The sequence below is a fragment of the Shewanella sp. ISTPL2 genome, from assembly GCF_013283205.1.
Taxonomy (GTDB): Bacteria; Pseudomonadota; Gammaproteobacteria; order Enterobacterales; family Shewanellaceae; genus Shewanella; species Shewanella oncorhynchi.
In genome coordinates, this window is record NZ_JAAPAV010000001.1 from 3,329,921 (window position 1) to 3,445,263 (window position 115,343).

Annotated in this window: 102 protein-coding genes, 1 rRNA gene, 1 pseudogene and 1 riboswitch (1 of these 105 cut by a window edge); of the genes and pseudogenes, 52 read left to right on the top strand and 52 right to left on the bottom strand. The window is 45.7% G+C overall.

Annotated features, from left to right (window positions below; genetic code table 11):
* Positions 1 to 75 precede the first annotated feature (75 nt).
* The 3 genes from rrf to fusA all read left to right on the top strand — a co-directional run bounded on the left by rrf (position 76) and on the right by fusA (position 4,893).
* Positions 76 to 197: ribosomal RNA gene (gene rrf, locus HUB64_RS14570) — 5S ribosomal RNA — on the top strand.
* Positions 198 to 904: 707 nt separating this feature from the next.
* Entirely contained in the window at positions 905 to 2,359 is a 1,455-nt protein-coding gene (locus HUB64_RS14575; protein WP_173497270.1) for a diguanylate cyclase, read from the top strand.
* Between the two features lie 440 nt (positions 2,360 to 2,799).
* Positions 2,800 to 4,893: an elongation factor G gene (gene fusA, locus HUB64_RS14580; protein ID WP_105251504.1), complete on the top strand. Its 2,094-nt coding sequence runs from the start codon at positions 2,800 to 2,802 to the stop codon at positions 4,891 to 4,893.
* 176 nt (positions 4,894 to 5,069) lie between these two features.
* Here fusA and HUB64_RS14585 read toward each other — a convergent pair whose 3' ends face one another.
* Complete coding sequence (locus tag HUB64_RS14585; protein ID WP_105251505.1) at positions 5,070 to 5,957, bottom strand: LysR family transcriptional regulator; 888 nt, start codon at positions 5,955 to 5,957, stop codon at positions 5,070 to 5,072.
* 93 nt (positions 5,958 to 6,050) lie between these two features.
* On the opposite strand from HUB64_RS14585, the gene HUB64_RS14590 reads away from it, so the two are divergent.
* Positions 6,051 to 6,203 (top strand): hypothetical protein, encoded by a 153-nt coding sequence (locus HUB64_RS14590; RefSeq protein WP_081729124.1) that lies wholly within the window; start codon positions 6,051 to 6,053, stop codon positions 6,201 to 6,203.
* A 267-nt stretch (positions 6,204 to 6,470) separates the two neighbouring features.
* Here the strand turns inward: HUB64_RS14590 and napB are convergent, their stop codons facing one another.
* The 6 genes from napB to HUB64_RS14620 form a co-directional block, all read right to left on the bottom strand.
* Positions 6,471 to 6,902, bottom strand: a complete 432-nt coding sequence (napB, locus tag HUB64_RS14595; protein WP_113939717.1) for a nitrate reductase cytochrome c-type subunit NapB — start codon at positions 6,900 to 6,902, stop codon at positions 6,471 to 6,473.
* On the bottom strand, positions 6,899 to 9,394 hold the full coding sequence (gene napA / locus HUB64_RS14600; RefSeq protein WP_173497271.1) for a nitrate reductase catalytic subunit NapA: 2,496 nt from the start codon (positions 9,392 to 9,394) through the stop codon (positions 6,899 to 6,901). The genes napB and napA overlap by 4 nt, the downstream gene beginning before the upstream one ends.
* Entirely contained in the window at positions 9,391 to 9,660 is a 270-nt protein-coding gene (locus HUB64_RS14605) for a chaperone NapD (protein WP_071940060.1), read from the bottom strand. The genes napA and HUB64_RS14605 overlap by 4 nt, the downstream gene beginning before the upstream one ends.
* A 438-nt stretch (positions 9,661 to 10,098) precedes the next feature.
* Positions 10,099 to 11,313, bottom strand: coding sequence for a lipocalin-like domain-containing protein (locus HUB64_RS14610; RefSeq protein WP_173246746.1), 1,215 nt, complete (start codon positions 11,311 to 11,313; stop codon positions 10,099 to 10,101).
* On the bottom strand, positions 11,313 to 13,922 hold the full coding sequence (locus tag HUB64_RS14615; protein WP_173497272.1) for an ABC transporter permease: 2,610 nt from the start codon (positions 13,920 to 13,922) through the stop codon (positions 11,313 to 11,315). Before HUB64_RS14615 ends, HUB64_RS14610 begins: the two co-directional genes overlap by 1 nt.
* Positions 13,912 to 14,586, bottom strand: coding sequence for an ABC transporter ATP-binding protein (locus HUB64_RS14620; RefSeq protein WP_173246740.1), 675 nt, complete (start codon positions 14,584 to 14,586; stop codon positions 13,912 to 13,914). The genes HUB64_RS14615 and HUB64_RS14620 overlap by 11 nt, the downstream gene beginning before the upstream one ends.
* 447 nt (positions 14,587 to 15,033) lie before the next feature.
* A riboswitch (glycine riboswitch) is annotated at positions 15,034 to 15,163 on the top strand.
* 250 nt (positions 15,164 to 15,413) lie between these two features.
* Between HUB64_RS14620 and HUB64_RS14625 the strand changes: the two genes are divergently transcribed.
* From HUB64_RS14625 to HUB64_RS14635, 3 genes are all read left to right on the top strand, one after another.
* Positions 15,414 to 16,772: a sodium:alanine symporter family protein gene (locus HUB64_RS14625; RefSeq protein ID WP_105251512.1), complete on the top strand. Its 1,359-nt coding sequence runs from the start codon at positions 15,414 to 15,416 to the stop codon at positions 16,770 to 16,772.
* A 130-nt stretch (positions 16,773 to 16,902) separates the two neighbouring features.
* The gene (locus tag HUB64_RS14630) at positions 16,903 to 22,230 is read left to right on the top strand and encodes a PAS domain S-box protein (RefSeq protein WP_173497273.1); all 5,328 of its coding nucleotides are present in this window, start codon (positions 16,903 to 16,905) and stop codon (positions 22,228 to 22,230) included.
* 48 nt (positions 22,231 to 22,278) lie between these two features.
* Complete coding sequence (locus tag HUB64_RS14635; protein ID WP_028759378.1) at positions 22,279 to 23,295, top strand: two-component system response regulator; 1,017 nt, start codon at positions 22,279 to 22,281, stop codon at positions 23,293 to 23,295.
* Positions 23,296 to 23,383: 88 nt separating this feature from the next.
* On the opposite strand, the gene ygfZ is transcribed toward HUB64_RS14635, so the two are convergent.
* Both ygfZ and serA read right to left on the bottom strand, forming a co-directional pair.
* Complete coding sequence (ygfZ, locus tag HUB64_RS14640; protein WP_173497274.1) at positions 23,384 to 24,346, bottom strand: tRNA-modifying protein YgfZ; 963 nt, start codon at positions 24,344 to 24,346, stop codon at positions 23,384 to 23,386.
* 154 nt (positions 24,347 to 24,500) lie between these two features.
* Positions 24,501 to 25,730: a phosphoglycerate dehydrogenase gene (gene serA / locus HUB64_RS14645; RefSeq protein ID WP_105251515.1), complete on the bottom strand. Its 1,230-nt coding sequence runs from the start codon at positions 25,728 to 25,730 to the stop codon at positions 24,501 to 24,503.
* A 154-nt stretch (positions 25,731 to 25,884) separates the two neighbouring features.
* Here serA and HUB64_RS14650 point away from each other — a divergent pair, with 154 nt between their 5' ends.
* On the top strand, positions 25,885 to 26,493 hold the full coding sequence (locus HUB64_RS14650) for a DUF2238 domain-containing protein (protein WP_173497275.1): 609 nt from the start codon (positions 25,885 to 25,887) through the stop codon (positions 26,491 to 26,493).
* Positions 26,494 to 26,887: 394 nt separating this feature from the next.
* Positions 26,888 to 27,553: a LuxR C-terminal-related transcriptional regulator gene (locus HUB64_RS14655; RefSeq protein WP_014611267.1), complete on the top strand. Its 666-nt coding sequence runs from the start codon at positions 26,888 to 26,890 to the stop codon at positions 27,551 to 27,553.
* A 171-nt stretch (positions 27,554 to 27,724) separates the two neighbouring features.
* Here the strand turns inward: HUB64_RS14655 and HUB64_RS14660 are convergent, their stop codons facing one another.
* The 10 genes from HUB64_RS14660 to sfsA all read right to left on the bottom strand — a co-directional run bounded on the left by HUB64_RS14660 (position 27,725) and on the right by sfsA (position 37,303).
* Positions 27,725 to 29,230, bottom strand: coding sequence for a curlin (locus tag HUB64_RS14660; RefSeq protein WP_173497276.1), 1,506 nt, complete (start codon positions 29,228 to 29,230; stop codon positions 27,725 to 27,727).
* A gap of 14 nt (positions 29,231 to 29,244) precedes the next feature.
* The gene (locus HUB64_RS14665) at positions 29,245 to 29,664 is read right to left on the bottom strand and encodes a curlin (RefSeq protein WP_105251518.1); all 420 of its coding nucleotides are present in this window, start codon (positions 29,662 to 29,664) and stop codon (positions 29,245 to 29,247) included.
* A gap of 553 nt (positions 29,665 to 30,217) precedes the next feature.
* Positions 30,218 to 30,745: a DUF4124 domain-containing protein gene (locus HUB64_RS14670; RefSeq protein ID WP_131525367.1), complete on the bottom strand. Its 528-nt coding sequence runs from the start codon at positions 30,743 to 30,745 to the stop codon at positions 30,218 to 30,220.
* A 389-nt stretch (positions 30,746 to 31,134) separates the two neighbouring features.
* The gene (panC, locus tag HUB64_RS14675; protein WP_173497277.1) at positions 31,135 to 31,980 is read right to left on the bottom strand and encodes a pantoate--beta-alanine ligase; all 846 of its coding nucleotides are present in this window, start codon (positions 31,978 to 31,980) and stop codon (positions 31,135 to 31,137) included.
* Between the two features lie 24 nt (positions 31,981 to 32,004).
* Positions 32,005 to 32,802, bottom strand: a complete 798-nt coding sequence (gene panB / locus HUB64_RS14680) for a 3-methyl-2-oxobutanoate hydroxymethyltransferase (protein ID WP_173497278.1) — start codon at positions 32,800 to 32,802, stop codon at positions 32,005 to 32,007.
* A 56-nt stretch (positions 32,803 to 32,858) separates the two neighbouring features.
* The gene (gene folK, locus HUB64_RS14685; RefSeq protein WP_173497279.1) at positions 32,859 to 33,347 is read right to left on the bottom strand and encodes a 2-amino-4-hydroxy-6-hydroxymethyldihydropteridine diphosphokinase; all 489 of its coding nucleotides are present in this window, start codon (positions 33,345 to 33,347) and stop codon (positions 32,859 to 32,861) included.
* Positions 33,347 to 34,888: a polynucleotide adenylyltransferase PcnB gene (locus HUB64_RS14690; protein WP_173497280.1), complete on the bottom strand. Its 1,542-nt coding sequence runs from the start codon at positions 34,886 to 34,888 to the stop codon at positions 33,347 to 33,349. Before HUB64_RS14690 ends, folK begins: the two co-directional genes overlap by 1 nt.
* Before the next feature lie 19 nt (positions 34,889 to 34,907).
* A complete protein-coding gene (gene gluQRS / locus HUB64_RS14695; RefSeq protein WP_173497281.1) occupies positions 34,908 to 35,822 on the bottom strand; it encodes a tRNA glutamyl-Q(34) synthetase GluQRS in 915 nt (304 codons plus the stop codon).
* Positions 35,823 to 35,991: 169 nt separating this feature from the next.
* Positions 35,992 to 36,435: an RNA polymerase-binding protein DksA gene (gene dksA, locus HUB64_RS14700; RefSeq protein WP_006082967.1), complete on the bottom strand. Its 444-nt coding sequence runs from the start codon at positions 36,433 to 36,435 to the stop codon at positions 35,992 to 35,994.
* A 163-nt stretch (positions 36,436 to 36,598) separates the two neighbouring features.
* A complete protein-coding gene (gene sfsA, locus HUB64_RS14705) occupies positions 36,599 to 37,303 on the bottom strand; it encodes a DNA/RNA nuclease SfsA (RefSeq protein WP_173497282.1) in 705 nt (234 codons plus the stop codon).
* A 201-nt stretch (positions 37,304 to 37,504) separates the two neighbouring features.
* Here sfsA and pepB point away from each other — a divergent pair, with 201 nt between their 5' ends.
* The 3 genes from pepB (at position 37,505) to HUB64_RS23325 (ending at position 39,655) form a co-directional block, all read left to right on the top strand.
* On the top strand, positions 37,505 to 38,797 hold the full coding sequence (pepB, locus tag HUB64_RS14710) for an aminopeptidase PepB (RefSeq protein WP_173246710.1): 1,293 nt from the start codon (positions 37,505 to 37,507) through the stop codon (positions 38,795 to 38,797).
* Positions 38,798 to 38,974: 177 nt separating this feature from the next.
* Positions 38,975 to 39,484, top strand: a complete 510-nt coding sequence (locus HUB64_RS14715; RefSeq protein ID WP_173497283.1) for a GNAT family N-acetyltransferase — start codon at positions 38,975 to 38,977, stop codon at positions 39,482 to 39,484.
* A gap of 42 nt (positions 39,485 to 39,526) precedes the next feature.
* The gene (locus HUB64_RS23325; protein WP_276572369.1) at positions 39,527 to 39,655 is read left to right on the top strand and encodes a hypothetical protein; all 129 of its coding nucleotides are present in this window, start codon (positions 39,527 to 39,529) and stop codon (positions 39,653 to 39,655) included.
* Between the two features lie 578 nt (positions 39,656 to 40,233).
* On the opposite strand, the gene HUB64_RS14720 is transcribed toward HUB64_RS23325, so the two are convergent.
* The 3 genes from HUB64_RS14720 to HUB64_RS14730 form a co-directional block, all read right to left on the bottom strand.
* Positions 40,234 to 41,121: a phosphoribulokinase gene (locus tag HUB64_RS14720; RefSeq protein WP_011847692.1), complete on the bottom strand. Its 888-nt coding sequence runs from the start codon at positions 41,119 to 41,121 to the stop codon at positions 40,234 to 40,236.
* 90 nt (positions 41,122 to 41,211) lie between these two features.
* Positions 41,212 to 41,457 carry a YheU family protein gene (locus tag HUB64_RS14725; protein ID WP_173497284.1) on the bottom strand — a complete coding sequence of 82 codons (246 nt, stop codon included), beginning with the start codon at positions 41,455 to 41,457 and terminating at the stop codon, positions 41,212 to 41,214.
* Positions 41,441 to 42,484 (bottom strand): hydrolase, encoded by a 1,044-nt coding sequence (locus HUB64_RS14730; protein ID WP_173497285.1) that lies wholly within the window; start codon positions 42,482 to 42,484, stop codon positions 41,441 to 41,443. Before HUB64_RS14730 ends, HUB64_RS14725 begins: the two co-directional genes overlap by 17 nt.
* Before the next feature lie 188 nt (positions 42,485 to 42,672).
* Between HUB64_RS14730 and HUB64_RS14735 the strand changes: the two genes are divergently transcribed.
* The 3 genes from HUB64_RS14735 (at position 42,673) to HUB64_RS14745 (ending at position 45,306) form a co-directional block, all read left to right on the top strand.
* Positions 42,673 to 43,179: a TAT leader-containing periplasmic protein gene (locus HUB64_RS14735; protein WP_105251529.1), complete on the top strand. Its 507-nt coding sequence runs from the start codon at positions 42,673 to 42,675 to the stop codon at positions 43,177 to 43,179.
* Between the two features lie 69 nt (positions 43,180 to 43,248).
* Positions 43,249 to 44,844 (top strand): GMC family oxidoreductase, encoded by a 1,596-nt coding sequence (locus tag HUB64_RS14740; RefSeq protein ID WP_173497286.1) that lies wholly within the window; start codon positions 43,249 to 43,251, stop codon positions 44,842 to 44,844.
* A 51-nt stretch (positions 44,845 to 44,895) separates the two neighbouring features.
* Positions 44,896 to 45,306 (top strand): GFA family protein, encoded by a 411-nt coding sequence (locus HUB64_RS14745; RefSeq protein ID WP_173497287.1) that lies wholly within the window; start codon positions 44,896 to 44,898, stop codon positions 45,304 to 45,306.
* 84 nt (positions 45,307 to 45,390) lie between these two features.
* On the opposite strand, the gene HUB64_RS14750 is transcribed toward HUB64_RS14745, so the two are convergent.
* Both HUB64_RS14750 and HUB64_RS14755 read right to left on the bottom strand, forming a co-directional pair.
* A complete protein-coding gene (locus HUB64_RS14750) occupies positions 45,391 to 45,852 on the bottom strand; it encodes a TIGR02444 family protein (RefSeq protein ID WP_113939753.1) in 462 nt (153 codons plus the stop codon).
* 54 nt (positions 45,853 to 45,906) lie between these two features.
* On the bottom strand, positions 45,907 to 47,820 hold the full coding sequence (locus HUB64_RS14755) for an ABC transporter ATP-binding protein (RefSeq protein ID WP_006082953.1): 1,914 nt from the start codon (positions 47,818 to 47,820) through the stop codon (positions 45,907 to 45,909).
* Between the two features lie 253 nt (positions 47,821 to 48,073).
* On the opposite strand from HUB64_RS14755, the gene HUB64_RS14760 reads away from it, so the two are divergent.
* Positions 48,074 to 48,277: a YheV family putative zinc ribbon protein gene (locus HUB64_RS14760; protein ID WP_012088350.1), complete on the top strand. Its 204-nt coding sequence runs from the start codon at positions 48,074 to 48,076 to the stop codon at positions 48,275 to 48,277.
* A 202-nt stretch (positions 48,278 to 48,479) separates the two neighbouring features.
* Here the strand turns inward: HUB64_RS14760 and HUB64_RS14765 are convergent, their stop codons facing one another.
* Positions 48,480 to 48,893, bottom strand: coding sequence for a GNAT family N-acetyltransferase (locus tag HUB64_RS14765; protein WP_173246693.1), 414 nt, complete (start codon positions 48,891 to 48,893; stop codon positions 48,480 to 48,482).
* 119 nt (positions 48,894 to 49,012) lie between these two features.
* Between HUB64_RS14765 and HUB64_RS14770 the strand changes: the two genes are divergently transcribed.
* From HUB64_RS14770 to HUB64_RS14795, 6 genes are all read left to right on the top strand, one after another.
* Positions 49,013 to 49,408 carry a SirB2 family protein gene (locus tag HUB64_RS14770; RefSeq protein WP_006080263.1) on the top strand — a complete coding sequence of 132 codons (396 nt, stop codon included), beginning with the start codon at positions 49,013 to 49,015 and terminating at the stop codon, positions 49,406 to 49,408.
* On the top strand, positions 49,408 to 50,196 hold the full coding sequence (locus HUB64_RS14775; RefSeq protein WP_105250146.1) for a SirB1 family protein: 789 nt from the start codon (positions 49,408 to 49,410) through the stop codon (positions 50,194 to 50,196). The genes HUB64_RS14770 and HUB64_RS14775 overlap by 1 nt, the downstream gene beginning before the upstream one ends.
* Before the next feature lie 156 nt (positions 50,197 to 50,352).
* Complete coding sequence (locus tag HUB64_RS14780; RefSeq protein ID WP_173497288.1) at positions 50,353 to 51,600, top strand: DUF819 domain-containing protein; 1,248 nt, start codon at positions 50,353 to 50,355, stop codon at positions 51,598 to 51,600.
* A gap of 58 nt (positions 51,601 to 51,658) precedes the next feature.
* A complete protein-coding gene (gene kdsA / locus HUB64_RS14785) occupies positions 51,659 to 52,507 on the top strand; it encodes a 3-deoxy-8-phosphooctulonate synthase (protein ID WP_113939761.1) in 849 nt (282 codons plus the stop codon).
* 188 nt (positions 52,508 to 52,695) lie between these two features.
* On the top strand, positions 52,696 to 53,568 hold the full coding sequence (locus HUB64_RS14790; RefSeq protein WP_105250143.1) for a DMT family transporter: 873 nt from the start codon (positions 52,696 to 52,698) through the stop codon (positions 53,566 to 53,568).
* Positions 53,569 to 53,728: 160 nt separating this feature from the next.
* Positions 53,729 to 55,249, top strand: coding sequence for an EAL domain-containing protein (locus tag HUB64_RS14795; RefSeq protein ID WP_173246690.1), 1,521 nt, complete (start codon positions 53,729 to 53,731; stop codon positions 55,247 to 55,249).
* Positions 55,250 to 55,338: 89 nt separating this feature from the next.
* On the opposite strand, the gene HUB64_RS14800 is transcribed toward HUB64_RS14795, so the two are convergent.
* From HUB64_RS14800 to HUB64_RS14815, 4 genes are all read right to left on the bottom strand, one after another.
* Positions 55,339 to 56,652, bottom strand: a complete 1,314-nt coding sequence (locus HUB64_RS14800; protein ID WP_173497289.1) for an ammonium transporter — start codon at positions 56,650 to 56,652, stop codon at positions 55,339 to 55,341.
* Positions 56,649 to 56,987 carry a P-II family nitrogen regulator gene (locus tag HUB64_RS14805; RefSeq protein WP_105250140.1) on the bottom strand — a complete coding sequence of 113 codons (339 nt, stop codon included), beginning with the start codon at positions 56,985 to 56,987 and terminating at the stop codon, positions 56,649 to 56,651. The genes HUB64_RS14800 and HUB64_RS14805 overlap by 4 nt, the downstream gene beginning before the upstream one ends.
* Positions 56,988 to 57,337: 350 nt before the next feature.
* Positions 57,338 to 58,294: a ketopantoate reductase family protein gene (locus tag HUB64_RS14810; protein WP_105250139.1), complete on the bottom strand. Its 957-nt coding sequence runs from the start codon at positions 58,292 to 58,294 to the stop codon at positions 57,338 to 57,340.
* A 50-nt stretch (positions 58,295 to 58,344) separates the two neighbouring features.
* Positions 58,345 to 58,707, bottom strand: a complete 363-nt coding sequence (locus HUB64_RS14815) for a VanZ family protein (protein WP_173246685.1) — start codon at positions 58,705 to 58,707, stop codon at positions 58,345 to 58,347.
* A gap of 155 nt (positions 58,708 to 58,862) precedes the next feature.
* Here HUB64_RS14815 and HUB64_RS14820 point away from each other — a divergent pair, with 155 nt between their 5' ends.
* Positions 58,863 to 59,348 (top strand): YajQ family cyclic di-GMP-binding protein, encoded by a 486-nt coding sequence (locus HUB64_RS14820; RefSeq protein WP_006080274.1) that lies wholly within the window; start codon positions 58,863 to 58,865, stop codon positions 59,346 to 59,348.
* 121 nt (positions 59,349 to 59,469) lie between these two features.
* Here HUB64_RS14820 and HUB64_RS14825 read toward each other — a convergent pair whose 3' ends face one another.
* From HUB64_RS14825 to HUB64_RS14840, 4 genes are all read right to left on the bottom strand, one after another.
* The gene (locus tag HUB64_RS14825) at positions 59,470 to 60,885 is read right to left on the bottom strand and encodes an MFS transporter (RefSeq protein ID WP_105250137.1); all 1,416 of its coding nucleotides are present in this window, start codon (positions 60,883 to 60,885) and stop codon (positions 59,470 to 59,472) included.
* 284 nt (positions 60,886 to 61,169) lie between these two features.
* Entirely contained in the window at positions 61,170 to 61,490 is a 321-nt protein-coding gene (locus HUB64_RS14830; protein WP_028761869.1) for a hypothetical protein, read from the bottom strand.
* Between the two features lie 73 nt (positions 61,491 to 61,563).
* Positions 61,564 to 62,148 (bottom strand): peptidylprolyl isomerase, encoded by a 585-nt coding sequence (locus HUB64_RS14835; protein ID WP_173497290.1) that lies wholly within the window; start codon positions 62,146 to 62,148, stop codon positions 61,564 to 61,566.
* Between the two features lie 29 nt (positions 62,149 to 62,177).
* On the bottom strand, positions 62,178 to 62,744 hold the full coding sequence (locus HUB64_RS14840; RefSeq protein WP_105250136.1) for a YajG family lipoprotein: 567 nt from the start codon (positions 62,742 to 62,744) through the stop codon (positions 62,178 to 62,180).
* A 188-nt stretch (positions 62,745 to 62,932) separates the two neighbouring features.
* Between HUB64_RS14840 and HUB64_RS14845 the strand changes: the two genes are divergently transcribed.
* The 9 genes from HUB64_RS14845 to HUB64_RS14885 all read left to right on the top strand — a co-directional run bounded on the left by HUB64_RS14845 (position 62,933) and on the right by HUB64_RS14885 (position 71,235).
* Positions 62,933 to 63,496, top strand: coding sequence for a porin family protein (locus HUB64_RS14845; protein ID WP_173497291.1), 564 nt, complete (start codon positions 62,933 to 62,935; stop codon positions 63,494 to 63,496).
* Between the two features lie 215 nt (positions 63,497 to 63,711).
* Positions 63,712 to 64,743: a DUF2804 domain-containing protein gene (locus HUB64_RS14850; RefSeq protein ID WP_173497292.1), complete on the top strand. Its 1,032-nt coding sequence runs from the start codon at positions 63,712 to 63,714 to the stop codon at positions 64,741 to 64,743.
* A gap of 131 nt (positions 64,744 to 64,874) precedes the next feature.
* A complete protein-coding gene (locus HUB64_RS14855) occupies positions 64,875 to 65,741 on the top strand; it encodes a sterol desaturase family protein (RefSeq protein ID WP_131523721.1) in 867 nt (288 codons plus the stop codon).
* Positions 65,742 to 65,910: 169 nt separating this feature from the next.
* Positions 65,911 to 66,534, top strand: a complete 624-nt coding sequence (locus tag HUB64_RS14860) for a hypothetical protein (protein WP_006080282.1) — start codon at positions 65,911 to 65,913, stop codon at positions 66,532 to 66,534.
* Positions 66,535 to 66,732: 198 nt separating this feature from the next.
* Entirely contained in the window at positions 66,733 to 68,127 is a 1,395-nt protein-coding gene (mpl, locus tag HUB64_RS14865; RefSeq protein ID WP_173246679.1) for a UDP-N-acetylmuramate:L-alanyl-gamma-D-glutamyl-meso-diaminopimelate ligase, read from the top strand.
* 1 nt (position 68,128) lies between these two features.
* Complete coding sequence (locus tag HUB64_RS14870) at positions 68,129 to 68,788, top strand: flavin prenyltransferase UbiX (RefSeq protein ID WP_173246676.1); 660 nt, start codon at positions 68,129 to 68,131, stop codon at positions 68,786 to 68,788.
* A gap of 7 nt (positions 68,789 to 68,795) precedes the next feature.
* Positions 68,796 to 69,326, top strand: coding sequence for a hypoxanthine phosphoribosyltransferase (gene hpt, locus HUB64_RS14875; RefSeq protein WP_028761726.1), 531 nt, complete (start codon positions 68,796 to 68,798; stop codon positions 69,324 to 69,326).
* 203 nt (positions 69,327 to 69,529) lie between these two features.
* Positions 69,530 to 70,468: an ABC transporter ATP-binding protein gene (locus HUB64_RS14880; RefSeq protein ID WP_173497293.1), complete on the top strand. Its 939-nt coding sequence runs from the start codon at positions 69,530 to 69,532 to the stop codon at positions 70,466 to 70,468.
* Positions 70,465 to 71,235, top strand: a complete 771-nt coding sequence (locus HUB64_RS14885; protein WP_006080287.1) for an ABC transporter permease — start codon at positions 70,465 to 70,467, stop codon at positions 71,233 to 71,235. The genes HUB64_RS14880 and HUB64_RS14885 overlap by 4 nt, the downstream gene beginning before the upstream one ends.
* 68 nt (positions 71,236 to 71,303) lie before the next feature.
* On the opposite strand, the gene HUB64_RS23330 is transcribed toward HUB64_RS14885, so the two are convergent.
* From HUB64_RS23330 to rluA, 3 genes are all read right to left on the bottom strand, one after another.
* Positions 71,304 to 75,167 (bottom strand): S8 family serine peptidase, encoded by a 3,864-nt coding sequence (locus tag HUB64_RS23330; RefSeq protein WP_173248686.1) that lies wholly within the window; start codon positions 75,165 to 75,167, stop codon positions 71,304 to 71,306.
* Positions 75,168 to 75,436: 269 nt separating this feature from the next.
* Positions 75,437 to 75,898 carry a transcriptional regulator AsnC gene (gene asnC / locus HUB64_RS14895; RefSeq protein ID WP_006080290.1) on the bottom strand — a complete coding sequence of 154 codons (462 nt, stop codon included), beginning with the start codon at positions 75,896 to 75,898 and terminating at the stop codon, positions 75,437 to 75,439.
* 95 nt (positions 75,899 to 75,993) lie between these two features.
* The gene (rluA, locus tag HUB64_RS14900; protein ID WP_173497294.1) at positions 75,994 to 76,671 is read right to left on the bottom strand and encodes a bifunctional tRNA pseudouridine(32) synthase/23S rRNA pseudouridine(746) synthase RluA; all 678 of its coding nucleotides are present in this window, start codon (positions 76,669 to 76,671) and stop codon (positions 75,994 to 75,996) included.
* A gap of 203 nt (positions 76,672 to 76,874) precedes the next feature.
* Here rluA and HUB64_RS14905 point away from each other — a divergent pair, with 203 nt between their 5' ends.
* The gene (locus tag HUB64_RS14905) at positions 76,875 to 78,791 is read left to right on the top strand and encodes a U32 family peptidase (RefSeq protein WP_173497295.1); all 1,917 of its coding nucleotides are present in this window, start codon (positions 76,875 to 76,877) and stop codon (positions 78,789 to 78,791) included.
* Between the two features lie 201 nt (positions 78,792 to 78,992).
* Entirely contained in the window at positions 78,993 to 79,367 is a 375-nt protein-coding gene (locus HUB64_RS14910) for a PH domain-containing protein (protein WP_105250128.1), read from the top strand.
* Positions 79,368 to 79,526: 159 nt separating this feature from the next.
* Here the strand turns inward: HUB64_RS14910 and HUB64_RS23240 are convergent, their stop codons facing one another.
* Positions 79,527 to 79,718, bottom strand: coding sequence for a hypothetical protein (locus tag HUB64_RS23240; RefSeq protein ID WP_254451425.1), 192 nt, complete (start codon positions 79,716 to 79,718; stop codon positions 79,527 to 79,529).
* Between the two features lie 93 nt (positions 79,719 to 79,811).
* Entirely contained in the window at positions 79,812 to 81,917 is a 2,106-nt protein-coding gene (locus HUB64_RS14915) for a toxin-antitoxin system YwqK family antitoxin (RefSeq protein ID WP_254451426.1), read from the bottom strand.
* 180 nt (positions 81,918 to 82,097) lie between these two features.
* Between HUB64_RS14915 and HUB64_RS14920 the strand changes: the two are divergent.
* Together HUB64_RS14920 and HUB64_RS14925 are read left to right on the top strand one after the other, a co-directional pair.
* Positions 82,098 to 82,214, top strand: a pseudogene (locus tag HUB64_RS14920) (cupin); the annotation flags it as partial.
* Between the two features lie 219 nt (positions 82,215 to 82,433).
* A complete protein-coding gene (locus HUB64_RS14925) occupies positions 82,434 to 82,676 on the top strand; it encodes a cupin domain-containing protein (protein WP_309247088.1) in 243 nt (80 codons plus the stop codon).
* A gap of 43 nt (positions 82,677 to 82,719) precedes the next feature.
* Here HUB64_RS14925 and HUB64_RS14930 read toward each other — a convergent pair whose 3' ends face one another.
* From HUB64_RS14930 to HUB64_RS14945, 4 genes are all read right to left on the bottom strand, one after another.
* Entirely contained in the window at positions 82,720 to 83,892 is a 1,173-nt protein-coding gene (locus tag HUB64_RS14930; protein WP_173497297.1) for an AAA family ATPase, read from the bottom strand.
* 83 nt (positions 83,893 to 83,975) lie between these two features.
* On the bottom strand, positions 83,976 to 85,142 hold the full coding sequence (locus HUB64_RS14935) for a membrane dipeptidase (protein ID WP_173497298.1): 1,167 nt from the start codon (positions 85,140 to 85,142) through the stop codon (positions 83,976 to 83,978).
* A 176-nt stretch (positions 85,143 to 85,318) separates the two neighbouring features.
* Positions 85,319 to 85,759 carry a SufE family protein gene (locus HUB64_RS14940; protein ID WP_173497299.1) on the bottom strand — a complete coding sequence of 147 codons (441 nt, stop codon included), beginning with the start codon at positions 85,757 to 85,759 and terminating at the stop codon, positions 85,319 to 85,321.
* 69 nt (positions 85,760 to 85,828) lie between these two features.
* Positions 85,829 to 87,166: a cysteine desulfurase gene (locus HUB64_RS14945; RefSeq protein ID WP_173497300.1), complete on the bottom strand. Its 1,338-nt coding sequence runs from the start codon at positions 87,164 to 87,166 to the stop codon at positions 85,829 to 85,831.
* Between the two features lie 346 nt (positions 87,167 to 87,512).
* Here HUB64_RS14945 and HUB64_RS14950 point away from each other — a divergent pair, with 346 nt between their 5' ends.
* The 5 genes from HUB64_RS14950 (at position 87,513) to HUB64_RS14970 (ending at position 92,727) form a co-directional block, all read left to right on the top strand.
* Entirely contained in the window at positions 87,513 to 89,213 is a 1,701-nt protein-coding gene (locus HUB64_RS14950) for a methyl-accepting chemotaxis protein (RefSeq protein ID WP_173497301.1), read from the top strand.
* A gap of 280 nt (positions 89,214 to 89,493) precedes the next feature.
* Positions 89,494 to 90,333: a MipA/OmpV family protein gene (locus HUB64_RS14955; protein WP_173497927.1), complete on the top strand. Its 840-nt coding sequence runs from the start codon at positions 89,494 to 89,496 to the stop codon at positions 90,331 to 90,333.
* 9 nt (positions 90,334 to 90,342) lie between these two features.
* The gene (locus HUB64_RS14960; RefSeq protein ID WP_173497302.1) at positions 90,343 to 90,732 is read left to right on the top strand and encodes a DUF3019 domain-containing protein; all 390 of its coding nucleotides are present in this window, start codon (positions 90,343 to 90,345) and stop codon (positions 90,730 to 90,732) included.
* Position 90,733: 1 nt separating this feature from the next.
* Positions 90,734 to 91,438 (top strand): response regulator transcription factor, encoded by a 705-nt coding sequence (locus HUB64_RS14965; RefSeq protein WP_173497303.1) that lies wholly within the window; start codon positions 90,734 to 90,736, stop codon positions 91,436 to 91,438.
* Positions 91,435 to 92,727 (top strand): ATP-binding protein, encoded by a 1,293-nt coding sequence (locus HUB64_RS14970; RefSeq protein ID WP_173497304.1) that lies wholly within the window; start codon positions 91,435 to 91,437, stop codon positions 92,725 to 92,727. Before HUB64_RS14965 ends, HUB64_RS14970 begins: the two co-directional genes overlap by 4 nt.
* Positions 92,728 to 92,987: 260 nt before the next feature.
* Here HUB64_RS14970 and HUB64_RS14975 read toward each other — a convergent pair whose 3' ends face one another.
* From HUB64_RS14975 to HUB64_RS14990, 4 genes are all read right to left on the bottom strand, one after another.
* Complete coding sequence (locus tag HUB64_RS14975) at positions 92,988 to 93,446, bottom strand: hypothetical protein (protein ID WP_028761861.1); 459 nt, start codon at positions 93,444 to 93,446, stop codon at positions 92,988 to 92,990.
* A 21-nt stretch (positions 93,447 to 93,467) separates the two neighbouring features.
* Positions 93,468 to 94,241 (bottom strand): outer membrane protein OmpV, encoded by a 774-nt coding sequence (gene ompV / locus HUB64_RS14980; protein WP_168824821.1) that lies wholly within the window; start codon positions 94,239 to 94,241, stop codon positions 93,468 to 93,470.
* 232 nt (positions 94,242 to 94,473) lie between these two features.
* On the bottom strand, positions 94,474 to 94,902 hold the full coding sequence (locus HUB64_RS14985; protein WP_173246641.1) for a hypothetical protein: 429 nt from the start codon (positions 94,900 to 94,902) through the stop codon (positions 94,474 to 94,476).
* A 107-nt stretch (positions 94,903 to 95,009) separates the two neighbouring features.
* A complete protein-coding gene (locus HUB64_RS14990; RefSeq protein ID WP_105250120.1) occupies positions 95,010 to 96,050 on the bottom strand; it encodes an NADP(H)-dependent aldo-keto reductase in 1,041 nt (346 codons plus the stop codon).
* A gap of 454 nt (positions 96,051 to 96,504) precedes the next feature.
* Here HUB64_RS14990 and HUB64_RS14995 point away from each other — a divergent pair, with 454 nt between their 5' ends.
* From HUB64_RS14995 to nqrF, 6 genes are all read left to right on the top strand, one after another.
* A complete protein-coding gene (locus HUB64_RS14995) occupies positions 96,505 to 97,878 on the top strand; it encodes a Na(+)-translocating NADH-quinone reductase subunit A (protein ID WP_173497305.1) in 1,374 nt (457 codons plus the stop codon).
* Complete coding sequence (locus tag HUB64_RS15000) at positions 97,878 to 99,110, top strand: NADH:ubiquinone reductase (Na(+)-transporting) subunit B (protein WP_028759366.1); 1,233 nt, start codon at positions 97,878 to 97,880, stop codon at positions 99,108 to 99,110. Before HUB64_RS14995 ends, HUB64_RS15000 begins: the two co-directional genes overlap by 1 nt.
* The gene (locus HUB64_RS15005; RefSeq protein WP_173497306.1) at positions 99,100 to 99,906 is read left to right on the top strand and encodes a Na(+)-translocating NADH-quinone reductase subunit C; all 807 of its coding nucleotides are present in this window, start codon (positions 99,100 to 99,102) and stop codon (positions 99,904 to 99,906) included. Before HUB64_RS15000 ends, HUB64_RS15005 begins: the two co-directional genes overlap by 11 nt.
* Positions 99,903 to 100,523, top strand: a complete 621-nt coding sequence (locus HUB64_RS15010) for an NADH:ubiquinone reductase (Na(+)-transporting) subunit D (protein WP_028761892.1) — start codon at positions 99,903 to 99,905, stop codon at positions 100,521 to 100,523. Before HUB64_RS15005 ends, HUB64_RS15010 begins: the two co-directional genes overlap by 4 nt.
* 9 nt (positions 100,524 to 100,532) lie before the next feature.
* Positions 100,533 to 101,141, top strand: a complete 609-nt coding sequence (nqrE, locus tag HUB64_RS15015) for an NADH:ubiquinone reductase (Na(+)-transporting) subunit E (RefSeq protein WP_105250116.1) — start codon at positions 100,533 to 100,535, stop codon at positions 101,139 to 101,141.
* Between the two features lie 77 nt (positions 101,142 to 101,218).
* Entirely contained in the window at positions 101,219 to 102,436 is a 1,218-nt protein-coding gene (gene nqrF / locus HUB64_RS15020; protein ID WP_105250115.1) for an NADH:ubiquinone reductase (Na(+)-transporting) subunit F, read from the top strand.
* 119 nt (positions 102,437 to 102,555) lie between these two features.
* On the opposite strand, the gene HUB64_RS15025 is transcribed toward nqrF, so the two are convergent.
* Positions 102,556 to 102,873 carry an ankyrin repeat domain-containing protein gene (locus tag HUB64_RS15025; protein ID WP_254451428.1) on the bottom strand — a complete coding sequence of 106 codons (318 nt, stop codon included), beginning with the start codon at positions 102,871 to 102,873 and terminating at the stop codon, positions 102,556 to 102,558.
* A gap of 166 nt (positions 102,874 to 103,039) precedes the next feature.
* On the opposite strand from HUB64_RS15025, the gene HUB64_RS15030 reads away from it, so the two are divergent.
* Together HUB64_RS15030 and HUB64_RS15035 are read left to right on the top strand one after the other, a co-directional pair.
* Complete coding sequence (locus HUB64_RS15030; RefSeq protein ID WP_173497308.1) at positions 103,040 to 103,357, top strand: hypothetical protein; 318 nt, start codon at positions 103,040 to 103,042, stop codon at positions 103,355 to 103,357.
* Between the two features lie 252 nt (positions 103,358 to 103,609).
* Positions 103,610 to 104,815, top strand: a complete 1,206-nt coding sequence (locus HUB64_RS15035) for a serine hydrolase (protein ID WP_173497309.1) — start codon at positions 103,610 to 103,612, stop codon at positions 104,813 to 104,815.
* Positions 104,816 to 104,955: 140 nt separating this feature from the next.
* Here the strand turns inward: HUB64_RS15035 and HUB64_RS15040 are convergent, their stop codons facing one another.
* From HUB64_RS15040 to yjjX, 4 genes are all read right to left on the bottom strand, one after another.
* A complete protein-coding gene (locus tag HUB64_RS15040; protein ID WP_173497310.1) occupies positions 104,956 to 105,375 on the bottom strand; it encodes a hypothetical protein in 420 nt (139 codons plus the stop codon).
* 161 nt (positions 105,376 to 105,536) lie between these two features.
* On the bottom strand, positions 105,537 to 107,984 hold the full coding sequence (locus HUB64_RS15045; RefSeq protein WP_173497311.1) for an ankyrin repeat domain-containing protein: 2,448 nt from the start codon (positions 107,982 to 107,984) through the stop codon (positions 105,537 to 105,539).
* Positions 107,985 to 108,225: 241 nt separating this feature from the next.
* The gene (locus HUB64_RS15050; RefSeq protein ID WP_173497312.1) at positions 108,226 to 109,275 is read right to left on the bottom strand and encodes a bifunctional helix-turn-helix transcriptional regulator/GNAT family N-acetyltransferase; all 1,050 of its coding nucleotides are present in this window, start codon (positions 109,273 to 109,275) and stop codon (positions 108,226 to 108,228) included.
* Positions 109,276 to 109,279: 4 nt separating this feature from the next.
* Positions 109,280 to 109,840, bottom strand: a complete 561-nt coding sequence (gene yjjX / locus HUB64_RS15055) for an inosine/xanthosine triphosphatase (protein ID WP_173497313.1) — start codon at positions 109,838 to 109,840, stop codon at positions 109,280 to 109,282.
* 258 nt (positions 109,841 to 110,098) lie between these two features.
* On the opposite strand from yjjX, the gene HUB64_RS15060 reads away from it, so the two are divergent.
* Positions 110,099 to 112,663 carry an acylase gene (locus HUB64_RS15060; protein WP_173497314.1) on the top strand — a complete coding sequence of 855 codons (2,565 nt, stop codon included), beginning with the start codon at positions 110,099 to 110,101 and terminating at the stop codon, positions 112,661 to 112,663.
* A 451-nt stretch (positions 112,664 to 113,114) separates the two neighbouring features.
* A complete protein-coding gene (locus HUB64_RS15065; protein WP_028761640.1) occupies positions 113,115 to 114,410 on the top strand; it encodes an aromatic amino acid transport family protein in 1,296 nt (431 codons plus the stop codon).
* Between the two features lie 109 nt (positions 114,411 to 114,519).
* Here the strand turns inward: HUB64_RS15065 and HUB64_RS15070 are convergent, their stop codons facing one another.
* Positions 114,520 to 114,963: a GNAT family N-acetyltransferase gene (locus tag HUB64_RS15070; protein WP_105250107.1), complete on the bottom strand. Its 444-nt coding sequence runs from the start codon at positions 114,961 to 114,963 to the stop codon at positions 114,520 to 114,522.
* 213 nt (positions 114,964 to 115,176) lie between these two features.
* Here HUB64_RS15070 and HUB64_RS15075 point away from each other — a divergent pair, with 213 nt between their 5' ends.
* Positions 115,177 to 115,343, top strand: the 5' portion of a protein-coding gene (locus HUB64_RS15075) for a hypothetical protein (protein ID WP_113939800.1). 130 nt of this gene lie beyond the right edge of the window; only the first 167 of its 297 coding nucleotides appear in the window; its start codon is at positions 115,177 to 115,179; the stop codon falls past the right edge of the window.

Here is a 115,343-nt window from a genome sequence, read left to right on the forward strand (position 1 = left end):
ATCTGTCCTTGGTGCATTGCCGATGGTGGTGCAGCTAAAATGTTCGGAATTGAGTTTGTCTCTTTGATGCCGGCAATTATCGATCCTAGCAATCCACAAGAGATAGANCCTGATCCCATCCCGAACTCAGAAGTGAAACGCAAACGCGCCGATGGTAGTGTGGGGTCTCCCCATGTGAGAGTAGGTCATCGCCAAGCGCCTAATTATCTCATTGAGATGTAACCAAGCCAGCTGAATAAGCTGGCTTTTTTGCGTCTGTAATTTGTGAAATCCAGCCTAGTGTCTATTCAATTAGTCAGTTTTCCTCCTATTTTTCTCTCGATAATCCCTTTTTTACCTTCCACGATACGAATAATTTGCACCATTTGGCTTTATATCAATTCTATTAATATCCGCGACAACTGTTCTATCAGATTCAGTTCCGGAGAATAAGGCTGCAGTTTTATCTCAGATTATAAAATCTTCTGCCATCTTTATTTGATGCCCCCGCACAGTCCATCATGATCGCGGTATAGCGGCCAAAGAACGTAGCTGTAGAAGTTAAGGCGAGGTGCAGCTGCATATAATCGCGGTTTGCAAAAGGCGCTGTGATGGCTTTGGATGGCGAGTAAGGGGGGTTATTTAGGATAGTCCTGCTGATGAAGCAAGCGATAAATATTGGCTTTTTTAAATGTGATACCAAACTCAGATTGAGTGAATTTAGGACTGAGTGAACTTAGCAACGTTCTTTCCCATCAACTGATCACCTTATGAAGATAAGTTTTGCTGATGTACGAAGGCGTTAAGACACAATGGACAAACGAGCGTTTCGTATAAGCAATGATGGGAATTGGTATTGTGTGGTTTTCACGTATACACTTTTTTACATTCCCCATCTAGCATCAGCTTTTAGGTTGAAATTTCAATGGAATTGCGTGGCTTATTGAGGTTAGTGTCGCTATTGCTGTGTATGCCATTACTGGTGAATGCGGATCGTTTCCTGGTGTCTAGTACTAAACTTGCGGATCAAGATGTTAGCGTCAAGTCTGCTGTGATAGTCCGTTATTGCGTTGATCCTGATTGGCTGCCCTATGAAGGAATACGAGAAGGTAAGCATCTGGGGATTTCATCGGACTATATTCGTCATGTTGAGTCACATTCTTCCCTTAAGTTTCAGCTAGTGCCGACATCTTCTTGGATCGAAACTTTATCTTTTTTACAAAGTGGTCAGTGCGATTTAACCCCTATGTTGAATAAAACGCTAATCCGCGAGACTTATCTGCACTTCAGTGATGTCTATTTCCGCTCACCAAATGTGCTTGTTTCACTTAAAGAACAGCCTTTTCTGCAAGGATTGGAGAATATCAATACGCGTATTTTAGCCGTGCCCAAAGGTTATCGTTTAGCCGAGTATATTCAGCATTATTATCCTCAGATAGAGATGCTTACTGTTGCCAGTGAACCTGCGGGATTGCAGTCGGTTCTGGATAAACGTGCAGATCTGTTTGTTGGATCAATGTTTTCGGTTAACGCTTACATTCAACAAATGGGATTTGATCATTTAAAAATTGCGGGTTGGGGCGGGCCGGAAGATGAGTTACGGATGGGGGTCGCTTATGGTCAAGAGTCCTTGCTACCTCTGATAAATAAAGCCTTAAACACTGTGAGTGAGCAAGAGCGGATCACGATTTATCAGAAGTGGAATAATGTGACTGTGATAGATGAGACTAACTATTCGCTTGTGTATCAAATTATCTGCGCGACGTGTCTGTTGCTCCTAATGTTGGGGGCGAGAACTTACTTTATGAGTCAATATAATCGAAGATTAACCGATAAGAATAAGCAGTTGGAAACTTTACGCGAACAGCTTGAAGCGTCAAATGCCGAACTCGAATTTTTATCTACCCACGACCCCTTAACTAAATTGTATAACCGACATTACTTTAATCGCTTTTTTATTAATAACGAGCAGCATGATAGATCTGTTGGGGCAGGCATGTGCCTTGTAATGATTGATATCGACTACTTTAAAGAGATTAATGATACGCTAGGGCATAACGTCGGCGATCGCATTCTTGAGCAAGTGTCACAGGTATTACAGCACTGTGTGCGTGATTCTGATGTGGTCGCACGTTGGGGTGGCGAAGAATTTTTAATCCTCTGCCAACAGTCATCATTGCCATTAGTTGAAAGCTTGTGTGTGCGGATTGCGCAGAGGATTAACAATTATCAATTTACTGACAATGTTCACTTAACTTGTAGTTTTGGTATCGCTAAGCTCGCAGAAAACGAACCTATACAATTGTGTTTTGAGCGGGCAGATCGAGCCCTTTATCGTGCTAAAGCACAAGGGCGTAATCAAATGTGCATCGACACGTAAGGGGTTACTCAAGACTGATTTGTGGTTATTTGGGTAAAAGACTGCGATTGAAGTGAGTCGCGGATGTCATCTCTATTTTGGAGATAGGTATAACATGATTGTTCTAGCATCCATGCTTGCAGGTTAATGTTTGATGTTTGTACTGACGATATGATAGAAATCCCTTGAAAATCGCCTTATCCCATTAAAATGAGGTTTATTTAACGGTTTTTATTGATTGAGTGAAAAATAAGCTAAAGTGTTTTACTTATCTGTTTTAGTTCGTGTTTATGGCTATTTACCTAAATTATTACGCGACTTTATCGTGAAAAAGTACTCTAGCCATTTGCGCCGAGCAGGGTTCCAATTTACAATATGCGCCTAAAATAATCTGATGTGCGGTGTGTCGGTGTTTGTCGCATACTCCGTCTACTTCTTAAACTACTCATTAAAGTTGAATCATGACCGAATTATCCAAATACAGAAACATTGGTATCTTCGCTCACGTTGACGCGGGTAAAACCACGACCACCGAGCGTATCCTTAAGCTAACCGGTAAAATCCATAAAATCGGTGAAGTTCACGATGGTGAATCTACCACTGACTTCATGGTACAGGAAGCTGAGCGCGGTATTACTATTCAGTCCGCTGCTGTAAGTTGCTTCTGGAAAGATCACCGTTTCAACGTTATCGACACCCCAGGACACGTTGACTTCACCGTTGAAGTTTATCGTTCTCTGAAAGTGCTTGATGGCGGTATCGGTGTATTCTGTGGTTCAGGCGGTGTTGAGCCTCAATCAGAAACTAACTGGCGCTATGCGAACGAATCTGAAGTTGCGCGTATTATCTTCGTAAACAAGTTAGACCGTATGGGTGCTGACTTCTTACGCGTTGTTAAGCAAACTAAAGACGTATTAGCTGCAACTCCACTGGTTATGGTTCTGCCAATCGGTGTTGAAGACGAATTCACTGGTGTTGTTGACCTATTAACTCGTAAAGCATACGTGTGGGATGATTCTGGTATTCCAGAAAACTTCGAAGTATTAGACGTTCCTGCTGATATGGTTGACATGGTTGAAGAATACCGTGAAATGCTGATCGAAACTGCAGTAGAACAAGACGATGCAGTGATGGAAGCGTACATGGAAGGCGAAGAGCCATCTATCGAAGACATCAAGCGTTGTATTCGTACTGGTACTCGCAAACTGGCATTCTTCCCAACATACTGTGGTTCTGCGTTCAAGAACAAAGGTATGCAACTGGTTCTTGATGCTGTTGTTGATTATTTACCAGCACCAGACGAAGTTGATCCACAACCATTGACTGACGAAGAAGGCAACGAAACTGGCGAATTCGCTATCGTTTCTGCTGATGAGCCATTAAAAGCGTTAGCGTTCAAAATCATGGATGACCGTTTCGGTGCCCTGACTTTCGTACGTATCTACTCAGGCCGTCTGAAGAAGGGTGATACCATCCTGAACAGCGCGACTGGCAAAACTGAACGTATCGGCCGTATGTGTGAAATGTACGCTGACGACCGTATTGAAATTGAATCAGCTCAAGCTGGCGACATTATCGCTATCGTGGGTATGAAGAACGTTCAAACTGGTCACACTTTATGTGACGTGAAACACCCAGTTACCTTAGAAGCTATGGTGTTCCCAGAGCCAGTTATCTCTATCGCAGTAGCGCCAAAAGATAAAGGCGGTTCTGAGAAAATGGGTATCGCTATCGGTAAGATGATCGCTGAAGATCCATCATTCCGCGTAGAAACTGACGAAGATTCAGGTGAAACCATCCTTAAAGGTATGGGCGAACTTCACTTAGATATCAAAGTAGACATTCTGAAGCGTACTTATGGTGTTGAATTGATCGTAGGTGAGCCACAAGTTGCTTACCGTGAAACCATTACTCAAATGGTTGAAGATCAATACACTCACAAGAAACAATCTGGTGGTTCTGGTCAATTCGGTAAGATCGAATATATCATCCGCCCAGGTGAGCCAAACACTGGTTTCGTGTTCAAATCTTCAGTTGTTGGTGGTAGCGTTCCGAAGGAATTCTGGCCAGCAGTTGAGAAAGGTTTCGCGAGCATGATGAACACAGGTACTATCGCTGGCTTCCCAGTGTTAGACGTTGAGTTCGAATTAACTGACGGTGCATTCCACGCAGTTGACTCATCAGCAATCGCGTTCGAAATCGCTGCTAAAGGCGCTTTCCGTCAGTCTATCGCTAAAGCTAAACCACAACTTCTTGAGCCAATCATGAAAGTTGACGTGTTCAGCCCAGATGACAACGTGGGTGATGTGATCGGTGACTTAAACCGTCGTCGCGGCATGATCAAAGACCAAGTTGCTGGTGTAACAGGTGTTCGCGTTAAAGCTGACGTACCGTTATCAGAAATGTTCGGTTATATCGGTACTTTACGTACAATGACTTCTGGTCGTGGTCAGTTCTCTATGGAGTTCTCACACTACAGCCAATGTCCAGCTAGCGTAGCTGAGAAAGTTGTTGCTCAAGTTAAAGAACGTAAAGCTGCTGAAGCTAAGAAGTAATTCTTAACTTATTTGGGCTAATATTTAGTTAGCAAATAAAAACCGCTGTCGGCCTCTAGGCTCGCAGCGGTTTTTTTATGGGTGAGACCCAACTGTAATTACCCGCTATGGCTGACGAAGTTTCGTATCCCGTTGTTTAAAATAATGTGATTGGTATTAGTTCTTGCTTTATCTTCTCAGCGTTCAGTTTTTTGTTTACTCAATTCGAGCAAGGCCTTGGCTGCCGGTGTTAAAGGTAAACTTTGGCGCCAAATAAGCGCCAGATCCCATGTCATTGCGGGCTGCATAGGTTTAAAGACCAGTTTACTGGTGCTTAATCGATTGCAGATAGGCTCAGGTAAAATAGCGACGCCCATATCGGCTTCGACCATGGCGGCAAGGAAATCCCACTGGCCGCTGCGAAAGGCAATATTGAGTTGAACACCTGCTTTGCGACTGAGGCGATTAATCAGTTTAGCGAGGGAGAAGTCTTCGTTATAGAGGATAAAAGGATAGGGCTGGAAGTCCTGCCATTTTAAGTGGTCTTTCTCGGCTAAGGGGTGTCCTTCAGGCAGGCATGCGAGTAAAGGGTACTTAGTCAGGGGTTGGTTGACGAGTTCTGTCTCATGGGTCGTGGGTAGCGCGGTAAAGGCGATATCGAGACTGTTATTGAGCAATGCTTGTTCGCAGCCGAATCCACCGTACTCATACATGTGTAGTTCAACTCCCGGATAACGCTTACGATAGCTAGTGAGCAAACCAATAATAAGACTGCTCATCATAGGACATACACCCAGTCGCAACCGCCCCGATTTAAGACCGCTAAGGTTACTCATGTCCTCCTGCAGCCTATGCCATTGGCCGAGGATTTCCCGTGCACTGTGCTCAAAGAGCTGACCAGCTTGAGTTAACTCAACCTTTTGGTTATTCCGGATCAGCAAGGTTTCACCAAGGCTTTCTTCAAGTCTCTGGATTATTTTGCTTAGTGTCGGCTGGGTGATAAAACATTTCTGCGCGGCGCGGGTAAAGTTTTCAGTTTCCACTAAGGTCAGAAAACACTGTAAGGTCTTGATTGGGATGTTCATGCTCAAATGGAATCCATATTATGGAATTTATTCATTTTACTAATGATAGCCTAAGTATTACTTTGACCTTGTTAACAAAACAGGGGAATACCGATGAAATCAAGTTCAAGTCTGTGGGTAGGTGCTTTGTGGCAGGCGGCTATGCCTGTGGCAAAAGATGTGCAAAACGCTAAAGCGGCGCAAGTAACTAAAACGGCTCCAGCGGGTGATTTGCATAAAGCAAAACAACAAGTAAACCCAGCCTAGGCTGGGTTTTTACTTTTCTGTGTTTTAGATTCTGCTCTTATTTTTATTTCCCTCGATTCTCACTCTGCCTTTTTAACTTCTGCTCAATCCTTCCTCGGCGAAAGTACTGTTCAGCAACGGATGCTCAACCAGCGATAGACGTTTAGTCTTATATTTACTTGAATGCTCATTACTGGCTCTAAGCCAACTCATTAGGATTGGATGCTTAAATAGCAAAAAAGCCACCCTCATAAACTCGGATGGCTTTGCTCTGCAGGGGATGGAGATTTACTTGCCGGAGAATTGATTCTCGACGAGTGGTTGCTTGTTTTCGGCCTGAGCGACGTGGCATTGAGTACAGGCATAGTTATGTCCGTTGACTGTGCCTTTATCATCAATCACGTGGGACTTAGCTACTGGCGTGGCTTTCATGCGTTTTGCCTTGTCCCAACTATGGCAGCTTAAACAGCCATTTTTATCTAAGGTGATCTTGTAATCGTCTTTATGTGGGATGAGCGGTGGTTGCTCGCTAAAACTGCGCTCAATGGCGGTGCCGCGACTGGGATAAATCGCCATGGCATCGGCTGGGCGAATGTCGGTGATCGCCATGTTTCCTGCGAGGGATTGAATATTAACTGGTGCTACGTTGGTGTCGGTTTGCTGGCCTGAACAGCCGGTAATGGCGACGAGTAACGCAGTTAAGGTGAGTATTTTTCTCATTGGTTATTCTCCGCCTTGAAGACTTTCACTGGGCATTTTTTAAAGTCAGTTTCTTTTGACAGGGGATCGGTCGCATCCAATATCAGTTTGTTGACTAACTGGCGCGCATCGAAGAAAGGCATAAATACTACGCCGCGTGGCGGTTTGTTACGGCCTTTGGTTTCAACTCGGGTTTTCACTTCACCGCGCGGTGAGGCCACTATGACTTCGTCACCACGTTGTACGCCGCGAGCTTTCGCATCTTCTGGATGCATGAAAATCTGCGCGTCGGGGTAGGCACGGTAAAGCTCTGGTACGCGTGCGGTCATCGAGCCTGTGTGCCAATGTTCCAGCACGCGGCCAGTCGACATCCACAAATCGTATTCTTCATTCGGCTCTTCGGCGGCGGGTTCATAGGGCAGGGCGAAAATCACCGCTTTGCCATCTGGCTTGCCATAGAATTTAAAGCCTTCACCCGCTTTGACATAAGGATCGCTCCCCTCAACGAAACGGCGCAGCGTTTCTTTGCCATTAACGACTGGCCAGCGTAGGCCGCGGGTTTCGTGGTAACGGTCAAAGTCGGCTAAATCATGGCCATGGCCACGACCGAAAGCTGCATATTCTTCGAAAATCCCTTTTTGCAGGTAGAAACCGAAGTGTTCGCTCTCATCGTTTAATTCGGCTTTGCAATCGGAAGTTGGGAACTTGTCGATCACGCCATTGGCAAATAGCACTTCATATAAGGTTTTATCCGCGTATTCCGGTTGTTTGGCTATCAGTTCGGCTGGCCAGACTTCGGAGACTTTGAATCGTTTCGAAAATTCGACTAGTTGCCACAGATCTGAGGTTGCGCCTTCTGGAGCTTTTACTTGCTGATGCCACATATGAGTACGGCGCTCGGCATTGCCGTAAGCTCCTTCTTTTTCAACCCACATTGCCGTTGGCAAAATTAAATCTGCCGCCATGGCTGTGATAGTTGGATAGGGATCTGAAACCACGATAAAGTTTTCTGGGTTACGAAAGCCAGGGTAAATCTCATCGTTGATGTTAGGGCCTGCCTGCATATTATTGGTACACATGGTCCAGTAACAGTTGAGCTTGCCATCTTTGAGCATACGGCTTTGGAGTACGGCATGGTAGCCAGGTTTGGCGGGAATTGTCCCTTCAGGCACTTGCCATAGCTTTTCGGTAATGGAGCGGTGCTTGTCGTTAGTGACTTCCATATCGGCGGGTAAACGATGGGCGAAAGTACCGACTTCACGTGCAGTCCCACAAGCCGAAGGTTGACCTGTTAACGAGAATGGACTGTTACCTGGAGTGGCAATTTTGCCCGTGAGTAAGTGGATGTTGTAGAGCATGTTGTTTGCCCACACACCGCGAACGTGTTGGTTTATCCCCATGGTCCACAGACTCATGACTTTAACGTTAGGGTCGGCATAGGCTTTGGCTAAAATCTCCAGCTTCTCAGGCTCGACGCCACTCATCTTGGCGGCATATTCCAGCGTATAAGTGCTGACAAACTTGGCATACTCGTCAAAGCTAATGGGCGTGGATTTACCATTGCCTGGATTTTTAGCCTTTTTCTCTAATGGATGGTCTGGACGCAGGCCATAGCCGATATCATCTACCCCAAGGGCAAACTTAGTGTGTTTGGTAACAAAGTCGGTATTAACGGCTTTATTTTCAATAATGTAATTGGCGATATAGTTGAGGATCACTAAGTCCGACTGTGGGCGGAACACCATAGGGTTATCGGCTAAATCGAAGCTGCGGTTCTCAAAGGTCGACAGCACATGCACTCGGCACGTTGGACTGCTTAAACGTCTATCGGATATTCGTGCCCACAGAATTGGGTGCATCTCCGCCATGTTTGCGCCCCAGAGCACAAACTGATCGGCGGCTTCTAAATCGTCATAACAACCCATGGGCTCATCGATACCGAAGGTGCGCATAAAGCCGCCTACGGCTGAGGCCATGCAGTGGCGCGCATTGGGATCTATGTTGTTGGTAAGGAAACCTGCTTTATGAAGTTTAGAGGCGGCATAACCTTCCCAAATAGTCCATTGGCCGGAGCCAAACATACCCACTGACGTCGGACCTTTGGTGGCGAGACTGTGTTTCCATTTCGCGGCCATAGTATCGAAGGCCACATCCCAGCTGACTGGGGTGAACTCACCTTCTTTATGGTATTTGCCGTCTTTCATCCGCAGCAATGGCGTGGTTAATCTGTCCTTGCCGTACATGATTTTTGATAGGAAATAACCTTTAATACAGTTAAGGCCACGGTTGACTGGACTTTCAGGATCGCCCTTAGTGGCGACCACTTTGCCCGCTTGGGTGCCCACTAATACGCTACACCCCACACCGCAGAAACGGCAGGGAGCTTTATCCCACTTGATACTGTCAGCTTGTTCGGCGGCTTCGACCATCTTAATGGGAAGTGTGACGCCAACGGCCGTCGCAGCGGCAACCGCTGCGTTGGCCTTGAGAAACTCGCGGCGGCTTATGCTCATAATATTTCCTCACTCTCTTGTACTAAGGGTTCTACTTGGTGGTAAATCAAGCTGGCAGATAACACGCCGGACAGGGCATTGATGGCTTCAATATTGTCAAGAATCGCTCTTTGGCTACTCCCTTCTAGGGTAACGACCAATTTTCCTTCGGGTGTAATTGCATGAATATCAGTACCCACTAATGCGCGGATATTGGCTTCAACCTGCTGTAAGGTTTTAGGCGTGGCATGCACCACAAGGCTGGTGACGTGGTATTCCTGACTCATATTGGATGACCTGTAGTAGCGTAAACTCGGTTACTTAAGATTAAAAAGGAGGGTAACCGAGTGCTGATACTGGCGAGTCTAGACCTGATAAAAAATGTGGGTATACCTCACAAGAGGTATTGAAAGCGATAGTCGATCCGGATCAAAGTTTTGCGAGTGATCTAACTCCCAGTTTGATATTTAAGCGGTTAGCACTGTCCTCACTAGGACATAGTGAGGAGTACATTTATGGAGAATACTATTGTGTATATCTGGAACCTGTGAACATTAACGGAAGCACAAGTGTGTAGATAGGAATCCTATACTTTTTACCAGTTACAGGTGTTTATAAAATTTCTGGGTAAGAGCAATAGCTGACGTGCATGCTTGCGAAATCCTGCGATAGAACATATTTAGGAACAATTAGTTATATTCACATTGTTTAGTATATATAAGACGTTAATAGCCCGTTAGCTCCATATAACCCGTACCTGTATGGCTGCCAGAGAGTTGCACTGGGCCTTCCCAGTAGGGCGTTGATAATGGCATAGCGCTATTGGCATTGAGCGGGGTGATAGTGAGATCGATATTTTCGCTGGGGATTTTTACTTGCCAGCTAACGGGATAGTCGCCATTGACTGTGTGTTGCCATTTAAGAGGCGTCATCTGAATGTCATTGGGATTGTCAGTGGAATTGATGTTGCGCCCTGTACCATCGGCAAACATTCTTCTGGCGCTATAAAATGCCGAGATAGGCGCATTCTTTGTGTTCTCTGCTGGCGACTGATCCCGTAGCTGAAACAACATCAGCGTCGAGTCATCGTTTAACCTGAGCGCGAACCAATCCCAGCCCTGTTGCGTTTTAGTGAGAAATTGCGAGCTCCATTCCCTGTCGAGCCAACCTTGGCCTGTGACTTGCTCCACTTTGCCATTGCGGTTGATTTCACCTGAAATTTCAATAAAGGGCTGGCTGTAATAGTAAGAGGCTACTTGGCCATCGTGACTTTTAAGGCTATAGCCGTTAACGCCTTGGTATTGCAGTGGTGCTTGGCTATTCAGCTTAAGTCGGTAGCTAAAATCAGGATTCTCCACCGTTAAGGTGGCGGGAAAGAGTGCATTGGTTTCGCTCTGCCAGTGCCAGTTATCGAGGCGGATTTGATAAGGATCTAATTTCACCTCGGCAAACTTGCTATGGCGGCGTGACCACTTTTCGTGGGCCAAGTGAGCATTACTCGAGGTTAATGCACTGTGGGCTAAATAAAGCTGCTGAGTCTCCCAAGTGGATTCACTTTTAGCTATCACATCTGTTCCTTGCGGAACTGTTGTTTGTGGAGCGATTGTTTGCAGAGTTGTTTCTTGCGGAGCAGGGGGTTTAAGGGCGACTCTAAACTGCGTCCACTGGGCGCCGAGTTGCTCACCTTTTTCTGTGGTCAAATTCGCGGTTAGATACCACCATTCTTGGCGAAAACTGTTATGTGCTAAGTGATCCCGCGGAAATTCAAATTTATAGCCGGGAACAACAGGCGTAAAAGCTAAATCATCTTGATTAGTAGAGGTTTTCCCCACCACATTGGCCATGGATTTGGACTGAGTGTTTTGCGTCGATGGCGTTTTATCGCAGCCGCCGATCAGCATTAACCCAACCACTGCCCATACAATACTGAGTGTTTTCATCACAGTGTCTCCTGCTGCAGACTGGCGACCAGTGGTTTACGGGTTTGCCAATACAGCGGTAAGAGTACGGCTAAGGTGCAGGTGGTTAAGGCAATCAGTATTGCATGGCCATAGGCTTGCCAATCCCAAATCATTTTTATCGTCCAGCCAAAGGCTTGCAAGGTGATCTTATTAATAAGCAGGTAACCTAACAGCGCGCCCGTTGGCATAGCGAGCAGGCAAGTGATCAGTACCACAATCAGCATTTGCATAAACACCATACCGCGCAGAGCATTACGACTGACGCCGAGGGAATACAGCCGTGCCAGTGGCGCTTGCCTTGCCTGAGTCAACATTAAGCAGGCACTAAAGAGGCCAATCGCGGCGACAATCAAGGTTAAACTATTCAACACTAAGGTAATGGAAAAAGTGCGTTTAAACATAGCGATAGCTTGGGTTTTAATCTTAGTTTGGCTGTAGATTTGTGCTTGGGATAAACCTAGCTCAGTCGCCAGTTGGACTTGTAGTTGATCGAGTTCTGCTTCACTTATCCTACTGCCTTGCTCTTTACCGTGAAAACTTGCGGCTAAACTGACTGGCAGTACAGGTAACTGGGCCCGTTGCCAAAGTGGCTGGCTGATAATGACCTCGTTTCGGGTATTGCCGTGGTCATAATAAATGCCGCCGATAATGGCTTTGCTGTTACCTGTTTTCTCGAGCACATCCAATGACACAGTATCACCAAGCTGTAATTGGTATTTGATGGCAAGAGGTTCGCTCACCAATACAACGGGTGCATTAAAGTAGGATTGCCACAATGTGGGCAGGCTTTCCTTAAGCGCACTGGTGTGCCGAGTCGAAAATTCATCGCGGCTGAGTAGGCTCACCGGAATCGTCTGCTCGCTCGGATTATCCGTCGAAACTGGCAGTGAAAGCTGGGCTTCAATCTGCCACTGCTGATAAAGACCGCTGACTCTAGGATCGTGCATCAATTGGGTTTGAATCGTGTCGATATGCTGGCTCGGTGGGCGGATATAGAGATCGGCATGCAAGCGGGTTTCTAGCCAAGTCCGCAGGGTTTGCTCGAAGCTTCCAACGAGGGTGTTCATCGACACATTGGCACTGAGCGCCAGTAAGATCGCCATCATTGCAAGGGAAAGCGGTGCAATAAGCTCACGGGTTTCGGCGAGCAGATATTGCCATAATCCGGGACGTGCCAAGGGCATTAACGCACTGACGCCCCAATGCAATAATTGCGGCAACAATAAGGGAATAGCGATAGCGACGATACCGAGCAACACTAAGCTGATGTTATAGTTTTGGCTGAAGGGAAACAGCAATGCCGCTAAGGTCAATAAGCCACAGGCTAAGGCAAATTGAATGCTATGGGTTTTGCGGTGTGCCTGCATTTGCTGATAACGATTCGCCCCTTGTGCCAATGCTTGGCGCGTAAGATCTAAATACAAGGGCAAGCAAGCGGCGAGCGCGGCAATTAAAGTGAGGGCAATTGCCTCAAAAAGCCAAGTCCATTGCCAAATACCGGGGAGTAAGTGGGCGCCATACATTTGCTCTAAGGTCATGGCGACCATAGGTTGCAGCCAGTGGCTGAGTTGCAAACCACTGATAAAGCCCAGACTTGAACCTATGACAACTAACAAAATTAATTCGAACATCAGTGCCGTCATCAAGGCGCGGCGCTCAATTCCCTGTTGTAATAACTGTACTAACAATTTTTGCCGCTTCATTAGGCTGTAGCGCACACCGTTATAGGCGATAAAGAGGCCGACAACGAAGGCTAACATGCTCATGGCATTAAGATTAAGGTGAAAACTGCGGGTCAGCGCTATCAGCGCTTGGCCTTGATCTTGCTGGCTAAAGCTGGCCTTTTGCGGCGTAATCCCTAAAGCGTCGAGTTGGGATTTTAGTTTAGGTAGGTTTTCTCGCTCACTGAACATGGCGATATAGCTCAATCTGCCTTGCATGTTTAGTAATCGCTGGGCGAGGGACATATCGGCCAAGATGGCGCTTCCTAGACCAAAACTGTCATCAATTGCAATGACATCTAAGGTGCTATTTTCTAAAACAAGTTTACCGTCGGGCGCCACTTTGGCAGCTAGGCTGCGGCTCATGATTACTGTGGCTGCGCCGCTGAGGAGATCGGCAAGCGGTAAGTCATTCATCTGTGGCGAGGTAGCTGATAGTGTGTCGGTCGAGGCGTTACTTCTCGATTTTTGTAGTGTTAATGCAGCGATCAAATCGCTGCCTTCCAGTTGCCAGAACTGACCGTTTTTACCGGAGATTTTGCCACTCACGACGGCGAGACTCTGACTTAATCCGGCTCGTCTCAAGGCGAAATAGACAGATTCATCTAAAGTGTTTTGTCCAAGGGGCGGCGTGAGTAGCACATCGGCGCGTTGGCTCAAAAGCTCTGTCGCCTCGCTATAGCTGCGCACGGCATTGTCGTTGGTTGCCTTGACTCCAATGAGCAGAGTCACAGCTAAGGCGATACCGAGCAGAATGGCACCTGCTTGTATGGGCGCATGGCGATAATGGGCGATAAAAACCTTTAGGCTGAGCCACGTCAGCCTAAGCCCCGAGGGAGTCGCCTTAGTGAGCAGTTTATTGTTCATAGATAGCGACTGCACCTTGGGATAAATGCCAACGTTTTTGCATAAAGGCGGCGCATTCTTCGCTGTGGGTGACCATCAAGATACTGGTTTGGCTTTCCCGTGCCAGTTCACACAGTAGTGCCATCACTTGTTTGCCTGACACATCATCTAAGTTACCCGTAGGTTCGTCGGCCAGTAGCAAGGTCGGTTTATGGGCTAAGGCGCGGGCGATGGCGACACGCTGTTGTTGACCGCCTGACAGGGCTTCAACTTGCCGATGAAGTAGTGGCATCAGCCCAAGTTTTTCAACCAGATAGTCACACCAAGGCGACCATGGCTGCGCGGTTAAACTTAAGGAGAAGGCGATATTGTCTTTCACGTTGAGTGGCGTGAGTAAGTTAAATTGCTGAAACACGACACCTAAGGAATTACGTCTGAAACGGCTCCAATCTTTGTCTTGCCAAGTGGAGGTGGACGCTTGTTCTAGCAAGATTTCACCCGAGTCTGGCGTTTCAAAGCCGGCGATCAGGTTGAGTAAGGTGCTTTTGCCGCTGCCGCTGGGACCTGTAAGCGCCACGGTTTCACCTCTGTGGATCTGTAGATTAACCGCTTGCAGTACTTGATGATATTGCTCACCATCGCGAAAGCCTTTGGTGACTTGGTTAAGCTTAGCGACGTCGGCCATTGAGCAACTCCTTTATATCCATTGGCGGCGGGTGTGGTAAGCCGTGTTTCAAACTGCGGCGGCAACTTACTTAGTGGCCGCAATTTAGCATTGCCATTCTATGTTCAAGATAAAGCATTTTCTATTCAGATAGATACTGATTTTTCTTGTAATAGGATCATCTACTGAGTAACAAAACATAAATCGTCATTTGGTGTAAAAATAGTCAACTGGATTAAATCCTCCGCGAACTGTGAGCAAACGGCTTGAGCTGACGCCGCATTTGTTGCATTCTGTGCGTCCTGTTAGCTTGGGAGTAAATCTCAATCTAGCAATCCGTTCGGATGAAGGTAGCAGGAGAGTGGGGAATTGACCCCACACCGACGAGGCAACTTTGGTTTTACAGAAGCGAGTCTTCTTATAAAAACAAAGCACTCTTTCAGGTGCCGATAGGCGTGGACTGTTACTGGACGAGCCTCTGGAGAGACTACCAGTTGCACTCATTGTGCAATCAGGTGGCGCCGAAGGCGAAAGTGTCGTGGTGTTATTGTATAACCTGTGACGCGAAACGCTCAGGCAAAAGGACAGAGGAGAGGATGACTGCACAGTCCCTGTCGTTTGTCGTCGTGGGCTATTTTTACTCTTTTGCTTGAGATGGAGCACTTTTACTCTTATTGAAAGCACTCGTGTAGAGCTCTCGCTTGCTACGCTTTTAGCGTTCAGCTTAGGCGATTCTCGGCCGAGATTAGGTCAAAATAGCTCGCTATAGCGTCCGACTGCGGCGCGTCACAGCCATTTCTTTTCCTCCTCCGTTTATTAATTTTGTTGTTTAATATTCGAGGAATATCATGAGTTTTCAAGCTTTACTTGCCAGTATTAATGGCATCGTCTGGGGCCCAATTACCCTTTGTTTGCTGGTGGGTACAGGGGTTTACCTCACTGTGCGCCTCAAGCTTATCCAAGTATTTCGTCTGCCGATGGCGATGGGATTGTTGTTTAAACCCGCCAAAGGTCATGGGGATTTATCTTCCTTTGCCGCGCTTTGTACTGCGCTGTCCGCCACTATCGGTACCGGTAATATTGTTGGCGTGGCGACGGCAATAAAAATGGGTGGCCCTGGGGCGTTATTTTGGATGTGGCTGGCGGCATTTTTCGGCATGGCGACTAAATATGCTGAATGTATGTTGGCGGTAAAGTACCGTACCACCGATGCTCGTGGGCAGATTGCGGGTGGCCCTATGTATTATATCGAGCGCGGCCTTGGTCTGCCTTGGATGGCGAAATTGTTCGCTCTTTTTGGGGTTGGTGTGGCCTTTTTCGGTATCGGTACTTTTGCACAGGTTAACGCCATCAGCGATGCACTGACGATTGCCTTTGAGGTGCCGACTTGGTTGACCGCGACTGTGTTGACTGTGTTAGTTGCCGCCGTCACTTTGGGTGGGGTTAAGCGCATTTCAAATGTGGCGCAAAAACTTGTGCCTGCGATGTCGATTGGTTATGTGCTGGCCTGCGTGTGGATCTTAGTCGGTTTCTCCGAGCAGATTTTACCCGCCTTAGCTTTAGTGATTGAATCTGCCTTTACGCCACTCTCAGCTGCGGGGGGCTTTTTAGGGGCGACAGTCGCGCAGGCGATTCAAATCGGTATTGCCCGCGGTGTGTTCTCGAACGAATCTGGATTAGGTAGTGCACCCATTGCCGCCGCTGCCGCTAAGACCAATGAACCCGTTGAGCAAGGTCTCGTCAGTATGACGGGTACTTTCTTCGATACTATTATCATTTGCACTATGACGGGGTTAGTGCTGATCATCACTGGGGTATGGAGTGGTGAGACGGCAGGTGCTGCGATGACGAGTGCTGCTTTTGCTCTGGGAGGCTCAGCGCTTGTGGGTCAGTATTTGGTGACGATTGCGCTAGTGTGTTTTGCGTTTACAACGATTTTGGGCTGGCATTATTATGGTGAACGCTGTTGGTATTACTTAGTCGGTGAGCGCGGATTACGCATGTATCAAGTGGTGTTTTTGGTACTGATTGCGGGTGGTGCTTTTATCAAACTGGATGTGATTTGGTTGTTGGCCGATACGGTTAATGGTTTGATGGCTATCCCTAACTTGATCGCCATTGTGGGCTTGAGGCATATCATTATCGCCGAAACCCAAAGCTATTTTGCTCGTATCTTACCTAATCAAACCTTAGAGACGGCTTATTAGTGTTTTTAAAACAATAAATTACTTCACATTATTTTAACTTTGACATTGTCGCCACTAAATTCTTCGTTTACTTTATAAGTGCTATTTTTAAATGCAGTGCTTATAAAATCGAGGGCTTTAGGGCGACACCATGGAAAAAAGTAAACTTCGTACTTTTCGCAGTAGAATTTTATCCCACATAGCCTTGCCTCTCATTTTAATTATGGCGAGTGTCTATGGTGTAAACGCTTGGTTTAGTTATATCTCCTCAGAGAATCGGCTTTACCATAGCCTGACACAAGAGGCGAGTCATTCGGCTTCTCGTCTGCAGTTTCTGCTCGAACATGCGCAGGCCAACACCCAAGGCCTTGCTGATTTTATTGGTTTTTTGTCAAGTAAAGAAGACATGAATGACACTGAGAGTGTTAAAAGTGTCTTGATGAATCGAGTCAAACGTAACCCTGATTTTTTTGGCTCCGCAGTCGCGTTTAAACCTAATACCTTCCCCAATCGAAAGCTCTTTTCCCCCTATGTTTACCGCGATACAAGTGGTGGTAACGATTTACACTACCTCGATATTGGTGCTGAAGGCTACGACTATACCGATGGCACTTGGGATTGGTGGAGTAAGGCTATCAATCAAGCGAACGGTTATTGGTCAAAGGCATATTTTGATGAGGGGGCTGGGAATATTCTGATGTTGACCTATTCGGCTCCTTTTGGTGCGGTAGGTAATTATTTTGGGGTTGCGACGGTTGATTTAGCCTTAGATGGATTGCCAAAACAATTGGGGATTGCACCAAATCGTCTGGTGGTTTTAGACGACCAAGGGCGGCTTATTTATCATATAGATAAAGAAAAAGTGCTGGCAACGACTTCAGCCCAGTGGCTCGATAAGAATAAAAATGCCGATTTTTGGACGCTACAGGATAAAAGGCTTGATGGTCAAACAAGGTTTGTTGATAACCAAGATGTTGTTTATCTTGCGAGTATTGCGACTGTACCGCAATTAAAGTGGCGTGTGATTGTATTAGCGCCAGAACAAGATTTATTCAACTCCCTGCTTGATGATCTAGCATCCATCATCCTCAATTTAAGTTTATTAACCCTCTTATTATTGCTGACCTGTTATCTCGCGGCGAAACGGTTAACTCGGCCGCTAGAGCTACTCGAGTCGGGTATCTTGTCCTTTGGACAGGGTAAAACTCAGCAGCTCATTGTACCTAAAGGTGCCGTAAGTGAGATTGTGACGCTGAGTAATACCTTCAATCAAATGGCGGAATTACTCGCAGAACGTGAACAAGCCATTCTTGATTCCCGTGGTAATCGCTTTGCGCGCCTAATTGATGGCATGAGTGAAAAGTCTTTCTACTGTTCCCTCGAACCCAATGGTCAACTCGCCCAGGTTAGTGAGGGGGTAACTAAGGTGTTGGGGATTACCCCTGATTTGCTCAAGCGCAAATATCAAAGGCTCTTCTCGGCTAATCCCCTCAATGAGAAGAACTGGGAATATACCGATTTGGCCTTAAAGGGCCAAAATGTGCCTTCGCATCAAGTGGAAATGCTTGATGAAAAAGGGCATTTAAGAAGACTCGATGTGTTTATGCAGCCGTTATTATCAGATACGGGTGAGTTAATGTCTGTGGAGATGTTATTTACCGATGTTACTGAGCAGTTTTCAGCGGCAGTCTGGTCAAATGCCGTACTAGAAGCCGCTCCAGAGGCCATGCTCATCGTCGACGAATTGGGGAAAATCGTCTTTACTAACAGTCGCTGTCAGCAGCTCTTTGGATACGAAACGGGCGCTATGCTGGGTTTGCAGGTTGAGGCGTTATTGCCGCAAGAGTTAGGAAACGGGCATGTACTTGAGCGGCAAACATTCCTGCGCGAAGGCCGCGATAGAGGCATGGCAAATGCCCGTCATGTACGGGCGTTAAAAGCCGATGGTAATGAATTTATTGCGGAAATAGCGCTGAGTATTCTTCCTCCTGCCTTTGATGGACAAAGGCAAGTGGCGGCTTCAATACGCGATATGACACAAAAACTGGCCGTTGAGCAGAAGATCCGTGATAGCGAACAGCGTTTTCGTGGCTTAGTGACTAATATTCCCAGCGCCGTTTATCGGACTCGCATCGGGGATGTATGGTTCATGGAATATATCAGTGACAATATTGCTGAGATTACGGGTTATGCAGCGAGTCAGTTTATTGAAAATCGCCAACGTACCTTTGCTTCGCTGATTTTAGAGGAGGACAGGCCTACATGTCATTTGCATATTGATAGAGCGCTCGCGCAGCAAGAAACCTTTGAAGTGGAATATCGTATTCGCCATCGCGATGGCAGTATTCGCTGGGTACATGAGAAAGGTAAGGCAAGTTATACCGAAGAGGGCGTTCCACTTTGGTTCGACGGCAGTATTGATGACATCACAGAGAGTAAGCTTGCTATAGGGCAGTTGGAGGCTTCGCGCCTGCAATTGACCAATATTACAGAGTCTATTCCTTGTACCGTGTACCAATTGTTGTGGCACTCGCCTATTGATCGCAGATTTAGCTTTCTCTCTGGTGCGGCAATGAAAATGCTGGGGCTACATCGCGATGATCTAATGAGTAATTTTGACATCATAGCTGAGCGGATTTTTGATGAAGAAAGGCCCGATGTCGTGCGGGCATTGTCGGGTCAGAGTGAAGACAGACTGCAATGGATACGCGAGTTTCGTTATCGCCATCCCAATGGCAGCATACGTTGGATGGAGGCGGGTGCGAGCGGCCATGTAGAAGAAGATGGCGCCATTACTTGGAATGGGTATGTAATGGACATTACCCAACGCAAGAGCATAGAACAAGAGTTAGCCCTCAGTGAAGCGCACTTTAAGGCACTGTTCGATGGTGCGACCATTGGTATCGTCAATGTGGATGTTAAAGGCGTTATCTTAGATTGTAATGACCAATTCTGTGCTGATATGGCGCGGTCTCGGGAGAGTTTACGCAATACCGCAATTTTTGAGGTCCTTAGCGCGCAAGATAAGCATATCGCCAAGGCGCAATTTAAGGAATTGGTCGGTGGCAAAATTGACCATTATCGTGGCGAGAGAAGCTTTATTCGTCCTTCTGGTGCGCCTTTATGGATGACGGTCAATGTGTCGGCACTGTTAGATGCACAAGGACAATTTGAATCGGCTGTGATCAGTATGGTCGATATGACAGAGCTTAAATTGCTCTCTGATGAACTGTTACTTGCCAAAGAGCAAGCCGATGCTGCCAGTAAAGCCAAGGGTGACTTCTTGGCGAATATGTCCCACGAAATACGCACCCCAATGAATGCCATTATCGGCATGTCCCAGCTGTGCTTACAGACCGAATTAGATAAAAAACAGAAAAACTATGTGGAGAAGATTGAGCGGGCATCGCAGTCTTTACTGTCTATTATCAATGACATTCTGGATTTCTCTAAGATCGAAGCGGGTAAGCTCGACATAGATTCAGTGCCATTTCAGCTCGATACTATGCTAGAAGATCTCAGCGATATGTTCTCTGAGAAAGCCGCCCACAAGCAGATTGAATTGTTATTTGCAGTCGCCCCTAACGTGCCGCGTTATTTATATGGTGATTCGCTACGCTTAGGTCAAGTGTTGATTAACTTGATGAATAACGCCATTAAGTTCACCGAGCGGGGTGAAGTATTACTGTCGTTAAATCTTGTTGAACAGCAAGATGATGATGTCGTGCTGCGTTTTAGTGTGCGTGACAGCGGCATAGGCTTAACTGAGCAGCAGCAAGCAAAATTATTTAAATCTTTTACCCAAGCGGATACTTCAACCACCCGTAAATACGGTGGTACAGGCTTAGGCTTGGCTATTTGTAAGCAACTCGTTGAACTCATGGGGGGCAATATTGGTGTCGAAAGTCAATTTGGCCATGGCAGCACCTTCTATTTCACTGTGAAGTTACAAATTTCCGAGGGCCAAAAATTAGTGCTTGAGCAAGAGCTTGAGGGCATGTCTGTGCTGGTGGTAGATGATAACGCGACCGCCAGAGACATAATGCGTACAACGCTCGAAAGTATGGGCTTTAGAGTCGATACGGTTCGTTCAGGTGAAGAAGCAATAAGCCGCTGTTTACTGCAGACCTATGAAGTGGCATTAATCGATTGGAAAATGCCCAGTATGGACGGGTTAGAAACCGCCCGTCAGATCCAACTACAGGCTAAGTCTCAGCCTAAGATCTTGATGGTATCCGCCCATGCGAATCATGAATTTATCACTCAAATTGAGCAATTAGCACTGGCGGGGTACATCAGTAAGCCCATCAGCGCCTCACGCATGCTCGATGGCATAATGAATGCGATTGGCCGTGAAGGCATATTGCCAGTGAGACGCCGCACTGAAGAGCTGGCGCCGCAGTTATTATTGCCACTTCAAGGGAAGCGTATCTTATTAGTGGAAGATAACGAGATGAATCTCGAAGTCGCCAGCGAGTTTTTAGAGCAAGTGGGGATTATTTTATCCATAGCGACCAATGGTCAAATTGCCTTAGATAAGCTATCCCAACAGCATTTCGATCTAGTGTTAATGGACTGTCAAATGCCGGTGATGGATGGTTATCAAGCCACTAAAGCGATAAGGAAAAGGCCTGAGTTGGCAAATTTACCTGTCGTTGCTATGACTGCGAATGCGATGGCCGGTGATAGAGATATGTGTCTTCGGGCTGGGATGAATGACCATATTGCCAAGCCCATAGAAGTGAATGTGCTTTATCAAACCCTATTGAAATACCTCGGATCTTCTTCTGGAATTTCTGCAGCGATAAGGGCAGAAGCCTCAACTCAGTTAACTTCGTCCAGCGCACAGGGTGAAGTCAGCAATGGCGCTGATAAAACGGTATTGCTCAAGTGGCCAGAACACCCTGAGTTGGATATCGATAGAGGTTTGCAACTGGTACAGCATTCGACGCGTCTTTATCAAAGAATCTTTGATCGTTTCGTGAGCAGTCAACGTAATGTCGTGGAGCAGGTTCGCAAAGCGATTGCGGCGAATCAAGTCGAAGATGCCGTGCGTATCGCCCACACCCTTAAAGGCTTAGCGGGTAATTTAAGTTCGGCAAAATTGGTGGAATTAGCGCGTTTGCTTGAGTTGCATTTAACAGAGAAAGCGCCCTATGAAGATGAGTTAGTTCAAATTCAACCGCTAGTGGCCTCTATCTGCGATGCGATTGAACAGGCTAAGCCTGTGATAGTGAATCAAGCCGAGCCTCAAGCGGTGGACTTGCTATCAGATGAGGACTTGAGAGCCGCATTACGGGTCTTACGTCAGAATCTAGATGAAGCCGATGCCAGTGCTGTGGCAAAAATTGATGCGTTAAAGCCGAAGGTGAGCAGTGCAATGTGGCAAACATTAAGCCCCGCTTTATCTATGATTAACCAGTATCAGTTTGATGAGGCAATCGACTTAATTGACGATGTGATTACACAGTTAGGATAGAAAGCGGTAGCGCGAATTTATAATGTGTGACATTGAGTGGAGTTGTTAATGGAAAAAGCAACAATATTAGTCGTCGATGACACACCTGAGAATATCGATATTTTGATTGGTATTCTAGGTGATGATTACAAAGTCAAAGTGGCGATCGATGGCCCGAGGGCGTTAGCGTTAGTGACAAAATCGCGGCCTGACTTGATTTTACTCGATGTCATGATGCCAGGTATGAATGGCTATGAAGTCTGCAAGCTGCTAAAGCAAGAGCCGCTGACCAGCCATATTCCGGTGATCTTCGTGACCGCCTTATCTGAAATTGCTGATGAAGCCCAAGGTTTTGCATTGGGCGCGGTGGATTACATTACTAAGCCCGTAAGTGCGCCTGTCGTTAAAGCGCGGGTTAAAACGCATCTTGCGCTTTATGATCAAAAACGTCTACTCGAACAACAAGTTAAAGTTCGTACCCACGAATTAGAAGAAACCCGTTTCGAGATTATCCGTCGTCTTGGCCGTGCCGCTGAATACAAGGACAACGAGACGGGTCTACATGTTGTGCGTATGAGCCATTACGCCCGCATATTAGCGATAAAGCTCGGCTTACCGACGACCTTTTGTGACTTGATTTTTAATGCGGCGCCTATGCACGATATTGGTAAAATTGGTACGCCCGATGCAGTGCTGAAAAAGCCAGGGAAACTTGATGCGCAGGAATGGGAAATTATGCAGCAGCACGCTGCCATAGGTGCAGAGATTATTGGTGAACATAGCGATCCGTTATTGCAAATGGCCCGTCGTATCGCCTTAACTCACCATGAGAAGTGGGATGGTTCAGGTTACCCCAATGGCTTGGTTGGCGAAGAAATTCCCCTTGAAGGGCGTATCACCGCGATTGCGGATGTGTTCGATGCGCTGACTTCGCAACGGCCTTACAAGCAGGCTTGGACGATTGAAGCAACTATGGAGTTATTTGAAAATCAAGCGGGAAAACATTTCGATCCTAAGCTGGTGGAGGAGTTCAAGCAAATCCTGCCAGAAGCAATTGCTATTCGAGATACTTATTTAGAAAATTGATGCTCGAAGTGCATTGACTAAGATAAAGGCGCCATTGGCGCCTTTATTCTGCTTCAATATTTTATACTAATCATATTAAATCAAAGTATTACGCTTCATCTAATGAGTAGGGCAGGGCTTGGATCGTTAAATGTGATTGTTCATCGTCGGCAAAACGCAGCTGAGTATCATTAGGCGTGTCATTAGGAAGTACGGCGGTTAACAAGACTTGATTGCCACGCTGTACAAACTCAATGATTTGACCGCCACGGCGAAAACTGTCTTCCATCGCGATTTCGAGGCCTGATGCTAGGTTGATTTGAAGATTGGTGTGACCGCGCAAAATATACAGGGCGCGTTTATTACCACCGCGATATTTCATGCGCGCTATGGTTTCTTGCCCCATGTAACAGCCCTTATTGAAGCTGATACCGTTAACCGCTTGTAGATTACACATCTGCGGTACGTACTGGCTGGCATGGCTGGCGGCAAGGTTGGGGTAACCTGCTGCAATCTCTAACGCTTGCCATGCACTGGCGTCAAATACACTCAGTTCCGATTGCGCAACTAAAGCTGCTGCGGCATCTGGTGTTAATACTAAAATAAAACGTTCAGTGTCTTTTAAAATCGCACCGTTTTCAATGAGTGTGAGCTCTTGCTGAATGTCACCAAAATGTTTGTTCACGAATTGGCTTGCCTGTTCACCAGCAACGCCGAGCAGAGTCCATTCTGCGGATGCATTGCTTAAGGTGGCTTTACTAAACACGGCATATTTTTGTAACTGGGGTAAATCGACTTCGATGGCATCCTTTGGCATCAACATAAAGAGTGCATCTTGAATGGCAAAGGTTCTGAAACTGGCCAGCATTTTACCTTTAGGATCGCAATGGGCGCCCCAGCGCCATTGATCCGTGGCCAATGAGCTGATGTCTGTGGTCACTTGGCCATGGATAAAACTGCGGCCTTGTTCTCCAACGACTTTGATGAGGCCCAAATGAGATAAGTTGGCAAGCATAAGTGGAGGCAAGGTAGCGTCCAGATCCCAATGGGGCGTAGAAACTGAAATAGTCATAGCGAGATCCTGAAAATGAAGACGATGTGAGAGGCTAGATTGTAACGGAATTCCAGTTGGCTCAAAAGCATAAGGCGCACATATCTGTGAATGATCTGTGCGCCTTATTATGTGTGCTTTAGTCGATAGGCTTAAAGCGAGTGGAGTTTAAAGTTTAAAACAGCACGCGGGTACGCAATGTACCTTCAATGGCTTTGAGTTCAACTAAGGCTTCTTCCGCTTGAGTTGTGTCGACTTCCATCACGACATAACCAATTTCTGCGGTGGTCTGCAAATATTGGGCGGCGATGTTGATGCCTTTTTCCGAGAAGGCTTGGTTGATCTTGATCAACACGCCCGGACGGTTTTGGTGAATATGCAGCAAGCGCGAGGTGCCTTTATGCGTTGGTAATGACACTTCAGGGAAGTTAACCGCAGAAACGGTTGAGCCGTTGTCTGAGTATTTAGCGAGCTTACCCGCGACTTCAATACCAATGTTTTCTTGGGCTTCGGCCGTGCTACCGCCGACGTGCGGCGTGAGGAGAACATTGTCTAAACCGCGTAGAGGACTGATAAATTCATCGTCATTCGATTGTGGTTCAACGGGGAATACATCGATTGCGGCACCTGCGAGGTGACGTTCTTTTAACGCAACGGTTAAAGCTTCAATATCGACTACAGTACCGCGTGATGCGTTGATAAAGATGCTGCCCTTTTTCATTGCTGCAAACTCGGCAGCGCCTATCATGTCTTTTGTTTGTGGAGTTTCAGGGACATGTAAGCTTACTACATCAGCTTGTGCTAATAGGAGTTCCAACGAATGGACTTGTTGTGCGTTACCTAGTGGCAGTTTGTCTTCGATATCGAAGAACACGACGCGCATACCTAAGGTTTCCGCCAGAATGCCAAGCTGAGTACCAATATGGCCGTAACCAATCACACCTAAGGTTTTACCACGCACTTCATAGCTGCCCGCTGCGGTTTTCATCCAGCCGCCACGGTGAGCGATAGCGTTGCGTTCAGGGATACCCCGCATCAACATAATGATTTCGCCAATCACGAGTTCTGCAACACTGCGCGTGTTTGAGAAGGGTGCGTTAAATACTGGGATACCAAGGGATTCGGCGGTGGCAAGGTCAACTTGGTTGGTTCCAATACAGAAACATCCAATCGCGATTAACTTCTCGGCACGTTTCAGCACCTCAGCAGTTAATTGGGTACGCGAACGAAGTCCCACAAAATGCGCATCTTTAATGGACTCAAGTAAGGCTTCATCGCTTAAGGAAGCTTTGTGGTATTCGATATTGGTGTATCCCGCACGTTCAAATACATCGACCGCAGATTGGTGGACGCCTTCCAACAGCAGGATCTTGATCTTATCCTTGTCCAGCGAATGTTTCGCCATGATATGGGTACCCTCTAATTAATAGAAATGTTTCTTATGATATGCTCACAACCTTCACCCACCAAAGTAGCACTTTTTTTGCTCAGTGTGGAGGGCTAGATGGCTAAAGTTAATATTCTAAATTTAGAACAATATCGCATAAGAGGAAGAAACATTGAATAACAAAATCGCATGGTGCGGTATTTACCTCTCAGTTTTGGTGTGGTCGGCGATAAAACCCGCAGATCCTTTCACATGGTGGCTCGAAGCCTTACCTGCATTGATTGCTGTACCGATTTTATTCCTTACTCGCAAACGTTTTCCACTAACACCTCTAGTGTATTTTCTCGTCTTAATACACTGCTGTGTGTTGTTTGTAGGTGCTCATTATACTTACGCTGAAGTGCCGTTATTCGACACGATTGCCGATTGGATGGGTTCAGAACGTAATAATTACGATAAAGTGGGTCATTTTGCGCAAGGTTTTATCCCAGCCATGCTCGCCCGTGAAATTATGTTGCGTAATCAAGCTGTCAAACCTGGGGCTTGGTGTGCGTTTCTTGCCACTTGTTTTGTGCTCGCTTTTTCGGCGTTTTATGAACTGATCGAATGGTGGGTTGCCGTGGCGACTGGCGAAGGGGCTGAAGCCTTTTTAGGTACTCAAGGCTATGTATGGGATACCCAATCCGACATGTTTCTTGCCCTCATTGGCGCAATTGTCGCGTTAGCTTTACTGTCTCGTTTTCAAGATAAACAAATCGCGAGACTCAAGCAGAGGATTTAGCGGCTAAAAGTGGGTGATGCTCTCTGTTTGAGTTGTAAGACTTTCTTCCCTGAAATGTATGGTGTGAGTGTGATGACATTGAGTTGTCATACTTTAGTGTTGTTATTGTGTTTTCTTTGTGTTGCAACTTTGGGTTGATAACGTCATAGTTGGAAAGTATTAGGTGCTGGGCGTTGGCCAAGTAAAACGGTATTTTTGACTGTTATTCCATTTTATTGTGGTGAGTTAGTCGAACCTACTAGCATTAAACAGGGAATAGTACATTTGGGTGATGTTTTTCAATCGTTAACTAGTCAGAATTAACTAGGTTAATGGAATGTTGAAAAATCTAACTAAAAAGACGAGTCAAACATACCATTTTGCAATAGAGAATACTTTTCAGGGAGGAGAGTCATTGAGCACAATTAATGAATTGGTTTTTTTACACCAAATGGCCGCGCCATGTCATTTAGCGTTACTCGCTGAATCCATAGGTTTGAAAACGCGTATAGTAAAGCATGCGGCTGAACTGGATTTAGACAAGAGTCGCCGTAGTTTTTATCTGATCACACAAAAAGGTTCAGCATTAGATAACAAAGGGATACCTCTGTTAGCTTCGCGATTAGTGTCACATTTTCCTGTGGCGCTGTATCAAGTTGAGCGAGACTCCTTAGACCAAGAATCTGCAATGTTACTCGGCATTCGAGGCATTTTATTTGCCGATCAACGTATGGATCTGATGTTAACGGGTTTACGTAAAATGGTGGCAGAGGAACTTTGGTACGATAGAACTTTGCTAAGCAAAATGTTCCGCCGTGTCGTACAAAAGTTAGAAGGTAATAATGAAATGCCCTCTGATACTGTGGCTATGCTACAGATGCTGACATCCCGTGAACGCACTATCATTCAATTCGTATCGAGTGGTGCGAGAAATAAAGAAATCGCTCATAGGTTATGTATCAGCGAACATACAGTGAAGGCACATATTTCTTCTATTTTCCGCAAGACACAGTCTCGTAATCGGGTTGAGCTTTTACGTTGGGCGCAAACCTATCAAACTCACTTTGAGCTGTGCAGTTAGTCAGTTAAAGATATTGGTCGTTAGCTTTTCGCTTTGAGTGGTTAATGTTAATGATTACTTGCATATCAACATAGAAAAGCGGGAATGTTTATTTAAACATTCCCGCTTTTTGTTTAACACCCTTTTTATAAACCACCAAAGAGTTTAGCTGTGGTGGTTTAACAGTATTGACTAGTATTGCACTACAGTGGCAACGTTCATATTGCCTGATTGGTTCACGTTGATGCTGTTGTTAGTGCCCGCTTGAGAACCTAACACTAAGTTGTCATTACCCGTTTGAGTGATTGACAGGCTGTTATTGTCACCGCTAACGCCAAATGAATTTGAAGCAAATGAAGTGTCGCTATCGCCGCCTACCCAGTTACCGTTACCTGATTGAGTAATTTGCGCGGTGTTTTCATCACCTTCAATAATCAGGTCAATAACGTTAAGATCGCCACTTTGAAGTGCGCTGACATCGGCATTGTTGTTGCCAGCAACAGAAATCAATGTTTCGTTCTCAGCGCCATCTTGCTCAACATCAACTTCGTTATCGCTACCCACGGCATCTACATAAGCAAAGTTCTCATCGCCTTCTTGGCTAACTTCAATACTGTTATCTTCACCATCAGCGAAGGCAATGATTTCATTGTTATCGCCTTTAGAAGATAAATCGAAGTCGTTATCTGTGCCGTATGCACCAAAGGTCGCGAAGTTCGCATCGCCTTTTTGTTTCAAGTCAACATCGTTGCTATCGCCCCATACTTGGAACTCCGCACCGTTGACATCGCCTTTTTGAGTGATAGTAATATCGTTATCATCACCTTGGATATCTGCCACTAAAGTATCACCGATAGTGTTGCCGCTGCCATTTTGGGTAATATCGACACTGTTGTCATCACCCGTAGTCATCGCAAGATAAGCCGTGTTGCCGTTACCTTTTTGATCCATTGAAATATCGTTGTCGCTGCCGGCCAGTGCGTAAACGAAGCCAACATGGTTATCACCTTTTTGGACCATGTCTACTGTGTTGTCATTACCTGCAATACCTTTCGCTGCGCCAAAGTTATTGTTACCCGCTTGATTAACAGAAACGTCGTTGTTGTTACCCACGTTAGCGGTTAAGTCGAGAGCGATTAAACCTGCTTGGTTGTTGTCACCGATTTGTGTGATTTTACCGTCGTTGTTGCTGCCTTCAACGCGAAAAACTGCAAAGTTTGCGTCGCCTTCTTGCTCAACAAACACGCTGTTTTCAGCGCCAGAGATTTCAACTTGGCTTTCGTTGACTTCGCCTAATTGGTTAACGAATACCGTGTTATCGTTGCCAGTAACATCGCTACTGCTTTGGTTAAAGAAACCATCTTGCGACACATTTACATTGTTGTTGTCACCTACAACATTTGCACTTGCCACATGCCAGTCAACTTGTTGCGTTATTTGGACCTTGTTATCATCACCCGTTGAATTAATAGCCGCTTCATGCCACACACCGTCTTGGATGACAGTTGCGGTTTGATCTGTACCTGTTTGCACAACCGCAGCAGCGTTAAGGCCACCCGTTTGTGAGACTAAAGTGTCTTGGGCTTGGCCTGACTGTACTACGCTAATTTCGCTCACTGTACTGGCAGCAAAAGCTTGACCGCTTAAACCTGTTGCAATGGCCAAAGCAATAAGTGATTTTTTAGCTTGTGATTTCATGTGACGCTCCCTGTTTAATATTGAGTTATTGAGATTGCAGCACCATCCGCAATCTGTTGAATCGAAAAGTTGCCGCTTCCTAGTTGGTTCAGTTGCACGAGATTGTCATTGCCAATTTGTGTCACTGAAGCCGTATTTTGACTGCCGACTTGCAGTAGTTGGACTTCATTGTTTGAACCAATCTGTGTGATTAGCGCATCGTTATCATTGCCCACTTGTGTTACATCGGCCTTGTTATCGCTGCCAGACTGGAACAGTAATCCTTGGTTGGCAGTGCCTTGTTGAACCAGCTCGATAAGGTTATCGCGACCGGAACGTTCCAGTAATGCCTGAAGGGTTACGGGTAACTCGTTGACATTCAGCTCTTGTGCTGAAGTCATACAACTACAGAGCAAGATCAGCGGCACCAAAAAGCGTATAGAGGTATTTGGCACGGGTGACTCCTTGCATCAAATATCTTGGGCTGCTTAAAGCAACTTGCATCCCAAATTCAGACCTGAAGATACGAGTCCCGTTAATATGTCGCAATTGGCCAAACGGGTATTTATTCTAGAAAGGATTAACGGAAGGTAAATGATAGCTGTATTTATATCGTATTGATTAAATAGATTTTATATGTTTATTGACGTGTTTTTATTTAAGGGGTCTAGTCTAGTTGTCCTAGTAGTTAAGTCGTATTTGTTGTGAAGAGAGTATTTGATTTTTAAACAATGCAATAACAAGTGAAGGGAAATACATCGACTATCGCGTTTGCATTTTCTTGATAAAAAAGTATGCGTTTGTGCCAGCGAGAAACTGCTGAGGAGTTTAATTAACTGTAGCAACCTATGTCATTTACCCTGTGTGCAACAAGAGGCTTCTTGTCCTTGCAGTAATGAATTCTAGGTTAAACAAAGGGACATTACTGAGAGCGGAAAATTAACCATTATTATGATTGAATTCCTTAATGGGGTAGAGAAAAGATTAATACTACTGTTTTATGCGAGATCAGTGCTTTTCTGGTTCTTTTAACTCTTCATGGAATGCTTCGGTACTGATTTGGCTTTTACGGTCTTCCAGTTGTTGCATCGCACTGTTATTACTCACAGTTAACGCATTGAAGCGAGTATTGATATCGTCCATTTCGTTAATGTATTCAGGATCGGTTTTCTCTTTATTTTGCCAATAACGCTTACGTTCTAATTTCTGTAATTCACTGGCGCGCAGAATTTCAAAATAGCTATTTTCCTGCTTAAGACGATATATCTCGCCGTCGAGTAACTGCAATAATTTTTCTTTAGAAATGGTTCGGCTATTCAGTAGAGTGTGTAAAGGATCGACAGGAATGTCCCTTTTATCAGAGTCTACTTCAGTCGTTATCCCTAACTGGTATTCGATTTTATGTTGGCTAAATTCTTGCGGACAAGCGGTTTGGCTAAAGACAATTTTGTCATCTTTACGGCATTTATAAATGGTATTTGCCTGTATTGCAGTGGGCAAAATAACACAAATTAGGGTGAGTATCAGTCTTGCCATGAGGCCACAAATCCTTTGTACACTTGCATAGCTATTATGATTTAATTGTTTGATTAAGCATGATAAATAGTGATTATGACGTTTATATTATTATGCCTTTATAACTGTTTTTATTAGGCTTAACCGGCTGTTAAGCCCAATAAATTAAAGGATTAGCCATACATCATTATAAGGTCAAATTCACTCGTCAATGTCTGCCGCTAATCATTTACCTTAAATTAACATCTGCATCATACTATGGCGTAAATTTAGGGATAAAACCAGTTTTTTGACGCTTCAAATTTTTGGCGCTGAGATTGATTCTAAAGAAGAAAATAGCTTCTGGTCGATCATTGGGTAAATAAAAAGGAGCGACTGCTCCTTTTTATTTATTGATAACGCTTAAGAGATTAGCGATCGAACCTTAAGTTGTCGATCAGTCGCGCTTTACCTATATAGGCGGCGGCCAAAATGACTAAGGTTTGGTCTTGGCTCTGCGCTTTCTCAAGCGTGTGGGCATGACGAATTTCCAGATAATCCGGCGTAAAGCCCGCCGCCACTAAACTGATTTTCGCTTGCTCGGTGACAGCATCAACACTCTGACCTTGTTTGATCCCTGCAGCCATAGCATCTATTGCCTGTTTTAACGCTGGTGCCGCGGCTTTTTCTGCGGTGGTGAGATAACCATTGCGCGAACTCATGGCTAAACCTGAGTCCTCACGTATGGTATCAACACCGATAATCTCAATCGGTAATGACAAGTCTTCAACCATAGTTTCAATGACTAATAGCTGTTGATAGTCTTTATTGCCAAAGAGTGCCACATCGGGCTGTACTATGTTGAATAGTTTACAGACGATTGTCGCAACGCCTCGAAAATGTCCCGGACGGCTAGCGCCGCAGAGCAGATCTGAAATACCTGGCACTTCAACATAGGTTTGTTGCGCTAAGCCCTTGGGATACATCACGGCTGGTGTTGGGGTAAACAGCAACTCAGCGCCAGCGGCGGTGAGGGCTTCACTGTCGGCGGCAAGTGTGCGTGGGTAGGCATCGAGATCTTCGTTCTGGCCAAATTGCATTGGATTGACGAAAATCGATACCACCACATGATCACAACGTTTAGCCGCTTCTTTCACTAAGGTGATGTGTCCGCGATGGAGATTGCCCATGGTCGGCACAAAGGCGACAGTTTCGCCCTTGGCACGCCATGCACGCACTTGAGTGCGAATATCATCAATATGGGCGCTAGTGATCATTGAGCCTTACCTTGCATAAATCTGTTATTTGTTAAAAGTGTGTTCTTCGCCAGGAAAAGTTCCTTGGGCAACTTCGTCGATATAAGCACGTACCGCAGAACGAATTTCACCGGTTTGTTTTAGGTAGTTTTTCGAGAAACGTGGAATGTAACCACTTGAAATACCTAACACATCATGCATCACCAAGATTTGACCGTCGGTCGATGCGCCTGCGCCAATTCCAATGACAGGAATCGTTAAGGCTTGAGTGATCGCCGCAGCGAGAGGCGCAGGGATACATTCCACTACGAGTAGTTGAGCCCCCGCGGCTTCTAAAGCCTTAGCTTCGTCGAGGATGCGCTGGGCATTTTCGGCATCGCGGCCTTGCACTTTAAAACCACCAAACACATGAACCGACTGAGGCGTTAAGCCTAAGTGGGCACATACAGGAATACCGCGTTCGGTGAGCTTAGTGACGGTTTCGAGTAACCAGTGGCCGCCTTCGACTTTGACCATGTTCGCGCCAGCTTGCATTAACTCAGTGGCGTTGACCATAGCTTGTTCTGGCGTGGCGTAACTCATAAAGGGCATATCGGCGATCAGCAGGGCATGTTCGATACCGCGACGAACACAGCGAGTATGGTAAGCGATTTCTGCAGTAGTGACGGGCAGGGTATCGTCATGGCCTTGGAGAACCATTCCCAAAGAATCGCCGACCAGCAGCACATCGACACCTTCGCTATCGAACGCGCTGGCAAAACTGGCATCATAGGCTGTCAGTGCCGTGAATTTTCTACCTTCCTGTTTGTATTTCAACAGGGTTGAGCTAGTAATTTTAGACATATGGATGATCTTCAAACCAAATAGAAGTGGTGTTATAAGCTAACTGAGGACGGACTTCAATGATCAATGCCCAGTTGTTGTAACTCGGCCAACATTTTTGTATCGATAAGACTGTCGATGGCAGTGTTGCACGGCAGAATCAGATCCGGTGCAATTGCGGCTAAAGGCACGAGCACAAAGCTGCGCGTTTTCATGCCGTAGTGGGGCACTTTGAGTCTAGGAATGTCAATGTTCTCATTATCATACAAGAGTAAATCGAGATCTAAGGTTCTAGGCCCCCAACGTTCTAGGCGGATTCGTCCTTGGGTGTTTTCAATATGCTGCAGTGCATCGAGTAAAGCTAATGGCGCAAGATCAGTATCGAAACTCGCCACCGCATTTACATAATCGGGTTGCACGACATCGCCCATAGGCATCGAATGGTAATAGGGAGAAACGACGAGACTATTGCCTAAGGCTAAGGCGGACAATGCCGTCACGGCATTGTCCAATTGAGCCTTGGGATCTTCAAGATTTGCGCCTAATGCGACGTAGACGCGGGGCATTATTCAGCCGTTTTAACTTTAGGTGTGCCACTCGCTTTAGGTGCGCTCGTCGGCGCTGAACCATCGGCATTCGGTGCACGAGGACGGCGACGACGCTGGGTTGCATTACGGTTGCGATTTGGCGATTTACTGCCGCTACGCGCAATGGCTAAGCGTTCCGTTTCATCGGCTTCAACAAACTGTTGCCACCAAGCGGCACTCTTAGCGACATTACCCGCTTCGACTTCGCCCCTGAGTAAGAGTAAATCGTATGCGGCTCTAAACTTAGGGTGTTCCATCAGTTTAAAGGCGCGGGTGCCTTGGCTACGATCAAAGCGTAACTGTAACTGCCAAATGTCTTTTGCCGGCGTGCTAAAACGGCGCGGAATGCTAATGGTTTGGCATTGTTGCTCCATCACATCGCCCATGGCGGCAAAGAAGGCATCATATAACGTCAGGCCACTTTCAACGGCAATATCTTCGGCGCGTTGACGCAGTGGATACCAGAGAAGCGCAGCATAGAAGAATGAAGGTGTGACCGGCTTATCTTCGTTAACTCTTTGATCTGTGCTCTTCATGATGGCTTGCACCATTTTCATGGTCGTACCTTTAGGATCATCTTTTAGCAGAGCGGCCACTTGCGGAAACAGCGGCGCAAATAGCTTGTATTCTTGCATCAGTTCGAAGTTGGCTAAGGCTTTGCCTGCAAAGAAGAGTTTCAACACTTCTTCGTACATACGCGCTGCGGGAATATCTTTTAGCAGCGGCGCTAATTGTTTAATCGGCGCTGCTGTTACTGTTTCGATACCCATGTTGAGTTTAGTGGCGAAACGCACCGCCCTTAACATACGCACAGGATCTTCACGGTAACGGGTTTCTGGATCGCCGATTAATCTCAGCGTGCCAGCTTTGAGATCGGCCATACCGCCGCCGTAGCTGCGAATCGAGTAATCGCTGATATCGTAATAGAGGGCATTGACGGTAAAGTCGCGGCGCTCGGCATCTTCATCGATTTCGCCATAGACGTTATCGCGCAGCAAACGCCCTTCGGCATTGGCTTTCGAGACTTTCTCATTGCTTTCGCCATGGTGACCACGGAAGGTGGCGACTTCAATCACATCGCGACCGAAAACAATGTGCGCTAAGCGGAAACGGCGACCGACAACACGGCAATTACGGAATAATTTTTTGATTTCTTCCGGTGTTGCATTGGTCACTATGTCGAAATCTTTCGGTTCAATCCCTAAGAGTAAATCGCGTACACCGCCGCCGACTAAATAGGCTTTAAAGCCAGATTTATTCAGTCTGTATAATACCTTAAGGGCATTCTCGCTGATTTGTTTGCGCGAGATGGTATGGGCATCTCTTGGTACTAACTCTAAACTCAAAGCACCGGAACTTTGTTCAGGTGTTGTTGGTTCAATCTGAGCTGGAGTCGGAGCGGTCGTTTTAGGCGCGTCTTCAAATAGCTGTTTGCAGAATTGGCTGATACGGCGAAAAATGGGACACCTCGAAATATGATCTGTTATTTGATTAAAAATCTGGCGGCTATCATATACCAAATGCGGCCTAATGAGTATATCAGGGCTCGATCAGTATCTCAGATTGTTGCGGTATAGTGGATAATTGAAACTGATCCACGGCTTGAGCGAGCATTTGCGCCACAGAGCCGCGGGTTTCGACGGGTGTTTGGCCTAAAAATGCCAGTGCCGCATTGAGGCTCGCCTGTGGATTAAGTGTATCAATTGCCTGTGCATGATTCTGTTTTGAGAGCTTAAAGCCTTTACTTAAGCAGGCGAGTGGCAAGTGTAGCCATTGCGGTGCGGCTAAACCAAAGCTTTGATACAAACTCAGTTGGCGACAACTGGCTTCGATTAAATCGCAGCCTCGAACCACTTCAGTGATGCCTTGATAGGCATCGTCGAGCACCACGGCCAATTGATAGGCGTACAGGCCATCGCTGCGTTTGATGATGAAATCCTCTGCGGCAAAATGGCTATCAACGCAAATATGGCCTATTAGATTGTCATCAAATTCTTGCACTTGCGCCGTGTTGACGATTCGCACCGCACCCGACCTAACAAGATTTGCAGACTGGGTTTGTGGCAATCGGTGGCAGCGGCCATCGTAGACGCCGCCCATGGCTTGAATTTGCTTGCGACTACATTGGCAGAAATAGGCTTTATCTTGGGCGAGCAGCAAGTCAATTTGCGATTGATAAGCCGCTGTGCGCTGGCTTTGATACAGAGGCATATCATCCCACTCAAATCCATAGGCTTCTAAGGTGCGTAAGATATCATCGGCGGCGCCTTTGACTTCCCGCGGTGGGTCTATATCTTCGATGCGAATTAGCCATTTACCCTTTAGCGAGCGGGCGCGCAGATAGCTGCCAAGGGCGGCGATAAGCGAGCCAAAGTGCAAGGCACCCGAAGGCGAAGGCGCAAAGCGGCCGACATAGGGCTGGCTGGATAAATCGGAATGTAATGGCTTTGACATAACAACTAGATGGCGTTTTAAAGTCGCGACGGTAAAAGTGGATGTATTTTAGAGGGATGCTAAGAGAAAAGCGAATCGGGGTAAATTGGAGTGAGCTTGGCTTAAGCTCGTCGAGTTTACGAGTTGCTAGAAACAAATAGGCGGGGAAATCCCCGCCCAGTATGCTTGATTAACCAGCCATTTGTTTCTCTTTGATCTCTGCAAGCGTTTTACAGTCGATGCATTGATCGGCTGTTGGACGCGCTTCGAGACGGCGGATGCCGATTTCGATACCGCAAGAATCACAGAAGCCGAAATCGTCTTCTTCAATTTTTTGCAGTGTTTTTTCGATTTTTTTGATCAGCTTACGTTCTCTATCGCGAGCACGAAGTTCGAGGCTGAACTCTTCTTCTTGTGCTGCACGGTCAACAGGATCGGGAAAGTTTGCGGCTTCGTCCTGCATGTGGCTAAGAGTACGGTCGACCTCTTCACGCAACTGATTGCGCCAAGCTTCAAGAATTGTCTTGAAGTGACCCAGTTGCTTAGCGTTCATATACTCCTCACCCGGCTTTTCCTGGTAAGGATTTACACCTGCGATAGCGAGTACGCCAAGTTTTTTGGTGCCTTCAGGCATAACGCATCTCCTGTAATCATTTGCGTTTGTAGGGCGTCCTTAAGAACGGCCGCTATCTATAGCAGAATCTTCACATCGAGGCAAACTTTTCATTCTGCTTTGATTGAATTTTTTGACTATGTTCGCTAATTCAAATGAAATCAAATTTAACTCAGCCTTAACATCATACTCGTACATCGCAGGCTTGGGCTAGGTGAATCTCTGTAGGGGAGATTTTACAGCGATAGGCTAGCACTTCAACGCCGGCTAACACAGCCATTTTCAGTAACTTAGCATATTCAGGATCGATATGTGCTGCGGGTGCAACACTGAATATTTCACTATGCTGCACCACAAACAGCAATACGGCTCTGTGGCCTTGACTGACCATGTGCATCAATTCACGTAAATGTTTTTGACCTCGAAGGCTCACAGCATCAGGAAAATAACCTTGGCCATCCTCGAGCAAAGTACAACTTTTGACTTCTATATAACAGGCGGGTTTTTGAGCACTCTGTAGCAGGATATCAATGCGGCTATTTTCATCACCATATTTAACTTCACGGCTTAGGCTGTCATAACCCGTGAGCTCCTTGATGATACCTTTATTGATGGCTTCTTCGGCTAAGGTGTTCGCTTGACCCGAGTGGATGCCAATTAAACCCGCATCTGGCGTGGTCATCAGTTCCCATGTATGGGCGTACTTACGTTTAGGGTTATCAGAGGTAGAAAACCATACGGTTTCACCCGGATACAGGCAATTACGCATAGAACCCGTATTGGGGCAATGCAGAGTGATCTCACTGCCGTCGCTTAACTGAACATCGGCCAGAAAACGTTTATAGCGGCGCAGTAAAATGCCCTGTTGTAGTGGCGGTGTAAATTCCATAGGTAGACCTATCTCGGCTGTTCTAGGTCGCAAAGCCTAGCAAATTTCGCAAATGTTTACAGATTTTACCTGAGTAACTTCAGTCAATCGCTTTGCGTCATCGCCTGCTAGCAGTAAACTGCCGCCATAAAGTTTGTTCTGATTGCTGATTGATTGTTCTGATTAATTATTCTAAAACGAATCGAAAAATAAGGATCCCTAATGAGTGAACTAAAAGTAACTGAATTGATGAAAGTACAATTAACCAAAGAAGCCCCCGCCGCGCACTGGGGCAAGGCTGATGTGACTTATACTGCCGACGGTGCGCAAATTCATTTAGCGGGTGGCGATGAGCTACGTCAAATTCAAATGGCGGCCCGTAAACTACGCAGTCAAGGTATTAGCTGTGTGGAATTAGCTGGGCAGTTTTGGGATCTCAATAGCCAATGGGTGTTTGCCCAAGGTTTCGCGACGGCAAAACCAGGTTATCAAATCCATTGGTGTGGTGATGAGTCTGTGCAAGCAGAATTGCAACGTCGACTCGATGTGGCAACCTTTGCCCGTCAACTGATCAACGATACGCCTGAAAACCTGTCGCCAGTGAAGCTTGCCCAACAAGCAGCAAAATGGTTGGCTGACGTTGGTGGCGACAAGGTAAGTTATCGGATTATCGAAGGCGAAGCGCTGCTTGAAGAACAGTGGATTGGTATCCATGCCGTCGGTCGCGGCAGTGAGCGTCCACCGGCAATGTTAGAGTTAGACTTTAACCCATTAGCCGCCGATGCACCCGTGTCTGTGGCGCTTGTGGGTAAAGGGATAACCTTTGATTCTGGCGGCTACAGCATCAAAGCTTCTGAAGGCATGTTAGGCATGAAATGCGACATGGGCGGCGCGGCGACTGTGACTGCCGCGCTCGGTTTGGCCATCAAGTCTGGCCTCAATAAACGGGTTAAACTCTTCTTATGTTGTGCCGAAAACTTGATCAGTGGCCGCGCCTATAAGTTAGGCGATATTCTGACCTACAAAAATGGTGTAACAGTTGAAGTGGTGAACACAGATGCGGAAGGGCGCTTAGTGTTGGCCGATGGCCTACAAGCTGCTTCTGCTACAGGCGCACCTTTTATTATCGATGCAGCGACCCTTACAGGCGCCGCTGTGATGGCGGTGGGTTCTAACTACAACGCGATTTTCTCGCCACAGGCGGATGTGTTGCAACTGGCCCAGCAAAAAGCCACTAGCGTTGCCGAGCGCGTATGGCCGCTGCCGCTGGATCCTTGGCACAAAGAAATGTGTCCATCTGCCTATGCTGACACCGCAAACAGCCGCGCAATGAAAGGCGGCGGTGCAGGTGGTGCTTCTAATGCCGCTGGTTTCTTATGGCGTTTCGTGTCACCCGAAGCTAAATGGTTACACGTTGATTTAGCGGGTGCTTTTGAAGATTCAGCTTCTGCCATGTGGGGCGCGGGTGCAACGACCCACGGCGTATTGACTATTAGTGAATTGATTAAAGGCTAAGTCTAGCGCTAAGACTAAGTCAGATATGTTAGCTAAGATCCATTAAGGTTCTGTAGCTTTGATTAAACCGCCTACGGGCGGTTTTTTTATTGGTTGAAAGATTAGAACACTCGTTTACTTGGCGTTTTAGCGGCTTCATGGCATGTTATGGCTGAGCATTTTTAATTGGAAAACATGATGATAACTATACGAAAAGCAACGAAAGTGGATGCTCAGGCCTGCTGGGATATCCGCAATGCGGCCATCAATAAAGGTTGCGCCGGATTTTATGATGCGGGCGATCTGGTGATTTGGACCGAGGGCGAACTGACCGAGCAATTTAGTCGTATCGTCGATGCACATTTTTATGTGGCAGAGTTGTCCTCTGACGAGTTGCAGCTTAAGACTGTGGTCGGCACTGCCATGTTGGATGAACCCTATGCCCAGTTAGAAGCCTTGTTTGTTTCCCCCGATGCTATGGGGTTAGGTGTCGGCAAGGTATTGCTACAATTTATTGAAACCATGGCTTTTAATCAGGGGATAGCCCAACTCAGATTGGAGTCAACTTTAAATGCGGTGGATTTCTATCGCCACTGTGGTTTTGGTGGTGAGGGGTTAGAGGAGGAATCTATTTACTGTTCGCCCAGAGGAATAGCCTTAGAGTGTATGGTGATGTATAAAAATCTAGGGCGGTCTTTTGCCTGCTAGGGCGCCGCAAAAAACGCTGCTGCTAGAATCTAAGGCGTTGCTTTGCAACTGCTAGAACGCCGCGTTGCGGCTACGGATAACGGCACGCAGCAAACTGCTACAGAACGTCACTTTGTGACTCACGATTTACACAACGGGCTTTGCTCTTACGGTGAGCGCAGCGTTCTGTGAGTGAGTTTACGAATGTTCTATTTTCCTAGAATCTAGAGCCTAGAATCTAAAGCCTAGAACCTATTTTCTGAGATGTTGTTGACATACTCAAGGAAATCGACAGATCAAGTATGGATGTGGAATTAACTCTGAAGATTTAGAGTTTAAGATAAGGTTGCTGACATATTCGAGGGAATCAACAGATCAAGCATAGATGTGGAATTCATTCTTCATAAAAGGTTGCTGACATACTCAAGGAAATCAACAGATCAAGTATGGATGTGGAATTAACTCTGAAGACTTAAAGTTACGTTAAAAGGTTGCTGACATACTCAAGGGAATCAACAGATCAAGTATGGATGTGGAATTAACTCTGAAGACTTATAGTTTCGTTAAAAAGGTTGCTGACATACTCAAGGAAATCAACAGATCAAGATGGGGGAATTAACTCCCAAGAGTATGCCAACTATCGTTCTTTCGCCTGAAATCCCGATGCCGACAAGATTAGCGCTAGTGGCTTAAATAAAACTTAATCCATTGCAAAAAAAGACTTTATTTCCTTAGCCTTTAGTCAAACTTACCCGTAAATCCTCAAGGTTTCAGTTCGCCTCTGGGGTATTAAGTTGTTGACGTTTTTCCATCAAATCTTTAATCAAAGGCGTGAGGATCAGCTCCATCGCCAGCGACATTTTGCCGCCGGGGACGACGAGTGTGTTGACCCGTGACATAAATGAACCTTGGATCATATTGAGGTAATAGGGGAAGTCGACATTATTGATACCGCGGAAGCGGATCACCACAAAGCTCTCATCTAAGCTCGGAATATCTTTGGCACTAAATGGGTTAGAGGTATCGACCGTCGGTACTCGTTGAAAGTTAATGTGAGTGCGGGAGAACTGCGGCGTCATGTGCTTAATATAATCATCCATACTGCGCACAATCGAGCCCATGACTTTTTCACGGCTGTGGCCACGTTCCGAAGTATCGCGGATAATTTTTTGGATCCACTCTAAGTTGACTATGGGCACCATGCCGATCAGCAAGTCCACATGCTGGGCGACATTGGCATCACCAGTAACTACGCCGCCATGTAAGCCTTCGTAGTAGAGCATATCGGTATTTTCAGGTAGTGGTCGCCATTGAGTAAAAGTGCCGGGCATCTGGTTAAAAGGCACTGCCTCATCGAAGGTGTGTAAATAGCTGCGGGTTTCACCTTGGCCTGTGGTGCTGTAATCGCGAAAGCATTGCTCTAAACGAGCAAAGTTATTAGCCTCTGGGCCAAAATAGCTAAGATTGCGGTTTTCAGCTTGGGATTTGCGGATCATGACTTCCATTTCGGCGCGGGTAAAATGATGAAAACTGTCGCCTTCGACAAAGGCGGCGTTGATCCCGAGTTGGCGAAAAATATGGCTAAAGGCAGTCGTGGTGGTGGTGGTTCCCGCGCCTGATGAGCCTGTAACTGCAATAATGGGATGTTTTGCTGACATTTTTTCTACCTAGCTAGGAACCAAAAGAGCCGCTTATGGGTAAGCGATAAAAACGCGAGTACTATTTATACGGTACAGAGGTAGGACTGGTCAATCTTGCTGCTGTGCTATTTGATCCGCTGAACGTATGGCGAAGGATTCATCGTCTTCACTGTACTCTAATTTCAGCTTGCCTTGCTTAAGTGCTTGTTGACATTGGATTATAGCTTGAGCAAGCTCCTGCTCATCGAGACTGGCAAAGCTGCCATCCTCCACTTGACCGAAGAGATATTCGCGGATCACATTGGCGAGCGTTTCCTTGGGGAGTTGTAACAGGGTTTCATAGGGAATGAGCATCGGTGTTTCCTTGGGTGATATTGTCGCCGTTGATTGGGTCTGCGCTAAGTGAGTCAACACTTTGATCGCCTAATAAAAAATGTAAAATCCGTCTCTCAAGGTAGAAGCGCGGTTTCCAAGGTGTACCGCCTTCAATAAAGCCGACATGGCCGCCATAGGGATGCAGTTCGTATTCCACATAGCCCGACAATTGACTTGATTGGGGGATCACTTCATCGGTCATAAAGGGATCGTCCTTAGCATGTATGATGAGCGTCGGTTTAGTTATACGGCTGACAAAGGGTAAGCCACTGGCACGCGTATAGTAATCGTCGACGCCGTCAAAGCCGTGTAATGGCGCTGTGACTTTATCGTCAAAATCATAGAAGGTATTTAAACGGTCGACCTGCAACTGGCTTAGCGGCATAGAGATGGCTAAGTCGGGATCATTCAGTTTATGGCTGATTTTTTGCTGCAACTGTTTGATTAAATAGCTTTGATACACCTTCGAGAAACCATTTTCCAAGCGTTTAGCACAGGCGGACAATTGCAGCGGCGCAGAGACAACCACTGCGCGGGCTAATAAACTATCATCCCGATATTCGCCTTGATACTTAGTCAGCACATTGCCGCCTAAACTGTAACCTACGGCTAATAAGGGCGATTGCGGATACGCGCTTTTCAGTGTCGATAGACTAAACTGTAAATCGTCCGTATCGCCACTGTGATAACTGCGGGCGAGGCGATTGGCCTCACCCGAACAACTTCTGTGATGGTGCACGACTGCTGCGAGTTGCTGTTCTTTACAGGCTTGCAGTATCCGCCGCGCATAATGGGACTGAGCACTTCCTTCTAAGCCGTGGATGATCACCACGATCGGTTTGCCAGACTGTGGAACATCCTGCCAATCTAAATCGATAAAATCGCCATCAGGTAACTCTAAGCGCTGCCGCTGTAATGCTGGTTTGGCCACTTTAGTGAATACGGGTAAAATCGTTTGTATATGGGGACTCTTGGCCCACCAAGGTGGCATAAAGGAATTTGGCATAGATGTTTATCTTGGTATCGGCTATTGCTGAAAATTAAAACGTGTGTTTAATTTATACCCAAACCAACTCAAAATGCTGAAATTCGTATTTTGAGGTCGCTTGGGTATAAACTCGCGGCCATTGTAGCACAATTGTTTTTTATGCTGATATTTAGGCCGACATTTAGGCTGATAATTAGGAGATAGAGATGAAGCGACGAACCTTTATAATGGGCGCGTTTGCCGGTACGGCGGCGTTAGCCTTAGGGGTTAATCTCTATTCTCCTGAGTTTAGTTTGCCCGAGGATAGCGAAGGCAAAGATTATCGTTTGTTGTTTAGCGTGCTTTTGCCTGTGATGCTCGACGGCGCCTTGCCTGATGTTGCCATCCATAAGTTGGCGGCGCAAAACCGCACTTTAGATGCCATCAAACAGTCGATTGCTGTGTTACCCGATGAGCAGCAGACCGAATTGTTTGAGCTGCTCGATATGCTCGAAAATCGTCTTGGTTTACTGGTACTCACCTCGAGCATGACGCCGCTATTGATGCGCTCTCCCGCCGAGTTAACTGATATGTTAGAAACCTGGCGCCACAGTTATTTTGCTTTGTTACAAACGGCTTATCTCGGATTGCGGGAATTAGTGATGGCAAGTTACTACGCTTGTCCTGAGCACTGGAGCCGCCTGCATTATGCCAAGCCTGAACTGTTCAAATAGCGAGTCCATTTTTAACCTAATCAAACGCCGAATAATAAGCATCTTACCCGCGACAGTGGAGCACTCAAGTTGGCAATCATAGATCCTATAGTGAATGGTTTAAACTCTGGTTGGTTGCACACTGATGCGAGCCAATTGCAAGAAAACCAGCAGTTTGAAGCCGATGTGATTATTGTCGGCACAGGTGCTGGTGGCGGTGTGGCGGCTGAAATCCTCACCCAAGCAGGGCTAAGCGTGATCATGATTGAGGCGGGACCGCTAAAATCCTCCAGCGATTTTAATATGGAAGAGCGGGTCGCGTACCCCAACTTGTATCAACAAGCTGCGGCGATGAAAACCGCCGATAAGGCGATTGGAATTTTTCAAGGCCGCGCAGTCGGTGGCTCAACCACAGTTAACTGGACCACTTCTATTCGCACTCCGACCGAGGCGTTAGCCTTTTGGGCGCAACATAAATCAGTTGTTGGGCTTAATCGCGAGAGTTTAGATCCTTGGTTTGAGCAAATGGAACAACGGCTCAACATTCATGAATGGAATTATGAGCCTAATCGCAATAATGCCGCCCTGAAGCAAGGTTGTATCAATCTTGGCTGGGAATACACAGTGATTAAACGCAATGTGGCGGGTTGCTGGAATACTGGCTATTGCGGCATGGGTTGTCCGGTCAATGCGAAGCAATCTATGTTAGTCACCACGATTCCCGCGGCACTTGAGAAAGGTGCGCAGCTGATCAGTCGCGCTAAAGTGACTAAGATTGAGCACCATAATGGCCAAGTGTTTGCGTTAAAGGCGCAGGCGTTGGATGTGAATTTACGACCCACTGACGTTGAGCTGTTATTTAAGGCTAAACATTATATTTTGAGTGCGGGTGCTATCCATACACCGACGATTTTGATGCGTTCGCAAGTGCCCGATCCCCACCAACTTTTGGGTAAACGCACCTTTTTACATCCTACTTTGTTATCCGGCGGCGTATTTGCCGATTCGATCAATGGCCATAGCGGTGCGCCGCAATCTATCTATTCCGATGAGTTTGTGTGGAACAATGGCGCCGATGGTGAGCTGGGTTATAAACTCGAAGTGCCGCCGGTGCACCCGATTTTAATCGCCTCTAAAACTTTAGGTTATGGTACGAGCCATGCTGAGTTAATGTCACAATTCAATCAGTTACAAGTAACTATCGCTTTGATCCGCGATGGCTATCATCCCGACAGTCAAGGCGGTGAAGTACACTTAACGGATAAGGGCTTTGCTTTAGATTATCCGTTGACCGATGCTTTTTGGCGGGCCGCGAGACGCGCTTTTGCTAGTATGGCGGAGTTACAATTCTCGGCGGGCGCCTTAAAAGTGTTGCCGATCAGCGATGGCATGCCTTACTTGTCCTCGTGGAAAGACGCCAAAGAGAGAATTGCGCAGATGTCACTCGCGCCACTGCGCACTATCGTTGCATCGGCCCATGTGATGGGCGGTTGTCCCTTCGGCGAAGATGAAAAGCTTTCTATGGTCAACAGTTATGGTCAGTCGCACTATTTAGAGAATTTATCTGTAATGGATGGTTCTATCTTCCCGACCAGCCTTGGCGCTAACCCGCAGCTGTCGATTTATGGCATCACGGCACGAAATGCCACCGCACTCGCACAGAAGCTCACCGACGGTAAAGCCTGATGTTATCTTATCAAAATGCAGCTTAGCTTGATAAAGCTTGATGGGGTGTGAATGTCTGAAAACATATTACGGGAAGGTGGTTGCTTATGCGGGGCGATTCGTTATCAGGTTGAAGGTGAACCCTTTGATGCGGATTATTGCCACTGCCGTTCGTGCCAAAAAAGCACGGGCTCTGCATTTGGGGCTTGGATGGATTTTAAGAGCAGCCAAGTTAGATGGCTTAAAGGTCAGGTGACTGAGTTTGCATCGTCTGAGTTTATTCGCCGTGGATTTTGTGACAAGTGCGGTACATCGTTAACTTACCGGCATACTCAATATCTTGATTATTCGACCTTGAGCATAGCGAGTCTGGACGATGCTAACCAAGTTCAGCCTAAGTACCATATTTATACTGAGAGTCAGCTGAACTGGTTGGTGATCAAGGATGACTGTGAACGCTATCCGCAAGGCCGCAGCTGTTAGCGGATCAGATGATCATAGCGTTAATTTGATTTAGCTTGTTCTGGCTTTTATGTTATTGATTTAAAATGATTTATTTGGATTAAATCAGGGTGCGATTAAGCCGATTTCGTTGGCGTCAATGTCACTGAGTCCAAACAGGCTTAAGTAGCTCACGAGATTTGTCGCTTGGCCGCTTGGGCTGAGTTCATTGAGTTTATTCAAGATGGTTCGTTGCGCTTTACGTTCCATCATCAGCTCAACGGCGAGCATCTGCTGATACTCTTGCTCATTCAGGCTGGACTTAGCCAGTTTGCGTAATTTGCGGTAGGGCATGAGAAACCTTTCATCCCATTCACCCACAGCATTCATCAGCGTTTGCCATTGGTCCGTGCTGTATTGCTGCGGCCCAGACACATCCATAGTGATATCTAAATATTGTGCCAGTAGCAGTAGATTGACGTTCACCTGACAGCTATTTTGCAATTCGAGACAGAGCGCTTTGTTTTGCGCATAGCTCATATCACACCATTGCCAGAGTTGACTGTCGAACTGGGTTAAAACCGCCATACTATTTCCTTGTATTGCCGCTGCTACTGACTTTTATGTAAAAGAACGCTGGAGTTATTGTTGCTCCATGACCTCTTGCTCCATTGCATCTATCTCTTCTTGCAACTCAAGCCATTGCATTTCACTGTCTTCTAAGGTTTGCGTCAAGCTCGTTCGCTCGGTTAATACCGAGGTTAGCTTGGCTTTGTTATCTTGATCATACAATTCGCTATCGGCCAGCAAGTGTTCTAGCTCGGCGAGGCGTTCGCTCAGCTTTTGTTGCTCGGTTTCTAACTTAGTTTGTTTGCGCTTGAGCGGCGATACCTTTTGGCGGATCTCGGCCTCGAGGCGTTTTTGCTGTTTTTTATCGGCGGCAGGTTTGATCTCGTCGCTGGTGCTGTTTTGATTCGAGTTGGCTTTCGCCGCATCGAGCAACCATTGGTGATAATCGTCTAAGTCGCCGTCGAAGGCGCGTACTTCACCTTGATCCACCAGATAGTAATCGCTACAGGTTAATCGTAGTAAATGCCTATCATGCGAGACGACAACCATAGCGCCTTCAAAGGTTTGCAATGCCATTGTCAGGGCGTGGCGCATCTCTAAGTCTAAATGGTTGGTGGGTTCATCGAGCAGCAATAGGTTAGGGCGTTGCCAAACTAATAGCGCTAACACTAAACGGGCTTTCTCGCCGCCAGAAAAGGGGCGCACAGGTGAAAGCGCCATATCGCCGTTAAAACCAAAACCGCCTAAGAAGTTGCGTAGCTCTTGCTCTCTGGCATTGGGTGCAAGACGTACTAAATGCTGCATCGGCGTGTCGTCGAGGCGTAAAAATTCGATTTGATGCTGAGCAAAGTAGCCGATATTGACGCCAGGATTAGGTTCATACAAACCTGTCATTGGCGATAATTGACCCGATAACAGCTTAATTAATGTCGATTTACCCGCGCCGTTACGGCCGAGTAAACCAATGCGCGCACCCGGTACTAAGTTTAAATGCACCTTGCTCAGGATTGGCTTATCGCTATAACCGATAGCGACTTGCTCCATCTTAATCAGCGGATTGGGTAGGGCTTCTGGAGCACGAAATTCCATATAAAATGGGCTATCGGCTTGAGACGGCAACAACTCAGTCATGCGCTCTAGCGCCTTTAAGCGGCTCTGCGCTTGTTTGGCTTTACTCGCCTTATAACGGAAACGGTCAACGAAGGACTGCATGTGTGCACGTTCTTTTTGTTGGCGTTCGAAGGCAACTTGTTGCTGCGACATACGTTCGGCACGAATGCGCTCAAAGGCACTGTAATTGCCTTTGTAGAAATTGAGTTTTTGATTTTCAACGTGGACGATTTCATCAACGATTTCATCGATAAAGTCCCTATCATGGCTGATTAAAATCAGCGTGCCTTGATAGGACTTAATCCAACCTTCGAGCCAGTACATGGTATCCAAGTCTAAGTGGTTGGTCGGTTCGTCGAGGAGCAATAAGTCAGAGCGACACAGTAGCGCTTGGGCTAAGTTGAGGCGCATACGCCAACCGCCCGAAAAGCTTTTCACTGGATTGCTTTGATCGGCTTCACTAAAGCCCAGACCCGCTAACAATGAACCCGCGCGCGAATGAATCGCATAACCACCGATAGCGTCGATTTTGCCGTGTAAGAGTGCGATGGCATTGCCGTCGTTATCTTCTTGGGCCTTGTGTAATAAGGCTTCTAATTGACGATATTCGCTATCGCCATCGATCACATATTCCAGTGCCGAGACGTCGAGCGCAGGGGTTTCTTGGGCCACAGTGGCAATTTGCCAGCCAGAAGGCAGACTAAATTCACCTTTATCTAGGCTTAAGTGACCTAAAATTAATGCGAGCAGTGAAGATTTGCCTGTGCCGTTAGCACCGACTAAACCGACCTTATGGCCGGGATAAATCGTGAGAGAGGTCTCATCTAGCAGGGTTTTGCTGCCACGGATTAATTGCGCTTGGTTGATGCTGATCATTGACTACAACTTGGTTAGAACGTGAATTCGTCAGGGCACAGATAATAGCGTACAACCCCGTATCAAACCACAGCCTGACCCGATAACTCGGACAATTATTCGACTTTTCAGGACGATCTTCAGTGAATCGCATCACATCGACCTAAGGCCTCACACTTTCAGGTAACACTGGCATTCAATCATCAGTGTGGCAAAATAGCGCCAATTTCTTCGGCCGAGTCCCTTGGCCCTGCTATCTGGTCCTTTATCTATTATGACAAACACTAAAATCAAAAAGCGTTTCGTAGCCGGTGCTAAGTGCCCAAAATGCAGCGCCAAAGACAGCATTTTACTCTACAAGGAAAACGGCATCGAAACCGTTGAATGCACAGAGTGTGACTACCGTGAACAGCAAACCGATGAAAAGGTCACTGAAAAAGCCACCGGCGCTGTGATCGGCGTGTTTAAGCCGGATTAGGTTAAAGCTTTAATTCAATTGGATCGCTTTGGCTGAGGACGTCTGTCCTATGTCTTATTTTTCCGTTTGTAGCTTTGCGAGTAAAAGGTGCGCAAATCATTAACCACTCGCAATTAGCTCAAGTTCATTGAAGCGGTCTGAGTTAGATATCAGAAATGGTAGCCTAAGCATTGGGTTCGGTTATGACCGCTGACCTTAAACATCACAACACTTTTACCATAAAAAATTTACTGCCGGTTTCTGGGTAGGCTTGTTGTATCCACTGCACGCGATAGTCGTGGCGCTCATAAAAGGGCTTAGCTTGAAAATCTAAGGTATCGAGTAGAGCAAATTGGCAGCCGCGTTCTTTTGCTTGGCTTTCTGCGGCTAACAATAAGTGCGTGCCGATACTTTGGTGTCTTAAAGAATCATCGACCCACAGATAATCGATTAACAACCAATTGCCGAAGGTTTTACCGCTGATCCCTGCTAACAGTTTACCTTCGGGGTCCTGTAGTTTGAGTCCGAGATTTTTACGGCTAAGCCCCTGCCATTGGACTTGGTTGAACTCGACAATTTTTTGTTTTACAGCGTCGGCGAACTCGGTTGATTCATCATTAATTAAGCTTAAATTCATCGTCACTTCTCGTTTTATTTTTTATGATGTTAGCTCTGAATATCTAGGCTGATAGGCATTGGTATGCCGCCAAGGATTAGGGTAAACTAGCGCCTTTGTCACTGGCCATAAGTATCGTAATGGAAACTTTTTACAGTCTATATCCTGCGGTTAAACATCTGCATTTTACCTTTATCGCGTTGAGCGTGTTACTGCTTACCGTTCGCTTTGTCCTGCATCTTCGCCAATCGGCTCTGATGGAGAAGAAACTGCTCAAGATAGCGCCCCATGTTATCGACACTTTCCTACTGCTGTCGGGCTTAACTTTGTGTTTTATGATCCAGCAATTTCCTTTTGTGGATCCTTGGATGACCGAAAAAATCGGTGCTGTAGTTGCTTACATTGTCCTAGGCGCCATTGCCATAAAAGCGAATAGAAACAAATTGTTCAAAGTGTTTGCTTACTTAGGCGCGATAGGTTGGTTGGTTTATGCTGCTAAATTGGCTCATTTTAAACAAGCGGTATTATTGGGTTAATGGGTAACTACACTCTGCAAGATGGCATTTCATTGCCCGAGTCGGCATTGGATGTAGGTGCGCACCTTGGATTTTCTAAACTTGAAGCCGCTAAATGGGCTTGGTTTGAAATGGCGGGAGCTGTATTAAGTCATTACTTGGTTGATCAACAACAGCGTTTTAATGCGCTGTTGCATTGGTTTTACGAGGATTTAGGTTTTTGTGTTCGTGAGAACTACTTCAGTACAGAGGCGGCAGATTTAGGTACTTGCTTAATTAGTCGCCAAGGTAATAGTACAACGCTGGCGACGGTATTGATGTTGCTGGCGAAGCAGTTAGATCTTGAACTCGAACCCATATTGCTACCTGGCAATACGGTGCTGCGTTGTAAGATTGGCGGTGAAGTGAGTTATTTGGATCCTTTAACGGGCAAGGAACTCACCCGTCACCAGTTGCACGTGTTAGTGCGCGGCGAGTTAGGTAATGCTGCTGAGCTTAAGGCTAGTTACTTAAAGCCTGCAACGGTGAAAAAACTGCTGACGCGTATGCTGCATGAGCTTAAGGCGGGTTGCATTGTGTCGCATCAATTTGAGGCAGCGATGGAGTGTTGCAGCCTGCTGTTGCAATGGCATGTTGACGATGTGCATTTGAATCGTGAGCGGGCGTTTATTGCACAGCAGTTGGGTTGTATTAATGTGGCCGCCGCCGATCTGCAGCATTTTGTTGATAATAGTCCTCACGATCCCGTGATCGAGATAGTGAAGATGCAGCTCAAAGAATTAAACGAACACGCCGAGGTTTATCACTAAAGCAGAGCCTTTCGGGGCTCTTCTTATTTATTCAACTTTTATTAACGAATTCAATCCGCAAAAATAATAACACTGGGCAGATGGAAGTTTGACCCAGGGACTTAAAAGTTAAGTCTCTAATAAAAATAATAACTGTATCAACAGGGAGAAATTAGCATGACAAGCACGGCTTTAGTGACGAACGATGCCACGGCGTTAGGAATACTCGCGACAATTCTAGGTTTTGTATTTTATACCAGTAGCAGTAGTCATCCTTTTTGGCAGAAGTTTTATCGTTTTATTCCCGCACTTTTATTGTGCTATTTCTTGCCATCGTTATTGAATACCTTTGGGGTAATCGATGGTAATACCTCACAACTGTATTTTGTAGCATCCCGTTATTTGCTGCCAGCTTGTTTAGTATTATTGATTTTAAGCGTTGATTTAAAAGCTATTTTAAGTTTAGGGCCGAAAGCTTTGATCATGTTTTTAACCGGCACTGTCGGTATCGTTATCGGCGGCCCTATCGCCTTGTTGCTGGTGTCGGTTATTGAACCTTCTTTAATTGGGGTCGATGGCCCCGATGCGGTATGGCGTGGTATGACGACCTTAGCGGGGAGCTGGATTGGTGGGGGCGCAAACCAAGCTGCAATGAAAGAGATTTATGACGTGGGCGGTAATATTTTCTCTGTGATGGTGACAGTCGATGTGATAGTCGCCAATATTTGGATGGCAGTGCTGCTGTTTCTTGCCTCAAAAGCGAAAGAGATCGATGCTAAAACCGGTGCAGATACTTCTGCTATTGAAGCGTTAAAAGATAAAGTTGAAAAGTATCACGCTGAAAATGCACGCATTCCTAATCTGCGCGATCTTATGCTGATTGTCGCTGTAGGCTTTGGTATCACAGGTATTACTCATATCGCCGCTGATTTTCTGGGGCCATTTTTTGAAGTGAACTATCCTTGGACCGCAGATTACAGTTTAACCTCTAAATTTTTCTGGCTAGTGGTGATAGTCACAACGATTGGTTTGGCGATGTCATTCAGCCCAGTGCGTCATTTAGAGGCGGCGGGGGCATCAAAAGTGGCTTCAGCCTTCCTTTACATCTTAGTTGCGACCATTGGTCTACATATGGATGTGAGTAAGGTGCTCGATACGCCATTGTACTTTTTAATTGGTATTGTGTGGATGATCGTTCACGCAAGCTTTATGTTACTGGTGGCTAAGCTGATTAAAGCCCCGTTATTTTATATGGCCGTAGGCAGCCAAGCGAATGTGGGTGGCGCTGCGTCAGCCCCTGTAGTTGCGGCGGCATTTCACCCCGCTTTAGCACCCGTGGGCGTACTGTTAGCCGTATTAGGTTATGCGTTAGGAACCTATATGGCATGGATTTGTGGTCAAATTTTACAGTTAGTTGCGGTATAACCGCCTTAGCTCCTATTCACCGCTGGGAAAGGTTCCAGCATTTTAGAGAGAAGTTGCGATGAGTAATAAAATCATAAACCTAGGTTCAATCGAGATTGCCAACGATAAACCTTTCGTGTTGTTTGGTGGCATGAACGTGCTTGAGTCTCGCGATCTCGCTATGTCGATTGCTGAAACCTACGCCGAAGTGACTCAAAAGCTGGGGATCCCTTATATATTTAAGGCGTCTTTTGATAAGGCGAATCGTTCTTCGATCAACTCTTACCGCGGTCCAGGTATGGAGGAAGGCTTAAAGATTTTTGAAGAGATTAAAAAGACCTTTAATTTACCTTTGATCACCGATGTGCATGAAGTGCATCAGTGTGTGCCAGTGGCAGAAGTAGTTGATATTATTCAGTTACCTGCATTTCTAGCTCGCCAGACAGATTTGGTTGTCGCGATGGCAAAAACTGGCGCTATTATCAATGTGAAAAAGCCACAGTTTTTAGCACCACATGAAATGCGCCATATCATCACTAAGTTTAACGAAGCGGGTAATGACGAGATCATCTTGTGTGAACGTGGTTCAAGCTTTGGATATAACAACTTAGTCGTTGATATGTTGGGCATGGATGAGATGAAGCAATCTGGCTACCCAGTGATTTTTGATGCGACTCATGCGCTGCAGCGCCCTGGTGGTCGTGCAGATTCAGCGGGTGGACGTCGTGCACAGGCGACCGAGTTAGCGCGCAGTGGTATGGCGCTGGGTTTAGCGGGTCTATTCATTGAGGCGCACCCCGATCCTGATAACGCTAAGTGTGATGGCCCATGTGCGCTGCCTTTACATCAGTTAGAAAATTATCTGAAGCAAATGAAAGCGATCGACGATTTGGTGAAATCCTTCGAGCCAATCGATACCAGTAAGTAATCGCAAGCTAAGACTTAATGAATTAGTGACTTAATCCCAAAGCCTCGACTCGTTCGGGGCTTTTGTTTTTCAGTCGAGGAATGTGATTGGTATAGCCCCGTAGCTATCTGAAACATTAATGTTTTATGATGGGCTTTGCCTAACAATCTTGTTTTTATAGCCGACCAGATTCTTTACGGAATACCTTTATGTGGATCTTACTCACTTTGCTGGCGGCATTTATGCAGGCTTGGCGTAATGCGTTTCAAAGCCAGCTGAGTAAAGAAGTGAGTGTTGCGGGCGTGACCTTAGCGCGTTTTATTTGGGCTGGGCCGATTGCCGCCGTGTATTTGGCGAGCTTATATCTTTGGCAGGATGTCGGAATCCCCGATTTTAGCGACCGTTTTATCGGTTTTATTCTCGGAGCATCGGCGATGCAAATTCTCGCGACGGGCTTGATGGTGAAACTGTTCAAGCAACAGAACTTTGCCGTTGGTGCTGGGCTAGCCAAGAGTGAAGCTGTGGTCGCGGCGATCTTAGGCACAGTGTTTTTTGGGACGCATTTATCCCTTTTAGGTTGGTCGGGAGTGTTGTTGGGTGGTGTGGCAATTTTTCTCATGAGTGCCAAACAAGGCCTGCGAAGTCTGTCGCTCAATACGGTATTGATTGGTTTAGCCTGTGGTACTTCGTTTGCGCTGACATCGCTTTGGGTACGAGAAGCGAGTTTATGTTTGAATATTGGTTTCCCCCATAGCGCAGCTTGGGTGTTGCTATTTGTGATAGGCCTACAAACTTTGCTGTTAGTCAGTTATTTGTTGCTTAAGGATAAATTTACGCTGATAGCATTATGGCAACGACCTAAGTTGACTTTACTGACAAGCATCGCCAGTTGTTTAGGTTCTATCGGTTGGTTTAGTGCTATGTCGTTGCAGGCTGTGCCCTATGTTAAAACCTTAGGTCAAGTTGAAGTTTTCTTTATGATCTTGATTGCCACCTTTTGGCTGAAGGAAAAAGTAAAGATAAAAGATATGCTAGGGTTAGTCTTAATCGCTATCGCCGCCATTTTGGTGATGTGGGAATAGACTAAATTAATAGAAGGTATGCTGGTTTTTTAGACTAAAATAGAACTCGATTCAGTGTGTTTATATCAAGCAAACATTCGCTGAGATACAAATATACACACGTCTTGCTCCATAGATTTTGATACCATTTTTAACCGAGCGCAGTGCGAGTTAAGGATATATGCGAAAAAAGTTAGCAAAATTAAATCTGCCATTATGGCAATGGCTGGCAGTCATATTGTTTCCAATTGGAATTGCTGCTGTCGCAAGTTATCTCTCTGCACAGTATTTTGTTGAAGATAAAGTCAAAGGTGTGGGGGCTATTTATGTGAGTCATATTGATACTTTGGTGTCCCATGCTAATGAAATCAGCCATTATGCATTGGCATTGAAGGATTCTGAGTGTCAAGAGTTATACAACTATATGTTGTTCCAACCCTACTTTCGCTCGGCTTTAATATATGATTCACAACATGTTTATTGCTCTTCTAAAACCGGTGATATTGATACTCCCCTGAGCATTGTTAGTGCTACCGAAAATCTTGAAATATCTAACCAGTTTATTATTACGGGCACGCCTTTTATGCCTGAGGTGCCCGCGATAGTGTCATCTAAATGGGACCCTAAATCTAAACACGGCGCTGCTGTCATTATTGAAGGACAATATTTATTAGATTCCTTTGTACAGCCCGATGTGTTTCCTAGCGCAGTTATCAATGTCGCTTTATCCATCAATGGTAAAACGATTCCTGAATCACTCGAGTTTATCAAAAATGAGGTAATGACTTTAGATTCTGAGGATCATCGTTTTTCGGTGTTACTAGAAATGTCACCTGCTTTTTTTAGGCATTTTTTTTGGATATTTTTTGCCATCTCATTACCCTTTAGCATTATTTTGATTACGGGTTCTATCTTGTTTGTGCTCTATTCACGGTTATCTCGTCACTCCCTTGCTGATGATATTCGTAGCGGGATAGAGAACGAAGAGTTCTTTTTGGTTTATCAACCTGTGATCTGTGCTGAGGACGGCAAGGCCAAAGGAGTCGAGGCATTAGTGCGTTGGCAGCACCCACAAATGGGCTTAGTGCGGCCTGATTTGTTTATTCCTATCGCCGAAGAGAGCAAGCTGATTGTTCCATTGACCAATTATATCTTCGAAAAGGCATTAAAAGATTTTGCTAATATGAAGGTTGAATCGGGCTTTAGAGTCGCGTTCAACGTGGCGCCAGAGCATTTTACCCAAGATGATATCGAGTCGAAATTTATTCATCTGCGGGATTCTTTGGATCGTATTGGCGTTAAGCCTTTAATCGAAATCACCGAACGGCAATTATTAACGCCGGATATTTGCCAGCGCATTGAAAGCTTACGCCAGTTGGGGATTTTAGTGGCTATCGATGACTTTGGTACTGGGCAAACAACCTTATCTTTGTTACAAACCATGCCATTGGATTACTTGAAAATCGACAAATGCTTCATCGATACCATAGGGCAGGACTCTGTGACTTCCCACGTGCTCGATACCATTATCGAGCTCTCCCACAAGATGAATTATGTGGTGGTGGCTGAAGGGGTTGAAACCCAGGAGCAGGCGGACTATTTGACCAGTCGCCAAGTCCATTTTTTACAAGGTTATCTCTTTGCTAAGCCGATGAAGCTGGCGGATTTAAAGTTATGGTTAGTCGAACATTTCAAAAAGTAGCATCATGATGTAAGTCAGCCATCAGGGCGCCTTGGTGCCCTTATGGCTATTGAACTGTCTTAACTAAAGGTTCTGGCTCGAGGTTCTGATTAAAGGCTATAACCCGTTTCTTCGTGTTCCGATAAATCTAAGCCGTTAACTTCTTGTTCTGTGCTGACGCGAAGGCCGCCAAGTAGCTTACGGATGATCACAAACAGCAACCAAGTGACCACCGCAGTATAAGTGAATGTCGCTGCAACCCCGATAATCTGTACCCCAAGTTGGTCTATCATAGTGTTGTTCATAGTCGCAAAACCGTAGCCGCTAAAAACGCCTAATTGGGTCGAGCTAAAGACTCCTGCCAAAAGAGTACCAAGAATACCGCCGACACCGTGCACGGGGAAAACGTCTAAGGAGTCATCGATTTTAAGTTTCTGTTTGATATAAACCGTTGAGTAAAAACACACGATTCCACCGAGTAAACCTATGACTAAGGCGCCTGCTGGGCCAACATAACCAGAGGCGGGAGTGATAGTGCCTAAGCCCGCTACCATGCCTGTGACTATGCCAAGGGCGCTGGGTTTACCAAACTTAATCCACTCAATTGCCGCCCATGTCATCGCGCCCATAGAAGCGGCGAGATGAGTGGCTAGAATCGCCATGGCTGCGGTGCCATTAGCGCCGAGCGCACTGCCACCGTTAAAACCGAACCAACCCACCCACAGCATGCCCGCACCTGTGACAGTCATCGTCAGGTTGTGCGGCATAATCGCCGAGTTTAAAAATCCTTTGCGTGGACCTAGCACTTTAGCGGCCACGAGCGCAGCAACCCCTGCGGTGATATGCACCACGGTTCCGCCCGCGAAATCATACAGTCCTAGCTGTGCTAACCAGCCACCGCCCCAAACCCAGTGGGTGATCGGCGCATAAACCAGTAATAACCAAGTACCTGAAAAGATAAGCACAGCTGAAAACTTCATTCGCTCGGCAAAACCACCGATGATTAAGGCTGGCGTTATGATGGCAAAGGTCATTTGAAATAGCATAAACAGCGGCTCGGGAATATCCCCGCTAAGACTATCGCGACCAATACCTGACAGTAGTGCTTTGTCTAAGCCACCGATGAAACTGTTACCTGTGTCGAATGCGAGTGAATAACCTAGCCCGAACCATAAAACTGACACTAGGGCGGCAATAGAGAAGCATTGCATCAATATTGAAAGCACGTTTTTACTGCGAACTAAACCGCCGTAAAACAACGCTAATCCTGGCAGGGTCATCAATAACACTAATGCGGATGAGCTTAAGATCCACGCCGTATTTGCAGCGCTAAATTGACCATCATCGGCGACGGCATTCGTCGCCAATATACTGAATAATATCAATAGGTATTTAATACTGAGTCTGAAGCTCACTAGCATCATAGGGCATCAACTCCTTCTTCCGAAGTGCGAATGCGCACCACTTGTTCTAACGAAGTCACAAAGATTTTGCCATCACCCACTTTGCCCGTATGGGCTGCAGCAATAATGGCATCAATAACGGCATCTTCTTGATCGGAATGAATGGCAACTTCGAGTTTAATCTTAGGTAAAAAGTCCACTGCATATTCAGCACCACGATACAATTCCGTATGGCCCTTTTGGCGGCCAAAACCGCGTACTTCAGTGACTGTCATGCCATGGACGCTGAGCTGGGTTAAAGCTTCACGTACATCGTCTAATTTGAATGGTTTAATGATTGCGGTGACCAGTTTCAATTTTCTCTCCAACAAGCTGCAGACTCAATTTATTGGAATAAAGCAGGAATTAGGCCATATAGATAAAGCATTTATTATCATTGCGTTAACATTAAGACGCACCGAAATAGCTTAAAATTTTGGTGCAAAACAGTGCAAAGCAAAGTTAATCTGCCCTGATTTGGTGCGTATTGTTGGTGCAAGGTAAATTTGCTTGACTAGCATGAGTGCAGCAAAAGCCGAGTGAGTATGGCGCTAGGGTAATTCGCGTTTTAATGTGGTAAATAAAAAGTGAGGATTCAGCAAAAAATTAAAAATTATTTAAATTAAACATACTGTTATATTTAGTTTTGTTATGTGAGTTTTCTTGCTTAAGCTTCTAGCTGTTTGATGCGCGCCCAGAGGTCAGCATTAACTGGCGCACTTAAACCGTGCGCTTGTGCACGCTCACAGATATAACCATTAATTTGGTCTATCTCAGTTCGTCTTTGGTGTGCAATATCTTGGTGCATCGATGAGGAATTCCCCGCAGTGAGGCGGATCACCTGATAGACCCTGTCGTGTAACAATTGTTTATCGAGAGGCACGCCCTCGAGTGTGGCAACCGTGACTAACTCGTCGAGAATGCCTTTAATCATGTCACTAAAACCTGGCTCGGCGAGTGTGCCATTAGGACATTGATATAGTGCTGTAAGTGGATTAATCGCGGCATTAACGGCGAGTTTCTGCCATAGACAAGGCACAATGGCATCCACCCATTCACTGTTTGGGATAGCCGCCAGTAAAGCATTGCGATAATGCTCAGTGAGCTCTGTACCTGCAAAATGCCCAAATTGAGTTAGCCCTTGTCCAGTTTGCCTAATTTGCCAACGGGCTTGACGTAACACCCCTTGGGAAGTTGTCCCTAGGCTTAGCCCTCTGCCATCAGCTTGCGCATCAATTAGCGGCGCTAGGGCTAAATGAGGTCCCATTCCATTGTGTAACAACAAAATGTGGCATTGTCTGGGCAGTTGGTTGAGTAAGGGCAAAAGTGCATCGAGCACTTGATAGGCTTTGACGCAGACAATCACTAGGCGGATATTATCGAGCGCATTGGCCGCTAAGATAGGCACAGAATACTGGAGTGCTTGTGTTTTCTGTTGATTATCATTGGCCGGCGCTAATGGAGTGACGCTAAGTGTCTGCTGTATAGATGCAATTGAATCGCGGCCGATAAGACCAACACCCATGCCCGCTGTCGTCAGTTGGTGGCAAATAAGCTGTCCAACGGCACCAGCACCTAAAATCGCAATATCCACCACGCGATTTATGTTCACAGCATGAGTCATATCTGTAGCCTTAAGGTATCTGTTATCAGTACCAGTTTGAAGCGCCTGAGTTAATCTTCTCGTAATTGCGCTGCGCGGAAGTATTTGCCATAGGCCCAATTGCAAAAGTAAAACAGTGCAATACCCGAAAAGTCGGCAATAACATCACCCACAGAAGCGCTACGGTAGGGCAAACGTGATTGCACTAACTCAATTAAAATGGCGTAGCTTGCCAGTGTGAGAGATAACCAATACCACTTAGGTTTGAAAGCAAGATAGGCGAGATAGGAGAGGCAAAAAAAGCTCCCAAGATGGCCTACCTTGTCGATATTCGGAATACTTTGCGAATAGGTTGGTCTGGAAAATACCAGATAACTGATCACGACAAAGGCTACGGCTAAAGCCAGCTTAAATAGGGTATTTTTAGTTATCACAAATATGTTTGTATTAGCTTAGAGTGGGGCAATGATAGGAAAATGTGTGGCTAAAGTCACCCATGATTACGCTTTTATTCTAGGCTTTACCTTCAACTTAGGCCTGTGTGTGGGTAAACTAGCTGCATATTAATTTGATATGGGACATAAAAACTATGCCTTCAATGGATATTGTGTCAGAAGTGAATGAAGTTGAACTGCGTAATGCGGTTGATAATACTAAGCGTGAGCTGGCGACACGTTTCGATTTTCGCGGTAAAACGGCTGACGTGGAATATAAGGACCATGTGGTCACGTTAACCGCTGAAGATGACTTCCAATGCCAACAATTAGTGGACATTTTACGTATGCAACTGAGCAAACGTAATGTGGATCCGTCTTCGATGGAAGTCGATGAGAAAGCCATCCACAGCGGTAAAACCTTCTCCCTAAAAGTGAAGTTTAAAGAAGGTATAGAAACCTTAATTGCTAAAAAACTGGTCAAGCTAATTAAAGACAGCAAACTTAAAGTGCAAGCGTCTATTCAGGGCGAGAAAGTACGAGTTACAGGTAAAAAACGTGACGATTTACAAGCTGTCATGGCGTTGGCACGTGAGTCTGAGTTAGGCCAGCCTTTCCAATTTGATAACTTTAAAGATTAATCGAGCAGAATTGGTTTAACGTGATGCAGTATCGCGTTTGCCATTTCGTCTTTAAATGTAAAAGCCCTCACACTAAGGTGTGAGGGCTTTTTTATATTGATGGCATAAGTGCTATGAGACCTTAATCCGATTTTGTTGGTGCACTTTTTGACGAATCATCCATTAATGATGTGCTTGGATGCGGCGCATACTTGTTGACTAAGACAACCAAAAACAACACCGGAAAGCCAATAACACTGGCGGCGACAAAGAAGTTCACATAACCAAATGCGTCGACATAAGCGCCCGAGAAGCCCGCGATAAATTTAGGGAAAAGCAACATAATCGAAGACAGTAAGGCATATTGCGTTGCACTGTAGCCGTTGCTAGTGAGACTCGAGAGATAGGCAATAAATGCCGCCGTGGCTATCCCAGCGCTGAAGTTATCCACTGAAATAGCAAAGGTTAAAAAGGGCACGTTGTAGCCAATCACTGCCTGCCACGCGAATAGCAGATTGGTTACGGCAACCAGTAAGGCACCGAGGAAAAGGATTTTCATAGTTCCGAAGCGAGCTAACAGAACGCCGCCAAAGGCTGCGCCGACTAAGGTCATGATCAGGCCATAGATTTTACTTAAATAGGCAATTTCTTCCTTAGTGAATCCCATGTCCACATAAAAGACGTTCGCCATAATCCCCATCACAATATCCGAGATCCGGTAGCAAGAAATCAGTAATAAGATGAGGATAGCGCTGCGGCCATAGCGTTTGAAAAAGTCGATAAAGGGTAAAATACTGGCCGTATATACCCAAGATATGCCCGCTGCGATAATTCTAGGATAACGGGCACTTAAGCGTTGTTTTAGCGCTAATTCAGTGGCATCGGCGGCGCGGGTATCGACTTCGGGTTCGCGGCTAAAAAGCGTGGTCAAAATCCCAACAGACATCAAGCCCGCCATAATCAGGTAAGAAGTTTGCCATGCCACTAAGTTGTATGCCGTGTTACCGGGTTCAACCCAAGCCGCTATGGTTAGCGCGCCTGCGGTGGCGATAATCATGGCGCTGCGATAACCCACTTGATAGGCCGCTGCTAGTGCGGCTTGCATCTTTTCTGGGGCTGATTCAATCCGAAAGGCATCAATAACAATATCTTGGGTGGCTGAGGCAAAGGCGACCATTAACGCGAACAGTGCCAAGCGCTCGAGATCTTTGAGAGGGTCACTAAAAGACATGCCTAAGATGGCACCAACCAATAACAACTGAGCGAACAGCATCCAGCTACGGCGGCGGCCTAGAAATCGAGTTAGCAGCGGCAATGAAAGCCGATCGACTAAGGGTGACCAAGCCCATTTAAACGCATAGGCTAAGGCTATCCAGCTGAAATAACCGATTGAAGTGCGATCAACACCAGCTTCACGCAACCAAAAGGATAACGTTGAAAATACTAGCATTAATGGTAGACCAGCAGAAAAACCCAGTAATAACAGGATCAAAACCCGCTTGTGATAATAGACACTGAGGGCATCGAGTGTACGTTGAATAAAACCTGTTGCGGACATAGGCATGAGTCTAAGTGTTTAATCCGCTTAGCTTACGGGTAAGGTGCCATAGGATTCAAGGGCTAATGGTATTCCTTTTACTTTGGAGTCCCGTTTAGCACTATAAGATGGTTGAATATGGCTCGAGAGTTAACTGCTTGTAGCTAAAAGTTTACCGCTTATCTTTATCGCTAGCATAGATCTTGATAGTAAGGAGAGCGTAATAATGTACACACGAGGAATTGGTTTACGAAATAAAAAAGGCCCTATTACAGGGCCATTTTTTATCGATAGGAATGCTGAACTTAAGGTCTTATCCCGATGCATCCCTGCGGCACTCGGCCGCCTAAACTCAGATAGTCACAGCAATCATTTACTTGCTTACGCAGATATTGATTACCGCGGATCACACAGTCAGGCCACCTGTTAAAGCTGTGGAGCAAGTGCCAAAACACTTTTTCAGTTTCAGTTTGCGCTTCGCCAGTCGAATTCAGTTGCTGCCATTCTTCTAACGTGTCCCATAAGTAAAGTTGCACTTCATGGAAGTCGAGTTCTTCACTCAAAAACGCTTTTCCATAGAAGGCGAGTTGGGGCGCTTTATTATCGATGAACTCAGTTGCCGTCATCGTTTGCCTCCTTTCTGTTTACTATCACAGTATAGATGCAAAATTAGCGCTTTTGCTCGAAATTATATTTTGATTACTGTTTTGGTAATAACTTGGCTTTTTTCAATATGATAGGGGTAACAGGAACATCGGGCCAATTGAGCTTAGTGTTAGTTCCTGTCTCAACGACAGCCATAGCTTCGAGGACAGTTTTACCTTCAATCACTTCACCAAATACGGCATAACCCCAACGACGTTTAGAGGGATCGAGCTTAGTGTTGTCGGCTACGTTAAAGTAGAACTGACGAGTGGCTGAGTGCGGCTCGTTTTCACGTGCCATGGCGATCGTGCCCATGCTATTTGTTAGGCCATTTCCTGATTCGTTGACTATCGGCTTACCCTCAGGCAGCTCTTCATACTTGGGGGTGAGTCCGCCGCCTTGCACCACAAAGTCACTGATCACGCGGTGAAATATTGTGTTGTCGTATTCGCCTTTAACGACATGAGTTAAAAAGTTATCGACAGTGATTGGTGCACGAGTTCTATCTAGCTCGACCACGATTTTGCCTAAGCTAGTATCAAATTCGACTCTGGGATACAAGGTATCGGCCTGAATGTCGAGTGCGAGGCTATGATGACTCATAAAGATGAGTAAGAGGACTGATATCCAACGGAGCATATTGATTTCCTTATAATAAACTGACGCTGTTATTTTTGTAGAAACTGATTAAGCTCAGGATCGTTTAGAATCTCGCCGGTAAGTTGGCCGAGCAATTTGTTCATATCCAGTTCTAAGGTTGCAAAATCGGGCGTTAAAGGACCTTTTAAAGTGCCTTTGGCTTTATAGCGTTTAACCAGCTCTTGGGTGGAGTTTTTGGCTTGAACTGCGATTAACACACTGTGTTTTGCCTCATAGCCAAAGGTCTTTTTAGTGATATCCATTTGCAATTCTTCTAATTGAATTTGCACTGAATTAGTTGCGCTTGGGTCGATTTGGTAGCCTGCTTGAGCAAAACCTGCGCGGAATACTTCATCAAGTAACAGTTTAGGCGGTTCGCTCGGGCCAACTAAACGTGTTTTTGTCCCTTCTTCAATAAAACGAGCAACATAATCGACTGTGCGTGTATCTACCGTTTCAAGAGCGATAGGTACAAGTTGCGCCGTTTGTTGGCTGATATTGGGCACTTGAGGGCTGAAAGCCATATGAGTCGGATTTTGGCTGGCACAGCCCGCGAACAGCAGGGGGAAAGTCAAGGTCAGTAATAGCCGTTTCATGGGATCTCTCGTACAAGTAAAAGTGGCTACAGCATACCAGAAATCACTTTTGATGCCACAGAACACCGTGATTCAGTTGAGGTACAGCTTTTATTGCTAATATCTTGTGCTCATTATTCACATCCGTGTTTTCTGTGCATTCACATCATTTATTCGCATAGTTACAAGGCATGGAAGGCAGGTTAAATATGGAAAAAATATCATTCACTTCGTTATTTGTTGGCCTGATGCTGGCGTCAGGCCTGATGAGCTCCAATGCGCTCGCGGGCGATTCTGCCCATATACTGGGTGGTAGTTTAGGTTACGGTACCCAAGAATTTGAAACTAAGAACGGTAAATATGATGCGGGTGACACCTTAACCAGCGACTTATATTACCGCTATATGCTCAACGAGCATTTTGGGTTTGAGGCGGGTTATTTAGCGGGTTCAGGTGGGGTGGCGAGTGCGCTTGTTAGCGTCATCAGTGAGATAAAAGATTTACGTTACCAAGGTGTTAGAACCGCGGCTTACGGTGAGTATGCTTTGTCTCGTGGTAACAGCTTGTATGCCAAATTAGGCGCTGCTTACACTCAAGTCAGCTATGAGATAGATAAACAAGATATGGACTCGGATGATGTCGGTTTTTATGGCGCTGCAGGCTGGCAATATCGATTTAAGTCAGGATTCGGTTTGAATTTGGAATACCAATATATCCCGATGAAAGAGCTTGAATTACAGGGGATCAACTTTGGTATTAGCTACCGATTCTAATCTTTCCTTATCCAACGATTAAAGCGCCTTTAGGCGCTTTAATCGTTTTACAAACAAGGAATTTAAAACATTAAACCGAATACTGACTGGCAACAAAATGACAACATTTTGTCCTTGCACTCTTTTAATGCAATGGGGGACAGGTTAGAGTAAAAATTCGATGTTTAGAATGAGAGAGCATAGATGCTCCCGCGTCTTTTTTGTAAGGCTTAGTCATGTTAACGATAGCAACGCAAATCGCCCCAGATAACCTGATCAATCCGAAGGGGTTACCCCATTTCGGTCATTTCGATGGCATAGTCAAAACCTTAGGTTTAGCGGACTTTGCCTATTTCGATACCATGGATAAACCTGCTTCAGCGTGGGCTAAGCATTTCGATTATAAACAATTTCAGTTTGTCTCTTTGGTCACGCCGCGTTATGTCCTAGGCATCGCGCTTGCCGATATTGCTTACGTCGGCAGTGCTTTTTGTTATTTATACGATATAAAAACCAACACACTCACCCAGCTTGATTGGTTAAAACCTTTGAGGTTTGGCTATCAGATGACACCATCGCCAGCCGAGGGCCGAAGTAGTATTGGCCGTAAAGGGGCGCAGTTAAGCTTTGAGATTGTAGAGGGCGGTTGGCGGTTAGTGATTGATACTAAAAATATTCAAGCCGATGTGACTTTACACTCAGCCCCCTTAAGTTTGCCTATGGCTATGTGTAGTCCTACTGGATACAACGGCTGGACTTACACACAAAAGCATAATGGTTTGACCGTTAAAGGTAGTTTGACTGTGGGTCATGAGCCGCAGCCGCTGAATCAAGCTTTAGCAGGCTATGACTTTTCAGCGGGTTACATGCGCCGTGATACCAGTTGGCGCTGGGCGTCAATTAACGCGCGGATCCATGAGGGCATTATGGGGCTTAATTTAGCGGCGGGTGTTAATGAAACTGGGGCTACTGAAAATGTCTTTTGGATTAATGGCGAGCGTCATTTACTCGGGCAAGTGCAATTTGAGTTTGATCGCCATGCCACGCTCGGCGCCGAGGTTTGGCGAGTCTACAGTCAAAATGGCCAAGTGGATTTGCAGTTTGCGGCGCGCAATTGTCGCAGTGAAAAGCGTAATTTGCTCTTGCTTAAGAGTAATTTCCGCCAATTCATCGGTCATTTCAGTGGCACGATTACCGATAATCAAGGGCACAGTTACCAGTTAAATAATGTTCTGGGACTCGCCGAAGATCACTATGCTCGCTGGTAGCTAACGGCGACTAACGGATCGCAGCTGCCTGCGTTGTGGCGTTGAATGCGGTTTATAGAATGTAGTCAGAGTTTTTATAAAAGTAACAATAAAAATAATCATAAAATAAAAATAGAACAGGATGATCTTATATGGATATCGCCTCGCTGATCCAGCACCCAGAATTGTTACTGCTGGTGCTTGCACCTTTGTTTTTCGTGTGTATTTTGCTGGAATGGTACTTTGGCGATAAAAGACAAAAGCTACCGTTAAGTGCACGTTATCGCGGCCAAGAAGTGCTGTGTAATTTCAGCCTCGCGGCCATGCACCAAGGTGCCGATCTGCTCACTGGTTTGCTGATCGCTAAGCTGTATTTGGCGATTTTTGGTTGGAAGTTATTCGATATTGAAATGGGCCCATTGAGCTTTATTGCCTTGATGGTCGCGCAGGACTTTTGTTATTACTGGTTCCACAGGGCGAGCCACAGAGTCCGCTGGATGTGGGCGGCTCACGTGGTGCATCATAGCTCTGAGAATATGAATTTTAGCACTGCGTTTCGTCAGAGTTTAATGTATCCCTTTGCAGGCATGTGGGTATTTTGGTTACCGCTGGTGGTCATAGGTTTCGATCCAAACTGGGTGGTGTTTGTGGTATTACTCAATCTGGGATTGCAATTTTTTGTGCATACCCAAGCGATTAAATCACTCGGACCGCTGGAATGGGTCTTCAATACTCCATCACATCACAGGGTGCACCACGGTCGTAATCCCCAATATATAGATAAAAACTATGCGGGTGTGCTGATTATTTGGGACAAGCTGTTTGGCACTTTTGAGCCCGAGGTAGAGACTGTGATTTACGGCATCACTAAGCCAGTGAATAGTTTTAATCCCTTTAAAGTGACTTTTAGTGAATGGCGAGACATGTTTGCAGAGGTCACAGCGACAGGCTTGAGTGTTAAACAACGACTGCGTATCTTGTTTGCTCCACCTTCCAGCAGTTTAAAAAGCGAGGAATAACAATCCACTGCATTTTCCAAGTTAAATAGCGCAAATGGCTAATAGAGTCTTGAATTTAGCCTTGCTAGCATATATTCCGTTTTTTGCCACTGTTTTGGTGTAAAAATGTACAATCCCATACTTTGGTGGTACTTTTTGGGGTAAGGAGTTTAACTCGGGAGGACTTATCATGATGGATGAACCTCGATTATCCGCGGAGGAGCTTGCTTGTTTTAGCGAACTTTTTTCGCCGACTCGTGTGGGCACAGCCTTGACTAACGATCCCCTAGTCAATCACGTGCTCACAGTCACAACTGAAGTACCGCAAGTTATCGCCTCGATTCTCGGTAAGGCAAAACTCACTCTATTGGCCGAAGTCGGACCCTATAAACTCTGGTTTCCGCTACTGATGAAAGTGGATGACTTTGGTCAGTTTCAACCCACTTTAGGTGTACCTGAAGTGCTAGATGCCTCGGGAGTGGAGCGCAGTTGGCGGTTAACTCAAGCCGATGATGTGTGGATATTCGACCACGATCAAGGTGAGCAATGGTCTGTTGCCTCGCTATCTAGTTCTGGCATGGCCATTCGTGCTAAATCACAGCAGCAATTTAAACAATTGTTAGGCAGTAAAGACTTGCAATTACAATTGCCCAATGGCGAGACTATGCGCGTCGATATCGAGCCTATTCGTAGCGAGAAAGGTCTGGCTTTCGTTAAGTTTCAGGCCGAAACCGAAGAGCGTGAAGCGTTACGTCAATTCTTATTTAGTCGCCACCGTAGCCAGCACGCTCAGCTCTACCGTGACTTACGTTAGGACCTCCATTGCGACAGTTTTCGGCCTTGTGTTAGTTGACCTGTTATCTAAAAATCTCAGTTCTGCAACTTGAATGTGAAATCCACGGATTTAAAAACTGTCATTTGTGATTGCAGTGCTTTTCACCGATTGTTACCTGCCAATCTGTCGCTCGATGGATTAGAATGGCGGTGAATTCAACACATCAGAGCGAGCGGTATGCACGTACATATTTTAGGAATTTGTGGAACCTTCATGGGTGGTCTAGCGTTATTGGCTAGGGCCAAAGGGCACAGAGTGACGGGCTCGGATGCCAATGTCTATCCTCCAATGAGCACGCAACTAGAGGACCAAGGCATTGAGCTTATTCAAGGTTTTGATCCTAGCCAGCTGGGTGAAGCAGGGCACTATCCTGACTTAGTTGTCATTGGTAATGCCATGAGCCGGGGTAATCCTTGTGTGGAAGCCGTGTTGAACATTGGCATCCCTTATACCTCTGGCCCGCAGTTTTTAGCCGATCATATTTTGCCTGAGCGTTGGGTGCTGGCAGTGTCTGGCACTCACGGTAAAACCTCGACATCTAGCATGTTAGCCTGGATTTTAGATGATTGTGGTTATGAGCCTGGATTCTTAATCGGTGGCGTACCGCAAAACTTTGGTGTGTCGGCACGTTTAGGCAAGACCGCTTTCTTTGTCGTTGAGGCTGACGAATACGACAGTGCCTTCTTCGATAAACGTTCGAAATTCGTGCATTATCATCCGCGTACCTTAGTGATCAACAATCTTGAGTTCGATCATGCCGATATTTTTGCTGATCTGGCTGCGATTCAAAAACAGTTTAACCACTTAATTCGCACCGTTCCTGGTGAAGGCAAGATCATTTGGCCCGCCGATTCCCATGCCGTTAAGCAAACGATTGATATGGGGTGTTGGAGTGAGCAAGAAACCTACCATTTAGCCGAATCGACCAGCGGTTGGTATGGCAAAGCGTTAAGTGATGATTGCCATCGCTTTGAAGTGTTTTTTGATGGCGAGTCTCAAGGTATTCTCGAATGGGATTTGATTGGTCAGCACAATATTGAAAACGCCATGATGGCCATTGCTGCCGCGCGTCACGTTGGCGTTAAGCCGAGTGCTGCAATTGAAGCTTTAGCTAAGTTTATGCCACCTAAGCGTCGACTCGAATTACTCGGAACCGTTAACGGTGTGAGCGTATATGACGATTTTGCCCACCATCCGACGGCCATTGCGACCACGTTAAAAGGTATGCGGGCTAAGGTTGGGCAGAGCAAAATTACTGTGGTACTCGAGCCGCGCTCAAATACCATGAAGAGCGGTGTCCATAAAGACACTTTAGCTTTTTCTATGATGCAAGCCGACGAAGCCTTTTTATATCAAGCTGATACCATCGACTGGAATATGAAAGAAGCCATGGAAGCGGCGGTGATCCCTGTGACTGTGTTACATCAAATTGATGATGTGGTCGCGAAAGTCGCAGCAACCGCCAAAGCAGGCGACACCATAGTGGTGATGAGTAACGGTGGTTTTGGTGGGTTACATAAGAAGCTGCTGGCCGCATTAGAACAGGCTTCAACTGTAGAGCAGGTTAGCTAAGATGGCCTACGCAAAGTCGACTAAGGCGATTAGCTTAGCTTGGACGGGCGCCTCTGGTGCTCCCTATGGGCTTAAGTTACTCGAGTGTCTGTTGGTATCGGGATATCAAGTGTTTTTGATGATCTCCAGTGCAGCTCGAGTGGTATTGGCGACGGAACACGGCTTACAGTTAAGCGCCAACAGTGACAAAGCCCATGCCCAGCTGTTGGCTTTGCTGCACGAAAAAGGCGTGATTATTGCTGGCGAGTTAGTGGTATTAGGCAAAGATGAGTGGTTTTCACCGCCTGCATCGGGTAGCGCTGCACCTAAACAAATGGTGATTTGTCCTTGCTCTACGGGGACGTTAGCGGCAGTTGCTACCGGAATGAGTAATAATTTACTCGAACGCGCCGCCGATGTGGTGATTAAAGAGCGCGGCCAACTTATCCTAGTACTTAGGGAAACTCCTTTTAGTGCCATACACTTAGAGCATATGTTAAGCCTTTCTCGCCTCGGCGCGACCATTATGCCCGCTGCACCCGGCTTTTATCACAATCCCAAATCGGTAGAAGATCTGGTAGACTTCATGGTCGCTCGAATTCTCGATCATTTGGGCGTTGACCATGCATTAACGAGTCGCTGGGGTTATGACAAACAGTCTAACCGCGACCTCGACAATTGAGACTTATATGAAACACACCACCGAAGTGATGATCTCTGCTGAAGAGATAAGCCAGAAATTGGATCAAATGGCCGAGCTAATCAATGCCCATTATGCCCACAGTGAACGTCTGCTGATGGTAGGCTTGTTAAAAGGCTCAGTGGTCTTTATGGCTGACCTATGTCGCCGCATCAAAGGCCATGTTGAAATCGATTTTATGTCGGTTTCCAGTTATGGCAATACTATGACCAGCTCACGGGATGTGAAAGTGCTGAAAGATGTGCAATCAGATATCGCCGGTCGCGATGTATTGATCGTGGAAGACTTGATTGACTCAGGTAACACCTTAAGCAAAGTGCGCGAGATGTTGTTACTGCGGGAGCCTAAGAGTCTTGCACTGTGCACCCTGTTGGATAAACCTGAGCGTCGTGAAGTGGATGTGAAGGTCGATTTTATCGGTTTTACTATCCCTGATGAGTTTATCGTAGGTTATGGTATTGATTATGCTGAGCAGTATCGCAATCTACCTTATATCGCCAAAGTCGTACCACTCGATTAAGTGTCCGATACAGTTTAAAACTCCCGCAACAGGCGGGAGTTTTGCTTTTTGCGGCAATATAAAAAGCATTAATGATTGAATCATTAAATTTTTTCTTTTCAATCAATTAGCTAATTTTTTGCTTTAGTTCTGCAACCCATCATTGTAATTGTGTTTTTTAGCACCATCTTATTACTTTCTAATGTGTAAGGATCGGTACAAATATGGCGAATATTACCCATGCTCTGGTACTCGAAGGGCTTAAAAAAACCTATAAAGGCGGCGTAGAAGCGGTCAAAGGCATCAGCCTTACCGTCAATCAAGGGGATTTCTTTGCCTTGCTCGGCCCCAATGGTGCGGGTAAATCCACCACGATTGGTATTATTAGCTCCTTAGTGCAGAAGAGTTCAGGTACGGTCAAAGTCTTTGATTATGATATTGATAAGCAGCTAGAACACGCCAAGCTCTGCATTGGTTTAGTACCACAAGAGTTTAACTTCAACCAGTTCGAAACCGTGCTGCAAATTGTGGTGAATCAAGCGGGTTACTATGGTGTGCCAAAACCTATCGCCCTTGAGCGTGCCAAAAAATACTTAAGCCAACTGGATCTGTGGGAAAAGCGCAATAGCCCTTCGCGGGAATTATCTGGCGGCATGAAGCGACGGTTAATGATCGCCCGCGCCCTGATGCACGAACCTAAATTATTGATTTTAGATGAACCTACCGCAGGTGTGGATATTGAACTGCGCCGCTCTATGTGGGAGTTTCTCAAACAAATAAACCAGCAGGGTGTGACGATCATCCTGACCACTCATTACCTTGAAGAAGCGGAAATGCTTTGCCGTAATATCGGCATTATCGATAAAGGTATTTTAGTGGAATGCACTAGCATGAAGGCGTTGCTGAGTAAGCTGAATATGGAGACTTTTATTCTCGATCTTCGTCGCGATACTGAAATGGCTCCCGTGCTCGATGGCATGGCTTGTCGCTTAACCGACTCTCATACCTTAGAGGTGGATGTAGCGAAAGAGCATAATCTTAACGATGTCTTTAGCCAATTGAGCGCAGCTAATATTGAAGTGCTATCGATGCGTAACAAGTCTAATCGGTTAGAAGAACTCTTCGTCGAACTCGTGAAGAAAACTCAGGGAGCCTCAGCATGAATCAGCTCTACTTTATTGCCTTTAAAAGTATTTTAAGTAAAGAGATCAATCGTTTTACGCGAATTTGGATCCAGACCTTAGTCCCGCCAGCGATTACCATGACCTTGTATTTTTTGATTTTTGGTAACTTAGTCGGCAGCCGGATTGGAGAAATGGGCGGCGTATCTTATATGGAGTTTATCGCCCCTGGTTTGATCATGATGTCGGTGATCACTAACTCTTACTCGAATGTTGCTAGCTCATTTTACAGTGCCAAGTTTCAACGTAATTTAGAAGAGCTGATGGTGGCTCCTGTGCCCCATTATGTGCTGATTGCTGGCTACGTAGGCGGCGGCGTGGCGCGCGGTTTATGTGTTGGCCTGATAGTGACATTAGTGGCCATGTTCTTTGTCGACATTAGCTTACATCACGCAGGTTTAGTGGTGATGACGGTATTTTTAACCTCAGTGCTATTCTCATTGGGTGGCTTAATTAACGCTGTTTTTGCTAAAAGTTTCGACGACATCAGTATCATCCCCACCTTTGTGCTTACCCCATTAACTTACCTTGGCGGCGTATTTTACTCCCTGTCACTCTTGCCCCCATTTTGGCAAGGCGTGTCGGCACTCAATCCTGTGGTCTATATGATCAACGTGTTCCGCTACGGCTTTTTAGGCTTTGCCGATATCAGCGTGCCATTATCCATCGCCATTATGATCGGTTTCTGTGTCGCACTTTGGACCTTAGCGTATTACTTAGTCTCGCGCGGAATAGGCCTACGTTCCTAGACATATTTCTTTAGAGCGTAATAGAAAAAGAGAGCCATTAAGGCTCCCTTTTTAGTGTCAACAACTCGTTACTTCATACGACGACGCATTGCCGCCAGTGGTAACAATAAGGCGGTTAGCCAACCGAGTGAACCTCCTCCATTGTCTGTATTTTTATTTGGTGCAGCAACCGCAGTCACTTCACCAGTATTACTGTTTAATGTGCCATCATTCGCAATAACAGTAAATGTATAGGTTCCCTGCTCTTTTGGGGTAAAGCTAATATTTTTTGCTGCAGGATCAAAAGTCACTGTAGGACCTGATGTCTGTGTCCAAATATAGGTGAGTGCATCGCCATCGACATCTTTAGCATTTGACATGACGGTGATTTTTTGGCCTGTAGGCAAGGTTTCTCCTGTTGGGGCGACAGTTGGTGCATCATTGACATTAGCAACTGTCACAGTCACTTTAGTCGCTTTTGATACGTTGCCATCGGCATCTTCGACGCTGTAAGTGAAGCTATCGGTGCCAAAGAAGTCTTTCTTAGGCTGATAAGTCGCAATGCCAGCTTCACTGATAGTGACAGCACCATTGGCAGGTGCGTCTACTACAGTTGCTTTAGACAATGTACCTACAGGAGCAATATCCAAAACACGCTGTGCACTGGCGGTTATGCCATTGCCTGTGATTGATGCGCGAGCAACTTTTTGATCTGGATTGATATCATTTGCGAGCAAATCAATTTCTATTGAGGTTTCTTCTGTAGCCTCTGCCATATCGCCAGTGCCAAAGGAGAATTCTGTCGCTTTAGCCAGATAGTCGATAGTAACATTACCTGCCGTTGTGTTTTTCAGCGTCAATGTATTACCTGTTACAACCGAATCACCTTCACCATTAAAGTGGTAAGTTGTTCCAATTGTTCCGCCTATATTTTCAGCGCCGATAGTGACGTTTGAAGGCATATTTGGAATATTTATGTAATTGAATACAACCTCTTCAGTATCACCTGTTTTAATCCAAATGCTAAACGTATAAGGTGTATTTGATGTATCACCATAGAGTTGGCCTTTATTCCACTCTAAAGCTAACCATTTAACTCCATCATCATCTGTGAATACACCAACGGCTAAGTCACCACCGCCAGTATCGCCAGCAGATTTATCTGATAAATCAAAATCTGACCAGAAGGGCGCTAAAATGTTATTTGGGTTGCTGCCATCAGGTAGCTTTTTGTTCGCAAATGTACCACTTGCACTTCCACCTCCAACAATCGCTAGACCATTGTCAGACATAGTGATGCTGGAATAGCTAACCCCATTGTATTTAAAGCTAGGCACAGTAAAGGTGAACGCTTGTTCATCACAACCTTCTGGACAAGTAATTGGTTTGACCCCTAGACTCACTATGCTTGGGAAACCAGCTGAGCCCTTAGTTGTCGTCATTTTAGGAAGATTAAGTGACCCAACCCAAGTAATGTTGCCTATATCTTCGTTGATTTGTAAACCATTTTGCGTCGCGCCAGCTAAGCTAACTTTTACATCATCTTTCGATGTTAGTTTCGTGCCTTCTGGTGCTTGCGCTGTAATAGTCACTGTACTGTCAAATGAGTTATTGTTTATCACAACTGATATTGGAATCGCATCGGTTGCGTTAAGTTCGGTTTTCTTGCTCATAGTCGAAATCAGTGAGGCATCACTTGACTCTTTAGCTAACACAGCCAAAGGTAAGTGAGCATCCTGCAGTCCTTCGGTGCTGCTTATCATTACATTACCAAAAATCCACTCACCATATTCTGCGAAAGTTGAGTCAACGGTTACAGTAAACGTGGCAGAGGCTCCTGCGGCAAGTTCTAAGCTAGAAGGTGATACTGTTATACCTGTACTATCGGATGAAGTTGATAAGTTCCAAGATGTTTTTGCATTACTCTTGTTATATACCGTTCGAGTGAAAGTACATGGACCAACACAAGAGTCTGATGCGATTGATGGTTTGTCGAACGTTAATATAGCTTTGGCTGCAGCATCTAAATCCATGCGTCCAGCACCCATACCAAATGGTGTGGCTGGTGTTGTTGCATCATCATCTAAAATATCATCAAATTTAGCTGTTGATGTTAAAGCAGTTTTAATATCGTTTGCAGACCAATCTGGATGTAATTGACGCATCATAGCTGCAGCACCTGCTACGTGCGGGCTTGCCATACTGGTGCCAGAGATCATATTAAAGTCTTCACCACCATCATCAGGAGAAAAAGCTGACAGAATGTTGGTACCAGGTGCTGCAATATCCGGTTTAAGAATATTTTGGTTGCCATCAGGACCGCGTGAACTGGTGCTATTTAGGTTATCAGCAAGTTCAGAAACCATGATGCGTTTAGTTTTTGCAACTATCGTACCTGTTGTTGCAGCATCTCCCATGGCTTCAATTACGGCTAAACCTGCATCTTTCGTAATCATGACAGCAGGGAATGGTTCACCAGGCATAGACATAGTCGTTGGTGCACCTGCCGCATTGTTATAAACTACAAGGGCTTTAGCGCCTGCAGCTTTTGCGTTTGTGGCTTTTAATGAGAAGTTACATGTTCCGCGAGAAATCAATGCAATGCCATCTTTGAACGAATCCGCAGCAAAGGCATCACAACCATTGGCATTTTCAGCATCTAAATTAACGGCCGCAATCACTGGAGCGGTAATATCTTCTGAAAGCACTGCATCAGAACTTGGGATAGCAAGTAAATCATCACCACCGGTATTAAAGCTATTAGCGAAAAAACGCCCTGTTGTAGTGTTAGCAACAGTTATTCCTGATTCAATACAAGCAGGGCAGCCGATAGTTTGAGGACCATTACCATCGTTACCGGCAGCGCTAACTACAACAACCCCCGCAGCTTCTGCAGCTTCAAACATGGTTTTGTATGGGCTGCTAGCTGGATCACTACCAGCACTCCCCCCCCATGAGTTGTTGATTACATCTGCACCATCATTAACAGCATGCTCTAAGGCTTCCATTAACATGATGTTAGAGCCGGTTCCGCCTGTGCAATCAGGCTTACTGTAAAGAGCCTTGTAGACCATAAGGTAAGCTGCTGGTGCTACACCAGATAGTTGAACGGGAATATCTTTATAAGTAGTTGATATTTTGTTACCGACAGCGGTACCTGCAACGTGAGTTCCGTGACCACCATAGCTAAGTGGACTCATGTATTCATTAGGACACACAGGTGATGTTGGCTGTGACCAACGCGCAACGATCAGCTTGTTGTTACAGAATGAAGCATCGACAGTCGAGCAGTAGTCATCCGATGGTCGACTACCGCTGGGTGCTGTGAAGCCTGCATCGGTAAACATGGGGTTTTCCGGACGAATGCCGCCATCAATAATAGCAACTTTCATTCCTTTGCCCGCATTAGCCATGCCGGAAACGGCTTCCCACATAGCTGGGGTATTAATCACTTGGTGTGATGCATCCATGTTAGTTTCATATATAGCCTCTGGGTATACTGCTTTCACTCCAGGCATTTTGGCTATTTTTTCAACACTTAGTCCTTGGCCAACAACTGTTATACCGTTAAAAAGTGTTTGGAAATGACGTTCCACTTTTGCATTTGGCGCAATTTTAGCTAAATTGCTAGCAAAAGCGTTTTGCTCTTTAGCTAGGTGACTTGAATAGCTTTTGACATTAGTAGATTGAATATCTAGTTTTTCTTTTTTCGAATTTAAAGCTGTTGCTGCGAAGTTGCCGATGCCGCCTCTATACTTAGCTAGTGCAGGAGATTCCATCTCAACAATAAAACGTTGTGGAGCATCGAGGTTAGTGGCTGATGTTTGCGGTTTAGTATATTTATCATGCGCGCTTATTTCTGGAGAGTAAGGTTTAAATGTAAATTCACTGTTAGCAATAGCTGCGCTTGAGAGTAGTGCAGCGGAGATAGCGATCGATAGTTTTGTCTTCACAACTTCTTCCTTGTCAATTAATGCTTTCAGCACTTTACTAAATGTGCTTGTAGCTGAATTGTTATAGTTTATGCTGCGCTCTTTGGCGGCAGCAATGAAGTTGTAACACAAATATATCGTATGGTTAACACTTTTGCGGTAAAAAAGATGTTAATCACACATTGCGGTTTGTTATGTTGTTTGCAAGTATTAGCTGTTTTCCTGTTTTCCTGTTTTCCTGTTTTCCTGTTTTCCTGTTTTCCTGTTTTCCTGTTTTCCTGTTTTCCTGTTTAAGGTTTAACCGCTCTGACGATTGGGTTTTGTAGGCTGATCAAGGTTTCTGTCGACTGGATTTCATCGATAGATTGAATGCGATTGATGAGTACGTGCTGTAAACCATCGATGGATTGGCACATTACCTTTACGAAAATACTGTAGTTGCCTGTGGTGTAATAGGCTTCGACGACTTCTTCGAGTGCGTTGAGTTTGGCTATGGCGGCGGGGTAATCGCCAGCACTTTTAAGATTGATACCGATAAAACAGCAGACGTCATAACCTAGGGCTTTAGGATTTACTGTGATCTGCGCGCCTGTGATTATCCCCGCTTGCTTCATTTTTTCTACCCGAACATGGATAGTGCCCGCGCTAACGCTAAAGCGTTTAGCGAGTTCAGCAAAGGGGGTGCGGGCATCCTGCATTAGGGCTTCGAGGATATGATTATCGAGTTGATCGCGCTGAAATGCGGTATCCATAAATAAACTCTCTATAACGTAGTGAATTGTCATAAAGTTACGTTTTTTTATGGGGAATTGCTACCGATTTTGCCCGTATTATTTGATTTTAGTGATCATTGTTCGCCCAAAGGCTCACAAAAAGGCACTTCTGCGCTAAAAGTCATACTGACACCCGTGTAGGGATGTTTGATGGTGAGTTCTGCCGCATGCAGTAATAGTCGAGGCGCTAAGGATTTTGCCAGTGAGTCGGCATAAAAACCATCGCCTAAGATCGGATGTCCTAGCGCCATCATATGCACCCGTAATTGGTGTGAGCGGCCTGTGATTGGCGTCAGTTTAACCAGCGTTGAGCGTTTGGCGCGGCTCATTACTTGGTAGTGAGTCAAAGACGGTTTGCCAACAAGATGATCGACTTTCTGTTTAGGGCGATTTGGCCAGTCGCAGATCAGTGGATAATCAACGCTGCCAGTGTCATTTTTGACATGGCCTGCAACCCTTGCATAATAGGTTTTGCTGGTTTCTCTATCGTGGAACTGACGTTTTAATTCCCGCTCGGCGCTACGAATAAGGGCGACAACTATCACGCCTGAGGTCGCCATATCGAGGCGATGGACGATTTGGCAATGGGGATGCTCAGCTTTTACTCGAGCATAGACACTGTCGTAATGGGCGGGGTCGCGACCGGGCACAGACAACAATCCTGAAGGTTTGTTGATGACGATAATGTCTTTATCTTGATAAAGAATATCGAGCCAAGGAGTGGTCGGTGGTTGGTAAATAAAATCAGTCATAAATAGTGCCTATTCGTCAATGCGGGGCAAAGATACTCTGCTCGGCTTGAGGGTGCAAGTGTGAGGCCCAAAGATCGGCGGTGCCATTATCCTCGCTGACAAAAGTAAAGCGGATTAGTTGATGATTTGCTGATAGAGCTGTATTTGAGTTTTTGTTATACTCCCGTCCTTTTCGTTAATGATCATTTTGAGTCTGTGAAGCCATGAGCCAGCCAGAGATATACACTCCCGAGAATCTTTCTCACGTCCATAACCGTCTTGAGTTATTGGCGCCTGCAAAAAATGCTGACTACGGTATCGAAGCCATACGCCATGGTGCCGATGCGGTATACATAGGTGGTCCTGCGTTTGGTGCGCGGGCAACGGCGGGTAACAGTGTTGAAGATATCGCGCGCCTGTGTACTTATGCTCATCAATATCATGCTCAGGTATTCGTCGCCCTCAATACCATTTTGATGGATAACGAACTGGCCGACGCCGAAAAACTCATTTGGCAATTGTACGAAGCGGGTGCTGACGCGCTGATTGTGCAGGACATGGGTGTATTGCAGCTCAATTTGCCGCCGATTGCCCTGCATGCCAGTACCCAAATGGATAACCGCAGTCCAGAAAAAGTGGCGTTCTTAGAGCAAGTTGGTTTTTCTCAGGTGGTGCTCGCCCGTGAATTAGGCTTAAGCCAAATCCGTGATGTCGCCGCACATACTAATATGCAGCTCGAATTCTTTATCCACGGTGCTTTGTGCGTGGCTTACAGTGGTTTGTGTAACTTGAGTCATTCCTTTAGTAACCGCAGTGCTAACCGCGGTGAATGCTCGCAAATGTGCCGCTTGCCGGGCAATCTTAAAACCCGTCAAGGTGATGTGTTAGCGCAGAACGAACATTTATTGTCTTTAAAAGATAATAACCAAACCGAAAACCTTGAGGCGCTTATCGATGCGGGTATTCGCTCGTTTAAGATTGAAGGTCGCCTAAAAGATTTAAGTTACGTTAAAAACGTCACCGCGCATTATCGCCAAAAGCTGGATGCGATTATGGCGCGTCGCCCTGAGTTTAAGGCTTCGTCCCACGGCCGCTGTGAACATTCTTTTATCCCCGATCCAGAAAAGACCTTTAACCGTGGCAGCACAGATTACTTTGTTAACGAACGTAGCCAAGGAATTAAAGATTTCCGCTCGCCCAAATACATAGGCGAAGAAGTCGGTAAAGTGGTCAGCATAGGTAAAGACTTTATCCAAGTGAGCTCTAGCCATGAGTTTAATAACGGCGATGGCTTAGCGTTTTTCCCCGCGAATTTTGCCATGGCAAAGCAGTCCGATGACAAGCTGCAAGGCCTGCGGGTTAACCGTGCCGAAGGGTTAAAACTGCATATATTGCAGGTGCCAAAGGATTTAAAAGTCGGCATGACTTTGTACCGTAACCATAACCAAGCCTTCGAAGCCCTGTTATCTAAAGAATCTTCTAAACGGATTATCGGCGTCGATTTACGGTTGAGCGACACCCAAGAAGGACTCGCACTGACATTGACGGATATCTATGGCCTAAGCGCCACAGTCAATTTAACGGTCGAGAAGACGCCTGCGACTGATGTCGATAAGACCTTACAAAATACTCGCACTCAGCTGGGTAAGCTCGGCAGTACCGACTTTGTTGCCCGTAGCATCAGTATCGATACGGCCCAAGCTTGGTTCTTGCCTGCATCTGTGCTCAATGGTCTGCGCCGTGATGGTGTGGCCGCTCTCGAGGCTGCTCGTGTGCAAGGCTATGTGCGTCCACTGCCGTGGAAGCATAATCAAGATGCAGTCTATCCCGTCAAGCATTTGAGTTACTTAGGTAATGTTGCCAACGAAAAGGCCAAGGATTTTTATCAACGCCATGGCGTGATTGAAATCCAAGATACCTATGAGAAAAATGGCGTTACCGAAGATGTGCCATTGATGATCACTAAGCATTGCCTACGCTTTAACTTCAATCTGTGTCCGAAGGAAGTGCCAGGGATCAAGGCCGATCCTATGGTGCTTGAAATCGGCAATGATGTGCTCAAGTTGGTATTCGACTGCCCTAAATGCGAAATGATGGTGGTCGGTGAAAACCGTCAAGTGCGAGGCCAGAAACACCTTTAACATTTGTCATTAGGAGCATTGCCCGAGTGCAATGCTCCTAGCTCCTATTCAGCTTGCATCTGCGCGCCTACAACAGCCTACCTCTCATTGATGTTGCTCTCACCATTGCCACTCTCATATTTTCATCAAAGCCTTATATTGCACATGCGGTAATGAGCAGATATCTTATTGAAAATAATATCAATAATAAGGGATGTTAAAATGGGATTGTTAGACGGTTTACTCGGTAATGCTGCTGAGGTTGATTTACAGGAATTAGCCGAGGAATTAAGGCCTATCATGGGCATTCAAGAAGAATTAAAACTCGCCTACAAAGTGATCCGTGATTTGTTTATTTTCACCAATAAACGCCTGATCTTAATTGATAAGCAGGGACTTACAGGCAAGAAGGTTACTTACCATTCAATACCTTATAAATCTATTACCCATTTTGAAGTGGAAACGACAGGGCATTTTGATATGGATGCAGAGCTTAAAATTTGGATCTCAGGCCAGAGTGAACCTTTAGTCAAAGAACTCAAGCGTGGCACGGATGTCGTGGGTATTCAAAAGACTATTGCCACTTTTGCACTTTAGTTTTTTTGCACTTTAGTTTTAGTGCTGCGACTTAGATTCATTTAGTGCTATCAAGCTTGGAATTGTTATCGCAAGCTGACGGTTAATGTGAGTAAGGTAAGCCAAGTTTTATCAGGGCTTACCTATCCTCGCGATCTAGTGTGATTCAAATCTGCTTGATTAATTTAACACTATCCTACTTGTGCTAGTGGAGTGCTCTATCGGTTCGCCCGCCATAGTATAGGTTTCGGAAAGCTTGAGTTTGCCTTGCTCATCGTATTGATTGTGGATGCCGACCCAGAATTGCTCCTGTCCCTGAATTTGTAAATTACCTTCTTCGGCAATCTGGCGATTGGGATGATAGCGTTTCATTGCATAAAGCTTGCTTTCATCATCAAATTTTAAGTGATAAGCCAATATGGGTTCTTCGGTGTGAGCGGCGACATCTACTGCTATTGTTTTATCTTATGGCTGTTTTATCGTGGTATTGCTATTGGGTGCGTGATACTTCTGACGAGATAAATATGCGTTATTGCTAGCATGACGTTCGCTGTTATCCGAACGGTTATTTGGCCCGTTACTTTGCCCATCAGCATCGTCTTCATCATAGTCATAACTAGGATTTTCTGGGCTATCCCATTCTGGTTCTTCATCTTCTTGAGTTGCTATATTTTCATGAAAATCAAAGTAGTGACGGCTTTCTATCAGTTGGCCTTGTTCATCTAGCCAGGCTTCGCGGTACACTTGTCCTTGGGGTGTAAAACGTTGCCAATGGCCGATATCGAGGTAACGACCATTAGTAATTTGGATGGTGCCAGTTTCTAAAATTAAACCTTGAGGGGACAAGGATTTAGAGCTAAATAAATCCCCTTGCGTTCGGGTGAGTAACCAGCGAATGGCGCCATCTTCATAGTATTCGATGCGAGTATCGGCGATACCTTCTTGATAGTATTCCCTTTGATTATTATCAAGATTATAGCCGCAGCGGGTATTCGAGTGACTCTGATAGGATTCGAGGATCCCTTTGTTATTATAAAAGCTGGACTCTTTGAGGTAGCCTTGGCCATCACGAACTTCATATTCAGAAATTGTACGTATCGTGCCATCTTCATAAAACCAGCGAGCAGTGCCATCACGGTTGCCCCGTGTGTGCGGTAAGTACATCTGAATTTGCTGGTTTTCGTGGTATTCAATAAAAGGGGCTACCGAGAGGTTATTTTTATATTGGCCTTCGGCCGAAAGCACGCCACTTTTATAATAGCTTTTAAACAGACCTTCCCTGAGTCCATTTTCAAGATAGATCTCAAGGGCGAGTTGACCATTGTCATGATACCAAAGGGCCATGCCTTGTTCTTTGCCATCCTCAAAATAGATTTTTTCTTCAATTTGGCCATTGGGATACCATTTTACATGTTCGCCATGTAATTGGCCTTCGGTATTGAAGGGTTCACGCCATGCAGGCTTACCTGAGTCGTAAAACTCTTCAATGACTTTGCCCGTCACATCGTTAAACACTTTTTGTTTAATCGTTCCATTGGGATGATACCAAACGGCTTCATATTCATAGCCTTGGTTGTAATATCTTTCAGCTTCTAGTGAACCATCAAGGTAATATTGTTTTTCAATTCCGTGGATAACATCTTGCACTAAGGGCCGGATCAGCTGTATTTGTCCAGATTCATAGTAGCGAGTTAACGTATTGATATAATAGCCATTGCTATCTTGTTCGGCGGTTTCTTTAAGCTGACCATTGCCATAAAAGTATTGAATAAATTGACCTTGGGGATGGCGATCTTCTATTTGATTGATCTTGCCCTCATGGTCGTACCACGTTTGTGTTCCAAGTTGCTGATCATTAATAAAGTTGCCTTCAAATAACAGGGTACCTAGGGCATTGAATTGGCGGGTCACGCCATTACGTTCGCCAAAATAGTTTGAATCGACGGCTTGGGTAAGCCCTGGGCTTTGGGTGATGATTCTAAGTATACCCGCACCATCTTCAGTATTGAGTTGGTGAAAAGTGCGGTGCAGTTGGCCTGTTAGGCTGGCGTAATCTTGAATATCGCCTTGCACTATATTGTCTGCATCTAGGGTAAAGTGGCTTATCAATAATGCATCGAGATTGTTAAGCTCAATTTGCCACAACGCCTTTATTTGGCTGTTCTTTTTTGGGGTGATACTGCACACTTTTACCTGGTCGAGCCAAAAGTGCTGCTCGGGGAAAGGGAATTGATTGCTGATTTCGAGGCGGTCGAATTCGGTATGGTGGAATTCGCAGCATTCATTGGCGTTTTCCCAGCCCAAGAGTTCTATGACTTGAGGCGTATCATACTGATAGAGAGTTAAGCCGTGGTCGGCATTTTCTTCGCAAGAAGTTGCGTCTGCCTTTGTCGCATGGATTTTTAAGCTGAAGTAGCGCTGGAATAGCGGTGCAGCGACTGACGGCTCCTGCGTTAAATCTTGTTCTTGGCTAAGTGTTTGTGATTCAGTTGGAAGATGAATGTCTTTTGGATCGCGGCTAGTTTGGTTTGAGGGAAATAACTTGGCTTTGAGTGCGCGAAACAACGACATTGGGGGAAATCTCCATATCCATATGTAAAACAATAAGCTTATCTGAGGGATACTCATGGCAACTGAGTATTTCTGTGCGCATATCATAGCGGTTTATGGATTCGTTTCTCAATGCTTGATTGCTCAAAATACCGTTTAATAAGAGTGGCACATTAATAAAAGCAGAGGAATAAAGACAAAATGCTTGATAACTTTTTTGCAAAATTACCCACAGATTTATCGGTGGAAGTGTTTGAAAAACTGGCGGGTAATAATACTGTGACCATAGAACGCATCGTTTCCAATGGGCAATCTACCCAAGCTACCTGAAGATACGAGTTTCAGAGCGCTTAGGGTGCTTCAATTCAAGGCGCATCAATGACAGAATGTCGGCCACCTTCTGAATTGGTGCAACACGGAAGTGGAGTGCCCTAAGCGCTCCGTCCCGGCGGGTTTTAACGCACTCTATGCCATGTTGGCTATTTTTAACTTAGTCCACTAGGTCTGCAAATAGCCGCCTTGCCTAAAGTGCGTTAAATTCCCGCTGAATCCTGCATCTTCAGGTGGTTTGGGTATCTACCCGAAGGTCAATGGTACGATCAAACTCAGCATGAATGGGTGATGTTACTTAAAGGCGAGGCGACACTTGAATTTGAACAAGGTGAACCCGTTACGCTAACTCCTGGTGATTACTTAACGATTCCGCCCCATCAAAAACATCGAGTCGCTTCGACTTCTATAAGTTCAGAAACCCTATGGCTTGCGGTATTTTACGATTGATTAAGGCTAAGGCTAAGGCTAAGGCTAAGGCTAAGGCTACAGGTTAACGATTCTGCCATAGCCAACTGGGTGTATTGAGTAAGTCTTGGCCTTGGATCTGCGTTTGGCCTAAGGTTTTGTCTAAGGCCAAGGTATTGCAGTGTTCAAATTGGCTTAAGGCATTAATAAGCCGATTAGCATGGGAAACCACCCACAACTGGCACTCTTCCGATACCTTAGCGATTAAGCGTGCAAGCGCAGGTAATAAGTCGGGATGTAGGCTAGTTTCTGGCTCATTTAACACCATAAGCTCTGGCGGTCTTGGGGTCAGTAGGGCGGCGATTAACAGCAAATAGCGCAGGGTGCCATCCGACAATTCACTGGCATTGAGTGGCCTTAATAAACCATGCTGATGAAATGCGAGCACTAAAATGCCGCCCTCTTGAGGTTCAATGCGAACCTCAGCACCGGGAAACGCATCGCTGACCGCATGGTCAAAAGCCGTTTTATCACCTATCTCAAAAATGGTTTGAATTGCTGATGCAAGGTCGCGCCCATCGTGGTGCAATACTGGCGTGGCTGTACCTAATTGTGGACGACGGGCTGGCGCTTCTGCATCGGTTCTGAAGTGATCGTAAAAGCGCCATGCGCGGATACTATCGCGAAGTTTTAGCACTTCAGGGCTGCGCTCTGGATCGGCAAGTTCGGTAAAAATACTGTCGCCGCTTTGCAGGTGTGCGCCTAAGGTTATCCAGCCTTGTCCGTCAGCACTGCGACTCTTTACCATAGGACCACGGCGCTCAACCAATACCGTTGAGGGTCGATACTTAGGTCCGTTCCAAATGGCTTCGCGCTTGATTTGTGGATCTAAGCCAAACAGCGTGGTGGCGTCGGGTTTAGGTAAACCGAGTTCAATAAGATAGCTAAAGTCCTCGCCAGCAAAGCCGAGCTTTAAGCGTTTTGGCGCTTGCCTGACGGTGGCTTCAATGGCGGTGTCGCCCGCTAGCATACTTTTGGTGGGGTTTTCTGGTCCCGCCCAAAAGCTGGAGTCGAGTCCGCCTTCTTGGGCTAAAGCATTGACAACGCCGCCTTGCGCCGTTTGTGCGAGTAAACGTAGTGCCTTGTATAGATTCGATTTACCACTGCCATTCGCCCCAGTGATCAAATTGAGTTGCCCTAGGGGCAAGACGATTTCACGCAGAGAGCGATAATTGAAAATAGCGAGTGTGGTCAGCATAGAATATCCAAGACTGAAATGAGCTGATAAGTCAGTAAATTTATCGACAAAGTAAATTAAACATGACGATAAAACAATGGCATTTACAGTAGCACTTTGTTGAGCACTCTTTGCCAGTTACCACCCATAAAACGGTCGCGGTCGGTAGATTTAAAGCGCGCCTTGGCTAAGGCATCGTCGATACGGCTCATGCGATCGATATGATTCAGCTCGGGGATCACTACATGTCTGGGCTCTGCATCAAAACCTAGCACGCCTTTCGCCCTCAGGCTGTACCACCATTCTTGATATTCTTTAATGCCTTTGGCGTTGTCATTGCCGAGTGCCAGTAGGTTTTCTTGGCCACGGAGCGGGAAGTCATTAGCGATTGCCACGCAGTCCACTCCACCAACACGCATAACGTATTCCAGTTGGCGAATATAATCATCAATCGTGGGCACGGCATTATTGGTAAGCCAGAAACTCATCATAAATACGCCGAATACGCCGCCGCTATCGCCGATGGCGCGGATCACTTCATCGGGGGAACAACGGGCATGGTTTACTATACCGCGCGCTGCGCCGTGGCTTTGCACTATGGGTGATTTAGTGATTTTTGCGACATCTAAAGCGGTTTGAGCGCTGGAGTGACTCACATCGACCAAGATATTGGCGTGATTGAGTTTGGCGATAAGCTCGTGCCCGTGGGCCGTGAGTGGTTTATTGAGTCCGCCACTGGCATCATTATCTAAGGCGCCACCGGCAAAGGTATTGCCGTAATGGTGGGTGAGCTGCAGTACGCGTAGCCCTTGTTGATGAAACTCATCTACCCGCGCCCACTGGTTAGCTTCGCTGTCTTCTTCGACACAATCTGCGCCTTGGATTTGAAAGTATACCGCAGTGCGCTGGCTGTCGCGGGCACGTTGAATATCTCGCCCCCTCAGACCTTGCAGTAAAATATCGGGATGATCGCTCACCCGTTTAGCGGCCTGCTTAATGCTTTCCATGCAAGCTTTATAAGTGCGTTTGTAGTTTTGAGTGCCATCGGCTTGTTCTATGGTCTCAATAGCCGAAATATCGCAAAGATAGGCATCGAGCTTAGCGGCAGTTACATCACTTAAGTTATCGGGAAGGAAAGATAAACCATCGACATATATCCGCCTCTGTGCGGCGGCAAAGCTAGGTAAACTGGCGAGTGGGCTTAACAGAGTTGCTGCGCCAAGACCTTTAAGGAGTGTACGACGGTAGTGATTGACTGCCTTGATGGGCATGCTCGGTTCCTATCAATAACGCAAATGTAACTTCTTTATACCTTTTTAGGGCGTAGAAGTCTTTGATTAAATCCCTTTTTTGGCCTTTGCCCCTGAGCTAGAGTTGTGATTATTTGTTGTTGCCGAGTGGTTTCAATTATCGCTTGTCGCAGTAAATGAAAACCCTCGGGTTATGATTATCGAGTGGCTTCAACCATTGCTTTTGCCAGTGAGTTAAGGCCGTTGGTGCGCGATGGGCTGAGCTGACCTTCTAGGCCCAATTGTTTGAAGTAAGCTGTAGGATCAAATGCTTGGATTTCAGCGCGGCTTTTGCCATGGCAGGCACCAAGTAATAATCCGATCAATCCCTTAACGATGCGGGCATCGCTGTCGGCTAAATAATAGTGTTTGCCAGCCTGTTCTAGATGGTAAATCCACGCATCACTCTCGCAGCCTTTTACTTGAGCTGCCTCGATGCGAAGCTCAGGGCTTAAGCTTGGTAAGTCTTTCCCTAACAACATAATTTGGCGATATCTTTCCTGCCAGTTAGGGGCATTGGTAAAATGCGCCAGTAAGGTTTCGGCATCTTGCACTAAATAGTGAAAATCGGCCTCATTTGGCATGATTGAATCTGTCATAGGGCTAAATCCTGTCTCATTTATCTTGAGCATCGTATGAGTGGCGTAGATCAGTGGCTAAATGCTGGATTACAGCAGCAAGTCTTTTACCGAGGCTAACGCGGCAATAAAGCGGTCGATATCGTCTTTATTGGTGTAGATACCGATAGAGGCACGGCAACAGCCCTTAAGATTCAGGCTCTGCATTAATGGCATGGCACAATGATGGCCACAACGAACGGCAACCCCTTGTTGGTCCAGCAAAATGCCTACATCTTGGTGATGTTCACCGGCAAGATTAAAGGCGACGACGCCGATATTGTCATCAAAGGCGCCGTATAAATGCACTTCACCGAGTGCGCGCAATTGGTTTTGTAAATAGTTAACTAGTTCAGCTTCATAAGCTTGAACCTGCGGCATGAGCTCGGTTTGTAAAAATGTAATGGCCGCGCCCAAACCTATGACTTCAGCAATCGGCGGTGTGCCCGCTTCTAAGCGATTCGGCAGGTTGCCAAATTCTGTCGCTTCAAAACTCACGCGTTTAATCATCTCGCCGCCAGTTAATAGTGGCGCGAGATTATCTAACGCGTCGAAACGGCCGTAAAGTACACCAACACCAGTGGGACCATACATTTTATGCCCCGAGAAGACGTAAAAATCACAATCGATTTCAGTCACATCCAGCGTTAAATGCGCCACTGCCTGCGCACCATCAACTAAGGTGATAGCACCTTGTTTTTTCGCTAACTGCACTAGCTGAGCCACGGGATTGACTGTACCTAGTGCGTTGGAAACATGACATAGGGCGACGATTTTAGGCTTTAACTCGAGCAAGGTTTTATAGGCGATAATATCTAAGCGGCAATCCTGACAGAGCGGGATTGGTTTAATGATTGCCCCTGTGCGTTTCGCCAGTTCCTGCCAAGGCACGATATTGGCGTGGTGAGCGGCGGCGTCGATTAATATCACATCGCCAGCGCTTAATTGGGCAGTCAGTCCAAAGGCGACTAAGTTGATTGATTCTGTGGTGCCGTGGGTAAAAATGATTTCTTCGCGGCGTTTTGCCTTCAAAAATTGCTGCAACTGATCGCGCACTTTCTCATAGCTTAAGGTCGAACGCGCCGATAACTGATGTGCAGCACGGTGTACATTCGCATTTTCATTAGCGTAAAACTGCGCCATGGCATCTAACACCATTTGCGGCTTTTGGCTGGTGGCTGCTGTGTCGAGATAACATAGGGGATAACCATCAAGCATTTGATTTAACGCTGGGAATTGTGACCTAATTTTAGCATTGCGCTGCTCTGCTTCTAATGAACAAAGAACCGCTGTGGCATCAGGAGAGGCACTTGCCGAAGGATGTGAGGTAACAGTATTCGTCGCTGTGTTAGTCACAGTATTTGGCGTAGGTGATGCAGGTTGAGTCATGGGCGAGGCTAAGGGCAATGAAAAAGGCCATGGGATCTTCTGTGATCTGCCATGTGAATGCAAGTCTTAGCGGTTTGTTGAGGTGTTGTTATCGGACAGTGGTATTGAATGCCTAATTTCACTAAGGTCTGTTCAAACTGTTGCCTAATAGATATTTCGCACGCCTTAAACGGTTTTAGACTCTAACGCATCATTGAGCTTAGCTATGATGCGATTTTTCTAATGTTTAAGTTTTTCTTTTAAATTCAGCTAATACTTTACGCTTAATTCATCCACCTAAAGTTAAAACTCCGACTATTCTAAATTGGACGTCCTTCGTTGTCAGTGTTTGCTGGAGAGTAGTTTTATGGTGAAGCTTTTAAAAGACTTACGGATTAAACATAAGATGATCGCCCTCGTTGGGGTGATGTTAGTGCTGATCTTGATTTTGTCTGGATTTAGTTTGTTGAAGATGCAGCGTGTATCGGAGGAAATTCAAGCCATTGCAGAAGAGAATCTTCCGTTAGTGAGATTATCAACTGACGTCACCATTAAGCAGCTTGAAAGCTCTGTCATTTTAGAAAAAGCGTTTCGTGCCGCGGACATTGAAACCGCATCGAGCCAGCAAATTTTAGTGGCTTTTATTGCGGATGTTATCAAGCACAATGAAGACATTAGCAAGGAGTTACTCTCGACTCAGTCTATGCTCAATGAGGCATTAAAAGAGGCTGAAAATCCGCAATTACATGAAAAAACTCAGCAGTTAAATCAAGAGATTGGCACTATTATTCAACGTTTTGGTAATTATGAAGCCCTGCTTGCCACTGTGATTACTGGAATACAGCAAAAAGAAGAACCTGCAGCCTTGGCTAAGCGGGTTGAATCTTTAGAGATTGCGCAAAACGAATTTAATACTGAGCTGAGGCAATTCGTTGAGCGTTTAGAGCAAATGACCCAAACTGCGGTTTCTGTGACTGAGGAAGAAGAACTCAGGGCGATTTATGGCTTAACGATTATTTCGATAGTGTCTTTAGTCATAGGATTATTGATTGGCATCGCTTGCAGTCAATACATGGTCAAATCTATCAATCGGTTACGTAATTCTGCCGCCATGATGGAAAAGGGCAACTTTAACCAAGAGTTACGTGTCGATTCCAAGGATGAATTAGGCGAACTTACCGTCAGTATGAATCAAATGGCGTGGACCTTAAGTAAAACTGTTGGCCAAGTGATTGCTCGAAGTGAAGAAATTGCCTCTATGGTGACTGAGCTTAATGCGGTGGCCGAGAATAATCGTGAGGCTATGTTGAGGCAGCAGGATAACACTGACCAAGTCGCCGCTTCTATGACCCAAATGGCAGCAACGATTACTGAAGTGGCGAGTAGTGCAGAAACCGCTTCGTATTCAGCGGGACAAGCCGAGCATAAAGTGAAAGAAAGTTGTGAAGTTGTCGATGCGAGCGAAAAAATCTCGAAGCAGTTGGTTGCCAGCGCCCAGTATTCAAATCAACTTATTCAACAGGTTCAGGCAAGTACGGGAAAAATCCTCAACTTTGTTTCAGTGGTCGATGCGATTGCGGGGCAGACGAACTTATTAGCTTTGAATGCATCGATTGAAGCGGCACGGGCGGGAGATCAAGGTCGTGGTTTTGCTGTCGTTGCCGAAGAAGTGCGGGCATTGGCAACGCGCAGTCAAACGGCCACGCAGGAGATCAGCGATCTTATCCAAACACTCGTGAAAGATGCCAAATCTTCAGTCGAATCCTTCGCCAATAACGATAAGCAAATCAGTGAGTCATCACTGCTCGTTAATCAAGCCAAGCAACACTTATTTGAGATTTTAGATGCGTTGACTGAACTGACTCAGGCTAATACTCAAGTCGCGACCGCCAGTGAGGAGCAAGCCGTGACCGCCGAAGATATTAGTGAGCGCATTAATGCGATTCGTGATTCGGGTGAATTGGTACTCAGCAGCGCTAACGAAACCGCGAAAGCCAGCGAGTCACTGTCTAAGCAGGCGAATTCATTGAGGGAAACGATGCAGCAGTTTAAGGTGCGAGTTGTTTAAATGTATTTGCCCATAATTCAGTGTGCCAACGACTGACAGCGGTTAACTTAACTGCGCCACTTCATCTTAGCTTGAGCCTCATTTGTGTCTTAACTCAATGTGAGGTGTGTGTATCCCCAAACAATTTGAAGATGCAGGATTCAAGTTGTTTGGGATATAGGTCTCTCTTGTTATCCGACACACAATTGCCGTAAAAATGATACTGGTTGTGCAGTGACTTGCAACAAACTGTTGTAATATGTAGCGCTAAATAACGACTAAAAATGTGAATTAAATGAGCATGCGTATTCTTTGGCTTCTTGTGTTAACGCTGAGCATTCTTCCTAGAACCGCTGCAGCATCAGATATTGCGAGCAGTGTTACTGGAGGAGCTAATCGCCTTGCAGACGGCGGTGATTTTGAGCTGGGCATGAGTGTTTACGGAATTAATCAAGTCGATGTTCGGCAAACGGATTCAGGTTCTGCACAGTTGTCGCTGTTAGTCAGTGGCATGTACCAGTACAAAGGGCTGTTTGTTGAGATGATCCATCAATCTCAAGATGGCATTAATTTGGGATTTAATCTTTGGAGCTCAGAGGATTGGTCATTAGAACTGCTATTGGCTAACTTGCAAGGTTCATGGTCCCGTCCTGATGTGGATCCCAGTACGCTGGATGAAGCTGGCCGCAATGCTTATCTACTATCGGAAGATTCTCTCTATATTGGTGCCGGTTTTCGTGCCACACGTTATTGGGGCGATAACTATGTTTTTCAGTATAGGTTAGTATCTGATTATTATGATGATCAAGGTATTCAAAGTTCTGCAAGATTGGGTAAGTCCTGGCAGGTTCGTAATTGGAATTTTCACGTATTGGGGAGCGTAGGTTACTCATCTGCCACCTTGAATCGCTATCTTTTTGGGATCAGTAAGGAAGAAGCCACTGAACGCTTTCCTGAGTATCGGCCGGATAGCTCTTTCAGTTACGGCATGGAGTTAGGAGTTGCTTATCCGCTGAGTGAAAATTTTGTCTTTCGGGCTATGTATCGCTTCAATGTGTTATCCCAAGAAGTGACCGACAGTCCCTTCAATCAAGCGAGTTATACATCGTATTTTAATGCTTCTCTTAGCTATGTATTTTAGGAGGAGGGCATGAACCGATTTAATCCATTGTTAGCGGTAGTGATGCTGAGCGCGCCTTTTTTGGCTTGGAGTCAGGATGATGCCGTTATTTTTACCGCAACCCCAGAACGCTGCATTGCACTGCATAAAGGGCAAACTTGCTATCAAGATGTATTGTTCCGATGGCAGACACCCGCGAGCGGCGAGTACTGCCTCATACTGACAGACCGTCAGCACCAGTTAACCTGTTGGACTGGCAAAGCGTTGCAAGAATATCAATATAGTTTTGAAGGGGATAAAACGGCGACTTTTAGTCTTATCCGTAATGATGATGTGCAACCGCTCGCGCAAGTTAAAGTGGTCGTGACATGGGTTTATAAGGCCCCTAAACAGAGTCAGTCTGGTTGGAGGTTATTCTAATATGTCAGTTGCAAAGCATATCTTAGTCGTAGAGGACGATACCTCACTGGCAGAGTGGATCAGTGATTATTTACTGGATCACGGTTACGGGGTGACGGTTGCCAGCCAAGGCGACTTCGCCTTAGAGATGATAGCCGATGAGATACCTGACTTAGTGCTACTCGACGTGATGATGCCCGTTAAGAATGGCTTCGATGTGTGTAAAGAGGCCAGGGCATTTTATACTGGGCCCATTTTATTTATGACCGCTTGCGTTGAGGACGGCGATGAAATCCGCGGGTTAGATGCCGGTGCTGATGATTACCTCACTAAGCCGATTCGACCGCAGGTGCTGTTAGCGCGGATAAAAGCTCTGTTACGCAGAGTGAGTGATGAGGAGCAAAAGCAGCAATTAGTGTTTGATTCTTTAGTGTTAAATGCGACGGCAAAATCAGTCACCATTGATAAACAACCGCTGGATTTGAATGCCAATGAATTTGATGTCTTGTGGCTGCTGGCATTGAAGGCGGGTACGATAGTGAGCCGGAATGAATTGGTGGCTCAACTGCGGGGCATTGAATACGATGGCCTAGACCGCTCGGTGGATATTCGCATATCGCGCTTACGCAAGAAGTTGCAGGAAGCGTTGAGTCAGCCCTATAAAGTCAAAACCATTCGTGGCAAGGGATATTTGTTTTGCCGCGATGAGGCCGAGCAAGCTTTATGAAGAAGTTAATGACTTCTCTGGTGCTGGTCGTGCTGGTGGCCATTGCCAGCCTAGGCTGGTCGATAAGTGAGTTTGCAACACTTATTGATCCTGATAATGAAACGCCTAGCCCAGCAACTCACCTCGCGGCATTAAAACTGCTGGGCGGTTCACTGGCGCAAACGTTAGATAACGATCCCGCCCCTAATAATGCGTTTATAGACAACTGGAATCAGCGAAATGCAGATCAATTGTCTTTGGTGAATGAAGCAGATTTTGTCTTACCCTCAGCCCTAAAGACAGAGTTTTATTCAGGGGAATCATTATTGCTGGAGTCCGATGATGGCATCTCTTTGCACTATTTATTGCCTAAAACGGGTCAGGTGCTGAATATCAATACCCAGATAGTGACGCCAGCCGATGTGAGTTTTAACGCGAACAAGCTGTATACCATGCTTTTTTATGGCGGTGTGGTGGTGATTTTGTTGGTGTGGGTGTCTCCTTTAATCCGCCAACTGGTTAATCTAAGTAAGGTGACTCAAGCATTTGGTATGGGAGAATTACAGCAGCGAATTGTGGTCAGTAAAGCGTCTTACATAGGCACAATAGAAAGCGAATTCAATCGCATGGCAGATCGTATCCAGCAATTGATCGATGATAATAAATTGCTTAGTCGGGCAGTTTCCCATGATTTAAAAACTCCGATTGCGCGGCTGCGATTTGGTATTGCGGCGTTAGAAGAAACCCAAAGCGCACAACTTAGGGTGAAGTATTTTCAGCGATTGAACCGCGATCTGGACACTATGGAAGAGTTGGTCATGACACTGCTCAGCTATGCCCGCCTCGATGAGGCGAATATCCAACCTGATTGGCAATCTATTGAGCTTAATACTTGGTTGCTGGAAAAGTATCAAGGCCAAGTATACCCAGGGTTTTCAGTGGAACTCATCACCTGCCCAATACCGTTGAACATCAAGACAGATCCTAAGTACTTGTCAATGCAGGTGAATAACTTGCTCAGTAATGCGCAGCGTTTTGGCCGTGCCAATATCCGGCTGATGTTGGCATTGGAAGATGGGATTGCGTTGTTACACGTTGATGATGATGGCCCTGGCATAGATGAACAGGAATCTGCTCAAGTGATTAAACCTTTTGTGCGTGGTCAGCACAGCCGCGGAAATTCCGGTCATGGCATGGGTCTGGCGATTGTCGATAGAATTGGTTGTTGGATGGGGTCCCCATTACGTATTGGCCGTGCTCCTGACTTAGGTGGGGCTCGCATGTCACTAAAATTCAAGGCTGAAGTTTAAAGTTGGGGTTTAATACGATTGGTATAATGCGAGGTTTTAGCCGTTTTTGTCTGTTTCTTTAACATGAGCTGAAGCGAGCAATGCGGCTAAACCTGCGTCATCTAATCTGCTGAGTTGATTTAGAGACAGAGGCAGAATGACTCAACTCACTATACGAATGAGTGCCTAACGAATTGGTGCAGAACAGGGGGATTTATAAATAAAACGCACCAGCCTTGATACCTAACGAGAATCTAGACTGGTGCATTTTTGATGAGCAATTAACTTTTCACATTGACATTGTTAAGTATGTAATCTGTTTCATAGATGCGGGAACTCGCATTTTCTGGCTTGCTATGTAAACCTGTGACTTCGACCATGACAGAGGTTTCTTGATTCATCGTCGAACTCCCCCACAAGATATCCTTACTCGCGCTCGCTCCTACTCCAAACTGGCCAATTGCATCACGATCGGTTTGTTCGTGAGTAAAAGTGAAGTAGTTATAGCCCGCTTGTTTGCATAACTCTGCTGACTTACGCATGACGTACTTTCGGGCCAATGCGCGGTCAGTGTTGGTATTGCCAACAAAGCTTATCTGCCAGCTATCGGGTGCAATCTGTGCGGTTTCAAATCCTTTACCGAAAGACCAAAATTGCTTTTCGGTATCGTAGGAAGTGGCACAAGCTGAAAGCATCAGAGCTAATCCAGCACATAAAAACGTTTTTCTGATAAGTGTCATGGTCTTGTCTCGTCAGGTTGTTTAGAAGCTATAGTTCACGCCAAGGGTAGTAACCCACTGGTTGTTACTGTCTATTAGCGGAGAGTCAGCCATGTTGGCACCTATGTGCGAGTAACCTGTGGCTTGAGTAATATCTAAATGCTTAGTGACTGGAATAACCAAAGCGTAGCCTAGCTTATAGGCAAAGGTGCCGTCGGCTTGATAAGCAGGGCGCTGCGCTGTAGCTTCAGATGATGTCACACCTGTGTAGTAGTTTGCGAAGTCTTTACTGAAGTAGTGCACACCCGCATAAGGCACCAGATCACCGAAGCCTACATTTATTGGATGGTAATAGGTGATATCAGCCTGAAAACCATCATAAATATTGGTGACATCGTGTTGGAATTTGGTCGATAGCGTGCCATTTCCTAAATGAATGTCGGCGTTTAAACCCAGATCGCCACTGAATTTGCGATCCTTCATGCCCGTTAAAATATCCGCATCATCGGCATCAAAGCCTGGATTGGCAACGGCAAAGATACTGAAATTAACGGCACTATCGTTCGTGCCTAAAAAGCGGTAGTTGATGCCGGACAGATCGGCGTTGAAGTCTTCACCGTGGTAGCCGCCATTGAGGTAGGCACCTGTCTGGTGATCTTGACCCTTATAAAACTGACTACCAGTAGCAACACCTGCGCCAGCAAAGAACTGATCTTGATGACTATAGATATTACCGTTACGAATGTAGGTATTGCTTTCAGCAAGAGCGTGGCTTGACATCAAAACACTTGTAATTACAAAGCAAAGTTTTTTCATTTTTTTATCCTTAAGACATCTGTCTAGTGACTGTGATGCCACTATATTTCACTTCTTAAAAGGACTCTGTATCCGAATGTAACCTAGATAAGGTTTGAAAGGAGGATAATCTCTTATTAAACGAGGAGGGATTAGGTTTGTAATAAGGTTTTAAGATTATTAATTTTTAAAATTGATAGCATCAAGAGCGTTTCTTGATGCTATTAGGTCATCGAATTAACCAAGTAGCAGACTAATTCCAAACTTTACACTGATTACAAATAGCGACACCGTTATATAGGTCATGCGTTCTTCTACTTTTACAGATACTGCATGGCTGACCGTCAGCATTTTCATCTAAGATTGCAGCATGTTCTACTTGGGGTATTTCCTGCGGCACTACCTCTGAGCCACAATGTTTACACCTTCGGGCAGCGCATTTTATTTCTTCAGCGCATTCTGGGCAGTCACGATAAAGTGATTTATCTTCTTGAACATTTTCATTTGTGTGTGCTTGAGCCTCATTTTTTGTGATTGCAGGCATACAAGCAACGCAAATAATGCCAATCAATGGACTCACAATAAATGAGATGAAGAACCATAAAACGGCTGATCTGTTTTTACTGGAAGCTATAATTGCAGTGACAAAACATAGCATTAGCCAAAAAAGTATATAGAACATGATAAGGTCCATTTAATCAATTGAGGTGTGATTCTACTGCTGAAAAGCCTATAGCATCAGGTGCATTTACCTGATGCCATAGTTCCACTATTTAACCCGATTATCGACTAAGGGCAAGGTAATCTAAATTGATCGGACAGTTGGTTTAATCGCACTAATAGCTCTGGTGATAAGGTGACTTTTAAACTGTCGATGTTTTCTTTCAGTTGATATAAGTCGGTGGCGCCTATGATATTGGAGCCGACAAACTTACGTGAGTTAACAAAAGCTAACGCCATTTGTGCGGGCGTAAGTTTGAACTCGCGGGCCAAATCGACATAGGCTTTTGTCGCCTCCAGAGCCATTTGCGAACCTGTATAGCGGGCGAAACGCTTAAACAAGGTCAGGCGCGCGCCTTCAGGCCATTGGTCGTTGCAATATTTTCCCGTCAAGGCGCCAAAGGCCAGTGGCGAATAGGCCAGTAATGGCAAGTTTTCGCGGTGACTGATTTCGCTCATGCCGACTTCGAAACTGCGATTAAGCAAGTTATAGGGATTTTGCACACTCACAATACGCGGCAAGCCATGTTTTTCGGCGAGTTGCAGGTATTTCATCAAGCCCCAAGGCGTTTCGTTCGACACCCCGATATAGCGCACTTTACCTTGGCGGATCACTTCTGCGAGCGCTTCTAGGGTCTCGAGGATCGGCGTTTGATGCTCATGCTCTTGTTGATCGTAAAACAGTTCACCAAAGAAGTTGGTATTACGGTCAGGCCAATGGATTTGATAAAGGTCGATAGTGTCTATTTGGAGGCGTGCTAAAGATGCATCGACCGCTTGATGGATGTTGTTCCAGTCCAGCGCCATATTTTTGCGAATGTAATCACTTTTACCCCCCGGTGCGGCAATTTTAGTGGCGATAACTAAGTCGTCTCGGTTACCGCGGGCCTTAATATATTGCCCTAGGATACGCTCGGTTTCCCCTTGGGTCTCCGGCTTAGGTGGTACGGGATACATTTCCGCCGTATCGATAAAGTTGATGCCATTGCCTATGGCGTAGTCCAGCTGTGCAAACGCTTCGGCTTGGGTATTTTGTTCGCCCCAAGTCATAGTGCCCAAACAAATTTTACTGACCTCAAGATTAGAATGCGGTATGCGTCTGTATTCCATCTATTTCTCCTACGGAAACTCTCTTAGTTTGAGGCTACCAAGCTTTTGCTGTAAAGCAAAGGTTAAACCATAGGTTGAAATGTTAGTGCGCTAAAAATAGCCAGCAAGTTTAGCCATCCTGCCCCATTTTGAGGCATGCCATTGGTTGAAGTTTGTTCGCTGAGTTGCTCTTTTAACGGTTTTAGCGCTTTACTGCACTGAAATGGAGATTTTTGCTTATTTTTGTGAACCTTAGGTACTACTAAATCAGTAATGACGTATTTATGAATAAATTGTTATAAAACTACATTTGCAGATTGCAGTAAGTAAGGATGTGAATCTGTGTCACAAAATTGCGTAAATTTACGTATCTAACTTACGAATTTGCAGCGGAATGTGACGCCAATATCGGAATCTGCGTTAACAAATCTCTACCCTAAATTTATCTAAAAATTTTTCATGGTTGATATTTGTGATGGCAGATTTTTCAAACCAAATTGTAACGATCAAAAAAGGCCTCGACTTGCCGATTGTTGGTGAGCCGCGACAGGTCATTGAACTCGGTGCTAAGCCATCCCAAGTGGCTGTTCTGGGAGAAGAATTCGTTGGGCTTAAGCCGACGATGTTGGTCGAAGAGGGTGATTTTGTTCAAAAGGGCCAAGCCCTATTTGAAGACAAAAAAACGCCTGGTGTGTTGTTCACTGCACCCGCTAGTGGCCAAGTCGTAGCGATTAACCGCGGCGAGCGTCGAATTCTACAATCAGTCGTCATTCGTTGTGATGACGGTGAAAACCGCGATGGGCAGATTTCTTTCGATATCCATCAAGACATCGCCGCTCTCCCTCGACCAACCGTTCAAGACCTGTTGGTGAAGAGTGGTCTATGGACTGCCCTGCGTACTCGGCCTTTCTCGCGCGTGCCTGCGCTCGATAGCACGCCAGCAGGTATTTTCGTCACCGCTATCGATACTAATCCATTGGCCGCTGATCCGCGTTTGATCATCGCCGAGCAAACCGAAGCTTTTAAAGCTGGCTTGCTGGTGTTGAGCCGTTTAACCGAAGGCAAGGTTTACCTGTGCCAGGATAAGGGCGAAGCGATTGTTAAAGAAGCATTACCACAACTTGAGGTGCGCCGTTTTGATGGTGTTCATCCTGCGGGTTTAGTGGGCACTCATATTCACTTTACTTTGCCAGTGAGTTTAGAGCGTCAGGTATGGCATATCGGTTATCAAGATGTGATTGCCTACGGCAAGTTATTCCAAACCGGTGAGTTGTATACCGACCGCATCGTCGCCTTAGGTGGCCCGAGCGTGCTCAACCCGCGTTTACTGCGCACTCAATTGGGCGCTGAGCTAAGTGCCTTAGTGAGTGATGAAATCAAACCTGGCCATAACCGCGTGGTATCGGGATCTGTGTTATCTGGCCATACCGCGGCGGGCGTACATGACTTTTTAGGCCGATTCCACAACCAAGTATCAGTGTTGAGCGAAGATTCGCAGCACCATGTTCTCCCTTGGGTGCGCGGTGGTTCTGACAAATTCTCCATCACTCGTGCCGTAACATCACGTCTGTTTGGTGCGACTAAATTGTTCGAGTTTACGACTCATCAGGGCGGTTCTGCTCGCGCCATGATGGCTTTTGGTCAGTTAGATCGCGTGATGCCACTGGATATTTTACCCACCTTACTCGTTCGAGACTTAGTGGTGCGTGATACCGACGAGGCGCAAGCCTTAGGTGCATTGGAGTTAGATGAAGAAGATCTGGCGCTGTGTACCTTCGTATGTCCCGGCAAATATGACTTTGGTAAAGAATTACGTGCCTGTCTAGATGTTATTGAGAGGGAAGGTTAATGACCAAACAAGTGAAAAAACCTGATTTACAGGACGCCTCTGATTTACAACAAGAGTACTACGCAACGGGTAAGTCGATGAAGGGCTTTTTGCGCTCACTCGTCATTGCCAATGGTCGTAGCACTAAGGGCCAAGTGCATGTGCGTGACGCGATTGACGTGAAACGTACCATGACGCTAGTCGGTTTGTGTTTACTGCCCGCCATTTTATTCGGTCTATATAACATTGGCCTACAGGCACAGCTTGCGCTCGCGGGCGGATTATCGACGCCAGATATTTGGAAGTTAGAAATCTTTAATACCCTGTTTGGCAGCCTTAGCCAAGACACTGGGATATTAGGTTTATTCCTCTATGGTCTTAGCTTTTATCTGCCGATTTACCTGACAGCACTGCTCACCAGTTTGTTTTGGGAAGTGGTGTTTGCGCGGGTTCGTGGTCAAGAGTTGCACGAAGGCTTCTTCGTGACGGCCCTGCTGTTTACCTTAATCTTGCCAGTATCAACACCGTTGTGGCTGGTGGCCATGGGGATTTCCTTTGGTGTGGTCGTGGCTAAAGAGCTATTTGGTGGCATGGGATATAACTTCCTTAACCCTGCGCTGGCGGGCTTGGCTTTTATCTACTTCGCCTATCCATCTGAAGTTTCAACCATTAAACAGCTCGTTGCCGTTGATGGTTTCTCTGGTGCAACAGCGCTGGCACAAACCGCCGCGGGCAAGTTGAGTTTTGCCGATTACTCTTGGTTTAGCGCCTTTAGCGATCCTAACTGGTGGAACAACTTTTTTGGCTTTACCGTGGGCGCGATTGGCGAAACCAGCACCTTAGCGATTTTGATCGGCGGTTCATTATTGCTGATCAGCCGCTTAGCGGATTGGCGCATTGTGCTCGGTGTGTTGCTGGGCATGATAGCGACAGCAACGCTGTGTAATTACATCGGTTCTAGCAGCAATCAAATGATGGCAATGCCGTGGACTTGGCATCTTGTCACTGGCGGTTTTGCGCTGGCGATGATGTTTATGGCCACCGATCCTGTAACCACTTCGTACACTCGCCAAGGCAAGTTTGCCTACGGTGCTTTGATTGGTTTTATGACTGTGCTTATCCGTGTCGCTAACCCCAAAATGCCTGAGGGCGTGATGTTAGCCATTCTGTTCGCCAACCTTTGGGCGCCGCTGTTCGATTATCTGGTGGCCCGCGCCAACATCAAACGGAGATTAAAACGTCATGGTATTTAAGAAAGATACTGTGGTGGGGACCATGATCTTCACCATCACGCTCTGCCTCCTGTGCTCTTTTATGATCACAGGCACAGCAGGCATATTGAAAGAACGTAAAGTCGCCAAAAAACGTGACGAAGTGCAGCGCTATGTGTTGATGGCCGCCGATGTGAACTTAGGTCAGGGCAATGAGTTTAGAGAGATTTTTGCTAAATCCGTTAAGCCATTATTGATCAACTTAGATACAGGCAAGGTGGACTCAGACGCTAACGTCCTCGATTTCGATGAGCGTATGGCGGCAATTAATCCTGAGACTTCAAGTGCGCCGAAAAAAGATATCGCCAAGATTAAAACCCGTGCGAACGATGCCCGCGTGTTTAAAGTGCTCGATGCCAACGGCAAGTTAGACAGCGTGGTTGTGCCTTTCTACGGTAAAGGTCTGTGGTCGATGATCTACGGTTATGTGGCGGTTGAACCCGATTTCAACACCATTAAAGGGCTAGTCGTGTACGAACACGGTGAAACCCCTGGTATCGGCGACTTTGTGACCGATCCCCATTGGTTATCGTTGTGGAAGGGTAAGCAATTATTTGATGAAAAAGGCAAATTTGCGATACGTCTTGTAAAGGGTGGCGTTAAAGAAGGCGATCTTCACGGTGTGGATGCGGTGAGTGGCGCGACCATGACGGGCCGCGGCGTGCAGCGCGCAATGGAGTTTTGGTTTGGCGTTGAAGGTTTTCAAACCTTCTTCAATCAGCTGAAAGCGACGGCCACGCAGGGTGAATTGCAAGGTGAGTTGGGAGAGGCAAAATGAGCAACACTTTATCCATGCGTGACATGTTAACGGGGCCAGTGTTTGCCAATAACCCCGTCGCGATGCAAGTGCTGGGCGTATGTTCGGCACTGGCGGTCAGTAACTCAATGCAAACCGCTGTGGTGATGACACTGGCAGTGACCTTTGTGTTGGTGTTTTCTAACCTGATTATCTCTGCCATCCGTAACTTTATCCCGACCAGTGTGCGGATTATCGCGCAGATGACGGTTATCGCCTCCTTAGTGATTATCGTCGACATGGTTCTGCAGGATGTAGCCTATGAGTTATCTAAGCAACTTTCTGTATTCGTTGGGTTAATTATCACTAACTGTATCATCATGGGCCGTGCAGAAGCCTTCGCCATGAAGTATCCACCGCATTTAGCGGTCGTCGATGCGCTTGGTAATGCGACAGGTTATGGCTTGATTTTGATCAGCGTCGCCTTTGTACGCGAGCTGTTAGGGACGGGGAATTTATTCGGTCACCCTGTGTTTACCACCATCGAGAATGGTGGCTGGTACTTGCCAAACGAGATGTTCAAGTTACCACCGAGCGCCTTCTTCCTGATTGGTGTGTTGATCTGGACTATCAATGTGATCCAGCGGAAACGGGGTTAAGGAGCAGATATGGAACACTATATAAATCTATTTTTGCAGGCCACTTTTATCGACAACATGGCGCTGTCGTTCTTCTTGGGCATGTGTACTTTCTTGGCCGTGTCTAAAAAGGTGTCAACCGCCTTTGGTCTAGGTGTCGCTGTGATTGTGGTGATGACCTTAGCCGTGCCGTTAAACCAGCTGATTTACGTCAAAGTGCTCGCACCTGGCGCACTGTCTTGGGCGGGATTACCCGGTATCGATTTAAGTTACCTGCAACTGATCACTTTCATTGGTGTGATTGCGGCGTTAGTGCAAATCCTTGAAATGTTTTTGGATAAGTACATTCCTAGCCTGTATGACTCCCTTGGGATCTTCTTACCTTTGCTCACAGTGAACTGCGCGATTTTTGCCGGGGTGATCTTTATGGCGAACCGTGATTACAACTTCGGTGAGTCAGTGGTGTTTGCGATGGGCTCGGGTCTTGGTTGGGCGGTGGCGATTGTACTGCTGGCGGGACTGCGCGAAAGAATGAAATTCAACGCGATTCCCGAAGGCTTACAAGGTATTGGTATCACCTTTATTACTACAGGCTTGATGGCGCTGGGCTTTATGTCTTTCTCAGGGATCTCGCTGTAAAGCTACAGTAGGCGAGCCAAGAATTGAGAAAGTGAAACCAGATTCTTTTTAGAAAAGAGCTAGAAAAGGGTAATACGATGGAAATGGCAATTGGCATAGGCATGTTCACGCTAGTGGTCTGTCTATTGGTGATAGTGATTCTAATCGCCAAAAAGAAATTAGTGGCTACGGGTGAAGTGACAATCAGCATCAACGAAGATGCCGAAAAAAGCATTCAAGTTGCCGCGGGTGATAAGTTACTCGGCGCTTTGGCGAGTCAGAGTATTTTTATTCCGTCGGCCTGTGGTGGCGGCGGAACCTGTGGTCAGTGCCGAGTGAAAATCAAATCGGGCGGCGGTGACATTCTGCCGACTGAAATGGGCCATATCACCAAGAAAGAGGCTAAAGAAGGTTGTCGTCTCGCCTGCCAAGTCTCAGTGAAAACCGATATGGAACTTGAACTCGACGAAGAAATCTTTGGGGTGAAGAAGTGGCAATGTCAGGTGATCTCTAATGATAACAAGGCGACTTTTATCAAGGAGTTATTGCTTGAGTTACCCGAAGGTGAAGATGTTCGCTTTAAAGCAGGGGGTTATATTCAAATTGAAGCGCCAGCCCATGTGGTGAAATACGCTGACTTTGATATTCCTGAAAAATACCGTGGCGATTGGGACAAATACGGTCTGTTTGACATTGTCTCTACCGTTAATGAAGAAGTGTTGCGCGCTTACTCTATGGCCAACTATCCCGATGAAAAGGGCCGCATTATGCTGAACGTGCGGATTGCGACGCCGCCATCGGCCAATGTGCCAGCGGGCAAGATGTCATCTTACATCTTCAACCTGAAAGCGGGCGATACAGTGACCATTTCAGGGCCATTCGGTGAGTTCTTTGTGAAGGAAACCGATGCAGAAATGGTGTTTATCGGTGGCGGTGCAGGCATGGCACCTATGCGTTCACACATTTTCGATCAGCTTAAGAGTAAGAAAACCACACGTAAAATGAGCTTCTGGTACGGCGCACGTTCGACCCGTGAAGTGTTTTACCAAGCGGATTTCGATGCCCTAGCGGCCGAGAATGACAACTTCGTTTGGCATGTGGCGTTATCTGAGCCATTGCCTGAGGATAATTGGACTGGCTACACTGGCTTTATTCATAATGTGATTTATGAGAATTATCTTAAAAATCATAAGGCACCAGAAGACTGCGAGTACTACATGTGTGGTCCTCCAATCATGAACTCTTCAGTGATTAAGATGCTTGAAAGCCTAGGCGTTGAACCAGAAAATATCCTACTCGATGACTTTGGTGATTAGGTTGTAAGTGAGTAATAAAAAATCGCGTTAGGCCCAGCTTAACGCGATTTTTGTTTATAGGGCTTTTTATCATTTCGCAGTTTTTAGCTTTCGCATTTTGATGCTATTTAGCACCTCACCTAGCTAAAGGATTTGCCGCCGTGGCGGGTTAAATAGCTCACCATGCGCTCACTCTCAGCGGTATAGCATCCCATGCGAAACTCACCCTGCCAGTAAGCAATATCGAGCGGATGATACCCCTGCGAGTTTGGATGATTCACATCGGCCCCCGCATCCACCAATAATTTGAGCAGTTCAAAAGACTGCAACTCACAGGCATGCAAGAGTGCCGTCATCCCGCCATCGTCCACGCCTTCAAGATCAGCGTCATTGGCAATAATGCGCTTAACAGCAAGCGTATCTTTGGCTTTAACCGCATCGATGAGTTCAGTGCTCATTTGATCGCTATTTAACCTCATCCAAAGGATTTAATTTAAGTGGATTTAGTCTAGGTTTCTTTAACTTGTGGGCGAAACTCCATAAGCTGAGTAGCATATACCTAAATGCTTATGTCTACAGGTATAACTTATCATGGATGTAATAGTTGTAGGATAGGAGGCTTGTTTGAAAAAGTTAGCAGTAGTATCACTTATCTGTTTCTCCCTCTGCGCATGCTCTTCACTCAATGAAGTTAAATTGGATTCTCAATCGGTATCCAGCTACATAGGTGAAAAGGTCAAAGTCACCACAATATCTGGCGAACAAATGGAATTTCAAGTCGAAAGTGCAACGGAACAGCAGATCGAGGGAGAAGGGCAACTAGTCAAAATTGAAGATATACAGACGTTGGAAGTTGAGGAGTTTAGCCCACTAAAATCGATATCACTTTCTGCAGGCTTATATATGTTAGGTGCGATAATTATTACTATTGTCGTTTTATAGCCATTTTGAATGTGTATTCGCTGCAACTTGAGATATTCAGTCTACAAACTGGGGAAGACTGCCACTTGGTTTATACTGTTCGGATTAGCTTCGTCGCCCTAGGTATCACTTTGTTGTGTCATTTTTATATGGAATATTTCCTTTATAATTCAATTGTAAAGATTAAATTGTATTATCCATAAAAAGCGCTTGTGATAAGCTTGCTTTTTTCTAGCAGGCAGCATTATTTGTTAATTACGTTAAGGATAACCCATGCGTTTGAGTGTTATCAGTACCCTGTTGACTGGTTTTTTATTATTCCCAAGTGCCAATAGTTTTGGTTTGTTATTAGAAACAGGTGCTGAACAAGAGCAAATCGGGCAAGGCAGTAACTCTATTGCCGTTGAAAGCCAAACCGCATCTTCAGTATCGAAGGTGGCGGAGATTAAGACCTTAATCCAAGCCGCGATAAAGGATTCGCCGCAGCCATTTAGTGGCAGTGTTATCCTGCTTGAGGAGGGCAAGCCGCAGCTTGAACTGCAAAAGGGGGAAGGTATTAGTCAAGATTCGCGCTTTGTGATGGCATCACTTTCTAAACAAATCACCGCAACCTTGATATTGCAGGCGGTCGATGCGGGGAAACTCGACTTAAACCTATCGCTTAATCATTATCTTTTTGGTGATGCAGATGGGAGGAATAAGGCGCTAAAAGGCACTGTGGCGTGGGCAAATCTAAGTGCGGATGCATTGAATACCAGTCGATATGACGAGCGGATTACGCTGCACCAACTGCTGACGCATACATCGGGTGTCGATAAACTGGGTAAGGCTAATCGATTCGAGCCGGGTAGCCAATTTGAATACTCCAACTTCGGTTATTCACTTTTAGGGCAAGTGCTTGAGAAGGTCAATCACCAATCCTTTGCCGAGCAAGTGGCGCAGTTTGCAACGCGATACCAGCTTAATGGCTTGAGCGCTGAGCTTGGCAGTATTGAGGCGATTCACGCCAAAGTGCCTTCACTCGCCGTAGGTTTACAGGAAAGCAAGGTGATTGCCCCTGCTGACTTAGTGCTTGATGAAGCTTTGTTACCTGCCGGGGGATTGATTGCTTCAGTGCCAGCTTATGCCGCCTTTCAGCATCTATTACACTCTGGCAAGTTGATGAGTGCAAAGAGTTATCAACGGATGACAACGGCGTATACCGAGATCCAATTCTTATGGCCGAATATGCGCTATGGCTATGGGGTGAGGATCAATAAGGACGATGGCCTCGTCGAATACAGTCATACGGGCTATTTATCTGGCTATATGTCGATGACACTACATTATCCCGAATTTAATTTGGATCTGGTGATGCTGGAAAATCTATCACTAAATCTTAATGATCGCGCTCGAGTATTTGAACTGCATAATAAGATACGTCAAATCATTCGTAGCCAGTTACTGCTTGTTAAAACATCACTTGCACCAGTGATTTGAGTAAACTGACTACTGACATAAGTGCTCTTATGCTGATATTAAGCACGGTACTTTGGTACTTAAAAGATTACTAAGATATAGTTTCTGCGGGAGATAATGGCTACTATCTCCCGCGTTAAGGGAATAAATATAGTCTTTTACTACTTAATGTCGCCATATTTAATTGAATCACGACTATCTGTTTCATATATCATTTCATATTCATAGTTCAATGAGTCTAACAAGCTAATTATATAATCTTCGGATTTAATTCTTTCGTATCCAGGAAAATCTTGGTGGAAAATGATACTCAATAACCAGCTGCATTCAGGTTTTGATGGTGCGAAAATATTTTCATCAAGATCTACATTGGGGAATAATTTAATGAATGTGCCTGTCTCTTTATTTAGATTCCAATGGTAATGTTTTATCCTGAATGGTAAAAAACTCTCAAGCATAGTAGGGTTCTTAGCTGTAGATGTTTTTCTATCTATTAATGCTAGAAATTCTTTGAGTTTATTATGAATTGTTTTTTCATCTTTACTTGTTGATTTTATACCAAATAGTACTTGATGTTTCATATGGTTGAATCTCCTCATTGAATAGATTTTATCGGCACTGGTGTCTTTTAAAGAGCCATTTTCTTTAGTTAAGGGGGTAAGTTTGTTAGCTAACAGAGAATTTAAACTCTATTTTAATGATTAACGTCCCTAACAAAGAGACGTTAATCTGTGACTTACAGTTACCAAAAGCGCTTTCTAAGTGCGGTCTCGATATCAATCTCAACCCTAAAGTACTGCAAAATCGTCCAAACTGAATCGACTAAGGCTTCGGTAAGCGCTGGATAATCATCCTCGATAATTCCGTTAATTTCTTCGACGGTTTCATCGATATATTCTTGAACACCTTCCTCAAATTCGGCCTTTGTCGCTTGATTGCGGAAAAAGCTAAAGTTGTCGAGCTTTTCAATCAATTGATCAATAAGGACTCTCACCGAATTGAGTTGCTCAACTGTGATCGTCGGATCGGTGGCTATCAGTTTAAAAAAGCTCTGCACTTTGGTTTTGAGATCGAATAGCGTTGGGATTTGATCTCGATTTGCCGCCGCATTACTCACCTCTAATTTGGTTTGCTTGACGGGGGCTGGTGTCACATTCACCTCAGATGCTTGCGTATTGGTCGTCATAGAAGCTGTTGCTGGTATTGCGCGATTGTGGGCTATGGTTGTGGGGGCTGGCGGTATCTCGCGCCCCAGTGTTTGTAGCAGGCGGCGCTGGAAATAGCTTTGCGGCAGGGCTTTGCTGAGTGCTTGCTCAAGCTGAGTTTCACTGTAGGAGGCTATCTGCAGCAGCGCTTCGAAAATCTCTTTATATTCTTGCTCAATAGCCGCTATTAGCGGGCTATTGCCTAAGCTATTGGTCACGGTTAAGTTGGCGCCATATTGCTGCAAAAGTCTTAAGATCCGCACCGCTGTTGATTCAAAGCGGGGGAACTCGATTGAACTGCCACCTATCACAGCGCAAAGGGCAGGAGTGGTGTCTTCGGCATTGATGGCATTGGGGTTGGCGCCATGTTCGAGTAACGCCTCTACGCAGGACTGTGCGCCGTAGTAACTGGCGCACATTAATGGCGTAAATTGCTCATCTACTGAGAATTCTTCTAACTTTGCTCCATGGCGCAGTAAGAGTTCTACGGTTTTTCGCCGCATAGGGCCGGTAATTTCATCCCACCAGTAGGTCGAAATCGCCTTGTGTAGAATGGGCGAATTATCGTGGCCGCAATGGGTAAAAATATCCCCGCCTTGGTGAATGAGCCATTCAAGTAGTTGGGTTCGACAGGAGATAGCCGCCGCGGACACATAGTTAGTGTTGTAGATATTGGTGAGGCTTAAATCCAGCCCCTTGGTGAGCAGATATTCCATCACTTGGATAAGCGTTGCTTGATCTTCTTTCCCTGAACCACGCTGGCAGATAGTGAGTAAGGTTGGTTCATCCACCGCCCCAAATTTTTTATTGATATCCATACCATATTGCAGGAACAGATCGAAAAACTCGGGCAGAAAGGTTTTCTTTTCGACCATTGGATAAACCAATAGTCGTAAATTCGACCAGACTAACATCTCATAGGGTTTACCCGTATTCACAAATTCGGCATTTGGATTAGCGCCATATTTGAGCAACAGTTCAAGGGCTTGGTAGATGTAGCTCCGTTTATTCGGATCGGTAAATTGGGCATTATTAATATATTGGTTGAGTAAAGGTGAATGGTCGGCATCAGGCGGTGTCATCCTATAGATGCGATTGATATCGACGGTGGCCTTAATCAGTTTTTCGATAATCCTAAGGTCAAATTCTGAGGTCAATGCTGCATAGACCAAACTTTTAGCGTGGGAGTCGGCTTTGAGCTGCGGATAATGGTCTAACAGGTATTCAGTGTAGTCTTGCGCTTTGGCGTAAACGCATAGTTCGAGTAAATTGGCATCATCCCAGAAGCTGCTATCGTTGGCCATAATATAGCGTGACTTTTTAAATGCAGGGAAGCGTTTAACTAAGGGAGAAAATGTTTCTACTCCCAAAAATTCGCTCGAAGAAATAATGTTTTCAATCAGGCTTAATTTGCCAATGTCTAATGGGATATCTTTATTAATGATATGCAGGAACAGATCTTTATTGCGTTCATCATATAATATTTCTAGTGGATTATTTAATTCACCATTAGTCCAAAAGCTCACCGGTTTATTGATATCTAAGTTAGCTGCAAGTAGAAGGTCGATCATGTCTCTACGTTGATGGTCTTGATAGATATATTGCGGATTAGGATGAAATAGGTAGTTGAGCCAGCAATTATTATATTGATTTTGAAAGTAAAGATTGGCACTAGAGTCTAGGTATAGGGTAACGAGTTCTGAGTTGTTATATTCAATAGCCGAATGCAAGGCACTGAAACCATTACATTCTATTTTAGCGCCTTTGCTGAGCAAGTATTTTATAAGCACTAAATCGGACTGAGGGCTGCAAGATAGTGGAACTAATATATTGCAGGGCGAAATATTGAGATCAATAAAGTTGAGATCTCCACTATCGGCAAGAAATTGATCAACTTTCTTTATTTTAGCCGAGGTCGAAAGCGTGTTATCTAGGCATATTTCCCGAAGTGTGAGTTTCTTATCACTAAAAATCCAACTGAGCATAATGTTCCCTATTTAATGCCGTTAACAAAATGGTATCAAACACCTTTCAATTTATTAAAAATTGAGTGGGGTAAAATTGACATATTTTAATGCATTTAAGTTAAGAAAAACTATGCCCTAAGACTGATAATTAAAATGATCCTGTTTGAATAACATTTTTTGATACAAATTGATAATGCCAAACAAGTTGCATGATGACATGTTTGGCATTGTTACTTTGATTGGAATTCTGCTTCATATCCTATTGATTAAGATCTAGCATCATCGGCATTTCGCAGGCGTCGTGGCCTGTGTTCCCTAGGGGAGCCGACAGATGCACAAAGCCCAATTTCTCATAGAGTTTTACGGCTTCATTTAGTACAGCGGTGGTTTCTAAATAGCAGCTTTGATAACCCGTTTCGCGGGCGAAATCGAGTGCCATTAACGCTACGCGTTTTGCGAGTCCTTTGCCGCGGATTTCTGGCATAAAGTACATTTTTTGCAGTTCGCAGACGCCATCATTGTTAGCTAAAGGCGCAATACCGGCGCCGCCTAAAATGCGGCCCTCTAATTCAATAATCCAATAGTTGGCGCCCGCTTGGGAGTAAATCTGGCTTAGGCAATCTAAGGTCGGGTCCGCCACGCTATAGCCTTTATCCGCGGTTAAGCCGTATTCGGCCGAAACATCGCGGATGACTTTGGCAATTGCGGCATCATCTTGGGCTGTGGCTTGGCGAATGTGACAACTACTTTGCTGCTTGGCGTTATGTACGGCTTGGTTATATAACACGAGGGCCTCTTCGATTTGTGAAGTTTGCAATGGAGTCAGTTGGGCTAAGATCCCTTGGAATAATTGATTCTGCTGAGTATCCAATTTAACGAGTAATTTCTTACCCGCAGGTGTCAGTTGCACAACTAAGCAGCGACTGTCCCGTGGATGTACCTGACTCTGGGCAAGATGTTTATCGATCAAATGCTTGATAGCGCGGCTCGCATTGGACTTATCTATGCTGAGTTTGCTTGCAAGCTCTTTGATGGTCAGGGGCTGCTTGCCTATCTCAAACAGGGCATGGGCTTGCACGGGCGAAAGGGGTAAATCCCCAAATGCGGCGTTGAGCATGCCTAAATTTCTCACCAGATAGCGAGACAAATGCCTGAGTTGGGCGGATGAGCCTGACTCAGTCGTTTGCTTAGTTTGAGTCACAGGCTTCGCGGGATCTTGAGCCAATGGTGCGTCTGTTTGAGCCATAGTCGAATAAGTTTGGTTGCATGTCACAACTAAGTTAGCGGGCTTTAATTCCTCTTGCAACATATTACTAACAATCTACTATGTAAATATCAGGATTCAATAATGGCGCCATGGCGAGAATAATCGCTTGGGTGTAATTACTTTCACGGGTCGCATGGCCGTGGGTGAGTAAACCTATGGCACCGCCTTTTTGCTTAATATTGATTGTATTGAACAACCTATCCATGACATCCCCGAGTTCTTCCCCCGCTTCTAATGCCCGATAAACTTGCATTGGTAAAGGTAAAATCGCACTGCGGCCAATGGCAAGCTGGTCTTTATGGCCAATCGCGATATAGGCGAATGTGGCAGGGCCAAAGTCGAAACAATCGACACCGCCTTCCATCGCAAAATAGTAGTCGGCTTTAGTCTCTTGCGGGTCCTGCTGTTGACAATAGCGCACCCGATTGATCGCCCCTTGTCGAGTGTCGAGATCTGTCATTGGCTGCGCTGCAACACCAGAAGGGGCATCCATACCGCTGGCTTCTATGATGCTCTCTGGGAACAGCTGTGCCATGGCGTTAGTTGCCGCGTTGATTTTTACCGGGTTTTTAGAACCCACTTTTATCTTAATAATGTTTTGTTGCATATAAGTTATTTATTTTGGATTTTAATGTGGACGCTCGTTTGAATCATTGCTTAAATGGTCTGAGGTGTCTAAGCGTTTGGGTTTTCTATTCTGCCACAGTCGTCGGCGAAGCTCAGTAAAAAAGCCAACAGTAGGGGAGGCAATAGCCAGCCTTAGGGACTAGGAAGCGACATGCAACTATTGCTCCTTCAGTAATTTGGGCTGGAATAGGCAGTAAGGCTATGTCATTGAAGGAACCAAAACCAAGAGATAATAATAATGAAATTCAACAAACTCGTGATTGCTATGGGAATGGCCTGCGGTGTAATACTGACCGGCTGTAACGATAGCGAAGATAACACTACGCCTACCGAACCTGAAACTCAACTGCAAGCTTTTGCCCCCAATGGTTTACTCAAAGCCAGTATTCGTCGTACGACCTATGGCGTGCCGCATATCCAAGCCGACAACTTAGAAAGTTTAGGTTTTGGTAGCGGTTATGCGCAGGCACAGGACAACTTATGTGTATTAGCCGATGGTTTTATCAAGGCGAACTCACAGCGTTCTATGTACTTTGGACCCCATGCGTCGATTGACTTCACTACGGGTCAACCCACGGCGGAAGATAACGGTAACCTTATCTCAGATTTTGCCTATAAAGCGTTAAAGATCAGAGCACAAGCCGAAGAAAAATGGCCGAAATTTAGTGAAAACTCTCGGGCACTTATCCAAGGTTTTACCTCTGGTTATAACCAATATCTTGCTGATGTCGAAGCGGGCACACAAACGGCAGAACCTTTCTGTGGCGGTCAGCCTTGGGTGAAACCCATAGTGCCAGAAGATGTGGTGACTTATTTGTTTTCCATCGCCTTATTACCGGGCGCAGCTAACTTTCTCGATTTGATTTTTTACGCTAACCCAGGAGATGCACAGGAATACATGCCGCGTATCGTTGGGCCCGCGCCTAGCCAAGACCAAACTGCATTTGTGGCCGATATGCAGTCTAAGTTGATTGCCCGCGCGGCTCGTATCACGACACCAGAGACCAATCCCCGCGATTTAGGTTCAAATGGTTGGGGTTTAGGCAAGGATAAAACCGAAAATGGTAAGGGCATGGTGCTAGGTAATCCGCATTTCCCGCATACGGGTAACCTGCGTTTTTGGCAATCCCATATTACGATCCCAGGGCATTTAGATATGATGGGCGGCTCGTTAGTGGGTATGCCAGGACCGATTAATATTGGTTTCAATAAAGATCTCGCTTGGACTCATACCTTCTCTACCGCTGAGCATTTTGTGATGTATAACCTTGAGTTAGTCTCGGGTGATCGGATGCAGTATTTGTTTGATGGTAAACCTATGCCTATCACCAAAGAGACAGTATCGGTTCTAGTGAATGCAGGTCCTGCGGGCATGCTGGTCGCCGAGAAAGATATTTATACTACGGCCAAAGGCCCTATGGTCGAAGCTCCTCCCGCTTTAGCGCCTTTCGGTTGGGATGATGGCAGTGCCTTTATGATCCAAGATGCCAATATGGGGACTATGGACCCTGTTGACCATTGGTTAGCCATGAACATGGCGACGAACAAAGAAGAGTTCCAACAGGCATTTAAGGACTACGATGGCGTCATCTTCAATAACACTATGTACGCCGATAAAGAGGGCAATGCTTTCTATATCGACGACTCAACTGTGCCAGGATTATCCGAATCGGCAGTCGTGTTGTTAAAAACCTCACCGGATATTAAAGCGGCGAAGGCAAAAGCCGGATTTACGATTTTACCCGGTAACACTTCACTGTTTAGCTTCGATGGTCCAACGCCCTATGAACGTGCGCCCAAGCTTGAGCGCAGCGACTTTGTGCAAAACTCCAATGATTCCTTTTGGTCGACCAACTTGAATGAACCGCTGACTTACTTCTCGCCTATGTACGGCGCAGAGGCTGGACAGCTATCACTGCGGACACGGATGGGCTTGAGTTTAATGCAGGACACCGCGGGGACTGATGGCAAGTTCAGCTTGGAAGAACTCGAAGCGGCTGTGCTGTCGAATCGCAGTTATCTCGCCGAGTTAGTGCTGCCTGACTTGATTGCCCAGTGTGATGCCCAAGGCAGTACACCTGTGGTGGTGTCGGCGAGTTTATCTAAGGATATCTCTTCGGCTTGTGCGGCATTAAAGGCGTGGAACGGTAAGCAAGATAACGACAGTAAAGGTGGTGCTTTACTACGTGAATTTGCCCATCTATTCAGCCATACAACCATGTTGACCCAAGGATTCGATCCCGCTAATGCGGCAACGACACCTAAAACCTTGACTACGGATGGTAGTGCCTTAAAGGCCTTGGCTCACAGTGCGCTTAACCTTGAGGCCGCAGGCTTTGCCTTAGATGCGCCATTGGGGGATGTGCAATTTGTAGAGAAATCGCTGCCAGATGGAACGCCAAGCGGGTCGCGTTTACCTTGGCCGGGTAGCCATAATGCTGAAGGTGGATTCAACGTGTTTTCAACCAGTTTGTCGGGTGATGACACTTTGATCCCGCAACACAAATACGCTGCTGTGATGGATGTGGTCACTGGCAAGGCGATGAGTTCTGGCTTAACGGCGAAAGGATACCAAGTGCGTTACGGGTCAAGTTGGATGATGGCGGTGAACTTTACCGACGAGGGGCCTGTGGCGCGGGGGATTTTAACTTACTCTGAGTCGAGTAATATCTTAACGCCTGCGTTTGCCGATCAAAGTATCTTGTACTCGAGTGCTAAAAGCTTCCGTCCTTTGTTGTTCAAAGAGGCTGACATAGCCCCAGCTGTAGTGTCGACAACTGAGCTGACACTACAAAAACCATAAGTTAGATTTTGCGCTTTAATCGTTAGCGGCTCACTTCGGAGTTGAATCCGGATGAGCCGTTTTTTATGCGTGTTTACGACTGATAGCGATTTGTAAAAATTTAACATTAACGACTGTGATCTTGATCTACCTTAGACGTGAGTATGCTGTGACGCGTCTTGTTTTGTTGATTTTTGTGACACATGTCCGGTTAGCTGTTTTTCTCGGCGCTTATGCAATGTCACTGGATTTGGCTTGAGGTGAATATCTTGTATTTTTAAGTGGCTTTTTATGTATATGTTTTGATGCTGCATTGAAAACTTATTACATTAAATCAGCGATCTAGATCTCAATATCAGTTTATTATGAAATTCCCTTACATAAAGCCGTGTCAGATCAACTTTTATGGGCTTTTTTTGGTTATCCTTAGCGCGAATTTATTATGCTAGTCACACCGTAAGGTAACTTTTATATGCAAAAAGATGCGACCAGTGTTCTTGGAACACCTCAAAGCACACAGAATCTAGATTCAACGAAACACTTACCTTGGACTCGCCAAGACACGACTTGGATGTTGAGTTTGTTCGGCACTGCCGTTGGCGCTGGAATTTTATTTTTACCTATCAATGCGGGCATGGGCGGCTTTTGGCCTCTTGTGTTAATGGCAGTGATCATTGGTCCTATGACCTATCTTGCCCACCGTGGCTTATCTCGTTTTGTTTGTTCATCAAGCATTCCAGGTAGCGACATTACTCAAGTAGTTGAAGAGCATTTTGGTGTTGGCGCGGGTAAAGCCATTACCGTACTGTATTTCTTTGCTATCTACCCGATTGTATTAATTTACGGTGTGGGTATTACCAACACTGTTGATAGCTTTATCGTCAATCAGTTAGGCATGGCATCGCCACCACGCTTTATTCTATCGGGTGTATTGATCCTCGGTATGATGGCTGTAATGGTCGCAGGTGAGAAATTCATGCTCAAAGTGACACAATTGCTGGTGTATCCGCTGGTGGGTATTTTGGCCTTTATGTCTATCTACCTGATCCCAGAATGGAAAATGGATGCTTTACTCGTTGTACCAGAGGCGGGTGCATTTTTAGGCACAGTTTGGTTAACGATTCCAGTTTTAGTGTTTGCCTTTAACCATTCTCCAGCGATTTCACAGTTTTCTGTGTCATTGAAACGTGACCATGGCGCGAATGCTTCTCGCAAAGCTGATGTTATTTTACGTAATACTTCCATGATGTTAGTGGGCTTTGTGATGTTGTTTGTGTTTTCTTGTGTGCTGTCATTATCGCCAGCACAATTGGCCGAAGCGAAAGCTCAGAATCTACCGATTTTGTCTTATCTCGCCAATGTGCATTCAAGTGGTTTTGTGAGCTACTTTGGTCCATTAATCGCCTTTATCGCGATTGTGTCTTCTTTCTTTGGCCATTACATGGGCGCGACAGAAGGCATGAAGGGGATTATTGTTAAGCAGTTAGACACGAATAAAAAAGGCATTTCAGAGCAAAAAATCAACAAATTTATTCTGGTGTTTATGTTTGTGACGATTTGGGCCGTGGCAATCAAAAACCCAAGTATTTTGAATATGATTGAAGCTTTAGGTGGCCCAATTATCGCGGCTATCCTGTACTTGATGCCTATGTATGCTGTATACAAAGTGCCAGCATTAAAAGCGCACCGTGGTCGCATCAGCAATATCTTCGTGGTTATAGCGGGTTTATTGGCAATGACGGCTATTCTGTTTGGCTTCTTTCGTTAAGTTTTAATCTTAGTAGGAACGCGGTTTGAATGTGAATCGTGAGTCGTAAAAAGAAAAGGATCGTGCCATTGGCCCGGTCCTTTTTTATTACGTATAAGATTTGAATCGCTTATTTTTCTTCGTACATTAAGTAGTAACTCTGCTTCATCCCTAACGCTTGATAGGTCTGCTGTGCGGCGAGATTTTCTTGCTCGACATATAAACGGAAGCTTGCGGCACCACCATTGGCTTCGGCCAGTTGTTTGACTTCGCTGTAGAGTTTGGCATAGATGCCTTGGCGACGATTTTTCGGGCGAATATACACACTCTGGATCCAGTAATAATCCTTCGCACGCCAATCGCTCCATTCAAATGTCACCATGAGCGAGCCGACTAGCTCACCTGCGATTTCAGCGACCAGGTAAAACCCTTTTTGCGGGCTCTCAAGTAGCGTGCCCACACCTCGAGTCAGTGTCGCTTCATCTAAGGCTAGGCCTTCGGTTTCTTGGGCCATGGCCTGATTAAACTGCACTAAGGCGATTAGGTCTTGAGCCTTAGCTTTACGAATCAACATACTACAACTCCTAGGCGGTTATTTGGCAATACCGCTCTTGTTTAGTAAACAACATTTTGTGATTCACTTTAGCATGGAACGACGAGGGATAACGAGTTTGGCAGTGGCAGGTTAGGCACTGATATTATTTATTACTGTGGATATTTGTACGACGAAAGTCTTATCTGCTAGGCTTATCTCTAGTGTCCTTTCGCTGAACTAAGTGAGTTAATGATGGGATTTATTAAGTCTACTCGCCGCTATAAACTTAAGATTTTACCCGTCTATGATATTGCTGCTGATGAACAGATAAATCATCGTCTGCATTTTATTTTAACGCTGTTGAGCTTCGGTTTATGGGGTTTAGTTTGGTGGTGGTTAGTCTTAAAAGCTAACGGTAA

Bases quoted from the DNA above. Each gene is read 5' to 3' on its own strand.
- HUB64_RS14990 (WP_105250120.1), bottom strand. From the start codon at position 96,050: ATGGAATACAGACGCATACCGCATTCTAATCTTGAGGTCAGTAAAATT.
- HUB64_RS14840 (WP_105250136.1), bottom strand. From the start codon at position 62,744: ATGAAACGGCTATTACTGACCTTGACTTTCCCCCTGCTGTTCGCGGGC.
- HUB64_RS14610 (WP_173246746.1), bottom strand. From the start codon at position 11,313: ATGAAAACACTCAGTATTGTATGGGCAGTGGTTGGGTTAATGCTGATC.
- ygfZ (WP_173497274.1), bottom strand. From the start codon at position 24,346: ATGACTATTTCAGTTTCTACGCCCCATTGGGATCTGGACGCTACCTTG.
- HUB64_RS14670 (WP_131525367.1), bottom strand. From the start codon at position 30,745: ATGGCAAGACTGATACTCACCCTAATTTGTGTTATTTTGCCCACTGCA.
- HUB64_RS14950 (WP_173497301.1), top strand. From the start codon at position 87,513: ATGGTGAAGCTTTTAAAAGACTTACGGATTAAACATAAGATGATCGCC.
- HUB64_RS14615 (WP_173497272.1), bottom strand. From the start codon at position 13,922: ATGAACAATAAACTGCTCACTAAGGCGACTCCCTCGGGGCTTAGGCTG.
- HUB64_RS14825 (WP_105250137.1), bottom strand. From the start codon at position 60,885: ATGTCCGCAACAGGTTTTATTCAACGTACACTCGATGCCCTCAGTGTC.
- HUB64_RS14620 (WP_173246740.1), bottom strand. From the start codon at position 14,586: ATGGCCGACGTCGCTAAGCTTAACCAAGTCACCAAAGGCTTTCGCGAT.
- HUB64_RS14870 (WP_173246676.1), top strand. From the start codon at position 68,129: ATGGCCTACGCAAAGTCGACTAAGGCGATTAGCTTAGCTTGGACGGGC.
- mpl (WP_173246679.1), top strand. From the start codon at position 66,733: ATGCACGTACATATTTTAGGAATTTGTGGAACCTTCATGGGTGGTCTA.
- HUB64_RS14985 (WP_173246641.1), bottom strand. From the start codon at position 94,902: ATGTTCTATATACTTTTTTGGCTAATGCTATGTTTTGTCACTGCAATT.
- HUB64_RS14845 (WP_173497291.1), top strand. From the start codon at position 62,933: ATGGAAAAAATATCATTCACTTCGTTATTTGTTGGCCTGATGCTGGCG.
- HUB64_RS14965 (WP_173497303.1), top strand. From the start codon at position 90,734: ATGTCAGTTGCAAAGCATATCTTAGTCGTAGAGGACGATACCTCACTG.
- HUB64_RS14820 (WP_006080274.1), top strand. From the start codon at position 58,863: ATGCCTTCAATGGATATTGTGTCAGAAGTGAATGAAGTTGAACTGCGT.
- HUB64_RS14780 (WP_173497288.1), top strand. From the start codon at position 50,353: ATGACAAGCACGGCTTTAGTGACGAACGATGCCACGGCGTTAGGAATA.
- HUB64_RS14810 (WP_105250139.1), bottom strand. From the start codon at position 58,294: ATGACTCATGCTGTGAACATAAATCGCGTGGTGGATATTGCGATTTTA.
- napA (WP_173497271.1), bottom strand. From the start codon at position 9,394: ATGAGCATAAGCCGCCGCGAGTTTCTCAAGGCCAACGCAGCGGTTGCC.
- HUB64_RS15065 (WP_028761640.1), top strand. From the start codon at position 113,115: ATGCAAAAAGATGCGACCAGTGTTCTTGGAACACCTCAAAGCACACAG.
- HUB64_RS15060 (WP_173497314.1), top strand. From the start codon at position 110,099: ATGAAATTCAACAAACTCGTGATTGCTATGGGAATGGCCTGCGGTGTA.
- HUB64_RS14760 (WP_012088350.1), top strand. From the start codon at position 48,074: ATGACAAACACTAAAATCAAAAAGCGTTTCGTAGCCGGTGCTAAGTGC.
- HUB64_RS14855 (WP_131523721.1), top strand. From the start codon at position 64,875: ATGGATATCGCCTCGCTGATCCAGCACCCAGAATTGTTACTGCTGGTG.
- HUB64_RS15005 (WP_173497306.1), top strand. From the start codon at position 99,100: ATGGTATTTAAGAAAGATACTGTGGTGGGGACCATGATCTTCACCATC.
- HUB64_RS14975 (WP_028761861.1), bottom strand. From the start codon at position 93,446: ATGACACTTATCAGAAAAACGTTTTTATGTGCTGGATTAGCTCTGATG.
- HUB64_RS14915 (WP_254451426.1), bottom strand. From the start codon at position 81,917: ATGTCGTTGTTTCGCGCACTCAAAGCCAAGTTATTTCCCTCAAACCAA.
- HUB64_RS15035 (WP_173497309.1), top strand. From the start codon at position 103,610: ATGCGTTTGAGTGTTATCAGTACCCTGTTGACTGGTTTTTTATTATTC.
- HUB64_RS14775 (WP_105250146.1), top strand. From the start codon at position 49,408: ATGGGTAACTACACTCTGCAAGATGGCATTTCATTGCCCGAGTCGGCA.
- HUB64_RS14790 (WP_105250143.1), top strand. From the start codon at position 52,696: ATGTGGATCTTACTCACTTTGCTGGCGGCATTTATGCAGGCTTGGCGT.
- dksA (WP_006082967.1), bottom strand. From the start codon at position 36,435: ATGCCTGAAGGCACCAAAAAACTTGGCGTACTCGCTATCGCAGGTGTA.
- HUB64_RS14725 (WP_173497284.1), bottom strand. From the start codon at position 41,457: ATGCTCATTCCCTATGAAACCCTGTTACAACTCCCCAAGGAAACGCTC.
- pepB (WP_173246710.1), top strand. From the start codon at position 37,505: ATGAGTGAACTAAAAGTAACTGAATTGATGAAAGTACAATTAACCAAA.
- HUB64_RS14660 (WP_173497276.1), bottom strand. From the start codon at position 29,230: ATGAAATCACAAGCTAAAAAATCACTTATTGCTTTGGCCATTGCAACA.
- HUB64_RS14745 (WP_173497287.1), top strand. From the start codon at position 44,896: ATGTCTGAAAACATATTACGGGAAGGTGGTTGCTTATGCGGGGCGATT.
- HUB64_RS14945 (WP_173497300.1), bottom strand. From the start codon at position 87,166: ATGACTCAACCTGCATCACCTACGCCAAATACTGTGACTAACACAGCG.
- HUB64_RS15040 (WP_173497310.1), bottom strand. From the start codon at position 105,375: ATGAAACATCAAGTACTATTTGGTATAAAATCAACAAGTAAAGATGAA.
- hpt (WP_028761726.1), top strand. From the start codon at position 68,796: ATGAAACACACCACCGAAGTGATGATCTCTGCTGAAGAGATAAGCCAG.
- HUB64_RS15045 (WP_173497311.1), bottom strand. From the start codon at position 107,984: ATGCTCAGTTGGATTTTTAGTGATAAGAAACTCACACTTCGGGAAATA.
- asnC (WP_006080290.1), bottom strand. From the start codon at position 75,898: ATGGATACCGCATTTCAGCGCGATCAACTCGATAATCATATCCTCGAA.
- folK (WP_173497279.1), bottom strand. From the start codon at position 33,347: ATGCCCCGCGTCTACGTCGCATTAGGCGCAAATCTTGAAGATCCCAAG.
- fusA (WP_105251504.1), top strand. From the start codon at position 2,800: ATGACCGAATTATCCAAATACAGAAACATTGGTATCTTCGCTCACGTT.
- yjjX (WP_173497313.1), bottom strand. From the start codon at position 109,840: ATGCAACAAAACATTATTAAGATAAAAGTGGGTTCTAAAAACCCGGTA.
- HUB64_RS14935 (WP_173497298.1), bottom strand. From the start codon at position 85,142: ATGCCCATCAAGGCAGTCAATCACTACCGTCGTACACTCCTTAAAGGT.
- HUB64_RS15000 (WP_028759366.1), top strand. From the start codon at position 97,878: ATGACCAAACAAGTGAAAAAACCTGATTTACAGGACGCCTCTGATTTA.
- HUB64_RS14590 (WP_081729124.1), top strand. From the start codon at position 6,051: ATGAAATCAAGTTCAAGTCTGTGGGTAGGTGCTTTGTGGCAGGCGGCT.
- HUB64_RS14970 (WP_173497304.1), top strand. From the start codon at position 91,435: ATGAAGAAGTTAATGACTTCTCTGGTGCTGGTCGTGCTGGTGGCCATT.
- HUB64_RS14850 (WP_173497292.1), top strand. From the start codon at position 63,712: ATGTTAACGATAGCAACGCAAATCGCCCCAGATAACCTGATCAATCCG.
- HUB64_RS14770 (WP_006080263.1), top strand. From the start codon at position 49,013: ATGGAAACTTTTTACAGTCTATATCCTGCGGTTAAACATCTGCATTTT.
- HUB64_RS14765 (WP_173246693.1), bottom strand. From the start codon at position 48,893: ATGAATTTAAGCTTAATTAATGATGAATCAACCGAGTTCGCCGACGCT.
- HUB64_RS15025 (WP_254451428.1), bottom strand. From the start codon at position 102,873: ATGAGCACTGAACTCATCGATGCGGTTAAAGCCAAAGATACGCTTGCT.
- HUB64_RS15070 (WP_105250107.1), bottom strand. From the start codon at position 114,963: ATGTTGATTCGTAAAGCTAAGGCTCAAGACCTAATCGCCTTAGTGCAG.
- HUB64_RS15050 (WP_173497312.1), bottom strand. From the start codon at position 109,275: ATGTTGCAAGAGGAATTAAAGCCCGCTAACTTAGTTGTGACATGCAAC.
- serA (WP_105251515.1), bottom strand. From the start codon at position 25,730: ATGGCGAAACATTCGCTGGACAAGGATAAGATCAAGATCCTGCTGTTG.
- nqrE (WP_105250116.1), top strand. From the start codon at position 100,533: ATGGAACACTATATAAATCTATTTTTGCAGGCCACTTTTATCGACAAC.
- ompV (WP_168824821.1), bottom strand. From the start codon at position 94,241: ATGAAAAAACTTTGCTTTGTAATTACAAGTGTTTTGATGTCAAGCCAC.
- HUB64_RS14995 (WP_173497305.1), top strand. From the start codon at position 96,505: ATGGCAGATTTTTCAAACCAAATTGTAACGATCAAAAAAGGCCTCGAC.
- HUB64_RS14940 (WP_173497299.1), bottom strand. From the start codon at position 85,759: ATGACAGATTCAATCATGCCAAATGAGGCCGATTTTCACTATTTAGTG.
- rluA (WP_173497294.1), bottom strand. From the start codon at position 76,671: ATGACTGATTTTATTTACCAACCACCGACCACTCCTTGGCTCGATATT.
- HUB64_RS14735 (WP_105251529.1), top strand. From the start codon at position 42,673: ATGAAGCGACGAACCTTTATAATGGGCGCGTTTGCCGGTACGGCGGCG.
- HUB64_RS14955 (WP_173497927.1), top strand. From the start codon at position 89,494: ATGCGTATTCTTTGGCTTCTTGTGTTAACGCTGAGCATTCTTCCTAGA.
- HUB64_RS14880 (WP_173497293.1), top strand. From the start codon at position 69,530: ATGGCGAATATTACCCATGCTCTGGTACTCGAAGGGCTTAAAAAAACC.
- HUB64_RS23240 (WP_254451425.1), bottom strand. From the start codon at position 79,718: ATGAAACGCTATCATCCCAATCGCCAGATTGCCGAAGAAGGTAATTTA.
- HUB64_RS14605 (WP_071940060.1), bottom strand. From the start codon at position 9,660: ATGAGTCAGGAATACCACGTCACCAGCCTTGTGGTGCATGCCACGCCT.
- HUB64_RS14575 (WP_173497270.1), top strand. From the start codon at position 905: ATGGAATTGCGTGGCTTATTGAGGTTAGTGTCGCTATTGCTGTGTATG.
- HUB64_RS14800 (WP_173497289.1), bottom strand. From the start codon at position 56,652: ATGATGCTAGTGAGCTTCAGACTCAGTATTAAATACCTATTGATATTA.
- HUB64_RS14635 (WP_028759378.1), top strand. From the start codon at position 22,279: ATGGAAAAAGCAACAATATTAGTCGTCGATGACACACCTGAGAATATC.
- nqrF (WP_105250115.1), top strand. From the start codon at position 101,219: ATGGAAATGGCAATTGGCATAGGCATGTTCACGCTAGTGGTCTGTCTA.
- napB (WP_113939717.1), bottom strand. From the start codon at position 6,902: ATGAGAAAAATACTCACCTTAACTGCGTTACTCGTCGCCATTACCGGC.
- HUB64_RS14750 (WP_113939753.1), bottom strand. From the start codon at position 45,852: ATGGCGGTTTTAACCCAGTTCGACAGTCAACTCTGGCAATGGTGTGAT.
- gluQRS (WP_173497281.1), bottom strand. From the start codon at position 35,822: ATGTCAAAGCCATTACATTCCGATTTATCCAGCCAGCCCTATGTCGGC.
- HUB64_RS14960 (WP_173497302.1), top strand. From the start codon at position 90,343: ATGAACCGATTTAATCCATTGTTAGCGGTAGTGATGCTGAGCGCGCCT.
- HUB64_RS14885 (WP_006080287.1), top strand. From the start codon at position 70,465: ATGAATCAGCTCTACTTTATTGCCTTTAAAAGTATTTTAAGTAAAGAG.
- panB (WP_173497278.1), bottom strand. From the start codon at position 32,802: ATGTCTAAAATTACTAGCTCAACCCTGTTGAAATACAAACAGGAAGGT.
- HUB64_RS14585 (WP_105251505.1), bottom strand. From the start codon at position 5,957: ATGAACATCCCAATCAAGACCTTACAGTGTTTTCTGACCTTAGTGGAA.
- HUB64_RS14860 (WP_006080282.1), top strand. From the start codon at position 65,911: ATGATGGATGAACCTCGATTATCCGCGGAGGAGCTTGCTTGTTTTAGC.
- HUB64_RS14910 (WP_105250128.1), top strand. From the start codon at position 78,993: ATGGGATTGTTAGACGGTTTACTCGGTAATGCTGCTGAGGTTGATTTA.
- HUB64_RS14835 (WP_173497290.1), bottom strand. From the start codon at position 62,148: ATGCTCCGTTGGATATCAGTCCTCTTACTCATCTTTATGAGTCATCAT.
- sfsA (WP_173497282.1), bottom strand. From the start codon at position 37,303: ATGGAATTTACACCGCCACTACAACAGGGCATTTTACTGCGCCGCTAT.
- HUB64_RS14625 (WP_105251512.1), top strand. From the start codon at position 15,414: ATGAGTTTTCAAGCTTTACTTGCCAGTATTAATGGCATCGTCTGGGGC.
- HUB64_RS14905 (WP_173497295.1), top strand. From the start codon at position 76,875: ATGAGCCAGCCAGAGATATACACTCCCGAGAATCTTTCTCACGTCCAT.
- HUB64_RS15010 (WP_028761892.1), top strand. From the start codon at position 99,903: ATGAGCAACACTTTATCCATGCGTGACATGTTAACGGGGCCAGTGTTT.
- HUB64_RS14715 (WP_173497283.1), top strand. From the start codon at position 38,975: ATGATAACTATACGAAAAGCAACGAAAGTGGATGCTCAGGCCTGCTGG.
- HUB64_RS14795 (WP_173246690.1), top strand. From the start codon at position 53,729: ATGCGAAAAAAGTTAGCAAAATTAAATCTGCCATTATGGCAATGGCTG.
- HUB64_RS14830 (WP_028761869.1), bottom strand. From the start codon at position 61,490: ATGACGGCAACTGAGTTCATCGATAATAAAGCGCCCCAACTCGCCTTC.
- HUB64_RS14720 (WP_011847692.1), bottom strand. From the start codon at position 41,121: ATGTCAGCAAAACATCCCATTATTGCAGTTACAGGCTCATCAGGCGCG.
- panC (WP_173497277.1), bottom strand. From the start codon at position 31,980: ATGATCACTAGCGCCCATATTGATGATATTCGCACTCAAGTGCGTGCA.
- HUB64_RS14730 (WP_173497285.1), bottom strand. From the start codon at position 42,484: ATGCCAAATTCCTTTATGCCACCTTGGTGGGCCAAGAGTCCCCATATA.
- HUB64_RS14930 (WP_173497297.1), bottom strand. From the start codon at position 83,892: ATGCTGACCACACTCGCTATTTTCAATTATCGCTCTCTGCGTGAAATC.
- HUB64_RS14755 (WP_006082953.1), bottom strand. From the start codon at position 47,820: ATGATCAGCATCAACCAAGCGCAATTAATCCGTGGCAGCAAAACCCTG.
- kdsA (WP_113939761.1), top strand. From the start codon at position 51,659: ATGAGTAATAAAATCATAAACCTAGGTTCAATCGAGATTGCCAACGAT.
- HUB64_RS14630 (WP_173497273.1), top strand. From the start codon at position 16,903: ATGGAAAAAAGTAAACTTCGTACTTTTCGCAGTAGAATTTTATCCCAC.